General features: G+C 53.9%; 90 protein-coding genes and 4 pseudogenes. 28 read left to right on the plus strand and 66 right to left on the minus strand.

Annotated elements, in window-relative coordinates:
* Positions 1-123: 123 nt before the first annotated feature.
* Complete coding sequence (gene fba / locus D1159_RS08275; protein ID WP_161845203.1) at positions 124-1,089, minus strand: class II fructose-1,6-bisphosphate aldolase; 966 nt, start codon at positions 1,087-1,089, stop codon at positions 124-126.
* A 183-nt stretch (positions 1,090-1,272) separates the two neighbouring features.
* Between fba and D1159_RS08280 the strand changes: the two genes are divergently transcribed.
* Positions 1,273-2,514 (plus strand): 6-phosphofructokinase, encoded by a 1,242-nt coding sequence (locus D1159_RS08280; RefSeq protein ID WP_161845204.1) that lies wholly within the window; start codon positions 1,273-1,275, stop codon positions 2,512-2,514.
* A 63-nt stretch (positions 2,515-2,577) separates the two neighbouring features.
* Here D1159_RS08280 and pfkA read toward each other — a convergent pair whose 3' ends face one another.
* Positions 2,578-3,591 carry a 6-phosphofructokinase gene (pfkA, locus tag D1159_RS08285; RefSeq protein WP_161845205.1) on the minus strand — a complete coding sequence of 338 codons (1,014 nt, stop codon included), beginning with the start codon at positions 3,589-3,591 and terminating at the stop codon, positions 2,578-2,580.
* Positions 3,592-3,642: 51 nt separating this feature from the next.
* The gene (gene purB, locus D1159_RS08290) at positions 3,643-5,079 is read right to left on the minus strand and encodes an adenylosuccinate lyase (protein ID WP_161845206.1); all 1,437 of its coding nucleotides are present in this window, start codon (positions 5,077-5,079) and stop codon (positions 3,643-3,645) included.
* Between the two features lie 201 nt (positions 5,080-5,280).
* On the opposite strand from purB, the gene D1159_RS08295 reads away from it, so the two are divergent.
* Complete coding sequence (locus tag D1159_RS08295) at positions 5,281-5,520, plus strand: hypothetical protein (protein ID WP_161845207.1); 240 nt, start codon at positions 5,281-5,283, stop codon at positions 5,518-5,520.
* 38 nt (positions 5,521-5,558) lie between these two features.
* Positions 5,559-6,296, plus strand: coding sequence for a 3-oxoacyl-ACP reductase family protein (locus D1159_RS08300; protein WP_161845208.1), 738 nt, complete (start codon positions 5,559-5,561; stop codon positions 6,294-6,296).
* A 66-nt stretch (positions 6,297-6,362) separates the two neighbouring features.
* Here the strand turns inward: D1159_RS08300 and D1159_RS08305 are convergent, their stop codons facing one another.
* The 6 genes from D1159_RS08305 to leuC all read right to left on the minus strand — a co-directional run bounded on the left by D1159_RS08305 (position 6,363) and on the right by leuC (position 12,214).
* Positions 6,363-7,553 carry a pyridoxal phosphate-dependent aminotransferase gene (locus D1159_RS08305; RefSeq protein WP_161845209.1) on the minus strand — a complete coding sequence of 397 codons (1,191 nt, stop codon included), beginning with the start codon at positions 7,551-7,553 and terminating at the stop codon, positions 6,363-6,365.
* A gap of 210 nt (positions 7,554-7,763) precedes the next feature.
* Entirely contained in the window at positions 7,764-8,387 is a 624-nt protein-coding gene (locus tag D1159_RS08310) for an ECF transporter S component (RefSeq protein ID WP_161845210.1), read from the minus strand.
* A gap of 88 nt (positions 8,388-8,475) precedes the next feature.
* The gene (locus D1159_RS08315) at positions 8,476-9,273 is read right to left on the minus strand and encodes a type III pantothenate kinase (protein ID WP_347563659.1); all 798 of its coding nucleotides are present in this window, start codon (positions 9,271-9,273) and stop codon (positions 8,476-8,478) included.
* A 64-nt stretch (positions 9,274-9,337) separates the two neighbouring features.
* Positions 9,338-10,420: a 3-isopropylmalate dehydrogenase gene (gene leuB / locus D1159_RS08320; protein ID WP_161845211.1), complete on the minus strand. Its 1,083-nt coding sequence runs from the start codon at positions 10,418-10,420 to the stop codon at positions 9,338-9,340.
* A 16-nt stretch (positions 10,421-10,436) separates the two neighbouring features.
* Positions 10,437-10,922 (minus strand): 3-isopropylmalate dehydratase small subunit, encoded by a 486-nt coding sequence (locus D1159_RS08325; RefSeq protein ID WP_161845212.1) that lies wholly within the window; start codon positions 10,920-10,922, stop codon positions 10,437-10,439.
* 29 nt (positions 10,923-10,951) lie between these two features.
* Complete coding sequence (gene leuC / locus D1159_RS08330; protein ID WP_161845213.1) at positions 10,952-12,214, minus strand: 3-isopropylmalate dehydratase large subunit; 1,263 nt, start codon at positions 12,212-12,214, stop codon at positions 10,952-10,954.
* 144 nt (positions 12,215-12,358) lie between these two features.
* Between leuC and D1159_RS08335 the strand changes: the two genes are divergently transcribed.
* Entirely contained in the window at positions 12,359-12,982 is a 624-nt protein-coding gene (locus D1159_RS08335; RefSeq protein ID WP_243152188.1) for a Crp/Fnr family transcriptional regulator, read from the plus strand.
* Here D1159_RS08335 and D1159_RS08340 read toward each other — a convergent pair.
* From D1159_RS08340 to cdaA, 27 genes are all read right to left on the minus strand, one after another.
* Entirely contained in the window at positions 12,979-13,617 is a 639-nt protein-coding gene (locus D1159_RS08340) for an SGNH/GDSL hydrolase family protein (RefSeq protein WP_161845215.1), read from the minus strand. The two genes, D1159_RS08335 and D1159_RS08340, sit on opposite strands and share 4 nt — an antisense overlap.
* A 96-nt stretch (positions 13,618-13,713) precedes the next feature.
* Positions 13,714-16,494, minus strand: coding sequence for an FAD-dependent oxidoreductase (locus D1159_RS08345; RefSeq protein WP_161845216.1), 2,781 nt, complete (start codon positions 16,492-16,494; stop codon positions 13,714-13,716).
* Between the two features lie 37 nt (positions 16,495-16,531).
* Entirely contained in the window at positions 16,532-17,401 is an 870-nt protein-coding gene (locus D1159_RS08350) for a DNA/RNA non-specific endonuclease (RefSeq protein ID WP_161845217.1), read from the minus strand.
* Positions 17,398-17,829, minus strand: a complete 432-nt coding sequence (locus tag D1159_RS08355) for a ribonuclease Z (protein ID WP_243152193.1) — start codon at positions 17,827-17,829, stop codon at positions 17,398-17,400. Before D1159_RS08355 ends, D1159_RS08350 begins: the two co-directional genes overlap by 4 nt.
* A 166-nt stretch (positions 17,830-17,995) precedes the next feature.
* The gene (gene spoIVA, locus D1159_RS08360) at positions 17,996-19,474 is read right to left on the minus strand and encodes a stage IV sporulation protein A (protein ID WP_161845218.1); all 1,479 of its coding nucleotides are present in this window, start codon (positions 19,472-19,474) and stop codon (positions 17,996-17,998) included.
* 157 nt (positions 19,475-19,631) lie between these two features.
* The gene (locus D1159_RS08365; RefSeq protein ID WP_161845219.1) at positions 19,632-21,164 is read right to left on the minus strand and encodes an SPOCS domain-containing protein; all 1,533 of its coding nucleotides are present in this window, start codon (positions 21,162-21,164) and stop codon (positions 19,632-19,634) included.
* A 153-nt stretch (positions 21,165-21,317) separates the two neighbouring features.
* Positions 21,318-21,485: a hypothetical protein gene (locus tag D1159_RS08370; RefSeq protein WP_161845220.1), complete on the minus strand. Its 168-nt coding sequence runs from the start codon at positions 21,483-21,485 to the stop codon at positions 21,318-21,320.
* 117 nt (positions 21,486-21,602) lie between these two features.
* Complete coding sequence (locus tag D1159_RS08375) at positions 21,603-22,256, minus strand: thiamine diphosphokinase (protein WP_347563660.1); 654 nt, start codon at positions 22,254-22,256, stop codon at positions 21,603-21,605.
* Positions 22,241-23,122, minus strand: a complete 882-nt coding sequence (rsgA, locus tag D1159_RS08380) for a ribosome small subunit-dependent GTPase A (RefSeq protein ID WP_161845221.1) — start codon at positions 23,120-23,122, stop codon at positions 22,241-22,243. The genes D1159_RS08375 and rsgA overlap by 16 nt, the downstream gene beginning before the upstream one ends.
* A gap of 4 nt (positions 23,123-23,126) precedes the next feature.
* Positions 23,127-25,277, minus strand: coding sequence for a Stk1 family PASTA domain-containing Ser/Thr kinase (gene pknB, locus D1159_RS08385; protein ID WP_161845222.1), 2,151 nt, complete (start codon positions 25,275-25,277; stop codon positions 23,127-23,129).
* A 13-nt stretch (positions 25,278-25,290) separates the two neighbouring features.
* Complete coding sequence (locus tag D1159_RS08390) at positions 25,291-26,022, minus strand: Stp1/IreP family PP2C-type Ser/Thr phosphatase (protein WP_161845223.1); 732 nt, start codon at positions 26,020-26,022, stop codon at positions 25,291-25,293.
* Positions 26,019-27,113, minus strand: a complete 1,095-nt coding sequence (rlmN, locus tag D1159_RS08395) for a 23S rRNA (adenine(2503)-C(2))-methyltransferase RlmN (protein ID WP_161845224.1) — start codon at positions 27,111-27,113, stop codon at positions 26,019-26,021. The genes D1159_RS08390 and rlmN overlap by 4 nt, the downstream gene beginning before the upstream one ends.
* 10 nt (positions 27,114-27,123) lie before the next feature.
* A complete protein-coding gene (rsmB, locus tag D1159_RS08400; protein WP_161845225.1) occupies positions 27,124-28,446 on the minus strand; it encodes a 16S rRNA (cytosine(967)-C(5))-methyltransferase RsmB in 1,323 nt (440 codons plus the stop codon).
* Between the two features lie 83 nt (positions 28,447-28,529).
* On the minus strand, positions 28,530-29,795 hold the full coding sequence (locus D1159_RS08405; protein WP_161845226.1) for a mannosyltransferase family protein: 1,266 nt from the start codon (positions 29,793-29,795) through the stop codon (positions 28,530-28,532).
* A gap of 7 nt (positions 29,796-29,802) precedes the next feature.
* Positions 29,803-30,729, minus strand: a complete 927-nt coding sequence (gene fmt, locus D1159_RS08410) for a methionyl-tRNA formyltransferase (RefSeq protein ID WP_161845227.1) — start codon at positions 30,727-30,729, stop codon at positions 29,803-29,805.
* Positions 30,730-30,732: 3 nt separating this feature from the next.
* Positions 30,733-31,218 carry a peptide deformylase gene (gene def, locus D1159_RS08415; protein ID WP_161845228.1) on the minus strand — a complete coding sequence of 162 codons (486 nt, stop codon included), beginning with the start codon at positions 31,216-31,218 and terminating at the stop codon, positions 30,733-30,735.
* 12 nt (positions 31,219-31,230) lie between these two features.
* Complete coding sequence (gene priA / locus D1159_RS08420) at positions 31,231-33,705, minus strand: primosomal protein N' (RefSeq protein WP_161845229.1); 2,475 nt, start codon at positions 33,703-33,705, stop codon at positions 31,231-31,233.
* Positions 33,706-33,920: 215 nt separating this feature from the next.
* Positions 33,921-34,118 carry a DNA-directed RNA polymerase subunit omega gene (gene rpoZ, locus D1159_RS08425; RefSeq protein WP_161845230.1) on the minus strand — a complete coding sequence of 66 codons (198 nt, stop codon included), beginning with the start codon at positions 34,116-34,118 and terminating at the stop codon, positions 33,921-33,923.
* Positions 34,115-34,774, minus strand: a complete 660-nt coding sequence (gene gmk, locus D1159_RS08430) for a guanylate kinase (RefSeq protein ID WP_161845231.1) — start codon at positions 34,772-34,774, stop codon at positions 34,115-34,117. The genes rpoZ and gmk overlap by 4 nt, the downstream gene beginning before the upstream one ends.
* Positions 34,771-35,040, minus strand: coding sequence for a DUF370 domain-containing protein (locus D1159_RS08435; RefSeq protein ID WP_161845232.1), 270 nt, complete (start codon positions 35,038-35,040; stop codon positions 34,771-34,773). Before D1159_RS08435 ends, gmk begins: the two co-directional genes overlap by 4 nt.
* A 15-nt stretch (positions 35,041-35,055) precedes the next feature.
* Positions 35,056-35,934, minus strand: a complete 879-nt coding sequence (locus tag D1159_RS08440) for a YicC/YloC family endoribonuclease (protein WP_243152189.1) — start codon at positions 35,932-35,934, stop codon at positions 35,056-35,058.
* Between the two features lie 110 nt (positions 35,935-36,044).
* A complete protein-coding gene (locus D1159_RS08445) occupies positions 36,045-36,566 on the minus strand; it encodes a hypothetical protein (protein ID WP_161845233.1) in 522 nt (173 codons plus the stop codon).
* A gap of 3 nt (positions 36,567-36,569) precedes the next feature.
* Positions 36,570-37,154: a DnaJ domain-containing protein gene (locus tag D1159_RS08450; protein ID WP_161845234.1), complete on the minus strand. Its 585-nt coding sequence runs from the start codon at positions 37,152-37,154 to the stop codon at positions 36,570-36,572.
* A 37-nt stretch (positions 37,155-37,191) separates the two neighbouring features.
* A complete protein-coding gene (locus D1159_RS08455; RefSeq protein WP_161845235.1) occupies positions 37,192-38,073 on the minus strand; it encodes a DUF5685 family protein in 882 nt (293 codons plus the stop codon).
* 1 nt (position 38,074) lies between these two features.
* Positions 38,075-38,500 (minus strand): SoxR reducing system RseC family protein, encoded by a 426-nt coding sequence (locus tag D1159_RS08460; protein ID WP_161845236.1) that lies wholly within the window; start codon positions 38,498-38,500, stop codon positions 38,075-38,077.
* 109 nt (positions 38,501-38,609) lie between these two features.
* A complete protein-coding gene (locus D1159_RS08465) occupies positions 38,610-39,845 on the minus strand; it encodes a CdaR family protein (RefSeq protein WP_161845237.1) in 1,236 nt (411 codons plus the stop codon).
* Positions 39,823-40,710: a diadenylate cyclase CdaA gene (gene cdaA, locus D1159_RS08470; RefSeq protein ID WP_161845238.1), complete on the minus strand. Its 888-nt coding sequence runs from the start codon at positions 40,708-40,710 to the stop codon at positions 39,823-39,825. Before cdaA ends, D1159_RS08465 begins: the two co-directional genes overlap by 23 nt.
* Before the next feature lie 386 nt (positions 40,711-41,096).
* Here cdaA and D1159_RS08475 point away from each other — a divergent pair, with 386 nt between their 5' ends.
* The 16 genes and pseudogenes from D1159_RS08475 to D1159_RS20200 all read left to right on the plus strand — a co-directional run.
* Positions 41,097-41,570, plus strand: a complete 474-nt coding sequence (locus tag D1159_RS08475; RefSeq protein WP_161845239.1) for a spore coat protein CotJB — start codon at positions 41,097-41,099, stop codon at positions 41,568-41,570.
* Positions 41,570-41,977 (plus strand): annotated as a pseudogene (locus tag D1159_RS08480) (manganese catalase family protein); the annotation flags it as partial. The gene D1159_RS08475 and the pseudogene D1159_RS08480, both read left to right, overlap by 1 nt.
* A gap of 159 nt (positions 41,978-42,136) precedes the next feature.
* Complete coding sequence (locus D1159_RS08485) at positions 42,137-42,457, plus strand: hypothetical protein (protein WP_161845241.1); 321 nt, start codon at positions 42,137-42,139, stop codon at positions 42,455-42,457.
* On the plus strand, positions 42,438-43,781 hold the full coding sequence (locus tag D1159_RS08490; RefSeq protein ID WP_161845242.1) for an MATE family efflux transporter: 1,344 nt from the start codon (positions 42,438-42,440) through the stop codon (positions 43,779-43,781). The genes D1159_RS08485 and D1159_RS08490 overlap by 20 nt, the downstream gene beginning before the upstream one ends.
* Positions 43,778-44,383 (plus strand): cytidylate kinase-like family protein, encoded by a 606-nt coding sequence (locus D1159_RS08495; protein WP_161845243.1) that lies wholly within the window; start codon positions 43,778-43,780, stop codon positions 44,381-44,383. Before D1159_RS08490 ends, D1159_RS08495 begins: the two co-directional genes overlap by 4 nt.
* A 402-nt stretch (positions 44,384-44,785) precedes the next feature.
* Complete coding sequence (locus D1159_RS08500; protein ID WP_161845244.1) at positions 44,786-45,223, plus strand: sigma-70 family RNA polymerase sigma factor; 438 nt, start codon at positions 44,786-44,788, stop codon at positions 45,221-45,223.
* A 73-nt stretch (positions 45,224-45,296) separates the two neighbouring features.
* Complete coding sequence (locus tag D1159_RS08505) at positions 45,297-45,749, plus strand: RNA polymerase subunit sigma-24 (RefSeq protein ID WP_161845245.1); 453 nt, start codon at positions 45,297-45,299, stop codon at positions 45,747-45,749.
* Between the two features lie 7 nt (positions 45,750-45,756).
* Complete coding sequence (locus D1159_RS08510) at positions 45,757-46,218, plus strand: sigma-70 family RNA polymerase sigma factor (RefSeq protein WP_161845246.1); 462 nt, start codon at positions 45,757-45,759, stop codon at positions 46,216-46,218.
* 5 nt (positions 46,219-46,223) lie between these two features.
* Complete coding sequence (locus D1159_RS19165; protein ID WP_202621005.1) at positions 46,224-46,496, plus strand: hypothetical protein; 273 nt, start codon at positions 46,224-46,226, stop codon at positions 46,494-46,496.
* Between the two features lie 107 nt (positions 46,497-46,603).
* Positions 46,604-47,992, plus strand: coding sequence for a MobQ family relaxase (gene mobQ, locus D1159_RS08520; RefSeq protein ID WP_347563662.1), 1,389 nt, complete (start codon positions 46,604-46,606; stop codon positions 47,990-47,992).
* Entirely contained in the window at positions 47,989-48,327 is a 339-nt protein-coding gene (locus D1159_RS08525; protein ID WP_161845247.1) for a cysteine-rich VLP domain-containing protein, read from the plus strand. Before mobQ ends, D1159_RS08525 begins: the two co-directional genes overlap by 4 nt.
* Before the next feature lie 142 nt (positions 48,328-48,469).
* Positions 48,470-49,195 (plus strand): replication initiator protein A, encoded by a 726-nt coding sequence (locus D1159_RS08530; RefSeq protein ID WP_243152190.1) that lies wholly within the window; start codon positions 48,470-48,472, stop codon positions 49,193-49,195.
* Positions 49,192-50,049, plus strand: coding sequence for an ATP-binding protein (locus D1159_RS08535; RefSeq protein ID WP_161845248.1), 858 nt, complete (start codon positions 49,192-49,194; stop codon positions 50,047-50,049). Before D1159_RS08530 ends, D1159_RS08535 begins: the two co-directional genes overlap by 4 nt.
* 257 nt (positions 50,050-50,306) lie before the next feature.
* Positions 50,307-51,860: a recombinase family protein gene (locus tag D1159_RS08540; RefSeq protein ID WP_279280018.1), complete on the plus strand. Its 1,554-nt coding sequence runs from the start codon at positions 50,307-50,309 to the stop codon at positions 51,858-51,860.
* Between the two features lie 12 nt (positions 51,861-51,872).
* A complete protein-coding gene (locus D1159_RS08545; protein WP_161845250.1) occupies positions 51,873-52,067 on the plus strand; it encodes a hypothetical protein in 195 nt (64 codons plus the stop codon).
* A 42-nt stretch (positions 52,068-52,109) separates the two neighbouring features.
* Positions 52,110-52,241 (plus strand): annotated as a pseudogene (locus tag D1159_RS20200) (manganese catalase family protein); the annotation flags it as partial.
* A 68-nt stretch (positions 52,242-52,309) separates the two neighbouring features.
* Here D1159_RS20200 and D1159_RS08555 read toward each other — a convergent pair.
* The 30 genes and pseudogenes from D1159_RS08555 to D1159_RS08685 form a co-directional block, all read right to left on the minus strand.
* The gene (locus D1159_RS08555; RefSeq protein WP_161845251.1) at positions 52,310-53,083 is read right to left on the minus strand and encodes a Fic family protein; all 774 of its coding nucleotides are present in this window, start codon (positions 53,081-53,083) and stop codon (positions 52,310-52,312) included.
* 105 nt (positions 53,084-53,188) lie between these two features.
* A complete protein-coding gene (locus tag D1159_RS08560; RefSeq protein ID WP_161845252.1) occupies positions 53,189-54,718 on the minus strand; it encodes a recombinase family protein in 1,530 nt (509 codons plus the stop codon).
* 41 nt (positions 54,719-54,759) lie between these two features.
* On the minus strand, positions 54,760-54,915 hold the full coding sequence (locus D1159_RS08565) for a hypothetical protein (RefSeq protein ID WP_161845253.1): 156 nt from the start codon (positions 54,913-54,915) through the stop codon (positions 54,760-54,762).
* A gap of 11 nt (positions 54,916-54,926) precedes the next feature.
* Positions 54,927-55,256, minus strand: coding sequence for a hypothetical protein (locus D1159_RS08570; protein WP_161845254.1), 330 nt, complete (start codon positions 55,254-55,256; stop codon positions 54,927-54,929).
* Positions 55,257-55,544: 288 nt separating this feature from the next.
* Positions 55,545-55,796: pseudogene (locus tag D1159_RS19585) on the minus strand (DUF3846 domain-containing protein); the annotation flags it as partial.
* Positions 55,797-55,808: 12 nt separating this feature from the next.
* Positions 55,809-55,916, minus strand: coding sequence for a DUF3846 domain-containing protein (locus tag D1159_RS19590; protein ID WP_243152192.1), 108 nt, complete (start codon positions 55,914-55,916; stop codon positions 55,809-55,811).
* Between the two features lie 13 nt (positions 55,917-55,929).
* Complete coding sequence (locus tag D1159_RS08580) at positions 55,930-56,226, minus strand: hypothetical protein (RefSeq protein ID WP_161845255.1); 297 nt, start codon at positions 56,224-56,226, stop codon at positions 55,930-55,932.
* Positions 56,227-56,309: 83 nt separating this feature from the next.
* Complete coding sequence (locus D1159_RS08585) at positions 56,310-57,098, minus strand: hypothetical protein (protein WP_161845256.1); 789 nt, start codon at positions 57,096-57,098, stop codon at positions 56,310-56,312.
* A 13-nt stretch (positions 57,099-57,111) separates the two neighbouring features.
* Entirely contained in the window at positions 57,112-58,056 is a 945-nt protein-coding gene (locus D1159_RS08590) for a lambda-exonuclease family protein (protein ID WP_161845257.1), read from the minus strand.
* Positions 58,057-58,137: 81 nt separating this feature from the next.
* Complete coding sequence (locus tag D1159_RS08595) at positions 58,138-59,073, minus strand: DUF932 domain-containing protein (protein WP_161845258.1); 936 nt, start codon at positions 59,071-59,073, stop codon at positions 58,138-58,140.
* A 70-nt stretch (positions 59,074-59,143) separates the two neighbouring features.
* On the minus strand, positions 59,144-59,272 hold the full coding sequence (locus D1159_RS20005; protein WP_279280019.1) for a hypothetical protein: 129 nt from the start codon (positions 59,270-59,272) through the stop codon (positions 59,144-59,146).
* Between the two features lie 69 nt (positions 59,273-59,341).
* The gene (locus D1159_RS08600; RefSeq protein ID WP_161845259.1) at positions 59,342-59,941 is read right to left on the minus strand and encodes a hypothetical protein; all 600 of its coding nucleotides are present in this window, start codon (positions 59,939-59,941) and stop codon (positions 59,342-59,344) included.
* 99 nt (positions 59,942-60,040) lie between these two features.
* Positions 60,041-60,241, minus strand: a complete 201-nt coding sequence (locus D1159_RS08605; protein ID WP_160573345.1) for a hypothetical protein — start codon at positions 60,239-60,241, stop codon at positions 60,041-60,043.
* Complete coding sequence (locus D1159_RS08610) at positions 60,234-61,019, minus strand: ATP-binding protein (RefSeq protein WP_161845260.1); 786 nt, start codon at positions 61,017-61,019, stop codon at positions 60,234-60,236. The genes D1159_RS08605 and D1159_RS08610 overlap by 8 nt, the downstream gene beginning before the upstream one ends.
* Complete coding sequence (gene istA / locus D1159_RS08615; RefSeq protein WP_161845261.1) at positions 61,019-62,569, minus strand: IS21 family transposase; 1,551 nt, start codon at positions 62,567-62,569, stop codon at positions 61,019-61,021. Before istA ends, D1159_RS08610 begins: the two co-directional genes overlap by 1 nt.
* Entirely contained in the window at positions 62,535-62,846 is a 312-nt protein-coding gene (locus tag D1159_RS20010; protein ID WP_161845262.1) for a metallophosphoesterase, read from the minus strand. The genes istA and D1159_RS20010 overlap by 35 nt, the downstream gene beginning before the upstream one ends.
* A 129-nt stretch (positions 62,847-62,975) precedes the next feature.
* Positions 62,976-63,428 (minus strand): hypothetical protein, encoded by a 453-nt coding sequence (locus D1159_RS08625; protein ID WP_161845263.1) that lies wholly within the window; start codon positions 63,426-63,428, stop codon positions 62,976-62,978.
* Positions 63,429-63,693: 265 nt separating this feature from the next.
* Positions 63,694-64,926 (minus strand): DNA sulfur modification protein DndB, encoded by a 1,233-nt coding sequence (locus tag D1159_RS08630; protein WP_161845264.1) that lies wholly within the window; start codon positions 64,924-64,926, stop codon positions 63,694-63,696.
* 17 nt (positions 64,927-64,943) lie between these two features.
* The gene (locus D1159_RS08635) at positions 64,944-65,477 is read right to left on the minus strand and encodes a hypothetical protein (RefSeq protein ID WP_161845265.1); all 534 of its coding nucleotides are present in this window, start codon (positions 65,475-65,477) and stop codon (positions 64,944-64,946) included.
* A 59-nt stretch (positions 65,478-65,536) separates the two neighbouring features.
* Complete coding sequence (locus tag D1159_RS08640; RefSeq protein ID WP_161845266.1) at positions 65,537-66,685, minus strand: sigma-70 family RNA polymerase sigma factor; 1,149 nt, start codon at positions 66,683-66,685, stop codon at positions 65,537-65,539.
* Positions 66,686-66,701: 16 nt separating this feature from the next.
* Positions 66,702-67,259, minus strand: a complete 558-nt coding sequence (locus D1159_RS08645; protein WP_161845267.1) for a hypothetical protein — start codon at positions 67,257-67,259, stop codon at positions 66,702-66,704.
* A gap of 13 nt (positions 67,260-67,272) precedes the next feature.
* Positions 67,273-69,267, minus strand: a complete 1,995-nt coding sequence (locus D1159_RS08650) for an AAA family ATPase (RefSeq protein ID WP_161845268.1) — start codon at positions 69,265-69,267, stop codon at positions 67,273-67,275.
* Positions 69,249-69,413, minus strand: coding sequence for a hypothetical protein (locus D1159_RS19170; RefSeq protein ID WP_202621001.1), 165 nt, complete (start codon positions 69,411-69,413; stop codon positions 69,249-69,251). The genes D1159_RS08650 and D1159_RS19170 overlap by 19 nt, the downstream gene beginning before the upstream one ends.
* On the minus strand, positions 69,400-71,616 hold the full coding sequence (locus D1159_RS08655; RefSeq protein WP_161845269.1) for a DEAD/DEAH box helicase family protein: 2,217 nt from the start codon (positions 71,614-71,616) through the stop codon (positions 69,400-69,402). Before D1159_RS08655 ends, D1159_RS19170 begins: the two co-directional genes overlap by 14 nt.
* A gap of 11 nt (positions 71,617-71,627) precedes the next feature.
* Positions 71,628-72,773 (minus strand): aminotransferase class V-fold PLP-dependent enzyme, encoded by a 1,146-nt coding sequence (locus tag D1159_RS08660; RefSeq protein WP_161845270.1) that lies wholly within the window; start codon positions 72,771-72,773, stop codon positions 71,628-71,630.
* Between the two features lie 12 nt (positions 72,774-72,785).
* Positions 72,786-76,397, minus strand: a complete 3,612-nt coding sequence (locus D1159_RS08665; RefSeq protein WP_161845271.1) for a restriction endonuclease subunit S — start codon at positions 76,395-76,397, stop codon at positions 72,786-72,788.
* Between the two features lie 11 nt (positions 76,398-76,408).
* On the minus strand, positions 76,409-77,299 hold the full coding sequence (locus tag D1159_RS08670) for a DUF4007 family protein (RefSeq protein ID WP_161845272.1): 891 nt from the start codon (positions 77,297-77,299) through the stop codon (positions 76,409-76,411).
* A gap of 23 nt (positions 77,300-77,322) precedes the next feature.
* A complete protein-coding gene (locus D1159_RS08675) occupies positions 77,323-78,927 on the minus strand; it encodes a phosphoadenosine phosphosulfate reductase family protein (protein ID WP_347563661.1) in 1,605 nt (534 codons plus the stop codon).
* A 169-nt stretch (positions 78,928-79,096) separates the two neighbouring features.
* Positions 79,097-79,309 carry a helix-turn-helix transcriptional regulator gene (locus D1159_RS08680; RefSeq protein ID WP_161845274.1) on the minus strand — a complete coding sequence of 71 codons (213 nt, stop codon included), beginning with the start codon at positions 79,307-79,309 and terminating at the stop codon, positions 79,097-79,099.
* Positions 79,310-79,593: 284 nt separating this feature from the next.
* Positions 79,594-80,124, minus strand: coding sequence for an SLOG family protein (locus tag D1159_RS08685; protein WP_161845275.1), 531 nt, complete (start codon positions 80,122-80,124; stop codon positions 79,594-79,596).
* 106 nt (positions 80,125-80,230) lie between these two features.
* Between D1159_RS08685 and D1159_RS08690 the strand changes: the two genes are divergently transcribed.
* From D1159_RS08690 to D1159_RS08720, 8 genes and pseudogenes are all read left to right on the plus strand, one after another.
* Positions 80,231-80,437, plus strand: coding sequence for a helix-turn-helix transcriptional regulator (locus tag D1159_RS08690; protein WP_161845276.1), 207 nt, complete (start codon positions 80,231-80,233; stop codon positions 80,435-80,437).
* Positions 80,438-80,554: 117 nt separating this feature from the next.
* Positions 80,555-81,730, plus strand: coding sequence for an ATP-binding protein (locus tag D1159_RS08695; RefSeq protein ID WP_161845277.1), 1,176 nt, complete (start codon positions 80,555-80,557; stop codon positions 81,728-81,730).
* A gap of 152 nt (positions 81,731-81,882) precedes the next feature.
* Positions 81,883-82,134: a type II toxin-antitoxin system RelB/DinJ family antitoxin gene (locus tag D1159_RS08700; protein WP_161845278.1), complete on the plus strand. Its 252-nt coding sequence runs from the start codon at positions 81,883-81,885 to the stop codon at positions 82,132-82,134.
* The gene (locus tag D1159_RS08705; protein WP_161845279.1) at positions 82,131-82,508 is read left to right on the plus strand and encodes a type II toxin-antitoxin system death-on-curing family toxin; all 378 of its coding nucleotides are present in this window, start codon (positions 82,131-82,133) and stop codon (positions 82,506-82,508) included. The genes D1159_RS08700 and D1159_RS08705 overlap by 4 nt, the downstream gene beginning before the upstream one ends.
* Before the next feature lie 162 nt (positions 82,509-82,670).
* On the plus strand, positions 82,671-83,963 hold the full coding sequence (locus D1159_RS08710) for an AAA family ATPase (RefSeq protein ID WP_161845280.1): 1,293 nt from the start codon (positions 82,671-82,673) through the stop codon (positions 83,961-83,963).
* Positions 83,964-84,013: 50 nt separating this feature from the next.
* Positions 84,014-84,361: pseudogene (locus tag D1159_RS19605) on the plus strand (DUF2200 domain-containing protein); the annotation flags it as partial.
* A 15-nt stretch (positions 84,362-84,376) separates the two neighbouring features.
* Positions 84,377-84,784, plus strand: a complete 408-nt coding sequence (locus tag D1159_RS19610; protein ID WP_243152198.1) for a DUF1801 domain-containing protein — start codon at positions 84,377-84,379, stop codon at positions 84,782-84,784.
* A gap of 132 nt (positions 84,785-84,916) precedes the next feature.
* Entirely contained in the window at positions 84,917-85,162 is a 246-nt protein-coding gene (locus D1159_RS08720) for a DUF6718 family protein (protein WP_161845282.1), read from the plus strand.
* Positions 85,163-85,492: the final 330 nt, after the last annotated feature.

The following is an 85,492-nucleotide window of genomic DNA, read 5'->3' on the forward strand; positions in this document are numbered from 1 at the left end:
TTTTCTCACCCTGCTCTATTTTACCTCGTTTATATGAAAAAGTCTGCCGAAGGGCAGACTTTTTCGACAGGCTGAAAGGAGAGGGTCTCCCCTCTCCTTTTATGTTTGCGGTTGGATTGTCAATTAAGCCTTGCCGTCACAGCCCAGAACGTCGATCAGCTTATGCTTGACCAGCTCCTTGATATTGGCGCGGGCGGGCTTGAGGTACTCGCGGGGGTCGAACTTGTCGGGATGCTCCGCGAAGAACTGGCGGATGGTACCGGTCATGGCCAGACGCAGATCGGAGTCGATGTTGATCTTGCAGACGGCACTGCGGGCGGCCTGGCGGAGCTGCGCTTCGGGAATGCCCACCGCGTCAGGCATCTTGCCGCCATTGTCGTTAATCATGGTCACGAAGTTTTGGGGTACGCTGGACGAACCATGCAGCACAATGGGGAAGCCAGGCAGACGCTTGACAACCTCCTCCAGAATGTCAAAGCGCAGCGGAGGCGGGACCAGTTCGCCCTTCTCATTGCGGGTACACTGGGCGGCAGTGAATTTGTACGCGCCGTGGCTGGTTCCGATGGCGATGGCCAGGGAATCGCAGCCGGTCTTGGTGACAAACTCCTCCACTTCCTCGGGACGGGTGTAGGAGGAGTCCTCCACAGAGACGTTGACCTCGTCCTCTACGCCGGCCAGGCTGCCCAGCTCGGCCTCTACCACCACACCATGGTCGTGGGCATACTCCACCACCTTCTTGGTGATCTCAATGTTTTCCGCGAAGGGCTTAGAGCTGGCGTCGATCATGACGGAGGTAAAGCCGCCGTCAATGCAGGATTTACACAGGTCAAAAGAGTCGCCGTGATCCAGATGCAGGCAGATAGGCAGGCCGGTCTCAATCACAGCGGCCTCTACCAGCTTCATGAGATAGGTGTGGTTGGCATAGGCGCGGGCGCCCTTGGAGACCTGAAGAATCAGAGGCGCATTGACTTCCTTCGCCGCTTCCGTAATGCCTTGGACAATCTCCATGTTGTTGACATTGAAAGCACCAATCGCGTAGCCGCCATTGTACGCCTTCTTAAACATTTCGGTAGTAGTAACGAGAGGCATAGGGCTCATCTCCTTCTCTAAAATTACAATTAGATTTTACCATTTAAGATTGATAAATACAAGGGGGCATGATATAATAATGAAAATTTCTTATTCAGTTCTATAAGCAGTGAAAAACAGGTGCTAAAGAAGAAAAAAACTGCAAAATGCAAGTCAAAAAGCAGTTAAGAGGAGGATTAAGCTATGAATGAGTTAAAAGGAGCTTGTATTATTGGACAGTCCGGCGGTCCTACGGCGGTTATTAATGCCAGTGTGCTGGGCGTCATCCGCACTGCGCTGGAAAGCAGCAGCATCACAAGAGTCCTGGGCGCGGCCAACGGGATCAAGGGCGTGCTTCAGGATCGGCTCTACGACATGGCGGCGGAGGATCCAGACGAGCTGGAGCTGTTGAAATATACGCCTTCCTCCGCCCTAGGCTCCTGCCGCTACAAGCTGGCGGATCCTGACATGGACGATACCGACTACAAGCGCATCCTGGAGGTGTTTCGGAAGTACGGTGTCCGCTACTTTTTCTACAACGGCGGCAACGACTCTATGGACACCTGCAACAAGATCTCCAAGTATATGCAAAAGGTGGGCTATGAGTGCCGTATTATCGGCGTACCCAAGACCATTGACAACGACCTCAACGGCACCGACCACTGCCCCGGCTTCGCCTCTGCCGCCAAGTATATTGCCACCTCCTGCGCTGAGGTGTGGCATGACACCCATGTCTATGACACTGGTTTAGTAACGATTGTAGAGATCATGGGCCGCCACGCCGGCTGGCTGGCTGGCTCCGCCGCGCTGGCCGGAATCAGTGGCTGCGGCCCGGACCTGATCTATCTTCCTGAACAGACCTTTGAGCTCACCAACTTCCTAGAGGATGTAAATGGAGTCTTCCAGAGACGGGGAAAGTGTCTGGTGGCCGTCTCCGAAGGCATCCACCACGCCGACGGCTCCTTTGTCTCCGAAGCGAAAACCTCTGCTACAGACGGCTTTGGCCATGCTCAGCTGGGTGGTTTGGCCGCTACGCTGGCCGACGCCGTAAAAATGGAGACCGGCACCAAGGTCCGCAGCATTGAGCTCTCCCTTCTCCAGCGATGCGCCTCTCACGTGGCCTCTCAGACGGATATTGATGAGGCGTTCCAGGCTGGAAAAGCTGCGGTGGAGGCCGCCGTCTCCGGCGTTACCGATAAGATGGTAGCTTTCAAATGTTCCCGTGAAAACGGGGTTTATCACTGTGACACCGTTCTGGAGTCCTTGGATATTGTAGCTAACTTCGAGAAAAAGGTCCCACGGGAGTGGATCAACGCCAAGGGCAACGGTGTGAAGCAGGCGTTTCTGGACTACGTGCTCCCCCTTATCCAAGGCGATCCGGCAATCGTAAGGCAGGATGGTCTCCCCCGCTTTGCCAAGCTGAAAAAAGTACTTGCCTCTGTTTGATTCCAGATAAAATGATGCCCTGTACGATTTTGTACAGGGCATCATTCTTCTTCTATTTGGCCGTTACAACAATTCCTCTTTCAGCTTCACCTGCTCCATACCGGTCAGCGCCCGCATGACGGTATAGGTCTGGGGATCCAAGCTCTTGCGCATGGCTAGGGCCTCCGCAATGTCATAGTTGACATACTGATCACCCTGGAGGCAGATGACCCGATTGGTCATTCCCTTTGCCAGCAGCTCTACTGCCTCATAACCCATATGGGTGGCGGTAACCCGGTCTCTGGAGGAGGGACTTCCCCCCCGCTGAACGTGGCCCAAAATGGTGACACGGGTGTCCAGCGCGGTGGTGTTCCGGATCTCCTCCGCCACATGATAGGCGCCGCCCTCCACTCCTTCCGCCACAATCACCATAAAGTGCGTGCGTCCGTTCAGACGGGCCCGGCGGATGGGTTCCATCAAATCGTGCTCATAGTTGATGTCCTGCTCCGGAATCACAACCGCCGTAGCGCCGCAGGCCACTCCTACATAAAGGGCCAGATGGCCGGCGTGGCGGCCCATTACCTCCACCACAGAGCAGCGTTCGTGGGACTGCATGGTATCCCGCAGTTTATCAATGGAATCCTGGGCGGTGTTGCAGGCGGTATCAAAGCCGATGGTGTAGGTGGAGCAGGAGATATCGTTGTCAATGGTACCGGGAATGCCGACAACAGACACACCGAGCTTGGACAGCTCCAGCAGGCCGCGGAATGTGCCGTCGCCGCCGATTCCCACAAGGCCGTCGATCCCCAGCAGTTTGCAGGTGGACACCGCCTTTTCCCGGCCCTTCGGCTGGTAAAACTCCTCACTGCGGGCGGAATAGAGCATGGTGCCGCCCTGGCGGGAGATGCCGCTGACGCTCTCGAAGTCAAGGGGAATGATGTCACAGTTAATCAGCCCATAATATCCCCGCCGTATTCCCACACACTCGATCCCCATATGCAGTGCCGTCCGGACTACGGAGCGGACTGCGGCGTTCATACCGGGCGCGTCACCGCCGCTTGTAAAGACGCCAATTCGACGCATCTGCTTGCTTTCCATATGGGAAGAACCTCCTTTTATCTGTTCGAAATCGAGATATTGCACTCTGCCTTATACTTTCAGCGCAGTTTCTGCCTGGTTAAGGGCGGCCGCGTGGCGCTTCAGCACCGGGCGAACCGCCTCCTCCAGAAAATCGGTTACCTGCTCCGGACAGCGACCGATATAGCGGCTGGGCTCCAGGTGGGCGGTCAGCTCCTCCCGGCTCATGCCGAACATAGGGTCCGCGGCGATGAGCTCAATGAGGTTGTTGTCCAAGCCCAGATCCTTGACATTCCGGCCCGCCTCCAGGGCATGGATGCGGATCCGCTCGTGGAGTTCCTGACGGTTCCCCCCCCGCTTGACGGCGTCCATCATAATATTTTCACTGGCCATAAAGGGGAGTTCCTCCAAAATATGCCGCTCAATTACCTTCTCGTGGACCACCAGATTGGATGCCACATTGAGGTAAATATTCAAAATGGCATCCACCGCGAGGAACGCCTCCGGCACAGAAATCCGTTTATTGGCGGAGTCATCCAAGGTTCGCTCAAACCACTGGGTCGCGGCGGTAACAGCCGGATTGACCGCGTCGGCAATCACATAGCGGGCGAGACTGCAAATGCGCTCGCACCGCATGGGGTTGCGCTTATAGGGCATGGCCGAGGAACCGATCTGGTTTTTCTCAAAGGGCTCCTCCACCTCTTTCAGATGACAAAGCAGCCGGAGATCGGTGGCGAATTTGCTGGCGGACTGGGCGATACCGGACAGAGTAGCCAGTACGGCGGCGTCCACCTTGCGGGAATAGGTCTGACCGGAGACCGGAATCACTTCCTCAAAGCCCATCTCCTGGGCGATTTTCCGGTCCAACTCCTTACACTTTTCGTGATCGCCCTCAAACAGCTCCAGAAAGCTGGCCTGTGTACCGGTGGTTCCCTTACAGCCCAACAGTTTTAAGCTGGAAATACGATACTCAGTCTCCTCCAAGTCCATCAGCAGCTCGTTCATCCACAGGGTGGCCCGCTTCCCCACCGTCACCAGCTGCGCGGGCTGGAAGTGGGTAAAGCCCAGGGCAGGCAGCGCCTTATAGGTGTCCGCAAACTTGGCCACACGGTCCAGCACCTGCACCAATTTATTTCGGATCAGCGCCAGCCCTTCCCGCATGAGGATAATGTCCGTATTATCGCCTACATAACAGCTGGTGGCCCCCAGATGAATGATAGGCATGGCTGTAGGGCAGATGGCGCCAAACGCATGGATATGGGCCATGACATCGTGGCGGAGCTGCCGCTCTTTCTCGGCGGCCAATGGGTAATCAATTTCGTCAACATGGGCCTCCATCTCGTCAATCTGTGCCTGAGTGACAGGCAGACCCAGCTCCATCTCCGCCCGGGCCAAGGCAATCCACAGCCGGCGCCAGGTGGTAAACTTCTTGTCCGGCGAAAACAGATAGAGCATCTCCTCGCTGGCATACCGTGAGGACAGCGGACTTTCGTATACATTCTTACTCATTGGCAATCCCCTTTTATCTTGAATCTCTCGCCTAGAATCATACCACAAAAAGAAAAGATGTACAAGATTGAATCATGCCTGTTCCTTGAAAGAAGCGCGCTGTTGCTGAAAACTCTGTCAATCTTATTCAAACGTATTGAATCAAACCGAGTTCTGTGATAAAATTCAAAAAACAGGTCATAATTGTAGGAGGATAAGTATATGGAAAGCGCCACATGGAAAAATGGCCTCAGATATTTTCTGATTGGCATTGCGGTGGCGGCCGGCGGCATGTTTTTTTCCGATCTTGCCGGCGGCTTTTTCAACGGAATGCCCTATGGAGACGCGGCAGCTCTTGGCATGGGGATGTATTTATGTGTAGTCGTTGTCACCTGTACTGGCATTATTGTCTCCCATATGGATAAAAAGCGGCTTCCTGATGGGGATACTCCCTCTGTCTGAGAATAAAACGGTACCATGAAACAAGAAAGGGGCTCATTATGTTAAAGGGAAGAACCGCTGTCGTTACCGGCGGCACACGTGGGATTGGTTTTGCCATCGTGAAGAAGTATCTGGACAACGGGGCCAATGTGGCCATTGCCGGCTCTAGAGAGGAGACGGTACAGAAGGCGCTGGCCCAACTCTCGGAGTATGAGGGGAGGGTCATGGGCATCTGGCCCGATCTGTGCAATCCGGAGGAGGTGGCTGCGGCCTTCACCCGTGTCAAGGAGCGGTTTGGCTCCTTCGACATCCTGGCCAACAACGCAGGCATCTCGTCGCGGACCAGCCTTTACGAGTACACGCTGGATGAGTTCTCCAAAATCCTGGACGTGAACCTGAAAGCCCCCTTCGTCTGCTCCCAGGCTGCCGCGCGGCTGATGAAGGAACAGGGCGGCGGAACTATCATCAATACCAGCTCTATGGTATCGAAATATGGTCAGCCTGCCGGCTGCGGATACCCGGCGACTAAGTTTGCCGTTAACGGACTGACCAAATCTCTGGCCAGAGAGCTGGCCAAGGACCAGATCCGCGTAAACGCAGTAGCTCCCGGTGTGACGAAGACCGATATGGTGGCCGCGCTGCCCACGGAGATGGTGGAGCGGATCTCTGCTGGAATCCCACTGGGCCGGCCGGGAGAGCCGGAGGATGTGGCAAACGCCTTTTTGTATCTGGCCAGCGATATTGCCTGCTATGTGACGGGGGTTGTGCTCCATGTGGATGGGGCGGCGATGACCTAAAACCTTATATCAGCAAGGGCGTACCGCTGGCCGGCGGTACGCCCTTGCTTGGTTTGACAGAGGAAATCAGCCCGCCAGGAACTTCTCCAGACGATTCAGCCCCTCCTTGATGTTATCCATAGAGGTGGCGTAGGACCAGCGAACAAAGTTTGGCGCACCAAACCCAGCTCCGGGCACTACAGCCACCAGTCCTTTTTTCAGGAAAGCGTCCGCAAAGCTGTTGTCATCGGTAATTTCCGCCCCCTGGATGGTCTTCCCAATGAGCTGCTCAATGTTCATCATAACATAGAAAGCACCCTCAGGCTTGATACAGCTCACACCGGGAATGGCGTTCATCCGCTCTACAATGTAATCGCGGCGCTCCTCAAAGGCTTTGCGCATCTCCTCGATTTTTTCCTGAGATTCTGTAAGCGCGGCAACAGAGGCCTTTTGAGAGATGGCGGAAGCGGAGCCGGTGGAGTGGCTGACATAATTGGCCATCACCTTGGCAACCTTGTCACTGGCGCAGGCATAGCCAATTCTCCACCCCGTCATGGCGTAGGACTTGGACACGCCGTTAATCAGAATGGTCCGCTCCTTCACTTCCTCGCTCAGGGCGGGGAAACTGGCGAATTTCCTGCCGTCGTAGACCAGTCCATAGTAGATCTCGTCGCAGACAACATACAGATCGTTGTCTACACATACTTTAGCAATCCCCTCCAGCTCTTTCTTGTCGTACATCATACCAGTGGGGTTGGAGGGATTGTTGAGAATAATGGCCTTGGTTTTGGGTGTAATGGCCTGGGCCAGCTTCTCCGGGGTGAGCTTGAAGTGCTCCGCCTCTGTGGCGGTGACTACCACCGGTACGCCGCCTACCATTTTGATCAGCTCAATATAGCTCACCCAGTAGGGCGCAGGCAGGATCACTTCGTCTCCGGGATTGATCAGGGCCCGCAGGGCCAGATAGACCGCATGCTTGGCGCCGCTGGTGGCGACTACCTGATTGGGCTTATAGGCAACCCCGCAGTCGGCCAGCATCCGGTCGCATACGGCCTGCCGCAGCTCTACCGTGCCGGCTGCCGGCGTATAACGGGTGACATTATTTTCAATGGCCGCGATGCCGCAGGCCTTGATCTCGTCAGGGGTATTGAAATCGGGCTCACCGGCGCCAAAGCCGATGACATCGACACCCTCCGCCTTCATCTGCTTGAACAGAGCGTCAATCGCCATGGTGGTGGATGCCTGAACAGCCTGCGCAATCTGGGACAGCTCTTTCATGGGAATCTCCTCCAAATGTAAAAGTTCAAATTGATCTGTGTGTATTATATGCGCAGGCGCAAAAAAATGCAAGTATCTTTCTTTCAACTTTCATATTTTTGAGAAATTAGACAACAGCTCCTTGAAAAGGCGCAGAAAATGAAGTGCCGTCTGTGCTCTTTGAACAAACACAGACGGCACTTCTTCCCTTCTCAAACCATGCGGCAACAGTTACAGGGTTTTATCCATGGCCTCCAGCGCACGGCAGACCGCCGCCACAACCACACAGGACACCAACGCCTCTGGAATTCCCGCTGTGGTGGCCACGCCCATTACCATGGTGCCCACCGCGCTGATGTCAACCTGGTAAGCCTGAGCCACGTAATTGCTGGCCAGCATCCACAGGCCGCCCAGATAGAACACGGTATTCATCAGAGAGCCCAGAAAACCGGTGATTCCATACCCGATCAAGTGCTGTTTGTCCAACGCCGGCACCTTGTGCAGCCCGCGCATCAGCAGGCCGCTGAGCCAACCCATCAAAATGCGGGGCACCATGGCGATAAAGATGTACACCAAGGGCTCTACCCCAAGAATCGCGGTGGCAACCACATCCGCGCCAGGCATGGTCAGCACCTTAATCAGTGCGGACAGGCCAAAGAAGCCGCCCAGAACGGCCCCCGCGGCAGGTCCCATCAAAGCCGCGCCGATGATCACCGGCATCTGGATGGTGGTAGCCGCGATAGGTCCGATGACCAGGTATCCCAGCGGCGTGAAGCTGAGCAGAAAGATGATGGCGACCAGTACCGCCACCCGGACCATCCGCCCAATCTTCGGGTTGACATTTGCCTTTTCCATATTCAATTACCTCCTGCTGCCGCTCCCTGTTCAGGGATGCAGCGCATTTATTTACCCACAGCATCCGCTGTTGAGTACCAAAAAATTCTCACACCCGCCGCTGCTTCGGCGCGGTACTCTTCTGATAGATCAGATAGAGTCCGTTGAGCAGCAGATCGGCGTTGTAGATGATATTATGTCTGCACTGAGTTAAAATTTCCGGCGCCGCGGCACCGGTGGCCACGATTGCGGCCAGAGGCACGCCCACCTCCTGGGTGATCCGATCCAGCATTCCGTCCACCATACTGGCGTTGCCGTAGACCACGCCAGAGCGCATGGCGTCCACCGTATTGTGGCCCAGGAATGTGCTGGGCGGTTCAATTGAGATATGGGGCAGCTCAGCAGCCTCCTGAGACAGTGCCTCCACCGCCACCCGCACCCCCGGCATGATAATGCAGCCCTCGTACACATTGTCCCGCAGCAGGGACATGGTAATCGCCGTGCCCATATCAATCACCACCAAGGGGGACGGATATTGGTGAAGCGCGGCCACGGAGAACGCCACAATATCACTGCCCAGCTGGGCATGGAGATCCGACTTGATGTTCAGCCCCGTTTTGATGCCAGGCCCCATTTGAACGGGCCGCTTTCCAGTGACAAACGACACCGCGCCGCACAGAGCGGCAGTGACTGGCGGGACGACGCTGGACACAATCGTACCAGTTATCTGGCTTATTTCAGCCTGGTAGAGGCGGAACACGTCCGTCAGCTGGATGGCCCATTGATCCTGGGTATTGCTCTTATAGGTGGGCAGAACAGAGCGGAAACTCAGCATTCCCCCCCCATCGAACAGGCCAATCGTTGTGCTGGAGTTACCTACGTCGATTGCCAGAACCAATAATACCACGCTCCTCTCCCACATTCAACTGGAATTTTACCACGAATTTTCCCTTATGGCAAGGCTAACCGCCTTACGCCAACACCTTGGCACGGATCAGCCGGCCCATCTCCTTTGTCCCGATGGGAGTGACGCCAGACTCCGCGATGTCTGCCGTACGCCACCCCTCCGCCAGAACGGCGTCCACCGCCTTCTCAATGGCGCTGGCTTCATCTGGCAAATGGAAGGAGTAGCGCATCATCATTGCCGTGGACAAAATGGTGGCGATAGGGTTGGCCTTATCCTGGCCGGCGATATCCGGCGCAGATCCGTGGATGGGCTCGTACAGGCCGGGCACGGCATCTCCAATAGAGGCAGAGGGCAGCAGGCCGATGGATCCAGTAATCATGCTGGCCTCATCAGAGAGGATGTCGCCGAACATATTTTCCGTGACCACCACGTCAAACTGGGCGGGATCCCGCACCAGCTGCATAGCGCAGTTGTCTACCAGCACATCCTCATATTCCACATCGGTATACTCCTCCGCCAGACGGTGCATTACACTCCGCCACAGACGGCTGGTCTCCAGCACATTGGCCTTGTCCACGCTGGTGACTTTTTTCCGGCGGAGGCGGGCCAGCTCGAAGGCCCGGCGGCCAATGCGCTCAATCTCCAGCTCGGAGTAGGCCATCAGATCCGTGGCCTCCACGCCCCGGTCCTCCGTCTGATACTTGTCCCGCTTTCCAAAGTAGATGCCGCCGGTGAGCTCCCGCACCATCATCAGGTCGATGCCCTTCTGGGCGGTCTCCTTCTTTAAGGGACAGGCGTCCGCCAACGGGGGGCGCAGGCTGGCCGGACGCAGGTTGGCATAGAGACCAAGATCCTTCCGAATGGCTAGGAGGGCGGTCTCTGGCCGCTGTTCCGCGGGCTTGTCGGAGCCCCATTTGGGGCCGCCCACCGCGCCCAGCAGCACCGCATCGCAGGATTTACACGTTTCGGCAGTGCCGTCAGGGTAGCTCTTCCCTATTGCGTCGGTGGCACAGCCCCCCAACAGCACATCTTCATAGGTAAAGCAGTGGCCAAACCGCTGCCCCACCGCCTCCAGAACGCCTACCGCCTCACTGACCACCTCGGGGCCGATTCCATCCCCCCGGATGAGCGCAATTTTATAGTTCATCGTCATCACACTCCTTCTATTTCGCCACGCCCCGGGCTTTCAGGGCGTTGAGCAGCCCGCCGCTTTTGATGATGCCGTCCACAAACGCCGGGAAGGGCGCGGCCTGCCAGGTTTTCCCCTGGGTGGTGTCGGTGATGGTCCCAGAGGCAAAGTCCACCTCTACCTGGTCCCCCGGCTGAATGGCCGCGCTGGCTTGGGGGCACTCCACAATGGGCAGGCCGATGTTGATGGCGTTGCGGTAAAAGATCCGGGCGAAGGAGGCGGCGATGACGCACGTTACACCGCAGGCTTTGATGGACAGGGGAGCGTGCTCCCGGGAGGAGCCGCAGCCGAAGTTGGCTCCGGCCACAATAATGTCCCCCTCCTGTACCGTACTGGCAAAGGAGGCGTCAATATCCTCCATGCAGTGGGAGGCCAAAGCCTTGGGATCAGGGTTGTTCAGGTGGCGGGCTGGGATGATGACATCGGTATCCACATTATCGCCGTATTGAAAGACCTTCATAAACAGTCACAGTCCTTTCTTTCATCGGATTAGTCCAGTTTGCGGGGATCGGCCACACAGCCAGCCACAGCGGACGCGGCGGCTACAGCGGGGCTGGCCAGGATAATTTCCGAGTCCACGGGGCCCATGCGGCCCACAAAATTCCGGTTGGTAGTGGAGATGGCCCGCTCCCCATCGGAGAGAACGCCCATGTGCCCCCCCAGGCAGGGACCGCAGGTGGGGGTGGATACCGCCGCACCGGCCTCGATAAAGATCTGAATCAGTCCCTCCGCCATAGCGTCCAGCATGATCTGCTGGGTGGCGGGGAAGACAATACAGCGCACGTCCTTGTGAACCTTCCGCCCCTTCAGTACAGCGGCGGCCTGACGCATATCCTCCAGACGGCCGTTGGTACACGAGCCGATTACCACCTGCTGGATGGGCGTACCTGCCACCTGGTCCACCGTGCGGGTATTGGAGGGCAGGTGAGGCAGCGCCACAGTTGGCTGGAGCTCGTTCAACTCGATGACCACTTCCCTGTCATAGACGGCATCCGGGTCTGGCTCCACCGCCTCCCAGGCCCGGGTGACCCGCCCGTCCAGATAGGCCCGGGTCTTCTCATCCACAGGGAAAATGCCGTTCTTTGCCCCAGCCTCAATGGCCATGTTGGAGATGGTGAACCGGTCGTCCATGGACAGCTCCGCCACGCCCTCGCCGGCAAACTCCAGAGATTGATACAGGGCGCCGTCCACCCCAATCATGCCGATCAGGTGGAGAACCAGATCCTTTCCTGACACGTAAGGCTGCAGCTTGCCCTTCAGGGTTACTCGAATGGCGGAGGGCACCTTGAACCAGGCCAGCCCGGTGGCCATGCCAGCGGCCATGTCAGTGGAGCCCACCCCGGTGGAGAATGCGCCCAGCGCCCCATAAGTACAGGTGTGGGAATCTGCGCCGATGACGGCCTCGCCGGGAGCCACCAGTCCCTTTTCCGGCAGCAGCGCGTGTTCTACGCCCATCTGTCCCACATCAAAGAAATGGGTGATTTCAAACCGCTTGGCAAAATCCCGGGCCGTCGCGCACAGCTGGGCGGATTTGATATCCTTGCAGGGGGTGGAGTGATCCAGGACGATGGCGATTTTGTCTTTGTCAAAGACCCGGGTCAGCCCCGCCTTGTCAAATTCTGTAATGGCCACTGGCGCAGTGATGTCGTTCCCCAGCACCAGGTCCAGCTTTCCCTCAATCAGCTGGCCAGCCTCTACGTGGTCCAGACCGGCGTGTTTGGCGAGTATTTTTTGGGTCATTGTCATTCCCATGGTATTCCCTCCAATAAATGAAATCTCGGCTATGTACTCTATCTTACCCAAAGACGGTTGAAAAGAATGTAAAGTATGATACAATATAAAAACAGGTCTTATCCCGTACCGCATGTACGGCAAATTGGGACAGGAGGGATGCAAATGGATCGCTGGTTTTTTCTGGCGCAGGACCAACCCCTCAAACATTATGCTGCCGGCCAGTTTATCTACCTCCAGGATACGGAAGCCGACCAGTTCTACTACATTGCCAGCGGCACCGTTAAGTGCTTTCTCAGCGCCGAGAGCGGCGAGGAACGGATCCTCGCCTTTCACCACGGGGGCGAGCTGATTGGCGAGGCGTCTTTCTTTGACCGCCAGCCCCGGGTTTCCTCTGCTGTGGCCGCCTCCCCCTGCCAGCTGATCGCCATTGATCGGGGGCATCTACAAGAGGTAATCCACCTCCACCCCGATGTGGCCCTCTCCCTGTTGGAATATCTGGCCCGGACCGTGCGTTTGCTCTCCGTCCACGTGGACGGAAACTTCCTCCCAGCGGATCAGCGCATCGCCCGGCATCTGCTCACACTAACGCCAGGGCCAGACGGCGCCATCCTGTGTACCCACGAGGAGATCGGCGCCTCCGTAGGGGCAAGCCGGGTCACTGTCAGCCGTACCCTAGCCCACTTTGCCCGGATGGGGTGGCTCCAGACCGGCTACCGCATGGTACGCCTGCTCAACCGGAGTGCGCTGGAGCGGCTCCTCACCGCCACAGAGGAGCTGCTGCATTAACCCAATAACATTTGGACTTTTTCCGCCATCCTCTCACCAAAGCGGCGGTGACTGTCCAGATCCAAGTGCATAAAGTCCACCTGGTTCACTGTGCAGCAGTCATTACAGTCCAGGAACGCGCACTGGTTCAGTTTGGCGCACGCTTCCATAAGGGCGGGGAGTTCCCAGGATTTCTCCACACATCCGGCACCCATCTCCCCCGCCACAGGAGAGGTATAGACCCGGCTATCAATCCGGATGGGCGCTGCCACTAAAATCTTGGACTCTCCCCGCCAGACATCATAGGTGCGGGCCTTGCGGATGAGCCGGTCCACCCCGTCGGCGATGTTTTTTGGTGAGGCAGAAAACCGCTCCTTGCAGTCGTTGGTGCCCAGCATCAAGATCAGCAGATCTAAGGGGGAGTGAGACATAAGGCTCACCGGCAGGTGATCCATTCCCCGCAGGCCCTCATTCAGCGGATCGTTAAAGACGGTCGTCCGTCCGCTGATGCCCTCCTCCACCACTTGGTACCCGTCCCCAAGGGCGGCGGCCATCACTTGGGTCCACCGCTGGTCGTCTTCAAACCGGCCCCCGCTCTCCGCGCTGTACCCCCAGGTATTGGAATCTCCAAAACAGACAATGCGTTTACGTATCATGTTTCCCGCCTCCTCATCTGAATCGCTTTGAAGAAAGAGCAGGCTGGGGCCCGCCTTGATTCAGGTGTGCTCCAGCCTGTTTCCATACGTTCTGCGTTAGGCGAAAAATGCCCCAAAGGACCGTTTCTCCTCAATCGCTGCGATCATATCCGCCATTTTAGACAGATCTCCCATAAGAATCACACCGCACAAATGGCCGTTGGAGAAGTAATACCGCTCCAGCTGCTTCTGGGTATCGTCCCGGATCTCCACCGTCTTATAGACCACATTGGGATCTTTGCCTGGATCGCCCAGAGAGAACAGCTCGGTCTCCATCCCGTGGAAGGACAGGACAGGGGTTATAGGCTGGTAGGACACCAGATCGCCGGTGGCGCTGGCGCCCGCCACTCTCCCCTGCGCCTGCGCCTCCGGCCACAGGGCGAAATTGCTCCCCTTGAACTGGGCGCAGTCACCGCAGGCATAGACCCCAGGCAGATTGGTCTCCATGGACTCACGAACCACGATGGCACGGTCAGTCTCAATTCCCGCCTCCTTGGCCAGGGCGGTATTGGCCCGGACACCGCAGGATACTACCACCAGATCGGCGGGAATCTCCTCTCCGGTGCCCAGCTGGACCCCGGTGACCTGATCGCCGCCAGTTATGGCACTGATCTGCACACCGGCCTCCACCCGCACCCCCACCTTGGCACACTGCTTCAGCAAGCATTCCGCGGCGGTGTCATCCAGCTGGCGGCTCATAATCTGGGGTGCCAGCTCCAGAACTGTCACCTCACAGTTTGCCTTGCGCAGCTCCCAGGCGGCCTCCAAACCCAGCACACCGCCGCCGATGACCACCGCCCGCTTCAGACCTGTGCCCATGGCTTGGATCTTGGATACGTCGGACGTGCGGCGGATTGCCACCACGCCCTCTTTTTCATGGCCCGGAATAGGCGGCACAAAGCACTCGCTGCCCAGAGCATAGATCAGCTTTGTATACCTCAACCGCTGGCCGCCATCCAAAATAATCTCCCGTTTGCCGCTGTCGATCCCTGTGACCTGGCGGTTCAGAACCTGTACAATGTTCCGCGCCTCATACCATCCGACAGGATGCATGGCCATTTGTTCCGGCGTCAGGCCGGACAGCATAGCTTTGGTCAGCATAGGACGCTGGTAGGCTGGTCCCTCGTTGGAGATGAGGACAATCCGTCCAGTCTTATCCCGCTCCCGAATGGCCTCCGCGGCGCTGACGCCGGCGCAGCCGTTGCCCAAAATGACATAGTGGTTTTGGGTGTCGTTGCGGAAAGCCACGATCTCCTGCGCTACCTCCACAAACTTATCCCGTCCTACGCCGCACACAGGACAGGTATCCATAGAGGCGTCAAAAATCTCACCGCAGACCAGGCATTTGACCAGCTTGCGGGTTCCCTTGCTCTGATTCTTTTTCTCCTCCAGAGGGACATAGTACTCCCGGCCCACGCCGCACACAGGGCACTGCTCCTTATCCCCGTCAAAGATGGCGCCGCAGAGCTTGCAGCGGACCTTCCCGCCGGTCTTTGGCTCAGCGGGCGCCTCTTCCGCCAGGGGGATGAAGTGCTCCGGCCCCACCTTGCACACAGGGCAGATCTCTGTCCCCTCGTCAAAGACCGCACCGCATATTTTGCACTTGACCTTGGTCTTTGGCTTGCGCTGGATAGGCTTCTCATTGTCCAGCAGCGCCAATCCAAAATTGACGCCGAACTCTCTTGCCTTGGCCAGATCCGCCTGACTGGGCTTGAAGCGAATGCGCAGGCCGTCCACTGTCTTCAGCTTGAGCTGCTTCAGCCGCTCCATAATATGGGGCACACCCTCGCCGCTCCAGCCATAGCTGCCAAAGGCGCTGGCCAGTTTTCCGCCGTGAGTTGCCGCGAACATCCCTGTAGTCAGGTCCCAGATGGGCTTCAGCGCCTCTCCCACGATGGTAGGCGTGCCCAGAAGGAACCCATCGGCGTAGAGCAGCTCCTCCGCCACCTTGGCCCCGTCCGCCGTCACCATGTCATAGAGGCGCACAGCAATATCTCCGCTGGCCTGGATCCCCTCGGCGATGACCTGGGCCAGCTGGCCGGTATAGCCGTAGGCGCTGACATAGGGGATAATTACTGTGGGCTTGGGGTTGGGATTGATTACGGTAGACCAGTTCTCGTAGGTATCCAGCATCCAGGGAATATCTGCGTCCAGCACTGGGCCGTGCCCGGGGCAGATCATGTCAATCTCCAGGGGCCGGATCCGCTTGAGTGCGTCCAGCATGAAGGATTTATAGGGGCTGATGATGCAGTCATAGTAGTACTTTGTGGCCCGGAGATACCCCTCCCGATCAGTCACCTTGCTGACCAGAACGTCGTCCATGGCGTAGTGGGAGCCGAAGGAGTCGCAGGTGACCAGGATCTTGTCCTCCTGAATATAGGTATACATGGTATCAGGCCAGTGCAGATTGGGGACCACAAGAAACTCCAGCGTTTTGCCGTCCAGCTTCAGGGTCTGGCCGTCCTGGATCGCGATGGAGTAGAAGTCCCGGTTGACAATCTGCTTCAGGAAGTTCAGCGCGCACCCGGTGGCCACGATCTTGATGCGGGGATTCAGCTCCAGCAGCCGTTCCACACTGCCGCTGTGATCCGGCTCTGTGTGGCTCACCACCAGATAGTCCACCGACTCGATGGGCGCGATCTCCCCTACCTTCTCCAGCCAGCTGTCCAGGCATTTCACTTTGGCTGTCTCAAAAAGAACGGTATGGTGCTCCGTCTTCAGCACATAGGAGTTATAGGTGGTGCCAAACTCCGTATACATGATAATGTCGAACACCCGCAGATCGTGGTCAACAGCTCCCGTAAAGTGGAAGCCCTTCTTTAACTGAAATGTCTTCATCTCCTGCACCCTTTCTTCTCATATCTGATGGTTATTCCTATGGATTGCAGATTCCGCAGGCTGCGTACCCCTGATCCAACAGGGCCTGACGGCTGCCGGTATACTCCTCCCGGTTGCGCTTGCTGATACTCTCAGCCCCGGAGCACCCCGGAAGGTGGAACTTTTTGGAGTTTGTATTGAGGATGTAGCGCATCTCCTCCCCGCTGCCGGCGGAGGTTTCCTCCAGCCAGCTGTTGCCGGTAGCATAGTCGATGCCAACCCCCGGCTGGTTGTTGTACACAAACACATTAAAAAGAATTTCATCGTCCTCTACGGACTGGGCCTCCATCTGCACTCCTCTGGCCACCAGCTCTTCCCCCTGAAATACAGGGGTCACCCGGTAGAGCACATGGTGCTCCGTCTCCTTCACGTAGTCCGCCACCATGTTTTCAAAAGGCAGCATCCCATCTACATTCATATAGCGGGTGCCGGTAATCAGGTTTTCCCGGTTGGCGTTCTCTCCCGTCAGCTGGAAGCCGATGAGATGACAGCGGTTGTACAGGCTTTTGCCGTCTACACAGTCATACTTTACACTCTGCCAGCCTGTGGGCTTCACCTGGCTGATATTCCCCCGGCCCTCGGTGGGCATCAGGTCCACGCCAATATTGGCGTAAGCCGCGCCGCAACGGCCCAAATCGTCCAGAGGGCTGTAGGACTCGAAAGAATTGGTGGTCTTGTCCTCCGCTGGAAAGTCAGGCTGGTTGTTATTCAGCACCACATAGGGTTCCCCGGAAAAGGCAGGGATATCCTCTGATACGGCGGCCGGTGCCGCGGATTGTGGCTGGGCATAGACCAGCTGTTCACAGCCGGCCAGCAACAGGCAGAGGGTCAGCAGCGCAGGCAGCAGGACCCGTTTCCATTTTTTCATAGGATGTAAACCTCTTTTGTAATGATCTCATGGGAATGGCCTGGGAACTCGCAGGTCTCTGCCAGTCTCCAGCTCCCCATATCTGCAAATATATCAAGAGAGACATCAGCGGGATAGATCCGGTTCCAGCGGTAGAGCACCAGCCGCTCCAGGCGGTCCAGGCAGGGGCGGATGGGCCGGTCCTCCACAAAGCAGAACTCCCCTTCTTCCGCCAGATCCAAAAAACGCTCGTCCACCGTCACTTCCACATTCTCCCCAGAGAACTGCTTTTGGGAGTAGGCGTTCATCCAGAGACGGCGGCCGGCAGTCATCTGAATCACATCCGCCCGCACCGCCCGATCCCGGCTCTGCCGGCGGCCGTGAAACAGCATCCCGCCTTTATCGTCAATGCACACGATAGCAATCATCTTATCCCCCGCTGGTTCCATCAAAATTCGGACTCTTCCTTGGAGAATTATACCACCTGGCCGGTATGGTGACAAGAGTTTCTTCTAAATCCGCAAAGGGAACCGGAACATTTGCTTTGCCCGCGGCAGGACGGCTGAGAGATAAAATAGTCTCCCAGCCGTCCATAGAGTGTTTCCCGGACTGCCGCTACAGAATAATGCAGATAAGCCCACCGGATCCCTCATTGATGATGCGCTGAAGGGTCTCCTGAAGCTTGCCTCTGGCATCCTCCGGCATCCGCTTCAATTTGGCGTTCAAGTCCTCACTGACCAGCTCGTGGAAGGACTTTCCAAAGATGTTGGATTTCCAGATGGCCTTGGTATCCCCCTCAAACTCCTGCAGGAGATAATTGACCATCTCCTCGCTCTGCTTTTCATTGCCCACAATGGGCGATACCTCGGTCTCGATATCCGCCCGGATCATATGGATAGATGGGGCGCTTGCCTTTAGGCGCACACCGTACCGCCCTCCCTGCCGGACAATTTCCGGCTCTTCCAGCACCAGTTCATCTGTGCTGGGGATAACAATGCCATAACCGGAGTCTTTGACATCCTCCAGCGCCGACGCCACCTTGTCATACTCGCATTTTACATGGGACAGCTCGGTGAGCAGGCCCAGCAGATCCCCGTCGTCATGGATGGTAAAGCCGGACTGCTGAGAGATGGTGTCATAGAAGAGGCTGCGGGGCAGCTCCAGCGTGGCGGCGGCCAGCCCGGTGCCCAGGCTGATGTTGGTGATGCAGGCGTTGCTGACACTCTCGCAGCTGCCGATGGCGTCCACCGCCTGCTTCACATCCCGAATGCGCCGCATCCCCTCCGCACCCTCCCGGATTGCGCTGTAAAGCTCGCTTTTGATGGGGTGGTCGTAGGACAGCGCATCTACCCAGGGGGGCAGAAACAGATCCAGCTCTTTTACCGGGAATTCGTACAGCACTCCCTGGATGATATCGGTGACGTCTCCCTCCTCCAGCTCCAGGCAGTTGGCGGCCACACAGGTCACGTCGTACCGGGAGGCCAGGTCCGACCGGATGGCCTGGGCCCGCTCAGAGGCGGGGTAGGCGGAGTTAAGTACAACCAGAAACGGCTTCCCCAGCTCCTTCAGCTCTGAGATTACACGCTCTTCCGCCTCCAGGTAGTCCTCTCTGGGAATGTCCGTGATGGTACCGTCGGTTGTAATCACGATGCCGATGGTGGAGTGCTCCGCAATCACCTTCCGCGTTCCGATCTCGGCGGCCTCCATCATGGGAATCTCATAGTCAAACCAGGGGGTGGTCACCATTCGCGGGGCGTCATCCTCAATCTGGCCGGTGGCGCCGGGGACCATATAGCCCACGCAGTCAATGAGCCGCACTGAGAAGGAGGCGCCGTTTTCCATGGATACCTCTACCGCCTCTTCCGGGACAAACTTGGGCTCCGCCGTCATGATGGTCCGCCCGGATCCGCTCTGAGGCAGCTCATCCCTGGCCCGCTCCTTCCGGTATACATTTTCAATGTTTGGGATGACCATGGTCTCCATAAACCGCTTGATGAAGGTGGATTTTCCTGTCCGCACCGGTCCGACTACGCCGATATAGATATCGCCCTCGGTCCGCAGGGCAATATCCTCGTAGATTTTATGATCTTCCAATTCCAATTCCTCCTTCGGCTGCCGCAGCGCCGGTCGTTTTCTCTATATAGCTATGGGGATAAGCCTTGAAATATGCCTGCCTCACCGTCTTTCTCCGCGTCCTCCTGTCCATCGGACGAAAAAGGAACCGCAGCGGTTCACACTGCGGTTCTTGGCATTAGACTCGTTTGCGGGGGATCAGCAGAAGCTGGCCGTCTGGCTGACCATCCTCTTCCAGCGCGTTCGCCCGGCGGATGTCGGCGGCGGTGGTGCCGTAGCATTTTGCGATGTCCCAAAGCCGCTCTCCCCGGCTCACCATACGAAGCACAATGGAGGGCTGGCTGTCGTGATTTCTGGGGCATTCCGTGTCAATGCGGACATTGCACACCCCGGAGGTTTCTTCCCTGCGTACAGCCAGATAGCAGAACTCCACGGGCAACCGGATCTCAACCCCACCGCTGGCCGGTGTGGCAAAGACCGCCTCCGGACACCGGCACCGGCAGATACAGGTACATCCCGCAGGCAGCTCCAGGGTACACGGCACCTGGAAACGGCGGCTGGCGCTGTCGATCTCTCCGGCGTCGCTGCGATAGAGGACAGTCACATGGACATCCGTCTCCAAGGTAAGCCGATCCCCTTCCCTGCTCTGGGCCACCCGGCCAATCGCACAGTAGGCGTCCAATACATTGTCTGCCAGACAGGGCAGCTCCAGCACCTCCCGAATGGCAGGCGTCTTGACGCCCTGATCCGCCAGGTGCTCCAGCTTCAGCGTCCGGACCTCTGTCTCCGCCTCATAGGCGGTGCTGTAGAGGTCGGTGAGCAGGCAAAAGCTCCGCTCCTCCCGCAGCACCGCCTGGGCCAGCAGGTCGAGGTTTACATGGATGGTCCGTCCCTCTCCCCCGCTCTCCAAAGTACAGCGCACCACGGTAGGGAGGATCTCCAGCGTGCAGTCCGCCTCCTCTCCGGCGGCGGAGACCTCCATGATCTGAGAAAACGGGAGCTCAAATACGCTGTCACATAGGCCATTATCCTCTCCACGGTAGAAAATCTGGAGGTTGGCAGTTCCCTTAAAGATCAGCTTGTTGCCGATCACCTTGGACTCGCTGCACACAATGCTCAGGCGCTGCTTGAGCAGCTCAACAGCCTGAGGCTTACTGCTGGACAGTGTCACGTCGTCAGAGAAGTTAAAGGGCTTTTCCTGGACGCACACCACGCCATATGTACGACATGTCTCACACAGTTGTTCGATGCAGGCCTCTTCCCCAGCGCTGATTCCGGTATACACCGTCTCCTCCAAGGGGGCATAGCCCTGCACCTCCGCCGCCAGGCTCACGCGCACCAGCACCTTTCGCGGATTTAAGCTGCGGGTCTCCGCACTCTCTACCCTGGGGACGGCGGTGACCTTGCATCTGCTGTTCAGCTGGGGGCTGTCGGCGGCGCATACAAAGGGAATTGACACCTCCAGACGGCGCATCCCCTCCTCCCCGTCTGGCAGGTAGAGGACCACGGCCTTTACACTGCCGGACAGCTCTGCGCGGCCCTCCATGGCCTCCCGGCTGGTGAGCTCCACCCAGCCCTCGGTGTCTACAATGCGGAGGATATCCGGACAGGCGTCCGGCACAATCATCTCCATGGTCTCTTCCTGGCAGACGGTGGTATCCAGCACCGCCTCATAGCCGTTTACCTGGGTCTGTTCCAATTCCAGCTCCATCGTATTCCACTCCCTTTGAAAGGCACATCCGCCTTTTTGGTTTGGGATACTATATGCTGGTTCCCACGGGGTTATGCCTCCCCTCTCACCGCAGTCCAAATACTGTGCGGAGGATCCCTCGCAGGGCCTTTGGCGAACGTACCACGACGATCTTCACTGCTGCACACTCCTTTCTGTCTGCTCCAGCCAGCTATGCCCCCGGTAGCCCAGCGCGATGCCGATCCCCAGCGTAATCACGCTGCCGGGAAAGAGCATCAACGCCAAGCCGCCGGCCGCGCCCGCCGCCCAGCCTAGGGTCTGCCTGTTTATCCAAGACGGCAAAACGACCGCCCCCCTCATTACTTGACTTGACAGGCGCCGAACCCTCTCGGTCCGGCCCCGTTCTAGTCCAGTATACGCGGAGAACGGCCGTCTGTTCCGATTTTTCTCAAAAATCCTCTATTCTATCTCCTCCCGCTGGCTGCGGATCAATAGTACCCGGCCCCGTCCGATGGTGATCTCGGTCCGGTCTCCTGTGGGCTCATTGCTCACGGAAAAGGTGTCGCCCCGGGTAAGAAGGGCATTTTGGAGCGGATATTTTGTCCCCCTCAGCCATATGCCGGACACCATCCGATCCAGCGGGATCAGGGAAAAGTAGTGATACCGGGGGGCGGATCCGTCCAGGACAAAGCTCTCGCTGTCCAGCAGGCGTACCTCACTATCGGTATCCACAATGACACCCTTCCCACCCCGCCGTGCCAGCCACTCCAGAATCATCAGGTTGGACGCCGTGTGGTCCAGCCGTGGTCCGCCCATACAGCCGCATAGAATCAGCTTCCGGCATCCCTTCTCCAGGGCCAGCGCCAGAGCGGCCTGCAAATCCGTCATGTCCTTCTCTGGGGGCAGGCTGATACTGGGGATATCCTTCTCCGGCGCGCCGCCGGAATCCCAATCGCCAATGAGATAGTCCGGCCGCAGACCGGCCGCTTGGGCGCCGTGCCGGCCTCCGTCAGCACAGAAGACCTGGTAAGGTTCCTTTAAATAGTCAGAGAGAAAGGACCAATCCCCGCAAGGCGCCGATCCAAATACAATCCCTGTCATCTGCGTTTCCACTCCGGCACCTCCCTGGCCTGCTCATAAAGCCGCACGTAGCTGGCATGGCGGCTGGGGGCAATGGCCCCCGCCTTTACAGCCTCCCGAACAGCGCAGCCCTTCTCTTTCACGTGGGCACAGCTTTGAAACCGGCACTGATCCAAGTAGGGCCGGAACTCCCGGAAAGTACTTTGCAGTGCTTCTGGCCGGCACAGCTCCATTTTGTCCACATCAAAGGAGGAGAACCCAGGGGTATCCGCCACTACCGCTCCATTGGACAGGCGAAACAGCTCCACATGGCGTGTGGTATGCCGGCCCCGCCCCAGTTTATCACTTACCTCACCGGTCTGTATTCCGAACCCCGGCTCCAGGGCGTTGAGAAGGCTTGACTTTCCCACCCCGGAATTCCCTGTAAAGGCACAAGACTTTCCAGCGATTATATCCCGCAGGGTTTCAATGCCCTCACCTGTCTCCGCGCTGACCCGCAGGGTGGGAAATCCGGCTTTGTCATAGATTTGGTACAGCGCCTCCGCCCGGTCCAGGTCGCACTTGTTCAGACAAATCACCGGTTCGCACTCCCGCCCTTCGGCGATGGATACCACCCGGTCAATGAGAAAGGGAGCTGTTACCGGAATCGCTCCCGAGGCAACGACCACCAACAGGTCAATATTAGCCACCGCTGGCCGGTAAAATTCATTGCGCCGGGGCAGAATGGCGTCCAGCGCCCCGGCTCCGTCGCCCAGGTCGGTAAAGGAAACCCGATCCCCCACCAGCGGCGTGAGGCCGTTGTGGCGGAATCTCCCCCGGGCCCGGCAGGCCACCATCTGCACCCCGTCATCCACATAGTAGAAGCCGCTGAGCGCTTTTAAGATGATACCATCCGACATGCGGTTATTCCTTGTAAAAGTCCGCGACTTCGCCGTCTACCGTCACGAAAATCGCGTCATTGGCGCTCTCTACCGGAACAGGAATACGGGCCGTCCCCGGCCGCGTGGGATAGTAGTCCGCCACGACGACATAGCCGCTTACCGTCACCTCTATATAGACCGTCTCCGGCCCACCGGTGGGCAGCGTAACCACCAGCGTCTCCTGCCTGGACTGGACTGGCGGCTCTCCTGTGGGCAGCACCGGCGTCACCTCGGGGACTGGGGTAGGTGTGGGTGTGGGAGTGGGCGTCGGCGTGGGGGAGGGTTCCGGCTCCGGCCCCTGGCTGATCCAGATGGTCATGGTGGCGCCTTCTGCCACCAGATCGCCAGTGGGAATGCTCTGCTCAATAATGAGACCCTCGTTCACCTTATCGTCATACTGGTACTTCACATCCAGCTTAATGTTCATCTTTCTCGCCGTGGCCTCGGCCCAGGCCAGATTTTGTCCGGCGAAGGGCACCATAGGCGCTGTATTTTGCTCCGGGCCTTTGCTCACCCAGAGGGTGACGGTCTGCCCCTCTGTCAGTGGGCTGTTGAAGTCTGGATCCTGCTTGAAAATCTGATTCATGCCTACTTCTTCGTGGTGCTCATCTTCTCGCTTGATCTGAAGATTCAGCCCCAGATTGTTCAGCTTGGTCTCCGCCAGGGTAAACTCTGTATTATAGAAATCCTCCATCACGTAGCTCTCGCTGCCCTTGCTCAGATAGACCGTGATCACCTTGCTCTCCTCGCTGTCCCGGATAGAAGTGCCGCCAATGGGGTCCTGCTGGGCAATGGTATTTTCCGGATGCTCACTGTCGATGGGATCTCCGCCGATTTTTACGATAAATCCCTGGTCTACCACATCTGGCTGCTGCTGGGCCTGCTCCAAAGTCAGTCCCAGAACGTTAGGTACGCTGATCTGCTCCGGTGGCGTGTTGATTGGCTTGAAAAAGGCGGTATAGAGGAAATAGAAGATGCCGCCCAGGAAGATCAGAATAGCCGCCACCGCTACCACAATGGGCCAGGGGCTCTGCCGCTCCTCCTCTATCTCCTCCCGCCGGCCGGCGGTGTGGCTGGGACGGCGCGCCTCCTCATAGTAGCCCGGCCGACCGCTCCCCTGGTGGCCGTTGGAAGTATGCCGGGGAATGCGCTGGGTGGACTCATCTGGTGGCCGCTCGGGCCGGCTCACCCGCCGGCCTCCGTTGGTGATGGCGCTGGGGGTATTGGCCCCGATAAGCTGGGTTGGCTCATCCACGTCGTCACTGACACTGAACGTCCCCGCCGCCAAGTCAAAGTTAATGCCGGGATTCTTTCGAAACTCCTCCAGATCGTACAGCATGGCATCTGCCGAAATATAACGCTTGTTTACGTCAGAGGCCATCGCGCGGAGGGTGATAACCTCCATTGCCTCAGGAATGGAGGGATCCAGCTCTCTGGGTGAGAGCGGGATGGAGTTGATGTGCTGAATGGCCACCGCCACCGGCGTCTCCCCTTCATAGGGCAGGCGGCCGGTGAGCATCTCATAGAGCACCACGCCGGCGGAGTAGATGTCCGAGCGGGCGTCAATATGGCTGCCTCTGGCCTGCTCCGGCGAGATATAGTGAACAGAACCCAGCGCCTCCTGAGTCATGGTGTTCTGGTTGGCGGAGGTGAGCCGGGCAATTCCAAAGTCTGTCACCTTGACGCTTCCATCCCGGAGTACCATGATATTGTGGGGCTTGATGTCCCGGTGAATGATGCCGCGGCTGTGGGCGTGGGACAGGGCCTTCATAATCTGCATGATGAAGTGAAGGGCCTCTTTCCAGGACAGCTTTCCCCCTTTTTTCTGCATATACTGCTTCAGCGTGATACCGTCCAGCAGCTCCATCACAATATAATCCAGCTGGTCCGAGCGGGAGACGTCGTATACCGCCATAATATTGGGATGGGACAGCATGGCCACGGCCTGAGACTCATCGTGAAACCGGCGGCGGAACTCCTCATCTTGGGCCAGCTCTTCCCGCAGGATTTTAATGGCTACCAGCCGGTTGAGCCGGTGACAGCGCGCTTTATACACTACCGCCATGCCGCCGGTGCCCACCCGCTCCAGGATCTCATATCGGTTATCGAGTAATTTCCCTATGTAGCGATCCACAGTCGTTACCCCCTTACTCAAACTGGAAAAGGACGCAGGTCACATTGTCCGGCGCGCCCCGGGAAAGTGCGATATTCAGCAGACGGCCGCAGCACTCCTCGCTGGGACCGCCGTAGAGGACCTCATAGAGGAGTTCCTGGTCTTCAACCACGTTGGACAGCCCGTCAGAGCAAAGAAGCAGACGGCTGCCTGATTCCAGCGTCTGACGAAAGAAATCGGCCTGGACATGCTCCTCCGTGCCCAGGGCCCGGGTGATCAGGTTTTTCTGGGGGTGGTTCCGGGCCTGCGCCTGGGTAATATCCCCACGGCGCACCATATCCTCCACCAGGGAGTGATCCCGGGTTACCTGATGAATCTGTCCAGCGTTGATATAGTATGCCCGGCTGTCCCCTACATTTAGCAAATAGGCTCGCTCAGGGGTAATCAGCGCCGCCACAATGGTCGTCCCCATGCCCCGGCAGTCTGGGTTGGTTCTAGCCCTGTGGTAGACCGCTTGGTTCGCGCTCATGCTGGCCTGGGCCAGCAGCGCTTCCGGATCCTCCGGCGCGGTGGGCGGGATCTGCCGGAGGCTTTGGGTAAACGCCTCCACCGCCAGCATACTGGCGATATTGCCTGCCTTGGCGCCGCCCATGCCGTCGCATACTACGCCAACCGCCAGGTGGTTCGATAAAACATCCAAATAATAGGCGTCCTGATTTTGCTGCCGTACCGCGCCCTTATCGGTAATTCCCCATGCTCTTATCATACAGACACCTCTCCTCTCTTTCTTTCTCCAATCGTTCCTTCCCGTCCTGGATTTTGTTCACGTCCGTCCCCTTCTGCCAGCATTTGTTTGCGGCGGAGCTGTCCGCAGGAGGCGTCAATATCTCCTCCCAGCTTCCGGCGGACGGTAACGGTCACCCCGTGAGACTCCAGCCGCTTTTGGAATGCGGCCACCCGACGGCTGGGCCGCAGGGGACTCTCCTTCACCTCGTTGAGGGGGATCAAATTTACATGTCCCGGCGTCCCCTTTAGATGACCCGCAAGCAGATCCGCCTGCCAGTCGAAATCGTTGACACCGTCAATCATGGCATATTCGTAGGAGATACGCCGGCCAGTGCGCGCAAAGTACTGGCGGCAGCTTTCAAAGAGCCGCTCCACCCCCACACTCCGGTTCACCGGCATGATCCGCGATCGGGTCTCGTCGTCAGGGGCATGGAGAGATACGGACAAAGTCAGCTGAAGCTCCCGCTCCGCCAGGGCGTCAATTCCCTGAACCAGCCCGCAGGTAGATAAAGAGATGTGGCGCATTCCGATATTCAGCCCACCAGGATGATTGACCAGCGCCAGAAAGCGCATCACCGTGTCGAAATTGTCCAGCGGCTCCCCGATCCCCATAAGCACAATGTTGGAGATGGGCGCGCCAGAGTCCAGCTGAGTAAAGAGCACCTGATCAATCATTTCAGCCGGTGTCAAGTCTCTTGCCTTGCCAGCTATTGTGGAGGCGCAGAATGCGCACCCCATCCTGCACCCCACCTGGCTGGAGATACACACCGTATTCCCATGCTGGTAGCGCATTAAAACAGTCTCGATACAGTTTCCGTCCGCCAGCCTCCACAGATACTTGATGGTGCCATCCTGGACTGAGACCTGCTTTCGCTCCACGACAGGCGGCGACAGGATACAGGTCTGGGTCAACCCGTCCCGCAGCGTTTTGGGGAGATTGGTCATCTCGTCAAAGTTTCCCACGCCTTGGTGCAGCCAGCGAAATACTTGCCTGGCCCGAAAGGCTGGCTGCCCCAGCCCCTGAAAAAAGGCGGACAGCTCGGCCATATCCATTGATTTGATGTCTGTCATATGCAATTCCTCATGCCTTCCGCCGCAGCTTGGCGAAATAAAAGCCGTCTGTGCCGTGAAGGTGGGGCCACAGGGTAATCGCGCCCCGCTCCACCCCGCCAATGGGATCCGGCAGCTGGAAGTATTCTAATGTAAAGTTAGAATGCCTGTCAAGAAAATCTTTTGTCACAGCGTCATTTTCCCGCTCCAGCAGCGTACAGGTGGCGTAAAACAGCACCCCGCCCGGCCTGACATAGGCCGACACATTGTCCAGAATAGCCCGCTGCACATCAGGTAGACCCTCCAGCGGCTTGGGATCCTTGTAGCGGATATCCGGTTTTTTACGAATAATGCCAAGTCCGGAGCAAGGCACGTCTGCCAGAACCAGGTCAAAGCTGTTTTCCCACTCTGGGCGGCGCTTCTTTCCGTCCTGAATGGCAGTACGAATCATAGAGATGCCCAGCCGCCGGGCCCCCGCCTGGATCAGGCGCTCCTTATGGGTGTGAATATCGCAGGAGCAGATCTTCCCTTGGTCTCCCATCCGGATGGCCGCGGCAAAGGATTTCCCGCCAGGGGCGGCACACACATCCAAAACCCGCATTCCTGGCTCCGGTCCTGCGGCCAACACCGCCAGCTTTGCCCCGCTGTCCTGAACCAGGAACGCCCCCGCCTGAAAAGCGCTGCACTGTTCCAGGTTTCCCGTGCCCTGGAGGAGCAGGCAGTCCGGCACCCAAGGGTGGCGCTGGGCCTCAATCCCCTCCTTCTTCAAAAGACTCAAGACCTCTTCTGTGGAGAAGCGAAGGGCATTAACCTGGGCCACCGTGGGCGGGGGGGCATTATTGGCGGCCAAAAGCGCCTGCGTCCCCACACCACCCAGAGCCTGATCCAACGCATCTACAAGCCATTTGGGATGGGAGTAACGAATGGACCAATCCTCCGGCTGGGCCAGCTCCCCTTTAGAGCGCTCCAGAGCGCGGAGCACCCCGTTTACCAGCCCCGCCGCCCGGGGATTTTTCGCATATTTCCGGGCCAGATTGACCGACTCATTGACCGCCGCATGGACCGGCACCCGATCCATGCACAGCATCTGATACGTCCCTAGACGCAGCGCCCCCAGCACACAGCAGTCCAACTGATCCAGGGACGTGCTGGAGAATTGACTCAGATGGAAATCCAGCCACATCCGGTTTTGGAGCACTCCAAAGCACAAACGGGTGGCCAGGCCCGCCTCCCGGCTGTCCAGGCCGGTCTCCCGCAGAATTTTTTTCAACGTGCCGTCCGCCCAGGCGCCTTGGCGCTCACAGGCTGTCAGCGCCAGGAGTGCCGCCTCCCGCGCGGTCTTTTTTTGTTCCATATGCAGTCTCCCCGCGCCCGGAGGCGCCCAGTCTATCCTTTAAAACAGAAATTTTCTCACTGACTCCCACCCGCAGGAATCTATTACATAATCTGTCCCCCACTTAAAAAACGGCTCAGTATCACTACAGAAAGTGCCAGCATTCCTATGCTCACTGCTGCCGTTCTCTTCGGCTTTCCCCTGGCCCATACACCCAGAAAGAGGAAAAAGGGCAGGGCGCAGGACAGATACCGCCCGGCACTCAGCAGCCAGGACAGGGAATAGTCCAAAAAGAGGCAGGCAAAGGCGTAAAGAGTGTACATACTCCGATGCTTCCGCTCTGCGCTCCACAGCCCGGCAAAAAACAGGATAAACAACAGCAACGTAGGCAGCCACAGCTCCAGCTGAACAACTTTGTTGGGGTAGCTCAAAGTGTTCTTTACTATATATCCCAAGGTTTTGGAGATCCAGCAAAAGCCCTGACTCCAGTGTCTCTGATGAACTGTAAAGGCAAATGGGTTGTCATCTATTCTCCAGTTCAGCACGAAGTAGATCGCTGTACCCAAAACTGGCAGGAATACTGCCGGCAGACACCGGAGGATTCTTTTTCCTGCGGCCCGCAGCCCCTCTCTCCGCTGGGAGAACAGTTTTGCCTCCTGAACCAACTCCGCCAGAGCCGCACCGATGAGCAGCAGGCCGTGCATCCGGGTCAGCGCCGCTAGAATTCCCCACACTCCCGCCTCCCACCATCGGTGGCGGCGGATGGCATACAGCCCGGCGGCGGTGGTCAGCAAGAACAGACCTTCGGTCATAATGCCACCAAAAAAGAAACTGTAGGGGAAAATGGACAGAAACCATATTGCTTTTACCGCCGTCTCCCGTCCATAGTCCAAGGCTGCCAGACAATACAGGTACACGCATCCTCCGGCGTAGCACAACCAAGAGACTGCCAGTCCCGCCGCCGCGGTATTGGGCACTACAAGGCCCAGCAGGCGGATCAACCATACATACAAGGGGAAGAACACCAAAAATAGGTGCTGTCCGTCCTCTACATAGCCACCATAGCCCAGCTCCGCCAGACGGACATAGTGCAGTCCATCCCAACGCTCCCACAGTGTTACCGGGTTGCGGGCGCCCATCACGCCCAGGGCCGTAGCCAGCGCTGCCGCCAAACCGAATACCAGCACACGGAAGAGGAGCGCCCCGCCGAATACTTTGGCACACTCCCCCGGCGAAACCGCAACTCTGGTTCCCGCTGGCGGGAGGGAAATTCGCTTGAATGGTACGCCACACACAGCCAGCCAGCGGAACACCAGTACTGTACCCAGTGCCAGAATCACCCCAGAGACGGCAATATTCCACAGTCCCATCTCACGGTTACTCCGAGACGGAAATGGGATGTCCCCGGAGGAAATCCGCAGCTTTCATCCGCTTTTTCCCGGCGGGCTGGAGCTCCAGAATGCGCAGCACCTCGCCGCCGCCGCAGGCCACCTCAATCCCCTGCTTCCCAGCGGCCACAACAGCTCCCGGCGCGGCGGCGGTGCGTTGCTGGGCGCACTCCGCCCGCCACAGCTTCATGGGCTCCCCAGTGAGGGTATCTGTAGAAGCAGCGGGCCAGGGCACCAGCCCCCGGATCTGATCCCGGATGGCCCGGGCGCTTCGAGTCCAGTCTACTGGGGACAGGGCCCGGCTCAGCATGGGGGCCAGAGTCACCTGAGACGGGTCCTGCGGAGTACGCCCGGCAGTACCGGCGGCCAGAGCTGCCACCGTCTCTATCAATAAGCATCCCCCCAGTTCCGCCAGGCGGTTGTAGAGCGCGGCAGCGTCCTCCTCTGGGGTAATCGGTGTCTTTACCTGGGAAATGATATCTCCCGCGTCCAGCTCGTGGGCCATGTGCATAATGGTCACACCGGTCTCAATGTCTCCATTTAGAATGGCCCAATTGATGGGGGCCGCCCCCCGGTACCGGGGAAGCAGAGATGAGTGGACGTTAATACAACCCAAGGGGGCGCATTTCAAAATCTCGTCCGGCAGGATCCGCCCATAGGCCGCCACCACAATCAGCTCCGGCTCCAACGCCTGGATCTCGGCCAGGGCGAGCCCGTCCCGGAGCTTTTCCGGCTGAAAGACTGGGATACCGTGGGCCAGGGCGCACTCCTTTACCGGCGGCGGCTGGAGCTTCATTCCCCGGTTTTTAGGCTTGTCCGGCTGGGTGAACACCCCTGCCACACAGTGCCCTGCCTCTATCAGTTTTTCTAGAGAGGGCACCGCAAAGGCAGGTGTACCCATAAAAAAGATCCGCATCTCTTACTCCTCTTCCAAGAGCTGTTCCATTTCCTCGTTGGTGTACAGGCGATCCGTGTGGTCGATAAAGAGGTGTCCGTCCAGATGCTCCAGCTCGTGACAGAAACAGCGGGCCACAATTTCCTCCCCTTCCGCCTCAAACCAGTTCCCCATACGGTCCTGGGCCTTTACCCGGGCCCGCATGGGCCGCTTCACCTTACCCCAGCGCCCGGGAACGCTGAGGCACCCCTCAAAGCCGTCCTGCTCCCCTCGCGTCCACACCAGCTCCGGATTCACCAGCTCCAGCATTTGGTCCTCATCATCCATCACGATTACCGCCCGGCGGAGAATACCTATCTGGGGGGCGGCCAGCCCCGCGCCGTTGGCCTTGGCCAGCGTCTCCTTCAGGTCGTCCAGCAAGTCCCACAGCCGCCGGTCAAAGTTTACTACCGGCCGGCAGACCTTCCGCAGTGCCGGGTCAGTGTCGGTTAAAATCCCTCGAATTGCCATGAAAATATCCTCCTAGTCCAGTGGGTTGATGTCCGCGTGGACGGCTACTCCCCGGTTCTTTTTATCTGCCTGTGCACACCGCAACAGGTGTGCTACCAAAGCGCGCATGGTTTTGTCATTCTTTCCGCTCAAGGTCAGCCGGTAGCGGTAGCGGTTATTCACCTTTGCCACAGGTGCTGGGGCAGGACCTAAAATCTGGGTCTCATAGGGCCGGAACTCCGGCCGGCGGAGCCAGTCCTCCAGACTGCGGCGCAGGCGCATACAAGTCTGGAGCACGGCGCTCTCCTCCGTCCCGGAGGCCGTCAGCAGAAAGAGATCTCGAAACGGGGGACAGCCCCGCAGGCGCCGCAGTTCAATCTCCTGCTCATAAAAACCGTCGTAATTCTGGGCGGCGGCAAAGGCAATCACATCGTTTTCCGGAGTATAGGTCTGGATGACAGCCCGGCCGGTCCGGCCGCCCCGGCCTGCCCGGCCCACTACCTGGGTGAGCAAAGAGAAGGTACGCTCCGCCGCCCGGTAGTCGTCCACATACAAAGACAAGTCCGCCGCCACCACTCCTGCAAGGGTTACACCTTCAAAGTCCAGCCCCTTGGCCACCATCTGGGTGCCCACCAGAACCGGAATCTTATCCTTCTCAAACCGGGACAGCAGCGCCTCGTGGGAATGGGTAGCCGAGACGGTGTCCGCGTCCATGCGGAGGATCTCCCGGCCGGGGAAGCGGGCCTCCAGCTCCTCCTGGACTTTCTGTGTTCCCACACCCAGGAAAGTAAGGGTTCCACCGCAGTGGGGGCAGCACTCCGGCACCCGCTCTGAGTGGCCGCAATAATGGCACATCAGCCGGCCGTTGGCGGAGTGATAGGTGAGATAGACAGAACACCGGGGACACACCGGCACTTCCCCGCACTCCCCGCAGGAGACCATCCGGCTGGCCCCCCGGCGGTTGAGAAACAGGATGCTCTGCTCCCCCCGCTCCATGGCCTCGGCCAGGGCGTCCGCCAGCGGGCGGCTGACGGCTCCGCCGTTCCCCTCTCTCAGCTCCTGCCGGAGATCAGCAATCTCCACCTCTGGCAGACCCTGCCGGTTATACCGGTTCTTCAGTTGAAAGAGAGCATATACCCCAGTCTTGGCCAGATACATGGATTCAATGGACGGCGTCGCCGAGCCCAGCACCAACAACGCGCCGTGCTGCCGGCAGCGGAATTTGGCCACCTCCCTGGCATGGTATTTCGGTACATTCTCCGACTTATAGCTCCCCTCCTGCTCCTCATCCAGAATGATAATCCCCAGATTTTTTATAGGAGCAAATACCGCCGAGCGGGTACCGATGACCACATCGGCTTGTCCCGAGCGCACCCGCTTCCATTCGTCATACCGCTCTCCCGCCCGGAGCAAGCTGTGGAGCACTGCCACCCGGCTGCCGAACTGGGCGGTGAAGCTGTGGAGCATCTGGGGGGTCAAAGCGATCTCCGGTACCAATACCATAGCCCCCTGCCCCGACTTCAGCGCCTCCTCAATCAGGCGGATGTAGACCTGGGTCTTTCCGCTCCCGGTTACGCCGTACAGCAGAGCGGCGGCGGGCTCCTTCCGCCGGACCAGCTCATTCAGGCCCTCGAAAGCCGCCTGCTGCTCCTCGTTGAGTACCACCGGTTCCGCAGGAGCGGCGGACTCCGTCACGGCCCGCCGGTAGACCTCCCGCTGCTCCAGCTCTAAAATATGGCTCTTCTCCAAAGAGCGAATGGTCTGGCCAGAGGCTCCGGTGAAATAGCATAACTCCTTCACTGAGGCCTCCCCCACGGTACACAACAGCTGCGTCACCGCATAGCGCATGGGGGCGGAGCGCCGCCGGGGGGCCACCTGGGCCAAGGCGTCCTCCGCCGGCATGGCCAGCCGGGCGACCTGCTCCACCTTGTCCCCAACGCCCCTGGACGCGCTGGTCTCCAGCACCAGAATCCCTCGCTCTGTCAGCCGGCGCAGGGCTGGGCCGGGGTCCTTGGCGCCAAACGCCGCCTTGATCTTGCCCAGCTCTACCCACTTCAGGGAGCACACCATCTCTACCACTGTCCGGGCTCCCTTTGAGCTGCCGGCGGCTTCGTAGGCCCGCTCCCGGTCCACTCCGTCGGCCAGACGGTACCGGTCCTGGAGGGAGAAATACAGCCCTGCGGGAAGCATGGCCCGTGCCGCGTCATATACCGTACAAAAATACCGTTCCCGCATCCAGAGCGCCAGACGCAGCCCCTCACTGTCCAGCACTGGGTAATCATCCAGCAACGTCAGCACAGCCTTGCACCGGGGATCTGCTGTGCTGCCGGTCTCTACCGCCAGAATCAGCCCCTCGGTCCGCCGGTTGCCTGCCCCAAAGGGCACAATCACCCGCACGCCGGGAAGAGCCCGCGCCGCCAGCTCCGCTGGGACAGAATAGGTATAGGGTTTGTCAATGGCGTATGTAGCGGCAGAGAGGGCCACCCGCGCCAGCGTTATCTGCTCCACATGTAGCCCCCTTCCGGCAAGGTCTGATGGATAGAAAGTCATTAGAATCTGTTGACAAGCAATTTTGCAGGAATCCTGATGGGTTTCAAGAAAAACTGGGGACGCTCAAGGGAAAAGATCCACCCTTTTGGTGTTTTGCAGGTTTTCAAACAGACGCTAGATCTCGGAAAAGGCAAGCGTCAGAGGCCATCCCCCTGGCGCTTGCCCTTTCCGCTTTATTCCTCGGCCTGAGGGGTCACTTTCCCCTCGGCTACTTCCTTAATAGCTAGGGAGACCGGCTTCTCCTCCAGGGGGATCCCGTTTTCCTCCGCCTCATTGGCGATCTGACGGGCGCGCTGGGCTACCACATTGACCAGCATATACCGGCTGGACACCTGCTCCAGCAGCTTATTCATAGGGGGTTCCAACATCATAGGGCAACAATCTCCTTTTCATTTCGCTCCAAAGCGGTATTGGGGGAAACATCGCTCACCAGGTGGATCCGGTTTCGGATCCGGCAGCTCTCCGCTGTCAAAATGGCGATAATCTCCGCCGCCGCGTCGGATACCTTGTCATTGACGACCATAAAATCGTAGTTGGGGATTTGGACGTACTCCTCCCGTGCCTTTTGCAGCCGGTCCTGGATAACTTCCTCCTGATCGGTGGCTCTTCGGTGCAGCCGCCGGGACAGTTCCTCAAAGGTGGGGGGGATGATGAAAATCAGTACAGCTTCCGGACATTTCGCCCGCACTTTCGCAGCCCCCTGGACCTCAATGTCCAGCAGCACATCGATCCCTGCTTTCAGCTTATCCTGGATGATTTTCAGGGAAGTGCCGTAGTAATTGCCCACATATTTGGCGTACTCCAGCAGTTCCCCCCGCTCTATCATGCCCTCGAAGGTCTCGCGGGAAACGAAATTGTAGTTTACCCCGTCGGCCTCCCCCACCCTGGGTTGCCGGGTGGTAAAGGAGACGGAGAAATAGATGTCGTCCCGCTCGCTGAGCAGCTCCGCAATCACGGTGCTCTTCCCCACCCCAGAGGGACCAGACAGGACAATGAGCTGTCCCTGGGTCTTCTTCTTTCGTATCATTCCAGTTCCTCCTCCGCAGGCAAGCTGGTCTCTTTCCCGGCCAGACGGCCCGCCACAGTCTCTGGCTGAAGCGCGGACAGGATAATGTGATCGCTGTCCATCACCAGCACTGCCTTCGTGCGCCGGCCATATGTGGCGTCAATGAGACGCCCCCTCTCCTTTGCCTCCTGCACCATTCGCTTAATAGGGGCGGAATCGGGTCCCACAATAGCCATCAGCCGGCCGGCGGACACCATATTGCCAAAGCCAATGTTAATAAGCTTCATGCGCCCGCCCCCAAATCACTCAATATTTTGAACCTGCTCCCGGATCTTCTCAATCTCCGCCTTGATATCCACCACATAGCGGGCGGTCTCAATGTCGCTGCACTTAGAGCCAATGGTATTGGCCTCCCGGTTGAACTCCTGGATGAGAAAGTCCAGCTTGCGGCCGATGGGTCCGTCTCCCGCCAGCATCTCCTCCAGCTGGGACAGGTGGCTGCGCAGACGGACGGTCTCCTCGTCCACCGCCACCTTGTCGGCAAACAGGGCCGCCTCCGTCAAAATGCGGCTCTCATCCAGCTGGGTATTTTGGAGCACCTCAGTCATCTTGGCCGCCAGCCGGGCCCGGTAGTCGGCCACAATGCCGGGGGCACGGGCCTCCACCTTGCCAGTAAGGACAGCAATCGTCTCAGCCCGGCTGTGAATGTCCGCCGCCAGCTTCTCCCCCTCCCGGACGCGCATGGCGTCAAAGTCGGACAGGGCCAGCTCCAGCACCTGGGTAATTCCGGCGGCGATGGCCTCCTGGTCCACCTGATTCTTCTCCACCAGAAAGATATCCGGAAACCGTGCTAGGGCGACGGTGGAGATGTCGTCCTTTAGGCCATACCGATCCCGCAGGGAGCACAGCGCCTGATAATACCCGTCGGCCATAAGCTCGTTGACCGAGATGCTCACATCCCCCTGCGCAGACGGGCCAATGGTGATAAACACATCAACCTTGCCCCGGGAAATGCATTTTTGCACCATTCCCTTTACTCTGTCCTCCGCGAACATATAGATGCGGGGCAGCTTGACGGTGCAGTCCAGATAGCGGTTGTTGACAGCGCGCAGCTCTATGGTGATGGTCCGTCCCTGAACCACCGCCTCTCCCCTGCCGTAGCCAGTCATGCTTTTGATCAAAGGGCCTCCCTCGCTTCTCTCTTAGAAATCAATCGGTAAAATGATATTATATTATTATAACAGACTTTCTCCCGCTTGAAAAGACTTTCTCTCTCTTTTTTCCAGGTCTCTCAGTCCACCAGATGCTGAATTTTTACCAGATAGAGGGCAATCAGCCGGGATAATCCGATGTCATACACCGCGAACATCACATTTCCCACCAGATAGATCAGGGGCATCTCATCCAGCACAGGGGGCAGGCAGGTCAGGAACAGCCCCCGAAACCCGAACCAGAGCACACTCAGCGCGCCGTTAAAAAAGGCTGCCTTGCACAATAACTCCATCCAGAGACGGCCAGTACGCTCTCCCATGGCTTTTATTATAGGGTACAGCCCGAACAGCACTACATAGAGCATCACGCCGCTTTTCTCCGGCACAATGATACCGCCCAGCAGGCCGGCTGCCCCATAGCAGAAGAAGCCGGCGCCCATGCCGCCGGATAAAATGGCCGCAGCCACAGGCAGGCCGGCTACGGCAGCCACTCCCAGCCGCCCTATGGGCACCAGCGCCGTGCCGTACAAAATAGCCAGAGACAGGCCAGCCATCAGCCCGGGCCGGGCCAGCCTTTGGCCCATGGAGCGGGGACATTTCATCGCTCAATATCCCCCGCAGCAACTGCAAAGGCAGTTGGCGCACATCAGGCTGGTACAGCAGTCGCAGGTGGAGGGGGCGTATCCATAGGTGCGGAAGGGCTGACCTCCGCTGTGCATCATGGCCAGGGCCTGCCGGTATTCTCCATTGGATGGGTCCATCCGGCAGGCCGTCTGAAAATACTGGGTGGCCTCTTCCAGCCAGCCCTTGCGGTAGGCAACGCTGCCCATAAGAAAATGCCACTCCCCATCCTGGGCGGACGCCCCCCGCAGCAGATGCTCCGCCCGGCCCAGATCTCCCAGATTGATGGCCTGACGGACCTGCTGATAGGTGCTTCCTGAATAGCCACTCTGACGCTGCCCCGTGCTCTGAGCGCTATTCTGATAGCTTCGTTGTCCCTTGGTACGCTGCTTTACAATGAGGTCGTACGCCTCATTGATCGCCTTCATCTTCTCCTCCGCCAGATCAGCCAGGGGGTTGTTCTGATAGTTATCCGGGTGGTACTTCCGAGCCAGCTCCCGATAGGCGTGTTTTACCTCATCGTCACTCGCGCCGGGGTTGACGCCCAAAACCTGATAGGGATCTGTCATATATCCATTCTCCTATGTTTGTATCCGTTTTCTTCGTTTAATGCCAGTTCTCAGTCCCGAAACACCGGACAGGCGCAAGCTTCCGTCCGTTGAATATGGCGTTCTGAACAGCCGGCAGGCCCGCAGTCAGGATATTTTCCACCACCCCCTGCCAGCCGCCCAGATCCAAGAGAGCCAGGGCACTGCCTGCAAGCCGGAGGGAGTGCCGCAGCGTGGCCGCCACCTCCTCCCGATGACCCTCCGGCCCGTCGGGAAAGCGGACCAGCAGCGGGTTATAATTCCCCTGGGTCCGGTCGTCCTCCAGATCATCCCAAGCATCAATCAGGTAGATCCAGCGGCCCACATGGTAGAGAAGCTGGCCCACAGCCCGATCCTGCCTTGGGTTCCCTGTGGCGGGCGCCGCTGCCTGCAACATACAGGCAAAAGGGTCGGCGCTCTGGTCCAGAGACGCACAGTTTTCCATCTCCAGCGCCCGAAGCTGTCCCAGACATTCCCGCACTGTTTGGGCGTAGGCAGGACAGGTCCGCTCCGCCCGCCGGTAGGCCGGGGATATAACCAACGCCGCGATTCGAGCCCACTGCCGCTTCCAAAAACCCTCGTCCGCCACACTGTCCCGCAGCTTCCAATAGGCTAGGATGACACTCTCGTCCGCTGCCGTGTCCATCCCTGGGGCCGGGCTGATACAGGGCTTCTTTCTGCACCATAGCCGGGCGGGACAGCGGCACTTTCCCAGCTCCGGCCTAGGCGTCGGGGGCAACAGCAGCATGGCCAGCAGCGTAAAATCGTAGCTGAGAAACATCCGTGCCGGTAAGCCGTGCCGGCGGCCGATGGTATCACACAGGCCGCAGTAGGCGGCCCGATAGCCCTCCCACTCCCAGATCTTCATGTCCCGGTGGAAGGGGCGCACATAGCCGAACAACTCAGGGCTCCACAATGGCGGTAATATGGAAAGAGGTCATACGCCGGCGCTTTACCACGCCGTTAATGACCACAGCTCCCGCCATCCCAAGACAAAACCCAAAAACACCCGCCGCGGCCGCCGCTCCCTCGCTACGGAACAGATGCTGCCCCGCAAAATAGAGCAGGAAAAAGAGAGCCATCGGAACCAGATAGACTATCGCCGCAATGGAGATCACCTGGCCGGTGGCGCTCTCCACCTGCACCAGATCTCCCGGCTGGGCCCAAAGCGGATTCTCCGCTCTGGCAGTTACCTCGTTTTGCACCAGCATCTCGCTGCAGCCGCCGCCGCACTTGGTGCAGTCGTGCCCGCAGGCTGATTTCCGCTGGACGGCAATTTCCGCCAGTCCATCTCCCAGCAGCCGCGTCACTCTCGCAATTTGTACCATAATACCTCCAAATCAGAACATTTAGAGTCAGTTTACTGGCCAGCGCCTAGACACGGCCAAAAAGGTGCCATTATGGGACGGACGCAGCATACGTCCGTCCCATAGACGGTCACTCCCGTTTGATATTGACGACGATTCGATAGCTTGTCCCTACCACGCCTACATTGTCCTCACCATTCAGATCGACCTCTACCGGGATAGTCTGGCTCCCCATAACGACGTCTGACAGGTCAGCCCGAATGCGCAGCTGAGAGGGCAGGACCCGCCCTACCGCGTCGGCCTCGCCCCGTATCTCTACCTGCACGGACTGGGTCATGGCCTCAACGGCACAGCCCTCCGGCCGGTTGAAGAATTGGATCTCATCCACTCCCACCTCCAGGCTGCGGGTGGTCAGACCGTCAATCTTTACCTTGACCTTTGCCTCAGTGATACCGCTGACATTCTCTACCTTATTGCTCACCGGAATGGGCAACGACAGGCTCTCCTCATCATAGATTGTCTGAAGGTCAATCTCCCCCAGATTAATTTTATCAATCCGGGCCAGATCTTCCTCACTGCCGGACAGCGTGATGTGAGACGGCTCAATTTTGATCTCCGCGTTCTCACGGGCGGCACCGCCGCCGCTGACCACATCCACCGTCAGCTCTACTTCCTTCAGCTTAACCACGGGAAGGGTCACCTGCACCGTATCCACATCCATCTCCAGGTTTAGCTTTTCGGCGTCCAATACCTCGCCGTTGCTGCCAATCAGCTCAAAGGACATATTATCCGTAAAGCTCTCCTTTATGGCCCCAGCCCCGTTGACCGTAACCAGAGCATATTCCACCTGGTTGACCAGCTCCTCCTGGCCGCTTACGGTTACGGTTCCCGGCGCAATGGAGAATTCTCCCAGTTGGAATCCCTCCGCCACGTCTCCGTTGAACTGCCCTCTTATCTCCACTGGCCGTTCAATCCGGCGAGCCACCACATATTGTACGCTCTGTTCCGAGCCAATGGTGCTCACACTGCTGCTGGAAACCGGATAGTTAATCTTATACCCTGTATTATAGGGGCCGGGGGCCGTCACATTGGACACGTCCACACTAATGCTGATGGTATCCCGGCTCAGTTTTCCCGCCGTACGCCAGTTGGTCCGCACGTTGAGCGTAACGGTCTGCTCTGCGCCCTCGGTAATCAGCAGTCCCCGTTCCTCCAGCCGCTCCAGACCAGTAAAGGTCACTGGAATATTTCGTATAGTCAAGTCCATGTCCTGATTGCGTTCGTTGCTTACATAAAGCCAAAGCACCACCGCCGCCAGCAGCGCCAGGATCATATAGAGCCATTTATGTTCCCGTCTCTTCTCCATCTTGGCCGCCTCCCTTCTTGGACTTCAGCAAGCTGAAGAGCTTGGGCTTTTGACCCTCCTGCTCTGTCCCCTGGGGTATCAGTTCGTTGCGCAGCACACGCTCCAGAGTATCGGGAGCCAGATGCCGCTTGAGCATACCGCCTACCGCCACAGAGATAGACCCGGTCTCCTCCGACACAATGGCCACCACCGCATCGGAGTGCTCGCTGGCCCCAATCCCCGCCCGGTGGCGCATGCCCAGCTCCCTGGACAGATTTACATTTCCAGACAGCGGGAGCACACAACCCGCCCCCACAATGCGGCCGTTGCGAACGACCACCGCCCCGTCGTGCAGGGGCGCTTTGTTCCAAAACAGGTTTTTCAGCAGTTCGCTGCTTACCGAGCAGTCCAAAGCAGTGCCGGTCCGGATTGCGTCGTCAAATTGGTTCTTGCGCTCAAAGAGCATCAACGCGCCGGTTTTGCTTTTGGACAGGGCGGTATACGCCTCCACCGTCTGCTGAATCGCCTGCTCAATCTCATTGGGCTCCTCCGCATGGCTGAACATATCCCCCAGCCGGCTGCTGCCCACCTGCTCCAGCAGCTTTCGGATCTCCGGTTGGAACAGGACCACCAGAGCCAAGACACCCCATTCTACCGCCCGGCCGAGAAAGAAATTCAAGGTATTCAGCCTTAGAAACTGAGAAGACCACAATACCACCAGCACCAGCAGGACGCCCTTTGCCACCTGGCCAGAGCTGGTACGCCGGACAAGGGTAATGCATTTGTAAATAATAAACGCCATGATACAGATATCAATTACATCTGTGACATGTATCAGGCGCAGATAATTCAAAAGGCCCTGAAAGGTTTCGTATAGCTGCTCCATCTCAAATATCTCCCCGCTTTAGACAGGGATCCCTTTCCGCCGTCCTGTTGGGATCGCCCAGGTCTTTCCTTCCTTTTTAACTTATTTATTATACTGTGTTTCCAGTTAATTGGCAATACGAATCCTTCTTAACTTTCTTTAAAATTTTCTGCCCGTCTGACTCATTCCCATCAAATCTGCCCCTCCTCCCTCCGGAAGAAAATATTTTCTGCCGGAAACTGTCACTTTTTCGCCCTATTTTTAATGATTTCTGAGTGATTTTGGCTGGCGTTGCATCCGGCATTCAGAGGTGAGGAAAGCCGTTCTGTTTCAAGCGTCATAGGATAGGTACAGGAAGCGGCACTCTCCGCCGCCCCAAAATTCCATCTCTAAGGAGGAGTCTCCCCATGCTTTCTGAGAGCAATGCAGCCCGTTCCCAAACTGCCGGGCGCTGCACTGACAGCTCTGGCACACTGCCGGACTGTGCCCCACTGGCCGTCCCCTATGTCCCTTTTCAACAGCCAGGTTCAAAACGCTATTCCCAGCAGGAGGCCCTGAATAATGGCACCCTCTTCCCCGGGCTGAACCTTCCCTTCCATTTAAAGGAAAATGCTGTCAATGCCGTTAACGGCCCCCTCGGCGAGCTCCAAGCCCTGGAATTCGTCCTGACGGAACTTGGCGAGTATCTGGACACCCACCAGAGCGATTCGGATGCCTTCGCCCTCTATCAGCAATATGCCGCGCTGGAGCGGGAGGGCCGGGAGAAATACGAGAGTATGAACGGCCCGCTGATGCAGGGTTCCACCGCATTCGCCCAGTCCTGGTCCGCCTGGCTGTCCGATCCCTGGCCCTGGAACTACAACGAAGGGAGCGCCCGCTGATGTTTGTCTACGAGAAAAAGTTGCAGTATCCCGTTAAAATCAAAAATACCAACCCTCAACTCGCATCTTTCATTATCAGTCAGTACGGCGGGCCAGACGGGGAGCTTGGCGCTGCCCTGCGCTATCTCAGCCAGCGGTACGCCATGCCCTACCCAGAGTTAAAGGGTTTGCTTACAGACATTGGCGTCGAGGAATTGGGGCATCTAGAAATGATTGGGGCGATTGTCCATCAGCTCACCCGCAACCTCTCCCCCGATGACACCCGTATGGGTAACTTTGCCCCCTATTTCACCGACCACGGCGCCAGTGTTTACGCCGCCGCTGCCGCCGGCTCCCCCTGGACCGCCGCCTACATCGGCGTAAAGGGAGATATTATCTGTGACCTGACAGAAGATTTGGCGGCGGATGGGACGATAGCGCAAGCGCAACAAGACCGGAAAGCCTTGAAAACATTGGATTGTTGGTAGGACGAGCCTTTTCCGACGGCGATGGTGTAAGGACAACCTGTTAAAATTTTCGATGGGACAAGCTGTTTCCAATCCAGTTTTTAGGAGAACTGATTTGCAATGAAAATCGAATCGGACTATGTGAAAGTGGACGATTACTACCTCCCCGACCTGACGATAGAACCGCCGCCGCCTGAAAAAAGTCTTGACAATGGGAATATAACCTGTATAATAAGGGTGCTTGCTCGGAGGGCCAGTCATTCAATAGGAAATGATGGGCTGGATAAGGCACAGGCTGAAATGTCTGCGACTTATCCAGCCCTTTTGCTTTTCGTGCAACGAAACTACAACCAAAGATCAGAAAGGTATTGTGTTTATCCAGCAAAATATCTGAACGCAATTATTTGGAGGAGGATGCGATATGGATTTTCTCACAAGTAAAATCAGACCAATGTACCTTAAATATCTCTCTGCCGCTTTTGGCAGCGCATTGATTTCATCTATTTACGGCGTTGTCGACATGGCTATGGTTGGGCAATATCAGGGGCCAAACGGAACAGCCGCTTTAGCTGTTGTTGCCCCTGTCTGGAATATCATCTACAGTTTAGGGCTTCTGATGGGAATTGGAGGTTCCGTCCTCTTTTCGACGTTGCGGGGAGAGGGGGAAGAAAATCAAAAGCAGTCCAATGAATACTTTACTGCCGCTTTGATTGGGGTTACAGCTTTGGCTGCTATTGCATGGCTTGGTGTTATCTTCTTTGACCAAAGCCTCCTTGTGCTGTTTGGTGCGGAAGAAACTTTGATGCCCTTGGCAAGACAATATGTTCTGCCAATTAAGGCTGTTGTCCCCAGCTTTCTGTTTACTCAATTTTTTTCGGCATTCCTGCGCAATGACGGCAATCCGGGGCTTGCAACAAAAGCTGTTCTATTCGGTGGAGTTTTCAATATATTTGGCGATTATTTCTTTGTTTTTGCGATGAATATGGGCATTATGGGCGCTGGTCTCGCTACTGCTATGGGGTCTGTCTCTTCGTTGTTGATTATGCTGACCCATTTTCGCAGCAAACAGAGATCCATTCATTTGGAAAAGCCTGTACGGTTGATTACAAAATTGAAGACCATTAGTGTAACTGGGTTTTCTACATTCTTCATTGATGTAGCTATGGGCATTCTGACGATGCTATTCAACCGGCAGGTGTTGAAGTATCTGAATACTGATGCATTGTCCATATACGGCATTATTATCAATATCAGCACTTTTGTTCAGTGTTGCGCCTACAGCATCGGGCAGGCAAGTCAGCCTATGATTTCAACAAACTTCGGCGCAGGAAAAGGAGAACGCATCAGCGAAATTTTGAAATACGCATTAGGAACAGCGGTTGTATTTGGAGTGATTTGGACTGCCTTGGCAGAATTTACACCGAACCTTTTTGTCCGCATTTTTATGACGCCAACAAAAGAAATCCTTGCCATAGCTCCCAACATTATCCGCGCTTATGGCTTATCGTTTCTATTGCTGCCACTGAATGTTTTTTCTACCTATTACTTTCAAGCATTAATGAAACCGTTTGCCTCATTTGCGGTTTCTGTATCCAGAGGTGCATTAATTAGCGGCTTCTTAATTTGTATGTTGCCTGCCATGGCGGGAGGCAATGCAATATGGTTTTCTATGCCGCTTACAGAGTTGATTGTTGCCATCTGTGTAATTATACTGATGGCAAAATATACGGCACAGTTACCGAAAGAAAGGATGGATAAAGTATGAGAAGAATTATAACAATTGGCCGTGAGTTTGGGAGCGGCGGCCGTGAATTTGGCTGCCGCCTCGCAGAGAATTTGGGCGTTGCCTACTACGATCAGGAAATTATTAAAGCAATCGTAAAAAAGACAGAATTATCGGAACGATATGTTCAGCAAATGCTTGAAAAAAAGCCAATTGCATCATTTCCCATTCATATAGGCCGAACGCTTCACACGCTTCCCAGCCCGATGCTTGAGCAAAGCAGGTTGCTTTATCAGCAGCAATGCCAAGTTATCCGCGAAATGGCTGAAAAATCGGATTGTGTGATTGTTGGCCGATGTGCGGACTACATTTTGCGGGAATACCATCCATTCCGCATTTTTATGTATGCGAACATGGAAAGTAAAATCGAGAGATGCCGTCAAAAGGAGCAAACGCAGAAAATACTGACTGATAAAGAACTGCGGAAAAGCATTTTAGAAGTTGACCGGCAACGGTCACGGTATTACGGATTTTATACAGACCAAACCTGGGGTGATCGTACCAACTATGACTTGTGCGTTAATACAACAAATACCTCAATCAAGGAGATTGCAATAGCTCTTACAAAACTTTTTGGCAAGTAATCCTGTCATACAAAATACTCTGCCCCTCAACGGAGAAATAAAAAAACCGTTGATTGGGGCAGGCAGTTTCGTGCGCTTAATTTGCAATGAGATACTTCAACCGGCGGTTTTAAGAAATTAAAGCCGCCGGTTTTATATCTATCGGCGGCATATAGGAGGATGCCGCCATGCGATTAAAGGTAGATAGGCACTTATCAAAAAAAGCCTGCCCCTTGCAGCGGCATTCCCTACCCATGTTTGCAAAAATAATCGTTTTCTGACGGCTCATACTGTTATGCCTTGCGCCCGAATGGTCTTGCACCATGCGGGCGCTTTTCTATTTCCGGGCCAGCGATGCCAGCCTCGCTGTCGCTCCCCGCCCCCTCCGTTCAGACCCAAAAAATCTGAACGGAGGAAAGGACGATGGAAATTACCATCAAAATCAACGGGCGGTTTGTGTCTGTGGAGGTCAGCGCCGAGGTTGCCGACTATCTGGAACAGGCCAAGCGGAACAACAGGAAACTTTACCGGGAGCGTCAACGGTATTGGGATGGGCGCGAATATGACGAGTACATAATCGCCGCCGAGGGCCGCTTGCCCTACTGCGCCACCCCGGAGGAATTGGTCTGCCAGCGGGAAACGCTGGATGAAATTCTGACGGTGCTGGCGCTTTGCACCGATGCCCAGCGGGAGCGGTTCTTGCTCTATGCGCTGTACGATTTCAGCTATGTGGAGATTGCTGAAATGTGCGGTTGCTCCAAGTACGCAGTACGTGACAGCATCATGGCGGTGAGGAAAAATTTCAAAAAGTTTTTCCAAAACTGCCCCCACGAACGCCCCCCTAAGTGGGCTATAAGGTGAGGGGCGTTTGCTCCATCACCGGGAGGGACAAGCAGTTTCGGCTGCTTGTCCCTCCTGTCATTTAGGAGGCTATATGAAAATCATCAATCTGCGGCTCTACTATCCCCATTATGAGCAGGACAAGCTGGTGGAGGTCAGCGAGGAAGTCTTTGACGTGCTGTGCCAGTCCGTCAGAGAAATGCGGAACTATGAGCGCCGCAAGCGGTATCACCGGGCCTACTACTCGCTGAACGCTTTCGAGTGGACGGAGAACTATGCACTGGAACACAGCCCGTCCCCGGAACAGCTTATCATGCTGGCGGAGGAACGGGCCGAGCGTGACCGGCTGGCCGCTGCCTTGTGGGAAGCCCTTGCCTATGCCACCCCCACCCAGGCCCGCCGCATCCGCGCCTACTACCTGGGCGGGCTGACCCAGCAGCAGATCGCAGACCGGGAGTGTGTTCACAACAGTAACGTGTGCCTCTCTATCCGCCGTGGCCTGTGCAATCTGCGCCGCTACTACGCAGACCATCCCCAGGGAAAGTGAGGGCGGCATGGCAGTTATCAATTTGCGAAAGCACTACTACCCTCTCTACACAAAGGACACATTCATTGAAGTGCCGGACGAGGTTGCCGCCGTCATGGAGGAATGTCGGCTCTATGAGGACCGGCAGGAGGGCCGGAAAAGCTACTATCATGTTTACTCTATGGATTGCAGTCCTGGCATTGAGAACCATGCCATGTTCCTGGTGCAGTCCCCGGAAGATTTGATGATCCGGGAGATTGACGAGGCCGCTGAAGAACTGTTGCTGGAACGTCTGGCGGAGGCCATCTCACAGCTATCCCCCACCCAGGCGCGGCGGCTCCATGCCCGGTATGTTTTGAAAAAGAAATTCCGGGAGATTGCGGCGGATGAGGGCATCAGCGGGAGTTGTGCCAGCGATAGCGCGACCGGTGCACTCAAAAAATTACAGAAGATTTTTGCCAAAAATGGCTGGCTGGAAAAGGAGGATTGATAGCCGTGGACAAGCCCCAGGAGGTTGAGAAGAAAATCGGTCAGTTGCAGAACCGACAGAAGATTTTACTGAACCGCAAGCGAAGCGAGGAACACCGGGCCAGGACGCACCGGCTTATCGCCCTGTCCCGTCTGCCGGGGGCAACGGAGCTTGCGGAGAAAGCGCAAAACGCCAGGAACGGGGGGAGTCTGTTTGGAGAACAGCGCACTTATACACCGTGGCCGGTGTCGTGCGCCCTGCCGGGGGCTGTTGCGTCCTACGGACGCGATGGGGGTTGACACCCCCAAACCCCCGCACCCCCGCCGGAAAGTGACACCCGCGACCCGGCTGTCACTTTCCGGCGGGGCCAATATCCAGCACTGAAAGGAGGTGCATTTTTACGGCAATTTTTCATTGTCCCATCCAAATCATTCAGCGGAGCCAAGGCAAGTCCGCTGTGGCCGCTGCCGCCTATCGGAGCGGTGAAAAGCTGGTGAACGAGTGGGACGGCTTGACCCATGACTACACCCGCAAGGGCGGCGTTGTCCACACAGAAATCATGCTGCCCTCTCACGCCCCGCCGGAGTTTCAAGACCGCTCCACCCTCTGGAACTCGGTGGAGCAGATAGAGAAATCCAGCGATGCCCAACTTGCCAGGGAGATTGAAGTGGCCTTGCCGGTTGAGTTATCCAGGGCGGAGCAGCTTGCCCTTGTCCGTTCTTTCGTCAAAGACAATTTTGTGGATGCTGGAATGTGCGCCGACTTCGCTATCCACGACAAGGGAACCGGCAACCCTCACGCTCACATCATGCTCACCATCCGGCCCATTCGAGAGGACGGCAAGTGGGGCGCGAAGTGCCGCAAGGTTTATGATTTGGACAGCCAGGGCCAGCGCATCCCAGACGGCAAAGGCGGCTGGAAAAGCCATCGGGAGGACACCACCGACTGGAACCAGCGGGGCAACGCCGAGAAGTGGCGGGTGGCGTGGGCCGCTTATACCAACCGGGCTTTAGAGGCCGCAGGCAGGCCGGAGCACATCGACCACCGCAGCTACAAGCGCCAGGGTGTTGATAAAATTCCCACCGTTCACATGGGGCCAGCCGCCAGCCAGATGGAACGTCGGGGCATTGTCACCGATAAAGGGAACATTAACCGGGAAATCGCCGCTGACAACAAGCTGCTGAAAGAAATCAAAGCCCGCATTACCCGGCTCTACAACTGGAGCAGGGAGCAGTCCACCCAGCCCCAGGGCCGGGAGAGCATCATGGATTTTCTTTTTCAGGCAAAGCAGGACACCGCCCCGACTTCCCGCTATGGCAAGGTTAAAGCACTCCAAGCGGACGCAAAACTTTTCAATTTTCTGATGGAGAACGGCATCAAATCCATGCCGGAATTGTTTGACAAGGTTGCCGCCATGAACAGCGATTATTACGACTTGCGCGGCAAAATCGTGAGCAAGGAGCGGCGCATTTCCGCTCTGACGGAACGACTGGAAATGTGGGCGCAGTATCAGAAATATAAGCCCGTCCGCCAGAAATTGGACAAGGTTGCACCGGGAAAGCGGGAGCAATTCGAGCAGCGCCACAGCGCCGACCTTGCCCTGTTCGATGCCGCCGTCCGCTACTTGGACACGCTGAAAGCCTCCGGCGAGGCCATCACCCCCAAGGTGTGGAGGGCCGAGGCCCAAATGCGCTCCATGCGTGAGGACATTAAGGCGGTTGAGATTTTGAAAAAAACCGCCGAGCGCCTTGCCAGAGAGGGCCAGACACAGCGCAGGGAGGAACAGGAGCGATGACCTATCAGCAATATCGGGCTGTCCGGCGGCTGGTGCATGAGTGCTGCAACTACCAGGACGGCAACTGCCTCCTGCTGGATGACGGGGAGGAATGTGTCTGTGTTCAAAGCATTTCCTACTCGCTGATCTGCCGCTGGTTCCGGGCCGCTGTGCTGCCGCTGGATGAAAGCCTGTGCGCCGCCCTGCTCTATCGGGAGAACATGAAGAAATGCGTCCTGTGCGGCGGCTGGTACATCCCCAAGTCGAACCGAGCCAAATACTGCCCTGATTGCTCAAAACAGGAGCGGCGGCGAAAGACCCGTGACCGAGTGCGCCGCCATAGGGCTGGTATGTAACGCTTTAGGCCCCGAACGGCCCTGATTGTTCAAGGCTTTCCGGGCGTGGTCGATAGGGGGGCTGATACTTTTCATTCCCAACCCCTAAAACAGCCCTCTAAAGGCGTTACAATCACCGCCAGACACAAAGGAGCGTACCCCTATGTCCGACTACATGAAAACCGACGCAAAACTGCTGCCATATCTACCCTTCCCCCGTTTCCTGCTGGGGGCCGACCTGACGCAGACCGCCAAGCTGCTGTATGCCGTTCTGCTGGACAGGGCGAACCTCTCCCGCGCCAACGGCTGGACAGACGAGGACGGAAACATTTTTGTAGTTTTTCCGCTCAACAAGCTGGCTGACATGGTGGACAAAGGCCCCACCACCGTCAAGACCGCATTGACCGAGTTGGAGGCGGCGGGGCTGATCGAGCGGCGGCGCTGTGGGAATGGGATGCCCAATCGCATCTATGTGAAACAGCCTGATAGCTGGGAAATTGGCCGTCTGATGGACAGAAAACCGGCCACCAGACAGCCGGAAAATCGGCCCTCCGATAGCCGGAAAACTGATCGTCAGATGGCCGGAAAACCGGCCCCTAATAAAATAAGTAATAGTAACTTAAAGAATAACTTGAGTGGAGTGAGTGAGAGCGCCCACATTTTGGGCCGCTATGAGAATGTCTTTCTGACGGAGGCCGAGGTTGCCGAGCTGCAAGCCGACTTCCCCACCGTCTGGCAGGAGTACATCGAGCGATTGTCTGAATACATGGCCTCCACCGGCAAGACCTACAAGAGCCACGCCGCCACTATTCGCCGCTGGGCCAAGGAGGACAGGCGCAACGGTAAGGGCGTTTCCGACTATTCGTGCAAGGAGGGCGAGAGCCTATGAATGATTTTGACAGCATCATCAAGCGCATGACCGTGACCCGGCTGGAACCGGGGGACTACACCGGCGAGGACGGGCTTTTGTACTGCGGCAGGTGCCGCACCCCGAAACAGTTTCGCATGGAGGCCCCGCCGATGGAGGGCCGCTTGCTCCCCCATCCCTGCCGCTGTGAGCAGGAGAGGTTTGACCGGGAGGCGGCGGAACAGGAGGCCCACCGTCACCACCGGGCCGTGGCCGACTTGAAACGCAAGGGCTTTACCAACCCCGCCATGAAGGAGTGGACGTTTGCCAATGACAACGGCAAATGCCCGCAGATGAAACACGCCCAGTTCTATGTCGAGAACTGGCCGACCATGCAGGCGGAGAACATCGGCTATTTGCTGTGGGGAGGCGTGGGGACTGGTAAAAGCTATTTTGCCAGTTGCATTGCCAACGCCCTGATGGAACAGGAAGTGGCCGTCCGCATGACAAACTTTGCCCTGATACTGAACGACCTGACCGCCAGCTTTGAGGGCCGCAACGAGTACATAGCCAGATTGTGCCGCTCCCCGCTGCTGATACTGGACGACTTCGGCATGGAGCGCGGGACGGAGTACGGTTTGGAGCAGGTCTACAACGTGATTGACAGCCGCTACCGCAGCCGCAGGCCGCTGATCGTCACCACGAATCTCTCCCTTCAAGACTTGCAGCACCCCCAGGACACCGCCCACGCCCGTATCTATGACCGGCTGTTGGAGATGTGCGCTCCCATCCGCTTTTCCGGTGAGAACTTCCGCAGGGCCACAGCGCAGGACAAGCTAGCACGTTTGAAAAATCTGATGGAACCACCAGCCCTCTCCCCTGCCGCAGATGACTAATGGACAGGCAATTTCGCATAGGCTGTTGTGAAAGGCTGGGTGATGTTATTTGCAGACACAGGAGCTATGCAAAAGTATTTTCAAAGACGGAACCACAGAAACCACCCGTGAAAATTTCACGCACAAGCTGACTGAGCTAATCAATCAGCTGGAAAAAAGAAAACAGACCATCGAGCAAAAATAATGTGACAAGCTGTTTCCTCTGTGCTATACTGTAAGCAGGAAACAGCTTGTCCTATCTCTGAGGAGATATGACTATGAAAGCAGCAATTTACTGCCGTTTATCCGAGGAAGATAGAAACAAGCAATTTGAAACCGACGACAGCAACAGCATTCAGAACCAAAAGGCTATGCTGTTGCAATATGCGATGGAACAGGGGTGGGAAGTTTATAACCTTTACAGTGATGATGATTACACAGGTTCAGACCGCAGACGGCCCGAATTTAACCGCTTGCTGGAGGACGCTAAGGCTCACCGCTTTGACATTGTTCTCTGTAAGACCCAATCCCGCTTTACCCGTGAGCTGGAGCTGGTAGAAAAGTACATCCATGGCCTCTTCCCTATTTGGGGTATCCGCTTTGTCAGCATCGTGGACAACGCCGACACCGCCAACAAGGGCAATAAGAAGTCCCGGCAGATCAACGGGCTGGTGAACGAGTGGTATCTGGAGGATATGTCGGAGAACATCCGCAGCGTCCTCACCAACCGGCGGCAGAATGGTTTTCACATTGGGGCCTTTGCCCTCTATGGCTACAAAAAAGACCCCGACCAGAAAGGCCATCTGCTCATTGATGACGAGGCCGCCGCCGTTGTCCGGGAGGTGTTCACCCTCTTTTCCCAAGGCTATGGTAAAACGGCCATCGCCCGGATGCTCAACGACCGTGGTATCCCCAATCCCACCGAGTACAAGCGGCTCCGCGGCCTGCGCTACCAGCAGCCTAAGCGGAAAAACAGCACTCTCTGGAAGTATTTTGCTATCACCGATATGCTCACCAACGAGATTTATATTGGCAACATGGTGCAAGGCAAATATGGCAGCGTGTCCTACAAGACCAAGCAAAACAAACCCCGCCCTCAAAGCGAGTGGTATCGTGTGGAGGGAACCCATGAGGCCATTATCGACCGCCCCCTCTGGAACCGGGTTCAGTCCATGGTCGCGGAGCGGGCCAAACCCTTCGACTGCGGCACTGTGGGGCTGTTCGCCCGGAAAGCCCGGTGCGCCAACTGCGGCTACACCATGCGTTCCACCAAAAATCGTGGGCGGCACTATCTCCAATGCTCCAACCGCCATGTGGCAAAAGACGCCTGCATCGGCTCTTTCATTTCCGTGGAAAAGCTGGAGCGGATGGTGATTGACGAGCTGAACCGGCTGGCGGCGGAGTATCTGGACAAAGACGAGTTGGAGCGGAGCATCGAGTTCTGCGAAAACCTGCAAGGCCAGAAAAAGCAGCTCCTGGACACCCTTGCTACCTATGAGAAACGGATTGCCGAGTACACCAAGGGACTGCGGGACTTATACATGGATAAGGTCAAGGGCCTGCTCAATGAGAGCGACTTCTCTACCCTCTCCAAAGAGTTTTCCAGCGAAAAATCCCGGCTGGAGCACGTCCTGCTGGACGGCCAGCGGCAGCTTGCGGAATTGGAGGACAGGATCGCCGTAGGAGATAACCGAAAAGCCCTGGTGGAGCGGTATGTAAATCTGGAACACTTGACACGGGAAATCGTGGAAATTCTCATTGACCACATCACTGTTGGGAAACGCATCCCTGGAACCAAAGACGTTCCCATTGAAATCCATTGGAACTTTTAAGGAGCATATCCCATGCAGCCCACAGAAGAATTTGAACAGTCCATCCAATCCGTTGACCAAGCCCTGGGCGAGATTGAGCGCACTCTGGAGCAAATGCTGACCTTGGCCCACCTGTCCGCCAGCGATTTGAACGTAGACCGGGCCGCGCTGCAAAAGACGCTGGAACGCCTCCAGCGCAAGATTGACTGCATTGCGGATACCATTTGACTCGATTTTTCGCCATTTTCTGCACGAAGTTGCACTTTCGTGATTGCACCAGAGCAAAAAGCCCGCGTTACCTACGACAATATTCTCCGCCAATCTGATGACCCTGATGTCTCTGATGTCATTCGGTTCCTGCGGGAACGGGAGGTCGTCCATTTTCAGCGCTTTGGCGAAGCAAACCATACTGATTTAAGCAGATTTTATCCCCTGTGGGCGGCGGCCTATAGGGGATATTTGCGTAGGATTCATGGTGTCGGCAGCTTGATACGGAACATCCGGCAGTAATCCTTCTGGGCTTCGATCTCACACTCCGCGATCAGCTTGACAAAGGCTTCATCAGAGGGATTCTTCTCCCGCTGGGCCTGCTGCAACGCCACAATGTAGTCATGCCGCAGCACCGGAGGGATAGACACGATACAATAGCCCTGGTTTATCAGGATCAGGTTCATCAACAGCCGGGCAGTCCTTCCGTTGCCGTCCTGGAACGGGTGAATATCCACCAAACGTCGGTGCGCATAAGTGGCAAGTTCTACTGGGTGAAGGCTCTCCTGCCGCTCTGCCAGCTCCGCCGCAAAGTGTGCCATACATTGAGGAACGTCTTCAGCGGTGGGCGGGACGTAGTCGGTTCCTGTGATGAACACTTGCCCTTTTCGGTACTCCCCTGCTGTCTCCGGGTCGATGCCATTGTAAAACAGGCAGTGCAAATGCCGGATGACATCCTCTGTGATTGAAAGGCTACCGCTCCTGGCTAATGTGAGCATATAGTCGTAGGCCCTGGCGTGACCAGTCGCCTCGTAACAATCCCGGATAGGCTTGCCTCCCACGGTAATGCCGTCCTCCAGCAACACCTTTGTCTCAGAGAGGGTCAGGGAATTCCCCTCCAGCGCATTGGAGCTATAGGTCATTCCAATGCGGTAGTAAGCGTCCAGTTCCTTTACCTCCGCTTCGGAAAGCGGACGGTACGCACGGATCACAGCCGCGCAATCGTCAATTCTTTTGAGCAGGTCTTTGATAGCCATATCTGCCCTCCCTCGTTTCGTTGTATTGATTTTACCACAAAACGATGAAGTTATCAACAGTCAGCATACAGAAAACCGCCAGGGCGTGTAGCCCCGGCGGTCTTGCTATATGTTCCAAAGCACCTTCGTGCTGCCGTCCTCGCTGATAACGATCTTATGTATCATAATCATAGCGACAGACTTTTTACGCTTGTAGTCGGCTGTCCTCCAGGACTTCGCCAGATTGACAACAACATCGGTTTCATCCTCCCTGCTCTTCAAGTCCTCTATCCGCTCATACAGTGCCATCCGGTCCCGCTTGAGCTGGGTGGCCTTCTGGTTCGCCAGAGCCAGCAGGTCATCGTTGAATCCACCCGCCAGCATAGTGTCCAAAAGCTGTTTCTCCGACTTCTCAATAGCCTTGATCTTCAGCTTCAGCTCGTTGACCTCTGCCGTGTCTCCCTTTCGGGTGGTGCGGTTCATCTCCTTCAGGTCTGCCAGCTTTTCGGAAATACACTCGTAAACCATGTTCTCCAAGTCCTCGGCGTAGATCGTCACATTCGGCCCTGTACAGGTTTTCTTGTGGGATCTTCCGGTACAGTTGAAGTACCTCCGTATCTCGCCGCTCTTGTTGATCTTCCCCTTGATGGTGGTCATGGTATGGCCGCACTTTTCGCAGACCACCTTCCCCGCCAGCCAACTGGTGGGGTTGCTGACGCTGTTCCCGATCTGCCGGTTTTTCTCCAGTTTTCGCTGGCATTTGAGCCAGATGTCGGAATCCACGATACCGTAATGGGTCAGGAGCACCAGTTTCATATCCGACCAATCGGGTGCATCCGGGTCGTGCTTGGTATGGCCGTAGAGCTGTGCTCCGTATTCCCCAGTAAACAAAGATACGTCCGTAACCATCTGAACGCCGTGGCGGTCATAGTAGTCGTACACGTCGGAATCGGCCTTGACGTAGATAGGGTTCTTTAGCAGTGTGGACAGCTTTGCCGTTGTCCAACTGCTGCCATTCAAGGGCTGCTTTCCCTCGGCCACCAGGATATCCAGAAGCCGCCGCAGGGATATGCTCTCCTGGGCGTAAACCTCGAAAATGTACCGCACCTGCTCTACCTCAGCGGGGATGGGATTCAGCTTCTTGGTCTTGACATTGTGGATGACAGTCGGAACCAGCTCGAAGCCGTAGGGCTGCCTGCCGCCCATGTAGAACCCCATCTCGCTCCGGTGGGCGTATGCCTGGGTGACACGGTTGATAATGGACGTGCGCTCGAACTCGGCAAACACCATCAGGAGCTTGACGATCATTTCACCATAAGGTGAGGATGTGTCAAAGGACTCCTGGGAGGACACGAACTCTACCTTATGCTCCTTAAACTCCTGCAAAATGTTCACAAAATCAGACAGAGAACGGCTGATACGGTCCAGCTTGTAGACAATGACCTTCTTTACTTTCCCCTGCCGCACCATTTTTATCATTTTCTGAAAGCCGTCACGGTTGACGTTGCCGCCAGAAAAGCCGTTGTCCACGAAGGTTATGATTTTTTCGTCCCGCTCATCGGGCTTTATAACAGACCGACAATATTCCAGCTGAGTCTCGCAGCTGATGCTGTTCTCCCGCTCCACAGATTTACGGGCGTAGAGTACGATTGCCATTTGACACACCCCCTTTCCTCATGGTAAAATATAGATGATTGCTATGCGGGAATACGTTTTTCCGTCCTGGTCAAAGCCAGAAACAGTTCCTCCTTGAGCCGTTCCCGATTAGCGGGATCTTCCTCATGGACGGTAATGTGCTCTACACGGTGCTTTCGGTCTTTTACGTCCGTGTATTCATCTTTGAGATTAGCCATCGTAATACCTCCTATACAGCCCCGCACAGGGGCGTAGTATTGGAATCAATGTCGATTCCATCCGTTACGATAATATGCGTGAAGTCACAGCATATTTCGTGGTTGAGCAGATTTAGGATACCCTCCCGGGTGTAGGGAAAGAAGCAGCTTATCAGCATCGGCGGCGTGATTTTGACGTTCTGCCGCTGGTACTGCCTGTCATAGTAGCAGCACTGTCTGACCACGCCTTTCCCGTCCTTGTAGTAGGCCAGCTCCACATAAACCGACCTGTGGAGTTTGGTTTTGAGCCGGGTGCGCAGAAGCGTGGGCAGACCGCCGCCGCAGTCTCCCTCGCCGACCATAATCAGGAATCGGTATTTCCTGTAGGAGCTGACAGAGCTTTGGAAGGGGAAGACGGTATCCGTTGAATATCACATCCCAAAACGATCCATCTGCCACGTTGATCTTGCATTGGATGCGAAGCCCCAGGATGTCCATGATCTCATCTGATACAATGTCACGAACATTATCCCAGCTCAGTTTGACAGCTCGGTGTTCAGATATATTTTTCATCACCGAACAACCTCCCTCATCCGTATATGTGTTCAAATTTCTGCTCCGAGAGAACTGCGATCTCAGACTTCATCTTCTCAATCCACCTCCAACGGCAGGCAGACGATGTGATTGCCCATGCTCACGAACATTTCAGGGGTATAGAACCTTTTCCGATACTTCTCGATCTGATCTGTAGTCAGGCTGGTGAAGTGATCGCAGTCAGCCGGAGCACCGCACAGGAAGAACGTCCCGAATACGATGTCGTATATCTGTCCGTCCTTGTCCCTCAGTCTACGATTCGCTGTCAGGTTCATCAGCTTGCCCTCATCGTTGCAGACCAAGGCGACAGAATCATCGAGTTAGATGGGCTGGATCAGACCGCCCACGATTTCCTGCATCGTTTTCAGCGATCCGTCAATGTCCCTCACTTCCGGTCTGCACTCCGGCTCAACTACTAAAATCTGCATAGCGGCCACTTCCTCATATTTGATCTTTCCGAGATCCTTTTGCTCCATCCGGCTTTGATCTTCGGATGCATTGTCCTGTTTCCCGCTCGAACTGATAGTCGCCGGCGTATATACAGTCAGTACAGTCGTTGGCGATGTCTCCACCCAAAGGACAGGCAGATTCAAAATCCTGGTTGTCCATCGACTCTAAAACAAAGATCGGGAAGCTGTCCCAGTTGGCATCCTCTGGGGATCGGATTCCGAACAGTTCAAGAACAGCCTTCTGTGCTTCCGGTATTAAGTCACGAAAATAGATCTCAAGTGTTTTCAATAATATCTTCTCCTCCAAAAGCTAAATGACCCGACATCCCCACCATCAGGCAGGGACACCGGGCCATCATAGCGTATCCTGTTTTAGCTGGCCTCGGCCAGCTCCGGCACCAACTGGGCGGCGTTCACGATCTCCATGAACTGCTGCCCGAACGCTTTAGCCTGAGCCGCTTCCTCCGGGCTGAGAGTACCGACCGTCTGGAAGTTGAACAGGGCGTAGGGCTTACCCTGCTTGCTGGTGGCTTTCTCCAAGGTGATCTTTGTGACCACGCTGCTGATCGGCGTCAGGGTACTCAGGAGCCGAGTGGAGTATTTCAGGAACCGGGGCTTGCTGGTCACGGGGACACGCACCAGCAGGGGGATGATGCTGTTGGGCCGGAGCAGGAACAGCAGCACCGATTCCTTACACGCCTTGGCGTTGCTGTCCCCATCCTTAGAGCCGAAGTCATTGTAGGGGCAAAGAGCGCAGGACTTCCCATCGTGGGAAATGATGCTGTTCTGGCTCATGCAGACAGGCGGCGTACTCTCCACCGGATCGGGCGTATCCCAATAGGCCCTCGGGGTTGTGTAGTCCAGAATGATGCCAGACAGCTCCATTGCGGCTTCGTTCCCCGCCAAGCCCGGAACCTCAAACACAGTGGAGCCGCCGGAGGGCGACTTCACGATGTCAAAGAGATCCAGCGTCAACGGCTGGCTTTTCAGGTTGGCCCGGATGATGTCAAGGGCGTTGTTGGTCAGGGCCAGATAGGTAGAGTCCACCGGAGCCAGAGAGGTTTCCGGCGCAGAGGCAGCGGTGATACTCTGATTTTCAATGGGCTGCTGCAACTCCTGAACCTTGCCGCTCATACGGCCTTTGAGTTTTGTATTATCCATGATGAACCTCCATTCAGCTTGCCGCCTTGATGGTGAAACGGCGATACGATGTTTTATTGGTGTACTTCTTGCAAAGGGCAGGATGCTCGGCTTTTAAGGTCTTGCTGTCAAGCCGTTCCTGGGACACGCTTTTCCATGTGACAATCCTGTCCATGAGGGTCCCCACTTCATTTTCTCCCATCATCTCCTTCAGAAGATTTTCGGCCTTCTGCTTTTTCTCGGTAACGATCTCCAACTGCTCACAGGCGTCATCATACTGAGCCAACAGATCAGCGGCGTTATCGGGCAGGGTGATGTGGGACTTGGGAATGCTGTCATGGAACCGTTCAGCCAGGAACTTGGCAGAGGCGTCGGAGCCATCCAGCGGCGGGGGCGTACCGTCCTGCACATGATTCCAAAAAGCGGTTTCCAACTCAATGAGCATAGAAATCAATTCCTCGTCACGCTCCACGAACCGCCATTTGAAGATGTTGCCGCCAATGAGGACCGCGATGTAGGCCCCGGCGTAGCCAGTGACGGCCATGTAGTGCTGCACCTGGAGCATATACTCGTCAGGAATGGTATCCTCCCACTCCCCAGCCTTGTAGGCGGAGGCAGTCTTGGATTCGAAGATGCAAGTTCCCACATCCGGGACTTCACAGGTTCCGTCCAGATTCGCCAGCATGAAGGGGTGTTCCTCGCTCTGGAGCAGCTCGCTCTTGTGGCAGACCTCAATTCCAGTGCGCTTGGTGAACTCAGCTCGGACGAAGGGTTCAAGCTGCGTCCCCCAGTAGGCAGCTTCTCCGGCCTCCTGGGGCGGGAGCTGGCCTGTCTTATCCAGCCACAGCTCCACAGGGGACTTGTAGCGGTTGATACCGCAGACCACGGATGCGTCTGAACCTCCGATGCCCTGTTTCCGATACTCCAGCCAATCAGCATAGGGCAAATTTTCAGTAGAAACTAAAATTTTCGCAGACATATTTTGCTTTCACATCCTTATCAAAAATATGATAGAGGATGCACGGCTACAGACCGTACACCCTCTATCGACTGCGTTCCATCACGCCGCTGCCAGTACCATTTTGTATGCCTTGTCGATCATGGGGTTGCCCTCGACAGTCCGCAGGAACAGGTTTTCATCGTAATTCTTCGTCCTGCGGATGGGGTCGGCGTGGGTGGCAAAGTCACTGATGGCATTGACGAAGCGGTAGCCGTTCTTCCCTACATGGGACAGGTCAGGAGCCTCCCAGTACCGGGCCTTCATGTTGTCCAGCATCCGCAGATTGTTCTTGCGCTGCACATCGGGCATATCCAGGGTAACAGGGAAGAACTCGGCCATGAACTCCATGACCTTCTTATCGGTCAGCCTGATCTTGGACAGGGTATCAATGCCACGGCCCAGCTCACCCATGTACTTCTCGGCCAGCCCCAGGGTTTCCTCGGCTTCGTGGACACGGAGCATGACGTTCTCGGTGTGCTTGGTTGTCCAGATGCGCTTTGCGCTGTTCAGAGCCAGGTTGAGGGTGTTCTGGCAGACAACACGGATGGGAGTCATAGCGACCTTGATGCCGGAGCTGCCATCGTGGCTGTTCATCACCACCAGATAGGGAGCGATTTCGTCTCCGGCGATAATGTAGCGGTGGGGCATACGGGCCAGCATCCAGACCTTGCGGCCACCCTGCAAGGCCCCGGCAGTCTCATAGGTCACACCTGCACCCAGCAGATCGTCGGTGAACTGGAAAGCGTCCTCGTTCTGCACAACCTTGTATCTGTCGGACACGATACCAAGGGCAGCGTTGTCGGTACTGCGGAGATTCACCTTGTAGCCGGAGATCAGGGAGCCGTTCTCGGTGTAGACGTTCTTCTGGATGACCTCCCAATCCAGGCCGGCGTAGATCAGAGCGTCGGCGGAGGTAGGAGCCTCCTGCACCTCAGTGCCCAGGCCGTGCCAGGGCTTTTCACGGACATAGAACATGGTTTCAACATTAGCGGGCATAATCATTCCTCCTATTTTGATTTCGTTGATTTGGGCATAGAAATAGAGGGCCTCCCAAACGGGAAGCCCTCTATTCCAGGTGCGTATCAGGGTTGTCGTAGAACTTCGCAGGTTCCTCCTTTTCATCAGAGTTTTGTACCGCAGTCAGCAGCACAGAAAGGGCCAGCAGGATCACTTTCAACCCCTTTTTCTTGGACAATATGAACCACCTCGTTTTCTTCCTGATACTTGGAGAATATATCGCTGAAACAGGGTGTGATGCGATACTTCAAACATAGATATCCTTCATCGTGTCCAGGCAAAGGCAGCCCAATCTGCCGCTGGGGAACACGCAGCCGCAGTCAATGTCGATAGCGTTTCCATTGCGGTAGATCTTCGCTAGGCCGCTTTCCTTCCCATCAGTAAGAAGCTGTACGGGAGTGTGCCCAAATACAACATACCTATCCGAATAATATGTCTTATCGGGTTTCGGGCGGCACCACAGGATTTCATCGGCGGCATAATCCTCCAATGGCCGCTCAGGAGAGAAATTGTCCAGCCCTCCATGCAGCAGCAGGAACTTTCTGCTGTTCACTTCAAGCTCCTTGTAGAGCGGCATTGCAAGCAGATAGCCCCAAATTACCTTTTTCTGCTCAGAATCCAGTCGGAGATAGTCGAGTAGTGATACCTCACCGCCGTTGCAGAACCATAACTTCACAGCCTTTTCTCCCTCACCCTCTGAGGTTAATTTGCTGCCAGACAGGTATGAGAGCGCGTCAATGGCCATTGCTTCGTGATTGCCCATGAGGTTTATCACGTTGGGCCGCTGGGCCATATCCAGCAGAATTTGAAATCCATACATATACCGGACCGAGAGCCCCGTCTGCACGGAGTATTAGCCCCACCCTGCCGGAAAGGAGCCCCACTATTCCACGAGCAGTTTTAGAGGAAAGGCCCTGCCAGCCGAGGCGGCGGGCAGAGCCAGGGATCAGTCATCGCAGTCGGGGATGGGGATGCCGTTGGCAGTCAAAACAGTCTCCAGTAATTGAGTGCGATTCAGGTAAAAGTGTAATTCCTCCCGCATGGCATAGAAGATTTCCAAGGATTCCCGTTCCGCTTCACGCAGGATCATCAAATCCAATTCAAGGTCACAGGGGGAATCGGAGGGATTGAAGGGGCAGTCAGGCATCCTGCTCACCGCCTTTGGCGTGGGAAGACTTCAGGCCATTACGTTCCCGCATGGAGACGCGGCCTTCAACCAGGACCTCATAGGCGTTGTGGATGATGCGGTCCATGATTGCCTCGGAAACGGGGCTGCCGGAGTCAGGATTGGGATCAATGCGTGTATACCAGCCCTCAGACTGGTACTGGGTGCAGAAAATCATGGAGCGCTGGCAGCGGGCCTCCACGATTTCCAGCAGGTCATAGGACTCCTGGGGGGAGAGCGGCCGGATGAGCCACTCGTCCAGAATGAGTAGATCCACCTTCTTGTAGGAGGCCAGACACTTCTTCAATTCGCCGCCGCTGCGGGCAATGCTCAGCTCGTCGAGGAGCTCCGGCATACGGACATAGCGGACCTTCTTGAACCGGCGGCAGGCGGCGTTGCCCAAGGCGCAGGCAATGTATGTCTTGCCGTTGCCGGAAGCGCCTTTGAGGATGATGTGGTGGCCCTCGTCCACAAATTTGCAGGTGGAGAAGCGCAGCATCTGAGCCTTGTCCAGCTTTCTGTCCTCGTAGTAGGAAATCTCTTCCACCGCAGCGAACGGGGCGGCGAAGTGGGCGTTGTGAATGAGCCGCTTCACCGTGTTGGTCTGGCGGCGGTTCCACTCGGCAGTCACCAGCAGCCCCAGCCGGTCCTCAAAGCCGAGTTCATTGAATGGGGAGTCCTGTAATTGGCTGGACAGCTCCGCCGCCATGGCGGTCATCTTCATTCCAACCAGCATGTCAATGGTTGCCTGGAGTACCATCAGCCCTCGCCTCCCTTCCGGAAATAGGAGGCTCCGCGTGTAATGCCGAAGCGGTTGGAATCGTTGGGCTTGTCCTGCGGGGCTGCTTTCGCGGGCCGGTCCTGGCCGTTTTTCAAGAGGCTGCTAATGTTGCGGACAGAGGGCGCTGCGCTGTACGCAAGGATCCGCCCACAGGCGTTTTCCAGACGCTCTCTGCCATAGCGCTCTCCCAGCTTTGTCAGGCTGGCACAGGCTTTGTAGCCCTGCTCCGGGGCTGTCCCGGAGGTCAGGAAGTGTTGGATCACCTTCTCCGTCATGGGTCCCACAGACATGGCCCAGCGGCTGAAATCGCCGGCGTTATATGTCAGATACTTCTGGTGCGCCAGCGGCATATGCTCCAGCTTTACCAGCGGCTCGCGCTGGATCGTCTGCAAGCGGCGGTGGCTGGCGACACGACTGCCATGGTAGAATACCTCCACCGCAGTCTTTGTCACACGAATATCCACTTTTTCGCCAATCAGGTTGTACGGCACAGAGTACTTGTTCCTGCCGTCAGATACCAGATAATCGTTGGGGACCTTGGCAACGGACCAGACAGCCGCTTCAAAGGGCACAGCAGGCAATGGCAGCATGTACGGTTTCTCTTCCTCCAGCCAGGCGCTGCGGCGTGTGCCCGCCATCCGCTGGAACGGGCGGTTGTTCAGTTCCTCCAGCTTTTCCGCTATGGCCTCGTTCATCTCGCGGATGGAGAAGAACTTCCGCTCACGCAGCGCCGCAATGATCCATGTCTGGGCAAAACGCACAGATGCTTCCGCTGCGCTCTTGTCCTGGGGCTTGCGGACGCGAGCCGGAACGATTGCCGTGCCGTAGTATTCGGCCAGCTCCTGGTAGCTGCGGTTGAGCACAGTCTCGTATCGGGTGTTAGCCGTAGTGGCTGTCTTGCAGTTGTCCGGAATCAGCAGCCGTGTCACGCCGCCAAAATACTGGAAGGCATGGACGTGGCAGGACAGCCAGTTCTCTGTCTTCATGTCCTCACAGACCTCCGCATAGGTGTAGCAGCTGCACGGCAGCACGGCCATGAACAAGTACGCCGGGCTCTGTTTACCGGTTACCAGATCATATACCGGAAGGGTATCGCCCGCCCAGTCCACCTGCATGGCGTCTCCCGGCTTGTGCTGGATGCGCATGGTGGCCTTCGTCACCCGCGCCCACCTCCGGTACTTGTCCCCAAACTGCGTGCTCATGTACGGCGTTTCCCCAGCCTCATGGCACTTCCGGCAGTATTCCTCCCACAAAAGCGCCATGGTCACCCCAGGCTTCGCCAGCTCCCGGTGAATGTACGGATAGTCCGGCTCCACATACCGGCACCCGCTCTTATACTTACCAGGGAACAGAATCTCCTCCAGCTCTGCGTTGGTGATGTCATCATCCAGCGGCCACGCGATTTGCTTCTCCTTTGCTGCTTGCAGAACGCTGCGGACGGTGTGCCGCGAACAATGTACCGTTGATTCGATTGTTCGTTGGCTGTGGTTGAGGCTATCCAGTCTCAAGATCTCCAGATAGTTTGGCATGGTGGGACCTCCAATTGATATAGTCACAGTTTCCTGTGCTACGCCAATTATACAGGTCCCTTTCTTTACTTTCGTGGAGTGGGGCTCCCTTCCGGCAGGGTGGGGCTAAAATTCCGTGCAGATGGAGCTGCTGGTCCGGTGTATGCAATCCACCAGGCCCACGATCAATCACATCACCCAGAACATAGAGGGTGTCGTTCTTCCCGAAGCTGATGGCTTTTAATAGTTCCCGATATTTTTCATAGCAGCCGTGAATGTCAGATACGGCGTAGGTCATCGCCTGCCCCCTTCCACAGATGTAGTGTGGGCTTGCTGCTGGAAATGCTCATAGGTCTGGTAGCTGTTCCCCTTACACTGAGGGCAGGGATTGACTGTCGTATGCACAAGCCCCAGCTTGTACGGACACTTAGAACAGGGAGCCTTTATCTGCCGGATCAGCTTCTTCACCTTCATCCGTACCGCCTCCTGTGGAATGAGAATGGATGCTTTCGTCCAATACCTGCTGCGCGATGGCATTGACATCCGGAAACTTCCCGCCGTTGATCTTTGCCGCTTGGGAAAGGGCCGTAACCTCCATAACCAGTCCGTGGGTAGACGCTGCCAGACCTCGGGTAGCTCTTTTGAGATTATCCAGAGCCTCCTTTGCAGACTGTGGCTGATCTGCGCTGGGTGGCCCGATCAGTGTACTCCTGCCCTTGGTCGGGGTTCCTCTTCGGAAGGACAGCGCCACGCTGTGCCTGTTGATGGTGAATGCCAGTTCTGTGACTTTTTTCTTCATGATGGGATATTCCTTTCCTGATTTTAATTTGAAATGCGCTATACGGTCAAACAAAAAAGATCCCTGCGCCACAACTGGCACAGAGAGCCCTTCTGTTCATTTTCAGAATATATATTTACGCCTATGGCTCATGCGGCTTCGCTCCGCTGCAGCCTTGATGCAATACCAATAAGCAGAAACCGTTTAGAGCTCTGCCATGATGTTCAGCAGCGCCTGGTAACTGTCCACCTCATGATATAATATCCGCAGTGGAGAGCTGGCTGAACAGCCTTTTCGCACAATCGATCTTTGCTTTTTCTATGGATTTTATTTTAAAACAAACAAATTCTTTTGAACATTTCGTGCTTTACAAGGATTCTCTTCCCAAAGCTAATGCAGACTCAGCCTCGGACCGATTTGTTCCGCTAGCATAATCACGAACAAGTTTTTGAATGTCTTTTTCAGTCATTACTGTTGAATCGGCCAAAAAGACTAAGAGGTATCTTATCGTAGTTTTAGATGCCTTACTGATTATCTTTGATCCATCCCAAACTAATCCCAGCCATGGCGCTTTCCCTATATCTAGATCAACGGTGTTGAGAGATATAAATGCATTATCATATGTAGTATCCCCTCCACGATCTTGCAGCCAAAAGGCTGCCTCGAAATACTCCGTAAATGCAATAGGTCTAAAAAGAAGGTTACCCCCCTCTGAATTCCTAAATTTTTTGGCTTTTTCTTCACTGTTTTCACTAAGATATTCCCGAATAACGGCGGTATGGTTTACAAAAGACTCAAACACGGAGAAAATATATCCTCGAATGGAGTCAATCACTTCGTCTTGTGGTCTGTACAGTTTATAATCACTGTACTTTTTACCTCTAATGCCTTCCGTTGCCAATTTATGCTTAACTAACAAATCCACACATTGATAAAGGGCAATTAGGGAAGTAATTGCCGTGTTGTTTGCGTTTGGTATTTGTTTTCCCAAACTATTTACAATATTTTTTCTCATAAATAAAGGAATTTCCTGAATTACTTCACGAGTAATGATAGAACATACATCATCCTCGTCTAACGCAATATTTTCATTTTGTCCAACCGGCTTTGCCCTCCGATTTAGAGTTGAAAACAGTTTTCTAGTCCGCTTTCTCCCTTTCGGATCATCGCTATGTGCGATAAAGATCACAGGAAGTTGTTCCTTAGCTAGAGAAGGATCTTCCCTTAGTGCTTCCCGTATTCCTGCCACACGGTGCTGGCCGTCTACAGGGAAAATGGTTTCTTCTCCCGAAAATTCTAAAAAGCCAACATTTGTGAATTCACTTTCTTCATCATTAAATTCAACTTCTAGCCACTGCGGGTCTCCATTATAAATTGCCAATATAACGGCGTTGAAAAAGCGCTCACTATCCTTCAATATATAATTTTTTATGCTTGCAAAATTGTCTGTTAAGGCCCGTTGCAATATTTCGTCTAAGCAAGACGCTTCATAGATTTCATTAATCGAGGCTGTCACATTTTCAGAAACTTGAGAAAAAGTCATAGTACCAGAATAATAGATCCAATCTCCAATTTTCCCTCTAATAACAGGAATTTTCATCACCCGCACCTCCTAATTTAAGTGAAAGCTTTAACTGCGCGTTTGACTGTTTTTGCTCGAATCTCTGCATTGCAAGGGGGAATAATGGCAGCAATCAAACGCGTTTCAACCTCAAAAATTGTTTCTTTGTCCGTACAAATTGGCAGATAATGTACATAAATGTATTTTCCCCATTTTGAAAACAATCTATGCAGCCTTTCACGGCAATAGTTAGATCCTAATTCCTTTTGGTAGGAGCTAACTCTTTTCCTGAGATTCTCTGTTGGTGTTTTGCTTGCCATTCCTATGTACATAATATAGCTACCACAGGAGGGGATAATTCCTGGATTTATTGCATAAACATAAATCCCACCGCATGTAGACGGAATATCTTTCAGCGTTTCTGAAAACCTATCGCCTATGTCATTCATAAGTTTCATACTTTTCCATTGCGAGAAATCGACGTTATTTATCCCACTTAAGTTGAATTTTTCCCACAATTCTGGTGCCATTATGTAGCGGTTTTGAAAGGATTCAAGATCACATTCCACTGGATCATATATGCTGGCCATGTATACACCTCATTTTAGCATCCGATAAAAGCATCGCGACCATCTTCTTAACCGTGGCTTCATTCATAGAAATATTGCAAATACATTATCTCACCTAGGCGGCGAAGTTTCCTCAGTGCTTTTGTCTCTATCTGCCTGATTCGCTCCCGTGTGACATTCATAGAAGAACCGATTTCTTCAAGAGTTTTTTCTACGCCGTCCGACAGGCCATACCTTTCGCAAATTACCTGCTGTTCACGTGGTTTCAGTTTTTCCAACACATTTTCAAGCGCCCCACGTAGTGCGGCCCGATATACATCTTCCAGTACCGCATCCGCATTTACTACGGTATCAGGCGACAATTTCATCAAAGTGAGCCCAAGCCGGTCAGTATATTCGAGTTCCGGATTGTTTTCCTCAGATAAATCCAGAAAATCTTCAATAGATTCTATAGCGATCATTTGCTCGATTACGGATATCGCGCTACGTTCATCGCACCCCAACCGCGCCATAACTTTTTTCCGGATTTCACCACAAGATTGCATCTCACTACAACCAATACAGCCGTACTGTTTCAAAAAAGGATATACAGAAAGATACCCCTCTTTTATGTGGACAGGATAGTACATCAAGGGCCGCCGATTTGGTTGTTCCCTTGAAACACTCTGCAAAATCCACATACTTGTGTATGACGCAAATGGGCCCGATGAATCGGGATCATATTTGTCAACTGCCGTTATCAGTCCAAGACACGCATAACTGACTGAGTCTTCAATGTCCATATCGTAAGATTCTGCACGCTGCAAAGCAATCCTTAGAGCAAGGCGTAGATTCATTTCAATCATCCTATCCCTTGCGTGCCAGTTTCCCTCTGTGACCTGGTACTTGAGTTTTTTTGTCTCATTCCGTTGCGGAGGCCGAATTTCTCTGACAGCATCGACAAACGCTGCAAGGGCAGGACTCCGTTCCTTTATCCTGGAATATATATCTTCATAGTCAATCTGGGCATAGTCATCTACTTCATCGTTAAATTGCTCCGCTGAAGCAGGGGATTCCGAATATATAATAATTCCAATGGTGGTCAGCGAATTTGTAAGCCAATCAAAATCCTGTAAAGAGAGGGAGAAGTTATCGGAACAGTCTATGATATCGTCATATGTAACATATCCTCGTTGTTCTGCTAACTGGATTAACTCTTTATATGCTACCTGTCGCGGTTCCTTCTCCACATTCTCTCGCCTCGATTCACTTTGAACACAGCTTCAGAATAATGTCGCCGGTTACTTGGTCGTTAAATCTATCTTGGAAGTCCTCCAGGAACTCATAGAGCTTGTTGATGTAGTCATCAGCTGAACTGGATCCTTCAATCAGTTTCTCATAGAGAATATCCACACCGCCACGGACATAGCTATCGAAACGCTCCATATCGGCAGAATTTTTGCCCATATGCCGAAACGCTTTGTCAATTCTCTCTTCCCCGTTCGGCTCATAGACCGTGTCAAGCAACATTATCAGACGGAAGTGGAAAAGAAGTTCCTCTTGGGCGTGTATGACCTGTTCACCCATGATATTCTCATCGTAGACCTGATTGGTTGAGGGGTTGCGCGTGTCATCACGATCAGCCATTCGGCCATATAGGAAACCGATAAGTGGAGCATTGATGTAGACATCTAAATTACGGCGGAATAGTTGAGCTTTACTGGCAGAGTCAAAAACAGCAGTCAGGGCATCGACACGAAGAGCGTGGCTGCCATAAAAGCGATACTGTCTGTCGAAGAAGTATGTTCTATTTTCTTTCGGCATAACTCATTCCCCCTTACACCAAAACGGTCTCGAACTCGTTTTTCTTGTCAAAGCTGTGGCGGCAGCCGATTTTATCACCCATATACTCCTCGGCTAGATTACCATCAGTATCCTTAATAAAGATGATAACCTGCTCGGCAGTGTTGGGGAGAGCCTCGCAAACCGTCTTGATGCGGCGCTTATCGAAAGCAGATAGAGGCGCGTCCATCACAAGCGGATACGGTTCCGAAGATAGCAGTTTAGCATTTTCATCAGAAGCATTTCGGTTATCCCGTGCCATTTTGATAATGCCAGTGATGAAAGCGAAGATAACGGAAATGCTCTGGGCGGTGGAGGTTTCCACATCGCCGTCATAGTCATTGGCATAGACGGAAATGTGGTACTTATCATCAATGGTCAGAGAAAGCCCGCCGTCATAGATTTTCTTGAAGATATCGTTGATAGTAGCCTCTAGCTTTACACGAATCTCCGCTTCACTCTCGGTGTAAATCTGGAGGAGCTCCTGATAGATGCGCTCGGCATACGCTTTATAGATTTCAATCTTCTTATTCTTGTCGTCAAGAAGAGTCAGGTCCCGACGTAAAGAATCCGCACGAGCCATCGATTCCTCATAACCGCCCTTGGCCCGATTTTTCGCATCGCGCTCAACGTTACATTCTTTGATAATCTTATCGCAAAGCTTGATTTCATCATTAATTGCACGAACTCTTCCTCGGACATCACCACCACTAAGTTTGGACTCAATAGCGCGAAGCTCATCGCTATAATCTGTAATATTATCATCCTGCTGGCTGATAATTGCCAGATTCTTCGCTACAAGCTGACGAAGATCTGCCAGTGTTTTTGCGCGATGTTTGGATTCTGTTCTAAACTCTCCGTAAGTGGTGCTCAGAGACTTCGGCGGCAGATAGTCAATCAGACCTTTGACCTTATTGTATGGAACGGAGCCTTCATCCAGATGGGTGCCACAGATACACACGCCTTGTTTTAGTAGATAATAGATGGTATCATCATGCATATGAGGGATATCCTTACCTGTGAAATCCCTGTCTGAGAGAAATTCCATTGCCTTGATAATCAGGGATGCAGAGAAAAAACTGCTCATGTTGCGGTTAAAGTCGGCGCAGATATCCTTAATCACTGAACTCTTCAGTTCCTGGGCAAGGTCGATTTTCCTCTGAAGTTCTTCCTTTTTCCCCTGCAGAGCCTCACCCTCGGCATACTGCTTGATTTCCTCGGATTTCTCAATTTTTCTGGCAGACGCAGATTCAATCTGAGCATCCAGCTCTTCAAGCCGCTTATCGATCTCAGCAATTTGGGCCTGGCAGTTTTCAATGTTTTGGGTATACTCCTGCACCTTGCTGTTGCTGCCTGCATCGTAGCTGCTCTCATAGCTACCGATAACACCATTTTTGCTTTTGGGATTGAAGTGCTGGATGGCTGCAAACATGGCATTCAGGCCAAGCAACCCCTTCACTGCCTCGGCAAAGTCGGTGGCCTTTTTGCCAGTAGAAATATCTTTACTCATCTTCTCGATTCGTTCTCCATCGAAGAAGAAGTACCGAGATAATTCCCTGGGCAAAATTCCCTTAACCTCGTTTTCGCAGAGGGATTTCTTCACATAGGAAGTGTTTCCATCCACATCCTTGATGGCAATATCGAAAATGGTATTGTCCCCTTTGACCTTTCCGGAGTAGTCCTTTTTGTAGATATGCTCTCGCATGAGGGTATAAGAAACATTACCGTGACGGAGCTTCAACGTGACTTGAACTTTTGCCTCCTGCCCCGGTTTCAAGTCGGCAGCTACCACTTTGTTCAGCATTACCTTGTCGGAAAATTCGGTTTCGCCGTACATACACCAGAAGAAAGCTTGAGCAAATGTGGTCTTTCCAGTTCCATTTTCTCCGATGATAATAGTCACGTTTTTACCATCAATACCCTGAGCAAAATCAATCGACTCGTTACGAAACTGACGGAAATTCTCCAGCTTTATTGATTCGAGTAACATTGCGCTTCCTCCTCAATCTGCTTTTTAATCCAAGCAACCATCTGCTGATCGGATTTATCCCGGGTCTTGAGGTTCTGGTTTTCAGCGATAATAATTTTTCGTTTCAGCCGCTCAACCGCCTTTTCATTGACGTTAATCGCTTCCATAGTTGTAATTGCCCTCCTCAATTTCATCTATATCACCCGTAATATGATACACATCTTGTATGGCCCAGATAAGATCATTGGCTGCCATGGGGTTTTGCGAGAGACGGCCAAACTCCTTGATGCGAGATAATTCATTCTTGATAAGTGTCAAATCACGCTGGGCTTGTTCAATGGTCAAAGAAGAAACGGCATCAAGAGGGCGAGGTAGGGTGACGAAGTCGTAAATAACCGCATAGGGCTTGTTGGGAGCCTTTCTCAACACGCGCCCTCGGCGCTGAATGTACTCTTTGGGGTTGGTAGTGCTAGCAAGAATAAAAGCGGTTCGGATACCAGGAATGTTCACGCCCTCATCCAAACACTTGATGGCGACGATGGCTTGGAGTCGATCCCCACGCTTGAATTGTTCTTTGATGGAGGCCCGCGTCTCCATGTTTTCCTTTGAAGTGAACTGTGCTACGCACATTCGACACTCATTTCCGAGTATACGGGTTACAGCTTCAATTTGGCGGATATCGCCCTCATCGTAACTGGAATTGTCAGAATTGGGGTCGATTACATTAGTAGCTCCACAGTAGACTAGGATGTTATTGTCGTGGATAAAGGGTATAATCTGTTCTCGGAGTGCATTCAATTTCTCAACAGCCCCAGCCACAATGCGGGCGCGGCGGAGAGCCAGAATTTCGCCATGCTTATTGAGCTTATATTTTCCATTCTTGTCTTTAATGAGGCACTTAGACATTTCGTAGGAAACTTGCTCATATGCCATAAGTTCATCCTCATTGAGATGGATGACTACAGGATGATATTTGTAGGGAGTCAATTTGTCCTCTGCAATCGCACGCTCCAGGGTATACTCGATACACTTTTTCCCAAAAAAGGAATACAAAAGCGCAGTACCTTCTTCATCGCGATGACGTTCCAGAGTTGCCGAGAGGGCTAGCCGGTAGGTAAAGCGGTCATCCAGCAATCTGGAATATGATGCAGCACCAAAGTTATGAGCCTCATCTACAACCAAAAGAATCGGAGTATTGATTTTTGATATCTGCTCTTGCACAAAGGCATTGGTAAATGTCGCGTTCGTACAGATAAAGCAGAAAAAGCTCTTATCCTTTCTCAGCTTCTGATCTCGCACTGCCTTCGCAAGCCGATTTTTCCAATCTTTTTGGGAAGAACTGCTATAACCAATAATGGGGTGCATATTAAAACGAACGATATCCTCCACCCACTGCTCAACCAAGTGCTGATAAGGACAGACGATGATAACAGCAAGGCGGTCGTTCAAATCTTCGGACAGCTTAGACACCGCTCCCAGCCCGGTGTAAGTCTTGCCAGTGCCAGTAGCCATATCAAAGATGCCGTGGTAGTTTTCACCAACCCATGAGGCAATGGCTTCTTTCTGATATTCATGCAGAGAAATGTCATCCGGAATCCTTGCACCGATGGAGATGGCTTTAGAGATTGGATCCTGACTCTTGTGTGAAAATCCTAGAGGAAATTGTTCTATATCCACTTGGTAGTTAGGGGCTGATTGCCTATATTTTTCAATCAATGCTTGGGTGACTTTGGGAAATTCAAGAACTGTGATGTTGGGTTCGCAATTATTCCAGATTGCTATAAATGCCGATTCTTTTAACTTGACTCGCTCAACCTCATTCTCAGATCCCCAGCTTCTGAACACGTCTATGGTTTCGTAGTTGATTGCCATAGCCGTGGCGGATTCATTCATCGAGCCAGAAAAAGCAACAATATTTCCAGCGCTATCCTCGATAAGCCCCATCTTCTCATGGTACATACCGATCCCGCTTTTGCTTTCAGTGTAGGCAATCCTGATATCCATGATACCGTCCGCAATGAGGCAAGCCAGGAGGTTTAGACGCTGCATTGAGAAGTAGTCCATTCGCTCATCTGAAATCTGACGCAGTATGGCATTCTCAATGATACGATTCCTTTCGGCATAACCCTTTTTTATAGCGGCAATGTCATCATCTGAGAGATATGGAGAGGCAACAATCTGAATTTTCCCTCCGGCAGAGGCCATTTGGGCAATTCCTTTGGAAATTTCAACAAGAGATGAGGATGAGAAAAAACCGACCGCCCGTTTATAGGAGACAGCATCGTGGAGTAGTGGCAGGTAAAAATCCTGGACGACATTATCGATCAGAGAGCGGTATTCATTTTTTAGTGGCGTGTCTTTAAAACTCACGATGCCACCCCCTATAAGTTATTTCCAATGTCGGCGATTGCTGCATCCAATGCGTCAAAATCATCATCAGATGTTAGTGAATTCACACTGAAACGGATAGTTCCAGCTGGGTAGGTACCTAGGAACCGGTGGGCCAACGGGGCACAGTGCAAACCTGTACGAACGGAGATATTGCGCTCGCTGAAAAGCTGTCCAGCGATGTCGCTGCTAATTCCATCAATGACACAGGATACAATACCCACATACTGCCTATCCTCAATATTACCAACGGTTTGGATAGAGTCATAACGGGCAAACAACTCCAACAGGCGCTTCCGCTTTGCGGATTCTTCTTGATAGAGCTTTGAAACACCCTGCTCGTGAACCCATTTTAAGGCGGCGTTCAAACCGGCGATAGCTGAGATGTTCATCGTGCCAATCTCGAACCGCTCTGGTAAACTAGTCGGCATATCCTGGCTTGCAGACTCAAACCCAGTGCCGCCAAACAGGACTGGCAGCAATCTGATGTCCGATTTCATCACAAATCCGGATATTCCAGTGGGGCCAAGCAGTGTTTTGTGTCCGGCGAAAACAGCAAAGTCGAACGTGTCCAGGCCGACATTACAGTCCACGATTCCAGCCGTTTGGGCCATGTCCAACACTGTCAATGCATCATACTGCTTTGCCAACCCAAAAATTTCCTCAGTGGGAGCAATCAGACCGATAACGTTGCTGGCATGGCTTACAATCACAAGGTCGGGGCGGTCATTGTCAAACTGATAACGTATCCGCTCCAAATCATACTGAAGGTCTTTAGTGACCGTCAGTTGGAAAACTGCTACCTGTTTCAGCATCTCAAAGTGATGGAGAATCCGAGTAACGGCGTTGTGCTCAAAGGGGCTGATATAGATATTCTTTACCCCGCCGCTAATAAGCCCTTGAATAATCATATTCAAAGCAAGAGTAGCAGTTGGCTGAAAAACCACTTGCCTGGTGGGGCAATGGAGCAAATTGGTAATTTGGCCCCGCGTCTCATCCATGAGCTGTTTAGCCGAGCGAGACATCGCATAATTCCCTCTGCCAACACTGCCTCCGGCGTGACGGTAAAACTGATCCATCTGCTCATAGACACACTCTGGCTTTGGGAAAGTCGTAGCAGCGTTATCAAAGTAGGCCAATCGTTGTACCTCCTAGCAAAGCTCTTTCAGTATCTCGACTAGTATCTGACGCTTCTCTTGTTCGGAAATTGCTTGTCCCATAGCTTCCAGGGCTTTTGTAATCTGATTGTAGAGAAGCTTACCACGGGCGCTGATGTTCACCCGCTCAAAGCTACGAGTTGTGGTGCCACCATCTCCATTGACAAAGGCAATTTGATAGTTGCTGTCAGTGACGGTGTTTTCGAGAACGTGTTCCTTATGGTAAGATTCAGCGGTCTGCTTGTGTTGAGCGAGTTTCTCGACATATACGTCAACGGTTTGAGCATTCCAGTCCTCAGTACGAAGACCTGTGACAGCTTTGGCCAATCGGACGATAAAAGCATCTTCATCATTAGTAATACTCTTGAATAGAGCCAGCACTTTCTCAGTGCCATCCTGGAAAAGGTGGTCAAATGCAGTTTGGTCAAGTGTGTCGCACCAGTCCTGAACAGCTGCCGTCATTGAAATAAGTTTTTTGTTATGCTGGTTCTGGGGAAGCAGGAAGATAGTTTTCGTTTTCTTAATCAGTACACGTTTCAGCTTGCTCATAATGCCGTCATAGCAACCTTTGGCGGCCTCAATGTTTTCTGCAAGTCCTGCAACAATCCCCTCCCTGTAGTGAAAGGCTCTGGGTAGTTTCACAAAGAGAAGGTCATAGCTGTTTCCGCTCTGACGAAGGAGCCGCATCATGGCGCGGTAGCGATCATCGATTTGTCCACCAGTTGGAATAGAGGTGCTTTCTTTGGCGAACTTCGGGAGAGCCATCATCCAACGGCGCATGGCGTTAGCGATAAAATCGTAGGCATTAGCACCCCGCTCGGCATCGACCACAAAGGGTGAAAACATTTCAGCCAGCTGTGTGATGTACCTTTCCTTCTCTGGATCCCAATCGATATAGGAAAGTGTGAATGCAGCGGGGTCAGCATTGATTTGCAGGAGAGCATCCGATGTAATAGCTACCTGTCCGAATCGGTCAGATATCATAAGTTGTTGCTTATATTCATGAATGACCGCTGCAAGATATATGGGAATCAGCCCACGCCGGAGACCAATATGGTGTTCAGGGAGAGTGAGAACATCATAGAGAACATCGAAACCGAGCGGGCCATTGTTTTGTGCTGCTTGGAAAAATTGCTCAATGGCAGCTACCATATTAGAGATATATTCGTTGTCCGGGTGGAGAATAATATGCGGTGTTCCATCGTCCTCACTCCACATCCCGGTTCTCACCAGAGTGCTTCGCATGATGGACACCTCCTGGCCGGTTCCAGTGAGACCAAGGTTGGTTTCCAACTGGTTCCGGAGGAGGGCGGAGACAATTTTGCTCCGGCTGTTAGTAGCAATACCAGTGATTTCATTCCGATTGACTGCTTCGTTGTTGATAACAGGAGTCTGGGAATAGACATTGTCGCAGATATCCGACAGCAACTCAGTCAGTGCTGCTTTGCGATGAATAGGATGGACTTCGGCATTAAATATGTAAGTAGCTGCATATCCTTCAGGCTGAGTGTAGCGGGCGATAAAGGTACTGATGACATCGCGCAGATCCTCATAGACTACATCATACTCATTAAACAATACTGGATCATTAACCGCGGAGTCCCTCAGGGCAATAACAGCCTGAAACTCCCTGACAATGTGATCAATTTCAAAGAAGTGCTTAGGTAGGATAAAAATCTGGCGTGGACAATCCCGACTTGTGTCAAGTAAGATGTCCCTAAGCGTGGAAATAGATTCTTCCCCATGTAGGATAACCGCAAAAATTATCCCGTCCGCCGCACTCGTTTCACTTTTGATAATCCAGTTGGTGTTGGGAGTGACCTCGCTCTCGTCAATAAAGACGAAAGAGAAGAACCGAGTCATTTCACGGGTGTCGTTATAGCGGGAGGGATACATATAGTTGTCAAAGTTTGAGGTGTTCAAAATATCTTTTACAGATATCTTACTGGCATTGACTTCAGCAAGGTCATTGATTTTCTGCCAGATATCAATGCCGGATGTCTGCTTTAGACGCAGATAGTTGTTGCTACGCTTCAGATAGACCACAAATTCCTTCTCGATCAGGGTATCAATGGCACCGATAATCTCAGCGGCAGTGTAGGAAGCAGAAAAAATGTTGACCATTTCATCCTTGGTAGGCTTTAACCGTTCAAATTGTTGGAGGGTATAAATCAGGGAGATGGTCTTGACTAGTTTAACCTCAAGAGAATCCTCTGGCAATCGAGAGATAATAGTTGAGGTCAGGACATAGTTATCATGGATTTCGCCTCCATATACTTCTTTTTTGAAGAGAGGCTCAAAATAGTCATAAATCGCATCTGGCGTGATAAAAGTAACCGCATCATCATTATACTTGTCTAAGAAAGCGCGGAGAGTCATTGCTCCCTCAGAAGATAGAAAGGTAAACAGAGTGCGCTCGTTCTGAGCCACGCGCTCGGAAAGGCGCGGCAAGATAAAGGTTGAGACAGGGTGGAGTGGATAGCAGCCGTAGATAGCTGTCCGAAGCTCTTCCTCATTTCCGGCAAAAAGAGGGTGGGTACGATACCTTGTGTGGATATTTTGAAAATCATTCCGATGAACATTCTGAAATGCCGTCCAAGATTCTTGGCATTTCTGAATAACAGATGCAATGATTTCATAGGTTTGGGAAAAGTTGTTGTTAAGGTGAATATGCTTGAACCGCTCAGAAACACCGCGCCAGCCGTCCACTTTTTGTTTTGGGAGTTTGTCAATATAGTTTGCAACTTCTTTGTGGCAAATCAACATCAGATGGAGTTGAAGTGTACCACTGCGGTTGCATTTCTCGGCAAAATCCTGCAACATTTTGGTATCGCTGACGGATGCCTCGGTGATGCTGGCTTCCAGGTATTTGCTGAATTCGTCATATACAACATAGAGCCCTGAATACCCCTTTTCGCGGAGCCCCTCGGCTACACTCTCGTAAAGCTCAACAACGTCAAAACCGAGAAAAGGATTAAAGATACTACCCGCCGTAAGGCTAGGATAGATACGTTCAAAGGTCTCATAGGCTGAGATATTATAACTATTCAGTTTGGCAATCAATTCTGAGATTGGTTCATCAAGGGCAGCCTTTAACTGTTCAAAGGTGTTGGGAAAATCGTTCTTCCATCGCTCTATTACTGAGATGGCAGCCTTATAGTTGGTTTCCGGCATCACATCGAGGAAGTCATTTTCGGACAACGTGCGCTGGAGTGCAAGTAAGAAAGCTTGGGTTAAGCTGGTATTACTGCCTGCAATAACCACAGGAAGAATTTTATTGTTACTATCGTAATAGTTTTGGATGAGCTGAGAAAGTCTAGGATTCTCCTCGACCTTTGGCATCAGTTTCTCAAAAAGGGGCAAGTCCTTTTTCAAAAGGATTGAAAGAATAGTGAGGATAATATGGGATTTTCCTTTGCCATATGCACCGATTAGGATACGGGATCGTTCGGTCGACGTGACGGCAGTGCTCAGGAGAATTTCTTCCAGAAGCCGCAGTGCAGACTGGGTTGGGATGAAGTTTCTCAATTTGTCGTTGCTGCTGAGATCATACCCGATATTGACCGAGTATTGAAATCCAGTCGCGATAGATATCATCTCGCTCATTGCTTCATCTCCTACTCCTGTTCGTTGAGACTGGCATAGTATGATGCAACACAATCTTGAAAATCAAGGTTGTGTAGGATGCAGATTACGTCCAGTCCAGCGGTACGGTTGATTTTGATTTCGCCAAGCTGCTCAATCCGATAGAGTATATCCAGCATAGTAATGGCGTCAAGATTGAAAACCCGACCAATGTTGCATGGAGCAGTAAGAAGTTCGTTCAGACTGATTTCTTGCAAACCTTTCGCTTGCTCCACAATAACTGCTAAAGCTATCCAAGGATTGATGGCACTAGCCATAGGAATAGACTTGCGGTAGGTTTTCTTCTCTTTACTTAGAATATCAATCAAGCCCAATTCCCCGAACGGACAATCGATGTTACTCTCAGGATTGATGCGGTTCGGATTGGTTTTGAACCGGGGAACGTATGTGTTAATGATACAGGTGAAGTCATCATTCAAAGAGCGAATGGCAATCTCCTCAGTGCTGTCTGTCATTTTGACATAGTTCTGGAGGGCCGCTACAAAATCGTCCCGGCTGAACTCGGACATATTAAACTCATTAAAGAAGAAATAAAAGGCAGTGGCATTGCTCAAGTTACATGCAATGCGATATTGGAGCAGATAGAGTGTACCAATCTCTTCGATATAACGATCATTCTCGAAAACACTTCTGCCGAGCGGAGTAAATCGCTGTACCCGCCTCCCTGTGGTAGGTTCTTCAGTCAATCCAACAGCCAAGAGCCAATAGCGGAGGGATTTGACCATGTTAGCCCCTATACCAAGGACATCCATAGGGTTCTCATCCTTAGAGATAAAAACATCTTCCCTGGCGTCCACGTATTTCATTCCTTTGCTGAGCCAGCCTTTTCTGATAAAAAATGTTTCGTGGGCGCGGAACTTCATATCTCTGTCTCCTCTTCCAATACTTACTTAGTCCTCAAATACTTATCCATCGTACAGCCACCGTCTATGTACTTGGCCGTCATACAAGCCTTGCAGTGGATACATTTCGCTGGATCAATATAGTAGCCTGTGGAACTGATGGAAATAGCACCAGCGCGGCAGACCGACTCACACTTTAAGCACTTCCGACAGGCGTTGAACTTACGGATCTGATAACCCACCATACGTTGAAGGTTATCGTGGTCAGCCACATTCATTGTCCGCACTTTGACCGCATAATCGTAGCCATCTTGAGTAAAGGGCTGGAGCGATAAAATAGGGACATTAGTACGGCTGTCTAACACAATGACTTCACGAAGAATCCTTTTTCCCAGTTCAGGAGCAACCCGTCCAAAAGGTACGAACATACCTGTGAGCTCATCGTCGAAAGGACGGACAAGGCGGTAGATTTTGGCATGGTCCTCGGCAGTACAGTTGGTGAATCTGATTTTAACATCGTTGGCAGATGTGAGGCCGTTTCCGCCCTGGCGGGCTTTCCACTTTCCAGTGTCCACATAAGTCTCTGGATCCAGCTTGCCGATTCGTTTAGCAAAGCTGATGAGGAAGTCTCTCCATGCTTTTGACTGCTCTGGCATATAGATCCGGGACAACGCCTGCGCCCGTGGAGTATTGTTGGGACAGCACCAGCAGCCTACGCGATCATAGCCACGACGATATGCTTCGTTGAAGTCAATATTTTCGCCTAGTATGTATAACCAGATATCAATGTCCTTCCAGAAAAAAATCGGGGAGGCAACAGTCTGCTGTTTGATTTTAATGGCATCGGCGCTGTCCTCAATACGGTTGTATTTGCTGCGGCTGACCGACTCAGATTTCCGGATGCCATAGAAAGTCAAGATTTGCTCGCTACCATAGAGACTATTGATTATCCGAGTGATAGGACCGGTCTTAAACATGGAGCAGCACCAACGTATCATCCGGGCCGGAGGGCCAATATCATCGCAGACTTCATAAAAGTTTTGATCATCGTTCCGGGCAATTTGGAAGATAGCTTCGGGGTGAGCGGCGCGATATCGCTCCGCATATTCTGACGTGGCCGGAAACTCCAAAGTTGTGTCCCCGAAGATGTGGACAAGGCTAGGGTTGCTAAGAGCTTTGATAGCGAGGTCCGCAGTGACTGTAGAGTCCTTCCCGCCGGAAAATGATGCCACAATTTGCTCCGGCTTATATTTAGACGCTGCTCGTTGGATAAATTGAATGGCTTCATCCTTTAGAAAGTCTAGGCGGCGCTGGTTGGCCGCGATAAAAAGCCGAATATTTTGGTCAAAGGTATTATAGGAGTTAGATGGTTCCCCATTTTGTAAAGCGACTGCGATTTGATTCGCATCGCAGGTCTCATAGATAGTATTTGACATGGAGATGGGCTTACCGTCCACATAGTAGCGATTATTACACGCCCAGACAGAACTGTCACGCCAAAAGTGAGGTTCTTTGTCCAATATTAGTTCGATTAAGAGGCGTTCCTCCGGAAAAACGGGGCGAAGATCAGCCGAGAGGTATTTTGTCTTTTTGCCACAGAGTGGGCAGATACCCTTATCCGACTGGGAAACTGTATTGATGACAGGCACCTTGCAATGACTGCACCATCTGATTTCAACAGGAAGGTCCTCAACTGTGGCTTCACCGCACACAGGGCAGGTATCTGCGTTAGTTTCTATGTTACAGTTTCCACACCACAAGTATCTCAACCCCCTTGGTGTCTGTGAAATGAGTGTCTAGTGATTGCTATCAATCCTATTAGACTGGAGTGTCTCTCTCAAACTCGACAATATCACCGATGTTGCAGTCTAGGGTACGACAGATTTTTCGTAGTGCCTCCATGGAAACATCCTCGCTCTTGCGTAGCTTGGTCATGGTGCTGGAGGATAAGCCCGTTGCCTCATGGAGATCCCCTTTGCTCATTTCCTTGTCTATGAGTAGCTTCCAGAGTTTTTTATAACTCGCCTTCATATCCCTCACCTCAACAAAATATGTTATGATTATAGCATATAGTGTCTCTCTGTGCAAGGCCAGATTTCTCTTTTCAAGATTTTTTTGGCTCTTTTACGCGATTTTATATTGAAAAGAAGTCAAATTCATCTGTATGAGGGATTTTAATATGATGGGTTTTAGGTTAGTTAGCCTAGCGCACTCAAGCTGAGTACTTTCCTGCTGGAATCGCTTAAGTGTTTGATAGCCGTTCTCCTTACATTGAGGGCAGAGTTACTGCGAGAAAATATCTCTGTTCAAACGGTCTATTCGCGTCGTTCTCTGATAACTGCAAAAGAAATGGGATCGAAGATAATTACTTTCCTCCCAGCCTTTCGGGCATACCTCACCGTTGCCGCAGTTCCTCCACGCCGCTCTCCATTATAGACCGCCAGCAGTACCCCGGCAGACTCCACCAACCGATGGTTCCGGTCGAGCATACACCCGTCGTAATACTCATGGCTCACATACTCTATCGAATCAGCTTGCTTTAAGATCGAGTGATACTGCTCCTGTGCTGAATCACTCCACTTGTCCGCCTGTCTTTTGTGGGGCAGGATCAGATGGAGCCTCAGCGCAGGATTCTTTTCCCGCAGTTCCAGGACGGTCAACGCTGCCCAGCAGTCTACCCCGTCGGCTCCACCACTGTAGAAGTCCGTCACCCCGGCATCAACTATCTGTGTGATCTGCTCCGCTAACGCCGCTTTCAGGGCCAAGCAGCGGCTATCAGCTTCATTGAACCGCCACGGGAGCTTGTGTGGACGGTGGCCCGTGAAGGCACAGCAGTTATTCACCATTGCTATTTCACCCTCTCTTGGTGCAAATTTCTAATATGGGGGTTATATCCCCTTAATATAAGAGATTATAACCCCCACACTAGATAGTGTCAATGGGGGTGGATGCGTGATAATCTTTGATAAGCTGTGGAGTGTCATGAAAGATAAGGGTGTTTCTACTTACCAACTGAGAGAAAAATGCGGGATTGACAGCAAAACTGTCCGGCGTTTACGGGCAAATGACAACATGGAAACAAAGACATTGAACAAATTATGTGCGGTGCTGGACTGCCGCTTAGAAGATATTGCGGAATATGTTCCCGATGACGAATGAAGGAGTGCCGGTTGGCACTCCTTCTGTTTTTATAAGTTATATCTGATATAATTCAAAAATTCGATTGACTATAAACCACGCCATGTGCTATTCTGTACAAGAGAGGAGTTGACAGCCATGGTCATCCGAGAGAACTATCTATCCAAAATCCGTCCCTTCATCGGCAAGGACATCATCAAGGTACTGACTGGCATCCGGCGCGGCGGCAAAAGCGTTCTGCTGGAGCAGATCCGTGACGAAATAGGCAGCCCCAACACCATATTCCTGAACTTTGAGGACTTGGGCAACCAGTGCCTTTGCGAGTACAATGCTCTCCACGACTATATATGCGAGAAAATTGGTGACAGCAAGGAGCAGTTTTACCTGTTTTTCGATGAAATACAGGAGGTTCAGGGCTGGGAGAAGGCGGTCAACTCCCTGCGGGTGAAATTTCATGCGGACATCTACATTACTGGCTCCAACTCCCGGCTGCTGTCCGGCGAACTGGCGACCTATATTGCCGGGCGGTATATCTCTTTTGTTGTATACCCATTTTCCTTTACAGAGTTTCAAATGGCTGACTCTGCCCTGGCCTTCGATCAGTATATCCAATTCGGCGGTATGCCCTTTCTGTCCAGCATCAACTTCGAGCCGGAGATCAGCAAGAACTATCTTCAAGACATCTTCAATTCGGTGGTCTTGAAAGATATTGTCAAGCGCAACAACATCCGGGACGTTGACCTCCTGGAGCGTATCGTCGCCTATGCCCTGTCCAATGTAGGCAGGAGTTTCTCAGCCACCAGCATCTCCAAATTCTTCAAGGCGGAGAACCGCACCGTAGCTCCTGAAACGATCCTGAACTATCTGAAAGCTTGTGAGGAAGCCTATCTCTTGTACCGCCTCAAGAGCCAGGACATCAACTGCAAGAAGGTATTGAAGATCAACGAAAAATACTATGTGGCAGATCACGGGCTGCGGGAGGCGGTTATCGGTGCAAACCTGCAAAACGTGGAAATCGTTCTGGAAAACATTGTAGGCTTGGAATTGCTTCGCCGGGGATATAAGGTTTGTGTCGGACGTGTAGGGACGAAGGAGATCGACTTTGTAGGCGAGAAACAGAGTGACAAGCTGTATGTCCAGGTCTGCTATCTGCTCAGTGATGAAACCACCATTCAGCGGGAGTTTGGTTCGCTGCTGGAGGTCAGGGACAACTACCCAAAGTTGGTTCTGTATAAAGAAGGCTCTTTCCGAGGGAATTATGAGGGCATTCCTGCGATAAGGATTGAGGACTGGCTGGCAGGGAAAAACGTGTAAAGCAGGTGTGCTCGGGCGGTCTTTATGCGGTGTTGCCGTAATTCTCCTGCATACAAACAAAACACTTTGGCGCGTATAAAATAGATAACGCTGAATTGAGGTTGACTTTGCACATAATATGTACTATAATTGTCGTGCAAGGAGGCGATAATATGGATACCAACATGACATTCCGCATGGATTCCGATGTAAAAGCCGAGATGTCTGCTATCTGCGCCAAGCTGGGAATGACAACGTCCACTGCTTTCAATATTTTTGCCAATGCCTTTGTGCGTGCAAAGGGAATGCCATTCGCTGTAACAGTTCAAGAGTCTGACACTTTTGTGGCAAAAGGGGCAATGCTGGCAGATACCGACCAGCTATTGGCTGACTTTGCGTCAGACTATAAGAGGATGGCAGAATGATTTGGATAGAGGTGGAGGACGTTATTCTGATCCATAGCCGAATTATTCAAGTCACCGGTGGGATAGACGGTCTCCGAGATCGCGCCAGTCTGGAAGCAACTCTTGCCGCGCCGCTTCAATCTTTCACGGGAGAGGATCTTTTTCCTTCAGATATTGAAAAAATCGCCCGTCTTGGATATGGATTGGCGGCTAACCATGCCTTTATAGATGGAAATAAGCGAATCGGTGCCATGCTGACACAGCTCCTATTGAAGTGGAACGGCTACCATCTGGAATTGCAAAAGGGCGAGTTGGCGGATATGTTTATCGCTATTGCCGATGGCAGCGCAGATGAGCAGGATTTGTTAGCCTGGATTCGAGCGCATATCAGATGAAACGAGTAAGGTCAGCGCCCATAATCGGGTGCAGATCTTGTTGTCTCCCGCAATCAGAATCGAGGGCTGGCTGACGGGAAAAATGTGTAAAACTCTCGTTGTATCTCTCGGAAAAATGTGTTATACTATCTTTGATCCCACACAAGAAGGGATGGTGATGTGATGAAGCGAAACGCCTTAGACGCTCTGATCAAGTGGCAACACAGCGAAGACCGCAAGCCTATGGTACTAAAAGGCGCAAGGCAGGTAGGCAAGACCTGGCTCATGAAAGAGTTTGGTCAAAGCTGCTACGAACATTCCGTTTACTTCAACTTTGATGAAGAGGACGAATTGAAGTCCATCTTTGAAGCCAATAAAACCCCCCAGCGGATCATCGAATTGCTGTCAATGATCGTCGGTGAGAAGATACTTCCCGGCAAGACCCTGGTGATTTTTGACGAGATACAGGAGTGTCCCGCCGCCCTCAACGCCTTGAAATACTTCAAGGAAAGGGCCAACGAGTACCATATTATTTCGGCTGGCAGTCTCCTGGGGACGCTGCTGGCCCAGCCAAAGTCCTACCCGGTGGGCATGGTGAACCTGCTGGACCTCTCCCCTCTTACCTTCGATGAATTTCTGGCGGCTGTGGAGCCTTCCCTGTATGAGTTCTACTGCGGCATCCAGAAGGAGCAGCCTATTGAGGAGATTTTCCACCGCCGTCTGATGGAAGCCTGCAATAACTACTTCATCATTGGCGGGATGCCGGAGTGTGTGGCCTTATGGATAAAATACAAAGACCCGGCTAAGGTGGCTCAGATCCAGCGGGAGCTGATTGAGATATATGAAAACGACTTCTCCAAGCACAACGGCAAGGTCCACAGCGGCCGCATTCTGATGGTTTTCCGCAGCATCGTCTCCCAGCTTGCAAAAGCCAATGAGAAATTCATGTACGGTGCTGTCCGGGAAGGAGGACGGGCCAGAGACTTTGAGGAAGCGATAGAATGGCTCGTTTCTGCCGGGATGCTGAACCGGGTCTACAATATCTCCAAGCTGGAGCATCCTCTTGCCGCTTTTGACAAGCTGGATCAGTTCAAGCTCTTTGTCTTTGACACCGGCCTGCTCAAGCAGATGGCGGGGATCGACAACAGCGCAATTCTGTTGAAAAGCGATTACCAATTCAAAGGCCCCCTGACCGAGAATTTTGTTTTGCAGCAGCTCCGAGGCCAGTTCGAGGTAGAACCCCGCTACTACTCCGACAAAAACGGTGAGATTGATTTTGTGGTGCAATACGGAACAGAGATCATCCCCATTGAGGCCAAGGGCGGCGAGGACAAATCAGCCCCTTCCTTCAAGCGGTATATTGCTGAAAAGCAGCCGGAACACGCTCTGCGATTCTCTAAGCGTGGCTACCGGAAGGATGGGTATATTACCAATCTTCCGCTATATCTGGCGAAAAAAACAAGGGAACTGCTTTAGCGGCTATACTAGCGGCTATACTTTAGAGAAAAAAGAGGACATCCAATCATATGACCAATGAAAAAGTATTCCAAATGGATTTTGGGAAAGTCTACGAACTTCTTTTGAATAAGGCAACCAAGAAGGGGCGTACACAAACGGAGGTTGATGAAGTTATCTGCTGGCTGACAGGATACAATACAGAAAGTTTGGAAAAGGCCCTTACATCCTCGGTCTGCTACGGAGACTTTTTCCGCAACGCACCCGCCCCCAATCCCAATCGGACGCTGATAAAGGGTGTGGTCTGCGGCATACGGGTGGAGGAAATCGAAGACCCTCTTATGCGAGAAATCCGGTACTTGGATAAGCTCATCGACGAGCTTGCCAAGGGCAAGCCTATGGAAAAGATTCTGCGGAAACAGGAGGAACCAGCCATGTGGGTATGCCCCAAATGCGGCCGGTCATTTCGCAGAAAAGAGCAGGATCATTATTGTGGGAAAGCGCCGGATACGATCGAGGAATACATCCTCAGTCAGCCGGAAGATGTACAGCCTTATCTGTGCCAGGTCAATGACGCCATTAAAGGCAACATCCCGGAGGCCAAGGAAAAGATCTCCTGGAGTATGCCCACCTATTGGAAAGGCCGTAACCTGATCCAGTTCGCGGCCTTCAAACGGCACATCGGCCTTTACCCTGGCCCGGAGGCTGTGGAAGCGTTCGCCGACAGATTGACGGACTATAAGACCAGCAAAGGAGCCATTCAGATCCCCTACAGCAAGCCGTTACCGCTAGAATTGATTGGAGAGATTGCAGCGTGGTGTGAGAAGAACAGCCAGAAATAGGGGGCTTGTCCACCCTATTTTTCCTCACGCCGAAAAAACTCTGGAAGAACGCTATATCAAGAATATTCTGCTGGAATCATCCGTACAGAACAAAATTTTTTAGCTCGGCTGCGTGAATTGGAGGCGATTTGAATGAATGATAAAAAGATTTACATTGTGGCGAAAGTTTTCGATAAGCCCGGCAGCTTGGCATATCTCTGTAAGACACCCAATGAAGCCAGATGCCTGCCAGGGACACTGGAGGCTCTGCGGGCTGAAGGGGTCCAGATCGTTATTTTGGACTCGCCGGAAATCTATTCGGAGTATGCGCCATATTCTTATGTGGAAAACATGAAAGCATTTATTAACAAAGTCTGCCAATTAAATCGAATTGCCTGATAGGGTCCAACCCTATTACCCGAGTCCTTTACCAGAGGAAAACAGGGCTTGTCTACCCATTTTCCCACACATCGAAAAAGCCCCGGAACCCTTGCAAACACTGGGCTCCGAGGCCCTTACTTAAATTGATAACTTCGGCGAAGCGATTCGTCTGGCAAAGGAAAAAATGGATCAAAAAAATGTCTATCTTACCAATCCGATTCTAGATCAAAGGAAGTAACAAATTTGGGGCATAGGCCAAATGGCCTATGCCCTCAGCTTGTCGAAAAGCGGCCTGCCAGGAAAAAGTTCTGGCAGGCCGCAAAGCATAAAGATACATAAGGGCAGCAA

Source organism: Pseudoflavonifractor sp. 524-17 (assembly GCF_009935845.1).
Classification (GTDB): Bacteria; Bacillota; Clostridia; order Oscillospirales; family Oscillospiraceae; genus Pseudoflavonifractor_A.

Excerpts from the sequence above, each read along its gene's own strand:
- fba (WP_161845203.1), bottom strand. The coding sequence starts at position 1,089 with ATGCCTCTCGTTACTACTACCGAAATGTTTAAGAAGGCGTACAATGGC.
- D1159_RS08280 (WP_161845204.1), top strand. The coding sequence starts at position 1,273 with ATGAATGAGTTAAAAGGAGCTTGTATTATTGGACAGTCCGGCGGTCCT.
- pfkA (WP_161845205.1), bottom strand. The coding sequence starts at position 3,591 with ATGGAAAGCAAGCAGATGCGTCGAATTGGCGTCTTTACAAGCGGCGGT.
- purB (WP_161845206.1), bottom strand. The coding sequence starts at position 5,079 with ATGAGTAAGAATGTATACGAAAGTCCGCTGTCCTCACGGTATGCCAGC.
- D1159_RS08295 (WP_161845207.1), top strand. The coding sequence starts at position 5,281 with ATGGAAAGCGCCACATGGAAAAATGGCCTCAGATATTTTCTGATTGGC.
- D1159_RS08300 (WP_161845208.1), top strand. The coding sequence starts at position 5,559 with ATGTTAAAGGGAAGAACCGCTGTCGTTACCGGCGGCACACGTGGGATT.
- D1159_RS08305 (WP_161845209.1), bottom strand. The coding sequence starts at position 7,553 with ATGAAAGAGCTGTCCCAGATTGCGCAGGCTGTTCAGGCATCCACCACC.
- D1159_RS08310 (WP_161845210.1), bottom strand. The coding sequence starts at position 8,387 with ATGGAAAAGGCAAATGTCAACCCGAAGATTGGGCGGATGGTCCGGGTG.
- leuB (WP_161845211.1), bottom strand. The coding sequence starts at position 10,420 with ATGAACTATAAAATTGCGCTCATCCGGGGGGATGGAATCGGCCCCGAG.
- D1159_RS08325 (WP_161845212.1), bottom strand. The coding sequence starts at position 10,922 with ATGAAGGTCTTTCAATACGGCGATAATGTGGATACCGATGTCATCATC.
- leuC (WP_161845213.1), bottom strand. The coding sequence starts at position 12,214 with ATGGGAATGACAATGACCCAAAAAATACTCGCCAAACACGCCGGTCTG.
- D1159_RS08335 (WP_243152188.1), top strand. The coding sequence starts at position 12,359 with ATGGATCGCTGGTTTTTTCTGGCGCAGGACCAACCCCTCAAACATTAT.
- D1159_RS08340 (WP_161845215.1), bottom strand. The coding sequence starts at position 13,617 with ATGATACGTAAACGCATTGTCTGTTTTGGAGATTCCAATACCTGGGGG.
- D1159_RS08345 (WP_161845216.1), bottom strand. The coding sequence starts at position 16,494 with ATGAAGACATTTCAGTTAAAGAAGGGCTTCCACTTTACGGGAGCTGTT.
- D1159_RS08350 (WP_161845217.1), bottom strand. The coding sequence starts at position 17,401 with ATGAAAAAATGGAAACGGGTCCTGCTGCCTGCGCTGCTGACCCTCTGC.
- D1159_RS08355 (WP_243152193.1), bottom strand. The coding sequence starts at position 17,829 with ATGGAACCAGCGGGGGATAAGATGATTGCTATCGTGTGCATTGACGAT.
- D1159_RS08365 (WP_161845219.1), bottom strand. The coding sequence starts at position 21,164 with ATGGAGCTGGAATTGGAACAGACCCAGGTAAACGGCTATGAGGCGGTG.
- rsgA (WP_161845221.1), bottom strand. The coding sequence starts at position 23,122 with ATGTCGGATGGTATCATCTTAAAAGCGCTCAGCGGCTTCTACTATGTG.
- D1159_RS08390 (WP_161845223.1), bottom strand. The coding sequence starts at position 26,022 with ATGATAAGAGCATGGGGAATTACCGATAAGGGCGCGGTACGGCAGCAA.
- rlmN (WP_161845224.1), bottom strand. The coding sequence starts at position 27,113 with ATGACAGACATCAAATCAATGGATATGGCCGAGCTGTCCGCCTTTTTT.
- rsmB (WP_161845225.1), bottom strand. The coding sequence starts at position 28,446 with ATGGAACAAAAAAAGACCGCGCGGGAGGCGGCACTCCTGGCGCTGACA.
- D1159_RS08405 (WP_161845226.1), bottom strand. The coding sequence starts at position 29,795 with ATGGGACTGTGGAATATTGCCGTCTCTGGGGTGATTCTGGCACTGGGT.
- fmt (WP_161845227.1), bottom strand. The coding sequence starts at position 30,729 with ATGCGGATCTTTTTTATGGGTACACCTGCCTTTGCGGTGCCCTCTCTA.
- def (WP_161845228.1), bottom strand. The coding sequence starts at position 31,218 with ATGGCAATTCGAGGGATTTTAACCGACACTGACCCGGCACTGCGGAAG.
- rpoZ (WP_161845230.1), bottom strand. The coding sequence starts at position 34,118 with ATGATGTTGGAACCCCCTATGAATAAGCTGCTGGAGCAGGTGTCCAGC.
- gmk (WP_161845231.1), bottom strand. The coding sequence starts at position 34,774 with ATGATACGAAAGAAGAAGACCCAGGGACAGCTCATTGTCCTGTCTGGT.
- D1159_RS08435 (WP_161845232.1), bottom strand. The coding sequence starts at position 35,040 with ATGAAGCTTATTAACATTGGCTTTGGCAATATGGTGTCCGCCGGCCGG.
- D1159_RS08445 (WP_161845233.1), bottom strand. The coding sequence starts at position 36,566 with ATGAAATGTCCCCGCTCCATGGGCCAAAGGCTGGCCCGGCCCGGGCTG.
- D1159_RS08450 (WP_161845234.1), bottom strand. The coding sequence starts at position 37,154 with ATGACAGATCCCTATCAGGTTTTGGGCGTCAACCCCGGCGCGAGTGAC.
- D1159_RS08460 (WP_161845236.1), bottom strand. The coding sequence starts at position 38,500 with ATGGTACAAATTGCGAGAGTGACGCGGCTGCTGGGAGATGGACTGGCG.
- D1159_RS08465 (WP_161845237.1), bottom strand. The coding sequence starts at position 39,845 with ATGGAGAAGAGACGGGAACATAAATGGCTCTATATGATCCTGGCGCTG.
- cdaA (WP_161845238.1), bottom strand. The coding sequence starts at position 40,710 with ATGGAGCAGCTATACGAAACCTTTCAGGGCCTTTTGAATTATCTGCGC.
- D1159_RS08475 (WP_161845239.1), top strand. The coding sequence starts at position 41,097 with ATGCTTTCTGAGAGCAATGCAGCCCGTTCCCAAACTGCCGGGCGCTGC.
- D1159_RS08485 (WP_161845241.1), top strand. The coding sequence starts at position 42,137 with ATGAAAATCGAATCGGACTATGTGAAAGTGGACGATTACTACCTCCCC.
- D1159_RS08490 (WP_161845242.1), top strand. The coding sequence starts at position 42,438 with ATGGATTTTCTCACAAGTAAAATCAGACCAATGTACCTTAAATATCTC.
- D1159_RS08495 (WP_161845243.1), top strand. The coding sequence starts at position 43,778 with ATGAGAAGAATTATAACAATTGGCCGTGAGTTTGGGAGCGGCGGCCGT.
- D1159_RS08500 (WP_161845244.1), top strand. The coding sequence starts at position 44,786 with ATGGAAATTACCATCAAAATCAACGGGCGGTTTGTGTCTGTGGAGGTC.
- D1159_RS08505 (WP_161845245.1), top strand. The coding sequence starts at position 45,297 with ATGAAAATCATCAATCTGCGGCTCTACTATCCCCATTATGAGCAGGAC.
- D1159_RS08510 (WP_161845246.1), top strand. The coding sequence starts at position 45,757 with ATGGCAGTTATCAATTTGCGAAAGCACTACTACCCTCTCTACACAAAG.
- D1159_RS08525 (WP_161845247.1), top strand. The coding sequence starts at position 47,989 with ATGACCTATCAGCAATATCGGGCTGTCCGGCGGCTGGTGCATGAGTGC.
- D1159_RS08530 (WP_243152190.1), top strand. The coding sequence starts at position 48,470 with ATGTCCGACTACATGAAAACCGACGCAAAACTGCTGCCATATCTACCC.
- D1159_RS08535 (WP_161845248.1), top strand. The coding sequence starts at position 49,192 with ATGAATGATTTTGACAGCATCATCAAGCGCATGACCGTGACCCGGCTG.
- D1159_RS08540 (WP_279280018.1), top strand. The coding sequence starts at position 50,307 with ATGAAAGCAGCAATTTACTGCCGTTTATCCGAGGAAGATAGAAACAAG.
- D1159_RS08545 (WP_161845250.1), top strand. The coding sequence starts at position 51,873 with ATGCAGCCCACAGAAGAATTTGAACAGTCCATCCAATCCGTTGACCAA.
- D1159_RS08555 (WP_161845251.1), bottom strand. The coding sequence starts at position 53,083 with ATGGCTATCAAAGACCTGCTCAAAAGAATTGACGATTGCGCGGCTGTG.
- D1159_RS08560 (WP_161845252.1), bottom strand. The coding sequence starts at position 54,718 with ATGGCAATCGTACTCTACGCCCGTAAATCTGTGGAGCGGGAGAACAGC.
- D1159_RS08565 (WP_161845253.1), bottom strand. The coding sequence starts at position 54,915 with ATGGCTAATCTCAAAGATGAATACACGGACGTAAAAGACCGAAAGCAC.
- D1159_RS08570 (WP_161845254.1), bottom strand. The coding sequence starts at position 55,256 with ATGGTCGGCGAGGGAGACTGCGGCGGCGGTCTGCCCACGCTTCTGCGC.
- D1159_RS19590 (WP_243152192.1), bottom strand. The coding sequence starts at position 55,916 with ATGCAGATTTTAGTAGTTGAGCCGGAGTGCAGACCGGAAGTGAGGGAC.
- D1159_RS08585 (WP_161845256.1), bottom strand. The coding sequence starts at position 57,098 with ATGGATAATACAAAACTCAAAGGCCGTATGAGCGGCAAGGTTCAGGAG.
- D1159_RS08590 (WP_161845257.1), bottom strand. The coding sequence starts at position 58,056 with ATGTCTGCGAAAATTTTAGTTTCTACTGAAAATTTGCCCTATGCTGAT.
- D1159_RS08595 (WP_161845258.1), bottom strand. The coding sequence starts at position 59,073 with ATGCCCGCTAATGTTGAAACCATGTTCTATGTCCGTGAAAAGCCCTGG.
- D1159_RS08605 (WP_160573345.1), bottom strand. The coding sequence starts at position 60,241 with ATGCCTGACTGCCCCTTCAATCCCTCCGATTCCCCCTGTGACCTTGAA.
- D1159_RS08610 (WP_161845260.1), bottom strand. The coding sequence starts at position 61,019 with ATGGTACTCCAGGCAACCATTGACATGCTGGTTGGAATGAAGATGACC.
- istA (WP_161845261.1), bottom strand. The coding sequence starts at position 62,569 with ATGCCAAACTATCTGGAGATCTTGAGACTGGATAGCCTCAACCACAGC.
- D1159_RS20010 (WP_161845262.1), bottom strand. The coding sequence starts at position 62,846 with ATGACCTACGCCGTATCTGACATTCACGGCTGCTATGAAAAATATCGG.
- D1159_RS08630 (WP_161845264.1), bottom strand. The coding sequence starts at position 64,926 with ATGAAAATTCCTGTTATTAGAGGGAAAATTGGAGATTGGATCTATTAT.
- D1159_RS08635 (WP_161845265.1), bottom strand. The coding sequence starts at position 65,477 with ATGGCCAGCATATATGATCCAGTGGAATGTGATCTTGAATCCTTTCAA.
- D1159_RS08645 (WP_161845267.1), bottom strand. The coding sequence starts at position 67,259 with ATGCCGAAAGAAAATAGAACATACTTCTTCGACAGACAGTATCGCTTT.
- D1159_RS08650 (WP_161845268.1), bottom strand. The coding sequence starts at position 69,267 with ATGTTACTCGAATCAATAAAGCTGGAGAATTTCCGTCAGTTTCGTAAC.
- D1159_RS19170 (WP_202621001.1), bottom strand. The coding sequence starts at position 69,413 with ATGGAAGCGATTAACGTCAATGAAAAGGCGGTTGAGCGGCTGAAACGA.
- D1159_RS08665 (WP_161845271.1), bottom strand. The coding sequence starts at position 76,397 with ATGAGCGAGATGATATCTATCGCGACTGGATTTCAATACTCGGTCAAT.
- D1159_RS08670 (WP_161845272.1), bottom strand. The coding sequence starts at position 77,299 with ATGAAGTTCCGCGCCCACGAAACATTTTTTATCAGAAAAGGCTGGCTC.
- D1159_RS08680 (WP_161845274.1), bottom strand. The coding sequence starts at position 79,309 with ATGAAGGCGAGTTATAAAAAACTCTGGAAGCTACTCATAGACAAGGAA.
- D1159_RS08685 (WP_161845275.1), bottom strand. The coding sequence starts at position 80,124 with ATGGTGAATAACTGCTGTGCCTTCACGGGCCACCGTCCACACAAGCTC.
- D1159_RS08695 (WP_161845277.1), top strand. The coding sequence starts at position 80,555 with ATGGTCATCCGAGAGAACTATCTATCCAAAATCCGTCCCTTCATCGGC.
- D1159_RS08700 (WP_161845278.1), top strand. The coding sequence starts at position 81,883 with ATGGATACCAACATGACATTCCGCATGGATTCCGATGTAAAAGCCGAG.
- D1159_RS08705 (WP_161845279.1), top strand. The coding sequence starts at position 82,131 with ATGATTTGGATAGAGGTGGAGGACGTTATTCTGATCCATAGCCGAATT.
- D1159_RS08710 (WP_161845280.1), top strand. The coding sequence starts at position 82,671 with ATGAAGCGAAACGCCTTAGACGCTCTGATCAAGTGGCAACACAGCGAA.
- D1159_RS19610 (WP_243152198.1), top strand. The coding sequence starts at position 84,377 with ATGTGGGTATGCCCCAAATGCGGCCGGTCATTTCGCAGAAAAGAGCAG.
- D1159_RS08720 (WP_161845282.1), top strand. The coding sequence starts at position 84,917 with ATGAATGATAAAAAGATTTACATTGTGGCGAAAGTTTTCGATAAGCCC.